This is a genomic window from Paenibacillus pinisoli, assembly GCF_003605435.1.
Classification (GTDB): Bacteria; Bacillota; Bacilli; order Paenibacillales; family Paenibacillaceae; genus Pristimantibacillus; species Pristimantibacillus pinisoli.
Genome location: NZ_QXQB01000001.1, coordinates 1,384,117 through 1,499,459 on the forward strand (window position 1 = coordinate 1,384,117; position 115,343 = coordinate 1,499,459).

109 protein-coding genes (1 of these 109 running past the window's edge) are annotated in these 115,343 nt (G+C 51.2%); 20 read left to right on the forward strand and 89 right to left on the reverse strand.

What is annotated here, in order from left to right; genetic code table 11:
• A protein-coding gene (locus D3P09_RS06470) for a DUF1361 domain-containing protein (protein ID WP_243643923.1) crosses the window boundary here: on the forward strand, positions 1-249 show its end. It extends 396 nt beyond the left edge of the window; only the last 249 of its 645 coding nucleotides appear in the window; its start codon lies beyond the left edge, outside the window; its stop codon occupies positions 247-249.
• The gene (locus tag D3P09_RS06475) at positions 242-550 is read left to right on the forward strand and encodes a hypothetical protein (RefSeq protein ID WP_120108141.1); all 309 of its coding nucleotides are present in this window, start codon (positions 242-244) and stop codon (positions 548-550) included. Before D3P09_RS06470 ends, D3P09_RS06475 begins: the two co-directional genes overlap by 8 nt.
• Before the next feature lie 148 nt (positions 551-698).
• Here the strand turns inward: D3P09_RS06475 and D3P09_RS06480 are convergent, their stop codons facing one another.
• From D3P09_RS06480 to ilvB, 4 genes are all read right to left on the reverse strand, one after another.
• Complete coding sequence (locus tag D3P09_RS06480) at positions 699-2,243, reverse strand: 2-isopropylmalate synthase (RefSeq protein ID WP_120108143.1); 1,545 nt, start codon at positions 2,241-2,243, stop codon at positions 699-701.
• 146 nt (positions 2,244-2,389) lie between these two features.
• Positions 2,390-3,382, reverse strand: coding sequence for a ketol-acid reductoisomerase (gene ilvC, locus D3P09_RS06485; protein ID WP_119798765.1), 993 nt, complete (start codon positions 3,380-3,382; stop codon positions 2,390-2,392).
• A 137-nt stretch (positions 3,383-3,519) separates the two neighbouring features.
• Positions 3,520-4,008, reverse strand: coding sequence for an acetolactate synthase small subunit (ilvN, locus tag D3P09_RS06490; protein ID WP_120108144.1), 489 nt, complete (start codon positions 4,006-4,008; stop codon positions 3,520-3,522).
• A complete protein-coding gene (gene ilvB / locus D3P09_RS06495) occupies positions 4,005-5,750 on the reverse strand; it encodes a biosynthetic-type acetolactate synthase large subunit (RefSeq protein WP_120108146.1) in 1,746 nt (581 codons plus the stop codon). Before ilvB ends, ilvN begins: the two co-directional genes overlap by 4 nt.
• 529 nt (positions 5,751-6,279) lie before the next feature.
• On the opposite strand from ilvB, the gene D3P09_RS06500 reads away from it, so the two are divergent.
• Positions 6,280-6,738, forward strand: coding sequence for a GNAT family N-acetyltransferase (locus tag D3P09_RS06500; RefSeq protein WP_120108148.1), 459 nt, complete (start codon positions 6,280-6,282; stop codon positions 6,736-6,738).
• Between the two features lie 20 nt (positions 6,739-6,758).
• On the opposite strand, the gene D3P09_RS06505 is transcribed toward D3P09_RS06500, so the two are convergent.
• From D3P09_RS06505 to D3P09_RS06530, 6 genes are all read right to left on the reverse strand, one after another.
• A complete protein-coding gene (locus tag D3P09_RS06505; protein WP_120108150.1) occupies positions 6,759-7,088 on the reverse strand; it encodes a hypothetical protein in 330 nt (109 codons plus the stop codon).
• A 147-nt stretch (positions 7,089-7,235) separates the two neighbouring features.
• Positions 7,236-7,595 carry a 50S ribosomal protein L20 gene (gene rplT / locus D3P09_RS06510; RefSeq protein ID WP_120108152.1) on the reverse strand — a complete coding sequence of 120 codons (360 nt, stop codon included), beginning with the start codon at positions 7,593-7,595 and terminating at the stop codon, positions 7,236-7,238.
• Between the two features lie 44 nt (positions 7,596-7,639).
• The gene (gene rpmI, locus D3P09_RS06515; protein WP_068682086.1) at positions 7,640-7,840 is read right to left on the reverse strand and encodes a 50S ribosomal protein L35; all 201 of its coding nucleotides are present in this window, start codon (positions 7,838-7,840) and stop codon (positions 7,640-7,642) included.
• Positions 7,841-7,873: 33 nt separating this feature from the next.
• Complete coding sequence (gene infC / locus D3P09_RS06520; RefSeq protein ID WP_120108583.1) at positions 7,874-8,371, reverse strand: translation initiation factor IF-3; 498 nt, start codon at positions 8,369-8,371, stop codon at positions 7,874-7,876.
• A gap of 285 nt (positions 8,372-8,656) precedes the next feature.
• The gene (locus D3P09_RS06525) at positions 8,657-9,892 is read right to left on the reverse strand and encodes a glycosyltransferase family 2 protein (protein WP_424452072.1); all 1,236 of its coding nucleotides are present in this window, start codon (positions 9,890-9,892) and stop codon (positions 8,657-8,659) included.
• Positions 9,893-10,203: 311 nt separating this feature from the next.
• Positions 10,204-11,391, reverse strand: a complete 1,188-nt coding sequence (locus D3P09_RS06530) for a glycosyltransferase family 4 protein (protein WP_120108154.1) — start codon at positions 11,389-11,391, stop codon at positions 10,204-10,206.
• A gap of 214 nt (positions 11,392-11,605) precedes the next feature.
• Between D3P09_RS06530 and D3P09_RS06535 the strand changes: the two genes are divergently transcribed.
• Positions 11,606-12,175, forward strand: coding sequence for a phosphatase PAP2 family protein (locus D3P09_RS06535; RefSeq protein WP_120108156.1), 570 nt, complete (start codon positions 11,606-11,608; stop codon positions 12,173-12,175).
• A gap of 227 nt (positions 12,176-12,402) precedes the next feature.
• Here D3P09_RS06535 and trmB read toward each other — a convergent pair whose 3' ends face one another.
• The gene (gene trmB / locus D3P09_RS06540) at positions 12,403-13,161 is read right to left on the reverse strand and encodes a tRNA (guanosine(46)-N7)-methyltransferase TrmB (RefSeq protein WP_120108158.1); all 759 of its coding nucleotides are present in this window, start codon (positions 13,159-13,161) and stop codon (positions 12,403-12,405) included.
• A gap of 216 nt (positions 13,162-13,377) precedes the next feature.
• Entirely contained in the window at positions 13,378-13,584 is a 207-nt protein-coding gene (locus D3P09_RS06545) for a hypothetical protein (protein WP_120108160.1), read from the reverse strand.
• Between the two features lie 278 nt (positions 13,585-13,862).
• On the opposite strand from D3P09_RS06545, the gene mnmL reads away from it, so the two are divergent.
• From mnmL to D3P09_RS06565, 4 genes are read left to right on the forward strand one after another with little or no spacing between them, the layout of a single operon-like run.
• Positions 13,863-14,822: a tRNA modification radical SAM protein MnmL/YtqA gene (gene mnmL / locus D3P09_RS06550; protein ID WP_120108162.1), complete on the forward strand. Its 960-nt coding sequence runs from the start codon at positions 13,863-13,865 to the stop codon at positions 14,820-14,822.
• A 3-nt stretch (positions 14,823-14,825) separates the two neighbouring features.
• Positions 14,826-15,401: a tRNA 5-(aminomethyl)-2-thiouridylate-methyltransferase MnmM gene (gene mnmM, locus D3P09_RS06555; protein WP_120108164.1), complete on the forward strand. Its 576-nt coding sequence runs from the start codon at positions 14,826-14,828 to the stop codon at positions 15,399-15,401.
• A gap of 22 nt (positions 15,402-15,423) precedes the next feature.
• Positions 15,424-15,819, forward strand: a complete 396-nt coding sequence (locus D3P09_RS06560) for a VOC family protein (RefSeq protein WP_120108165.1) — start codon at positions 15,424-15,426, stop codon at positions 15,817-15,819.
• A 40-nt stretch (positions 15,820-15,859) separates the two neighbouring features.
• Positions 15,860-16,837: a type I phosphomannose isomerase catalytic subunit gene (locus D3P09_RS06565; RefSeq protein WP_120108167.1), complete on the forward strand. Its 978-nt coding sequence runs from the start codon at positions 15,860-15,862 to the stop codon at positions 16,835-16,837.
• A 1,087-nt stretch (positions 16,838-17,924) separates the two neighbouring features.
• On the opposite strand, the gene D3P09_RS06570 is transcribed toward D3P09_RS06565, so the two are convergent.
• From D3P09_RS06570 to D3P09_RS06595, 6 genes are all read right to left on the reverse strand, one after another.
• Positions 17,925-19,751, reverse strand: coding sequence for a B12-binding domain-containing radical SAM protein (locus D3P09_RS06570; protein WP_120108169.1), 1,827 nt, complete (start codon positions 19,749-19,751; stop codon positions 17,925-17,927).
• Between the two features lie 148 nt (positions 19,752-19,899).
• Positions 19,900-21,447 (reverse strand): trypsin-like peptidase domain-containing protein, encoded by a 1,548-nt coding sequence (locus D3P09_RS06575; protein WP_120108170.1) that lies wholly within the window; start codon positions 21,445-21,447, stop codon positions 19,900-19,902.
• Between the two features lie 127 nt (positions 21,448-21,574).
• The gene (locus D3P09_RS06580; protein ID WP_120108172.1) at positions 21,575-22,135 is read right to left on the reverse strand and encodes a GNAT family N-acetyltransferase; all 561 of its coding nucleotides are present in this window, start codon (positions 22,133-22,135) and stop codon (positions 21,575-21,577) included.
• Positions 22,136-22,219: 84 nt separating this feature from the next.
• Entirely contained in the window at positions 22,220-22,723 is a 504-nt protein-coding gene (locus tag D3P09_RS06585; RefSeq protein WP_120108173.1) for a ferritin, read from the reverse strand.
• Between the two features lie 95 nt (positions 22,724-22,818).
• The gene (locus D3P09_RS06590; RefSeq protein ID WP_120108175.1) at positions 22,819-23,040 is read right to left on the reverse strand and encodes a DUF1450 domain-containing protein; all 222 of its coding nucleotides are present in this window, start codon (positions 23,038-23,040) and stop codon (positions 22,819-22,821) included.
• 280 nt (positions 23,041-23,320) lie between these two features.
• Positions 23,321-24,748 (reverse strand): S41 family peptidase, encoded by a 1,428-nt coding sequence (locus tag D3P09_RS06595; protein WP_120108176.1) that lies wholly within the window; start codon positions 24,746-24,748, stop codon positions 23,321-23,323.
• Positions 24,749-24,839: 91 nt separating this feature from the next.
• On the opposite strand from D3P09_RS06595, the gene D3P09_RS06600 reads away from it, so the two are divergent.
• Together D3P09_RS06600 and D3P09_RS06605 are read left to right on the forward strand one after the other, a co-directional pair.
• On the forward strand, positions 24,840-25,637 hold the full coding sequence (locus D3P09_RS06600) for a Cof-type HAD-IIB family hydrolase (RefSeq protein ID WP_120108178.1): 798 nt from the start codon (positions 24,840-24,842) through the stop codon (positions 25,635-25,637).
• A gap of 57 nt (positions 25,638-25,694) precedes the next feature.
• The gene (locus D3P09_RS06605) at positions 25,695-25,895 is read left to right on the forward strand and encodes a cysteine-rich CWC family protein (RefSeq protein WP_207892447.1); all 201 of its coding nucleotides are present in this window, start codon (positions 25,695-25,697) and stop codon (positions 25,893-25,895) included.
• Here the strand turns inward: D3P09_RS06605 and D3P09_RS06610 are convergent.
• The 31 genes from D3P09_RS06610 to D3P09_RS06765 form a co-directional block, all read right to left on the reverse strand.
• Entirely contained in the window at positions 25,885-26,574 is a 690-nt protein-coding gene (locus tag D3P09_RS06610) for an ABC transporter ATP-binding protein (protein WP_120108181.1), read from the reverse strand. The two genes, D3P09_RS06605 and D3P09_RS06610, sit on opposite strands and share 11 nt — an antisense overlap.
• Complete coding sequence (locus tag D3P09_RS06615) at positions 26,574-28,223, reverse strand: ABC transporter permease (RefSeq protein ID WP_120108182.1); 1,650 nt, start codon at positions 28,221-28,223, stop codon at positions 26,574-26,576. Before D3P09_RS06615 ends, D3P09_RS06610 begins: the two co-directional genes overlap by 1 nt.
• 5 nt (positions 28,224-28,228) lie before the next feature.
• Positions 28,229-29,302 carry a Fe(3+) ABC transporter substrate-binding protein gene (locus tag D3P09_RS06620; RefSeq protein WP_120108184.1) on the reverse strand — a complete coding sequence of 358 codons (1,074 nt, stop codon included), beginning with the start codon at positions 29,300-29,302 and terminating at the stop codon, positions 28,229-28,231.
• A 128-nt stretch (positions 29,303-29,430) separates the two neighbouring features.
• Positions 29,431-30,837 (reverse strand): sensor histidine kinase, encoded by a 1,407-nt coding sequence (locus tag D3P09_RS06625; RefSeq protein WP_120108186.1) that lies wholly within the window; start codon positions 30,835-30,837, stop codon positions 29,431-29,433.
• Positions 30,834-31,508, reverse strand: coding sequence for a response regulator transcription factor (locus D3P09_RS06630; RefSeq protein ID WP_120108187.1), 675 nt, complete (start codon positions 31,506-31,508; stop codon positions 30,834-30,836). Before D3P09_RS06630 ends, D3P09_RS06625 begins: the two co-directional genes overlap by 4 nt.
• 184 nt (positions 31,509-31,692) lie before the next feature.
• Positions 31,693-32,169: a ferric iron uptake transcriptional regulator gene (fur, locus tag D3P09_RS06635; RefSeq protein ID WP_120108189.1), complete on the reverse strand. Its 477-nt coding sequence runs from the start codon at positions 32,167-32,169 to the stop codon at positions 31,693-31,695.
• 251 nt (positions 32,170-32,420) lie between these two features.
• On the reverse strand, positions 32,421-33,482 hold the full coding sequence (locus D3P09_RS06640; RefSeq protein WP_120108190.1) for a sulfate ABC transporter substrate-binding protein: 1,062 nt from the start codon (positions 33,480-33,482) through the stop codon (positions 32,421-32,423).
• A gap of 33 nt (positions 33,483-33,515) precedes the next feature.
• Positions 33,516-34,580, reverse strand: a complete 1,065-nt coding sequence (locus D3P09_RS06645) for a sulfate/molybdate ABC transporter ATP-binding protein (protein WP_120108192.1) — start codon at positions 34,578-34,580, stop codon at positions 33,516-33,518.
• A gap of 3 nt (positions 34,581-34,583) precedes the next feature.
• Entirely contained in the window at positions 34,584-35,381 is a 798-nt protein-coding gene (locus tag D3P09_RS06650; RefSeq protein ID WP_120108587.1) for a sulfate ABC transporter permease subunit, read from the reverse strand.
• A gap of 2 nt (positions 35,382-35,383) precedes the next feature.
• Entirely contained in the window at positions 35,384-36,190 is an 807-nt protein-coding gene (cysT, locus tag D3P09_RS06655; protein ID WP_120108589.1) for a sulfate ABC transporter permease subunit CysT, read from the reverse strand.
• Positions 36,191-36,436: 246 nt separating this feature from the next.
• Positions 36,437-37,471 carry a Gfo/Idh/MocA family protein gene (locus D3P09_RS06660; protein WP_207892448.1) on the reverse strand — a complete coding sequence of 345 codons (1,035 nt, stop codon included), beginning with the start codon at positions 37,469-37,471 and terminating at the stop codon, positions 36,437-36,439.
• 51 nt (positions 37,472-37,522) lie between these two features.
• Positions 37,523-38,347, reverse strand: a complete 825-nt coding sequence (locus D3P09_RS06665; RefSeq protein ID WP_120108195.1) for a carbohydrate ABC transporter permease — start codon at positions 38,345-38,347, stop codon at positions 37,523-37,525.
• Positions 38,344-39,228, reverse strand: coding sequence for a carbohydrate ABC transporter permease (locus tag D3P09_RS06670; RefSeq protein WP_120108197.1), 885 nt, complete (start codon positions 39,226-39,228; stop codon positions 38,344-38,346). The genes D3P09_RS06665 and D3P09_RS06670 overlap by 4 nt, the downstream gene beginning before the upstream one ends.
• Before the next feature lie 69 nt (positions 39,229-39,297).
• A complete protein-coding gene (locus D3P09_RS06675; RefSeq protein WP_120108199.1) occupies positions 39,298-40,695 on the reverse strand; it encodes an extracellular solute-binding protein in 1,398 nt (465 codons plus the stop codon).
• A 198-nt stretch (positions 40,696-40,893) separates the two neighbouring features.
• The gene (locus D3P09_RS06680) at positions 40,894-41,949 is read right to left on the reverse strand and encodes a response regulator transcription factor (RefSeq protein WP_120108201.1); all 1,056 of its coding nucleotides are present in this window, start codon (positions 41,947-41,949) and stop codon (positions 40,894-40,896) included.
• Positions 41,930-43,699: a sensor histidine kinase gene (locus D3P09_RS06685; protein ID WP_120108202.1), complete on the reverse strand. Its 1,770-nt coding sequence runs from the start codon at positions 43,697-43,699 to the stop codon at positions 41,930-41,932. Before D3P09_RS06685 ends, D3P09_RS06680 begins: the two co-directional genes overlap by 20 nt.
• Positions 43,700-43,859: 160 nt before the next feature.
• The gene (locus D3P09_RS06690; protein WP_207892460.1) at positions 43,860-44,834 is read right to left on the reverse strand and encodes an MraY family glycosyltransferase; all 975 of its coding nucleotides are present in this window, start codon (positions 44,832-44,834) and stop codon (positions 43,860-43,862) included.
• A gap of 1,222 nt (positions 44,835-46,056) precedes the next feature.
• A complete protein-coding gene (locus D3P09_RS06700; RefSeq protein WP_120108204.1) occupies positions 46,057-46,458 on the reverse strand; it encodes a hypothetical protein in 402 nt (133 codons plus the stop codon).
• Positions 46,459-46,628: 170 nt separating this feature from the next.
• The gene (locus D3P09_RS06705) at positions 46,629-47,105 is read right to left on the reverse strand and encodes an SMI1/KNR4 family protein (RefSeq protein WP_120108206.1); all 477 of its coding nucleotides are present in this window, start codon (positions 47,103-47,105) and stop codon (positions 46,629-46,631) included.
• A 628-nt stretch (positions 47,106-47,733) separates the two neighbouring features.
• Positions 47,734-48,165 (reverse strand): SMI1/KNR4 family protein, encoded by a 432-nt coding sequence (locus D3P09_RS06710; protein WP_120108207.1) that lies wholly within the window; start codon positions 48,163-48,165, stop codon positions 47,734-47,736.
• 74 nt (positions 48,166-48,239) lie between these two features.
• Positions 48,240-48,728 carry an SMI1/KNR4 family protein gene (locus D3P09_RS06715; RefSeq protein WP_120108209.1) on the reverse strand — a complete coding sequence of 163 codons (489 nt, stop codon included), beginning with the start codon at positions 48,726-48,728 and terminating at the stop codon, positions 48,240-48,242.
• A 122-nt stretch (positions 48,729-48,850) separates the two neighbouring features.
• Positions 48,851-49,522 (reverse strand): DUF2625 family protein, encoded by a 672-nt coding sequence (locus tag D3P09_RS06720; RefSeq protein WP_120108592.1) that lies wholly within the window; start codon positions 49,520-49,522, stop codon positions 48,851-48,853.
• Between the two features lie 258 nt (positions 49,523-49,780).
• Positions 49,781-50,164 (reverse strand): hypothetical protein, encoded by a 384-nt coding sequence (locus D3P09_RS06725; RefSeq protein ID WP_120108211.1) that lies wholly within the window; start codon positions 50,162-50,164, stop codon positions 49,781-49,783.
• 260 nt (positions 50,165-50,424) lie between these two features.
• Entirely contained in the window at positions 50,425-51,072 is a 648-nt protein-coding gene (locus D3P09_RS27875) for an immunity protein Imm33 domain-containing protein (RefSeq protein WP_207892449.1), read from the reverse strand.
• Between the two features lie 149 nt (positions 51,073-51,221).
• Positions 51,222-51,854 (reverse strand): YigZ family protein, encoded by a 633-nt coding sequence (locus D3P09_RS06735; RefSeq protein ID WP_120108212.1) that lies wholly within the window; start codon positions 51,852-51,854, stop codon positions 51,222-51,224.
• 27 nt (positions 51,855-51,881) lie between these two features.
• Positions 51,882-53,231, reverse strand: coding sequence for a glucose-6-phosphate isomerase (locus tag D3P09_RS06740; protein WP_120108214.1), 1,350 nt, complete (start codon positions 53,229-53,231; stop codon positions 51,882-51,884).
• Positions 53,232-53,378: 147 nt separating this feature from the next.
• The gene (locus tag D3P09_RS06745; RefSeq protein ID WP_243643924.1) at positions 53,379-53,900 is read right to left on the reverse strand and encodes a DUF420 domain-containing protein; all 522 of its coding nucleotides are present in this window, start codon (positions 53,898-53,900) and stop codon (positions 53,379-53,381) included.
• Positions 53,901-54,093: 193 nt separating this feature from the next.
• Positions 54,094-54,411, reverse strand: a complete 318-nt coding sequence (ppnP, locus tag D3P09_RS06750; protein ID WP_120108218.1) for a pyrimidine/purine nucleoside phosphorylase — start codon at positions 54,409-54,411, stop codon at positions 54,094-54,096.
• 51 nt (positions 54,412-54,462) lie between these two features.
• Positions 54,463-56,481, reverse strand: coding sequence for a transketolase (gene tkt / locus D3P09_RS06755; RefSeq protein ID WP_120108219.1), 2,019 nt, complete (start codon positions 56,479-56,481; stop codon positions 54,463-54,465).
• A 118-nt stretch (positions 56,482-56,599) separates the two neighbouring features.
• Complete coding sequence (gene purU / locus D3P09_RS06760; protein WP_120108221.1) at positions 56,600-57,502, reverse strand: formyltetrahydrofolate deformylase; 903 nt, start codon at positions 57,500-57,502, stop codon at positions 56,600-56,602.
• Positions 57,503-57,550: 48 nt separating this feature from the next.
• Positions 57,551-58,681 (reverse strand): deoxyribonuclease IV, encoded by a 1,131-nt coding sequence (locus D3P09_RS06765; protein ID WP_120108223.1) that lies wholly within the window; start codon positions 58,679-58,681, stop codon positions 57,551-57,553.
• Between the two features lie 100 nt (positions 58,682-58,781).
• Here D3P09_RS06765 and D3P09_RS06770 point away from each other — a divergent pair, with 100 nt between their 5' ends.
• The 3 genes from D3P09_RS06770 to D3P09_RS06780 all read left to right on the forward strand — a co-directional run bounded on the left by D3P09_RS06770 (position 58,782) and on the right by D3P09_RS06780 (position 60,719).
• Positions 58,782-59,219, forward strand: coding sequence for a DUF2621 domain-containing protein (locus D3P09_RS06770; protein WP_120108225.1), 438 nt, complete (start codon positions 58,782-58,784; stop codon positions 59,217-59,219).
• Positions 59,220-59,307: 88 nt separating this feature from the next.
• On the forward strand, positions 59,308-59,790 hold the full coding sequence (locus D3P09_RS06775) for a hypothetical protein (RefSeq protein WP_120108227.1): 483 nt from the start codon (positions 59,308-59,310) through the stop codon (positions 59,788-59,790).
• A gap of 26 nt (positions 59,791-59,816) precedes the next feature.
• Positions 59,817-60,719 (forward strand): TIGR01777 family oxidoreductase, encoded by a 903-nt coding sequence (locus D3P09_RS06780; RefSeq protein ID WP_120108229.1) that lies wholly within the window; start codon positions 59,817-59,819, stop codon positions 60,717-60,719.
• On the opposite strand, the gene D3P09_RS06785 is transcribed toward D3P09_RS06780, so the two are convergent.
• The 14 genes from D3P09_RS06785 to D3P09_RS06850 all read right to left on the reverse strand — a co-directional run bounded on the left by D3P09_RS06785 (position 60,720) and on the right by D3P09_RS06850 (position 75,392).
• Positions 60,720-62,360 (reverse strand): DUF6382 domain-containing protein, encoded by a 1,641-nt coding sequence (locus tag D3P09_RS06785; RefSeq protein ID WP_120108230.1) that lies wholly within the window; start codon positions 62,358-62,360, stop codon positions 60,720-60,722.
• A gap of 28 nt (positions 62,361-62,388) precedes the next feature.
• A complete protein-coding gene (locus tag D3P09_RS06790) occupies positions 62,389-62,901 on the reverse strand; it encodes an A24 family peptidase (protein WP_165867331.1) in 513 nt (170 codons plus the stop codon).
• Between the two features lie 37 nt (positions 62,902-62,938).
• Positions 62,939-63,925 carry a TadE/TadG family type IV pilus assembly protein gene (locus D3P09_RS06795; protein ID WP_133304976.1) on the reverse strand — a complete coding sequence of 329 codons (987 nt, stop codon included), beginning with the start codon at positions 63,923-63,925 and terminating at the stop codon, positions 62,939-62,941.
• Positions 63,891-66,113 carry a hypothetical protein gene (locus D3P09_RS06800; protein WP_120108235.1) on the reverse strand — a complete coding sequence of 741 codons (2,223 nt, stop codon included), beginning with the start codon at positions 66,111-66,113 and terminating at the stop codon, positions 63,891-63,893. The genes D3P09_RS06795 and D3P09_RS06800 overlap by 35 nt, the downstream gene beginning before the upstream one ends.
• A gap of 20 nt (positions 66,114-66,133) precedes the next feature.
• On the reverse strand, positions 66,134-66,850 hold the full coding sequence (locus D3P09_RS06805) for a TadE/TadG family type IV pilus assembly protein (protein WP_120108236.1): 717 nt from the start codon (positions 66,848-66,850) through the stop codon (positions 66,134-66,136).
• The gene (locus D3P09_RS06810) at positions 66,840-67,028 is read right to left on the reverse strand and encodes a Flp1 family type IVb pilin (protein WP_120108238.1); all 189 of its coding nucleotides are present in this window, start codon (positions 67,026-67,028) and stop codon (positions 66,840-66,842) included. The genes D3P09_RS06805 and D3P09_RS06810 overlap by 11 nt, the downstream gene beginning before the upstream one ends.
• A 27-nt stretch (positions 67,029-67,055) precedes the next feature.
• Positions 67,056-67,931 carry a type II secretion system F family protein gene (locus tag D3P09_RS06815; protein ID WP_120108239.1) on the reverse strand — a complete coding sequence of 292 codons (876 nt, stop codon included), beginning with the start codon at positions 67,929-67,931 and terminating at the stop codon, positions 67,056-67,058.
• Between the two features lie 22 nt (positions 67,932-67,953).
• Positions 67,954-68,808 (reverse strand): type II secretion system F family protein, encoded by an 855-nt coding sequence (locus D3P09_RS06820; protein WP_243643925.1) that lies wholly within the window; start codon positions 68,806-68,808, stop codon positions 67,954-67,956.
• A complete protein-coding gene (locus D3P09_RS06825; protein ID WP_424452084.1) occupies positions 68,792-70,027 on the reverse strand; it encodes a TadA family conjugal transfer-associated ATPase in 1,236 nt (411 codons plus the stop codon). The genes D3P09_RS06820 and D3P09_RS06825 overlap by 17 nt, the downstream gene beginning before the upstream one ends.
• A complete protein-coding gene (locus D3P09_RS06830; RefSeq protein WP_120108241.1) occupies positions 70,014-71,165 on the reverse strand; it encodes a P-loop NTPase family protein in 1,152 nt (383 codons plus the stop codon). The genes D3P09_RS06825 and D3P09_RS06830 overlap by 14 nt, the downstream gene beginning before the upstream one ends.
• A gap of 168 nt (positions 71,166-71,333) precedes the next feature.
• Complete coding sequence (ndk, locus tag D3P09_RS06835) at positions 71,334-71,732, reverse strand: nucleoside-diphosphate kinase (RefSeq protein ID WP_120108242.1); 399 nt, start codon at positions 71,730-71,732, stop codon at positions 71,334-71,336.
• A 35-nt stretch (positions 71,733-71,767) separates the two neighbouring features.
• A complete protein-coding gene (locus tag D3P09_RS06840; RefSeq protein ID WP_120108244.1) occupies positions 71,768-72,568 on the reverse strand; it encodes a pyruvate, water dikinase regulatory protein in 801 nt (266 codons plus the stop codon).
• A 5-nt stretch (positions 72,569-72,573) separates the two neighbouring features.
• Complete coding sequence (locus tag D3P09_RS06845) at positions 72,574-73,200, reverse strand: helix-turn-helix transcriptional regulator (protein ID WP_120108597.1); 627 nt, start codon at positions 73,198-73,200, stop codon at positions 72,574-72,576.
• Between the two features lie 407 nt (positions 73,201-73,607).
• On the reverse strand, positions 73,608-75,392 hold the full coding sequence (locus tag D3P09_RS06850) for a M3 family oligoendopeptidase (RefSeq protein WP_120108245.1): 1,785 nt from the start codon (positions 75,390-75,392) through the stop codon (positions 73,608-73,610).
• Positions 75,393-75,531: 139 nt separating this feature from the next.
• Here D3P09_RS06850 and D3P09_RS06855 point away from each other — a divergent pair, with 139 nt between their 5' ends.
• Positions 75,532-75,696: a YycC family protein gene (locus tag D3P09_RS06855; RefSeq protein WP_120108247.1), complete on the forward strand. Its 165-nt coding sequence runs from the start codon at positions 75,532-75,534 to the stop codon at positions 75,694-75,696.
• Positions 75,696-75,926, forward strand: a complete 231-nt coding sequence (locus D3P09_RS06860) for a hypothetical protein (protein WP_120108598.1) — start codon at positions 75,696-75,698, stop codon at positions 75,924-75,926. Before D3P09_RS06855 ends, D3P09_RS06860 begins: the two co-directional genes overlap by 1 nt.
• Positions 75,927-75,953: 27 nt before the next feature.
• Here D3P09_RS06860 and D3P09_RS06865 read toward each other — a convergent pair whose 3' ends face one another.
• Positions 75,954-76,664 (reverse strand): DUF2225 domain-containing protein, encoded by a 711-nt coding sequence (locus D3P09_RS06865; RefSeq protein WP_120108248.1) that lies wholly within the window; start codon positions 76,662-76,664, stop codon positions 75,954-75,956.
• Positions 76,665-76,678: 14 nt separating this feature from the next.
• Complete coding sequence (locus D3P09_RS06870; protein ID WP_207892450.1) at positions 76,679-77,056, reverse strand: globin domain-containing protein; 378 nt, start codon at positions 77,054-77,056, stop codon at positions 76,679-76,681.
• Between the two features lie 466 nt (positions 77,057-77,522).
• Between D3P09_RS06870 and ylbJ the strand changes: the two genes are divergently transcribed.
• Positions 77,523-78,557, forward strand: a complete 1,035-nt coding sequence (gene ylbJ, locus D3P09_RS06875) for a sporulation integral membrane protein YlbJ (RefSeq protein WP_424452123.1) — start codon at positions 77,523-77,525, stop codon at positions 78,555-78,557.
• Positions 78,558-78,646: 89 nt separating this feature from the next.
• Positions 78,647-79,444, forward strand: a complete 798-nt coding sequence (locus D3P09_RS06880; RefSeq protein WP_120108600.1) for an NAD kinase — start codon at positions 78,647-78,649, stop codon at positions 79,442-79,444.
• A 35-nt stretch (positions 79,445-79,479) separates the two neighbouring features.
• Here the strand turns inward: D3P09_RS06880 and D3P09_RS06885 are convergent, their stop codons facing one another.
• The 4 genes from D3P09_RS06885 to D3P09_RS06900 all read right to left on the reverse strand — a co-directional run bounded on the left by D3P09_RS06885 (position 79,480) and on the right by D3P09_RS06900 (position 82,405).
• Positions 79,480-80,226, reverse strand: a complete 747-nt coding sequence (locus D3P09_RS06885; protein ID WP_243643926.1) for a YutD family protein — start codon at positions 80,224-80,226, stop codon at positions 79,480-79,482.
• 29 nt (positions 80,227-80,255) lie between these two features.
• The gene (lipA, locus tag D3P09_RS06890; protein WP_120108253.1) at positions 80,256-81,212 is read right to left on the reverse strand and encodes a lipoyl synthase; all 957 of its coding nucleotides are present in this window, start codon (positions 81,210-81,212) and stop codon (positions 80,256-80,258) included.
• A 171-nt stretch (positions 81,213-81,383) separates the two neighbouring features.
• Complete coding sequence (locus D3P09_RS06895) at positions 81,384-81,662, reverse strand: hypothetical protein (protein ID WP_120108254.1); 279 nt, start codon at positions 81,660-81,662, stop codon at positions 81,384-81,386.
• Between the two features lie 278 nt (positions 81,663-81,940).
• Entirely contained in the window at positions 81,941-82,405 is a 465-nt protein-coding gene (locus tag D3P09_RS06900) for a hypothetical protein (RefSeq protein WP_243643927.1), read from the reverse strand.
• A gap of 89 nt (positions 82,406-82,494) precedes the next feature.
• Between D3P09_RS06900 and D3P09_RS06905 the strand changes: the two genes are divergently transcribed.
• Positions 82,495-82,881 (forward strand): integrase core domain-containing protein, encoded by a 387-nt coding sequence (locus D3P09_RS06905; RefSeq protein ID WP_243643928.1) that lies wholly within the window; start codon positions 82,495-82,497, stop codon positions 82,879-82,881.
• Positions 82,882-83,072: 191 nt separating this feature from the next.
• Here D3P09_RS06905 and D3P09_RS06910 read toward each other — a convergent pair whose 3' ends face one another.
• The 5 genes from D3P09_RS06910 to D3P09_RS06930 form a co-directional block, all read right to left on the reverse strand.
• Positions 83,073-83,375 carry a hypothetical protein gene (locus D3P09_RS06910; protein ID WP_120108256.1) on the reverse strand — a complete coding sequence of 101 codons (303 nt, stop codon included), beginning with the start codon at positions 83,373-83,375 and terminating at the stop codon, positions 83,073-83,075.
• 21 nt (positions 83,376-83,396) lie between these two features.
• A complete protein-coding gene (locus tag D3P09_RS28040) occupies positions 83,397-84,809 on the reverse strand; it encodes an EndoU domain-containing protein (RefSeq protein ID WP_243643929.1) in 1,413 nt (470 codons plus the stop codon).
• A gap of 58 nt (positions 84,810-84,867) precedes the next feature.
• A complete protein-coding gene (locus D3P09_RS06920; RefSeq protein WP_120108257.1) occupies positions 84,868-85,956 on the reverse strand; it encodes an S-layer homology domain-containing protein in 1,089 nt (362 codons plus the stop codon).
• 106 nt (positions 85,957-86,062) lie between these two features.
• Positions 86,063-91,474 carry a glycine rich domain-containing protein gene (locus D3P09_RS06925; protein ID WP_165867332.1) on the reverse strand — a complete coding sequence of 1,804 codons (5,412 nt, stop codon included), beginning with the start codon at positions 91,472-91,474 and terminating at the stop codon, positions 86,063-86,065.
• A 1,403-nt stretch (positions 91,475-92,877) separates the two neighbouring features.
• Positions 92,878-93,957, reverse strand: coding sequence for an S-layer homology domain-containing protein (locus D3P09_RS06930; protein WP_120108261.1), 1,080 nt, complete (start codon positions 93,955-93,957; stop codon positions 92,878-92,880).
• 659 nt (positions 93,958-94,616) lie between these two features.
• Here D3P09_RS06930 and D3P09_RS06935 point away from each other — a divergent pair.
• Positions 94,617-95,648 carry a M23 family metallopeptidase gene (locus D3P09_RS06935; protein WP_120108607.1) on the forward strand — a complete coding sequence of 344 codons (1,032 nt, stop codon included), beginning with the start codon at positions 94,617-94,619 and terminating at the stop codon, positions 95,646-95,648.
• Positions 95,649-95,747: 99 nt separating this feature from the next.
• On the opposite strand, the gene yunB is transcribed toward D3P09_RS06935, so the two are convergent.
• Complete coding sequence (gene yunB / locus D3P09_RS06940; protein WP_243643931.1) at positions 95,748-96,821, reverse strand: sporulation protein YunB; 1,074 nt, start codon at positions 96,819-96,821, stop codon at positions 95,748-95,750.
• A gap of 224 nt (positions 96,822-97,045) precedes the next feature.
• On the opposite strand from yunB, the gene D3P09_RS06945 reads away from it, so the two are divergent.
• Positions 97,046-97,261, forward strand: a complete 216-nt coding sequence (locus D3P09_RS06945; protein WP_120108263.1) for a hypothetical protein — start codon at positions 97,046-97,048, stop codon at positions 97,259-97,261.
• 67 nt (positions 97,262-97,328) lie between these two features.
• Here D3P09_RS06945 and D3P09_RS06950 read toward each other — a convergent pair whose 3' ends face one another.
• The 14 genes from D3P09_RS06950 to D3P09_RS07015 all read right to left on the reverse strand — a co-directional run bounded on the left by D3P09_RS06950 (position 97,329) and on the right by D3P09_RS07015 (position 114,837).
• On the reverse strand, positions 97,329-99,248 hold the full coding sequence (locus D3P09_RS06950; protein ID WP_165867333.1) for an FtsX-like permease family protein: 1,920 nt from the start codon (positions 99,246-99,248) through the stop codon (positions 97,329-97,331).
• A complete protein-coding gene (locus D3P09_RS06955) occupies positions 99,223-99,993 on the reverse strand; it encodes an ABC transporter ATP-binding protein (protein ID WP_120108266.1) in 771 nt (256 codons plus the stop codon). The genes D3P09_RS06950 and D3P09_RS06955 overlap by 26 nt, the downstream gene beginning before the upstream one ends.
• A 176-nt stretch (positions 99,994-100,169) precedes the next feature.
• The gene (locus D3P09_RS06960; protein WP_120108268.1) at positions 100,170-101,150 is read right to left on the reverse strand and encodes a sensor histidine kinase; all 981 of its coding nucleotides are present in this window, start codon (positions 101,148-101,150) and stop codon (positions 100,170-100,172) included.
• The gene (locus D3P09_RS06965; RefSeq protein ID WP_120108270.1) at positions 101,150-101,857 is read right to left on the reverse strand and encodes a response regulator transcription factor; all 708 of its coding nucleotides are present in this window, start codon (positions 101,855-101,857) and stop codon (positions 101,150-101,152) included. Before D3P09_RS06965 ends, D3P09_RS06960 begins: the two co-directional genes overlap by 1 nt.
• Positions 101,858-101,902: 45 nt before the next feature.
• The gene (locus D3P09_RS06970; protein ID WP_120108271.1) at positions 101,903-102,661 is read right to left on the reverse strand and encodes an ABC transporter permease; all 759 of its coding nucleotides are present in this window, start codon (positions 102,659-102,661) and stop codon (positions 101,903-101,905) included.
• Positions 102,658-103,386, reverse strand: a complete 729-nt coding sequence (locus tag D3P09_RS06975) for an ABC transporter ATP-binding protein (protein WP_165867334.1) — start codon at positions 103,384-103,386, stop codon at positions 102,658-102,660. Before D3P09_RS06975 ends, D3P09_RS06970 begins: the two co-directional genes overlap by 4 nt.
• A 209-nt stretch (positions 103,387-103,595) precedes the next feature.
• Entirely contained in the window at positions 103,596-106,340 is a 2,745-nt protein-coding gene (locus D3P09_RS06980) for a discoidin domain-containing protein (protein ID WP_120108274.1), read from the reverse strand.
• A 116-nt stretch (positions 106,341-106,456) separates the two neighbouring features.
• On the reverse strand, positions 106,457-107,893 hold the full coding sequence (locus D3P09_RS06985; RefSeq protein WP_120108276.1) for an ABC transporter substrate-binding protein: 1,437 nt from the start codon (positions 107,891-107,893) through the stop codon (positions 106,457-106,459).
• A gap of 146 nt (positions 107,894-108,039) precedes the next feature.
• Positions 108,040-108,909 carry a carbohydrate ABC transporter permease gene (locus D3P09_RS06990; protein WP_120108278.1) on the reverse strand — a complete coding sequence of 290 codons (870 nt, stop codon included), beginning with the start codon at positions 108,907-108,909 and terminating at the stop codon, positions 108,040-108,042.
• Positions 108,906-109,829, reverse strand: coding sequence for a carbohydrate ABC transporter permease (locus D3P09_RS06995; protein WP_120108279.1), 924 nt, complete (start codon positions 109,827-109,829; stop codon positions 108,906-108,908). Before D3P09_RS06995 ends, D3P09_RS06990 begins: the two co-directional genes overlap by 4 nt.
• A 96-nt stretch (positions 109,830-109,925) precedes the next feature.
• Positions 109,926-111,254: a response regulator transcription factor gene (locus D3P09_RS07000; protein WP_120108281.1), complete on the reverse strand. Its 1,329-nt coding sequence runs from the start codon at positions 111,252-111,254 to the stop codon at positions 109,926-109,928.
• Between the two features lie 36 nt (positions 111,255-111,290).
• The gene (locus D3P09_RS07005; RefSeq protein ID WP_120108282.1) at positions 111,291-113,126 is read right to left on the reverse strand and encodes a sensor histidine kinase; all 1,836 of its coding nucleotides are present in this window, start codon (positions 113,124-113,126) and stop codon (positions 111,291-111,293) included.
• 173 nt (positions 113,127-113,299) lie between these two features.
• Positions 113,300-114,181 carry an alpha/beta fold hydrolase gene (locus D3P09_RS07010; protein ID WP_243643932.1) on the reverse strand — a complete coding sequence of 294 codons (882 nt, stop codon included), beginning with the start codon at positions 114,179-114,181 and terminating at the stop codon, positions 113,300-113,302.
• Positions 114,178-114,837 (reverse strand): TetR/AcrR family transcriptional regulator, encoded by a 660-nt coding sequence (locus D3P09_RS07015; protein WP_165867335.1) that lies wholly within the window; start codon positions 114,835-114,837, stop codon positions 114,178-114,180. Before D3P09_RS07015 ends, D3P09_RS07010 begins: the two co-directional genes overlap by 4 nt.
• Between the last annotated feature and the right edge of the window lie 506 nt (positions 114,838-115,343).

The following is a 115,343-nucleotide window of genomic DNA, read 5'->3' on the forward strand; positions in this document are numbered from 1 at the left end:
CTTGCAAGGTTCAGATGGAGCGGCCTCATCCTGCTCTTGTTCGTCGTGCTGCAAGCTGTTGGCATTTTTATCGGACGTTTTCTCCGCTTCCATTCTGTTCATCTATTCACCGAACCGCTCGCGCTGCTGGGAGAATTCCTGAATTCTATCACGCCAGACGCTTTAATGTTCATCGGGTGGATTACAATTCTTCAGCTTTTGATTATTTGGATGTTTTCCCATTCAGCAAAGGAGCAAACGCATGAGTGAATGGACCCTATATGCGATCAGGACCGGATTGATCGTCTTGACTGCCTCTTTCCAAATCTATATGGCTGTCAGCCTCTATCGCCTGGAAAAATCCGTTCTATGGGCGCTGATCGGCCTGCTGCTGCCATTCGGACTTAACGTGCTGCTCTATCAAGCCGTGAAGCTGGAGCCTGCTTCGCGTTACGATCTGGGAAAGCTGCCCGCCGACCGCCGCAAGCTATGGAGAAGAACACATCTGTTGCTGCTTCTGCAATATATGATTCTGTTCGGCGTTGTCGGCTGGTTTTTGTCGCCGGCTTAAGCTGAACAGTCCGCGCCGATAGCCCAATCGCGAAGACAAAAGCAAAATACGCCCCGGTATCAAAAAAAGCACGAAGGATTATTATGCGGAACGCTGCCTCTTAGGCAGCGCACACCGCGAATGATCCTTCGTGCTTTTGTATGATCGCCTAAATCAGGCTCATCTTGTCGCGGCGGCCCGGCGACTTGCGCTTGTCAATCAGACGATTGACCGCATCCAGGTACGCCCTTGCGCTCGCTTCGAGAATATCAGTGCTCAGTCCGCGGCCTTGCGCTGTTACTTCGTCCTGCTTAAGCACGACGTGTACTTCGCCCAGCGCGTCCTTGCCTTGGGAGACGGACTTGATGGAGTAATCTTCCAGCTCGACCGCTTCCTTCGTTGCAGCGTCGATCGCATTGTAGATCGCGTCGACCGAGCCGTTGCCTTCCGCTGTTTCTTCACGCACTTCGCCTTCTGTAGTACGGACGCGAACAGTCGCATTCGGCGTAGACTTATTGCCGTAATTCACCTGGATAGTCTCCAGCGTGAACACTTCTGGCGTATCTACGAGCTTCTCTTCAAGAAGCGCGCGAATGTCTTCGTCATTAACGGCCTTCTTGCGGTCAGCCAAATCCTTGAACTTGGCGAACGCCGCATTCACCGCTTCTTCCTCCAGCTCGTAGCCGAGGTCAATCAGCTTCTCGCGGAATGCGTGACGGCCGGAATGCTTGCCAAGCACCAGCTTGGATTCCTTCAGGCCGATCGCGTCCGGCGAGATAATCTCGTACGTCGTCTTCTCCTTCAGCATGCCGTCCTGATGAATGCCGGATTCATGAGCGAAGGCATTGGCGCCGACGATCGCCTTGTTGCCCGGAACAGGCATGCCTGTCAGCTTGCTGACAAGACGGCTGGTCTTCGCAATTTCTTTCAGGTTCAGCGTCGTCTGGGCTCCGAAGAAGTCTGGACGCGTCGCTAGCGCCATAGCCACTTCTTCAAGCGCTGTGTTGCCCGCGCGCTCGCCGATGCCGTTAATGGTGCCTTCGATTTGATCCGCTCCGTTCAGAATCGCTGCCAGCGAATTCGCCGTCGCCATGCCAAGATCGTCATGGCAATGGGCGCTGAGCTGAATCTTCTCGATATTCGGCACTTGCTCTTTCAGCGTCTTGAAGATGTTGCCGAACTCCAAAGGATTCAAATAACCGACCGTATCCGGAATGTTGACCACAGTCGCGCCGGCCTTGATCGCCATATCTGTTACCTGGCAGAGGAAATCAAGCTCCGTACGGCCCGCGTCTTCCGGGGAAAACTCGACTTTATCAAAGTATTTCTTCGCATAGCGAATCGCGCGGTCCGCCGCCTCCAGCACTTGCTCCTTCTCCATCCGCAGCTTATGCTTCCTGTGGATCGGGCTTGTAGCCAGGAACAAGTGGATGCACGGGTCTTGCGCTCCCTTCAGCGCTTCGCGCACGGCATCGATATCTTGCTCGCGCGAGCGGGACAAGCCGATCACCGTAGCATTCTTCACTGCGAGCGCAACCGCATTAACGGCAGCAAGGTCGCCCGGGGATGCAGCAGGAAAGCCGGCTTCCATACGATCGACGCCCAGCTTCTCAAGCTGAAGCGCGATCTCCACCTTCTCCTTCGTATTCAGGTTGACGCCAGGAGATTGCTCGCCGTCACGAAGCGTTGTATCGAAAATATAAATTTTCCGCATTATGTCCTCTACCTCCATGAACAGAATGATCCCGATTGCACGCGGAAGCGGACATGCAAGGACGTGAGAGACGAGCCTGGCATGAGCTCCGGTGAACCGGGATTTGTTATTCCTATTACATCAAGTATATATGACTTAATGCGTTATTATTTCTTGATCCAGTGCATCAGTTCGCGAAGTTGCGCGCCTGTTTGCTCGATTGGATGAGCAGCTTCATTGCGGCGAGTAGCCGTCAGCATAGCGCGGCCGGATTGGTTCTCCAAGATGAAGTCGCGAGCGAAACGGCCGGATTGGATATCTTCCAGAACGCGTTTCATTTCTTTCTTCGTCTCTTCCGTCACGATACGAGGACCTGTTACATAGTCGCCGTATTCAGCTGTGTTGGAGATGGAGTCGCGCATTGTAGCCAGACCGCCTTCGTACATCAGGTCAACGATCAGCTTCAGCTCGTGCAAGCACTCGAAGTAAGCCATCTCAGGAGCGTATCCAGCTTCAACCAGCGTCTCGAAGCCTGCTTTAACCAGTGCGGAAGCGCCGCCGCAAAGTACAGCTTGCTCACCGAACAGATCTGTTTCTGTCTCTTCTTTGAACGAAGTTTCGATAACGCCCGCACGCGTACAGCCGATGCCTTTTGCATAAGCCAGGCCGATTGCTTTTGCGTTGCCTGTAGCATCTTGATGGATTGCGATCAGACCAGGAACGCCGAAGCCTTCTTGGTAAGTACGGCGAACCATGTGGCCTGGGGACTTAGGAGCAACCAGGAATACGTCCTTGTCCGCGCTTGGCACGATTTGTCCGTAGTGGATGTTGAAGCCGTGGGAGAACATCAGAGCCGCGCCTTGCTTCAGGTTCGGTTCGATTTCTTCCTTGTATACTTTCGCTTGCGTCTCATCCGGAAGCAAGATTTGAACAACGTCAGCTACTTTAGTAGCTTCTGCAACTGTCAACACTTCAAAGCCGTCTTTCTTGGCAACGTCAGCGGATTTGCCCGGACGAAGACCGATAACGACTTTCAAGCCGCTGTCGCGAAGGTTTTGTGCTTGTGCGTGGCCTTGGCTTCCGTAACCGATAACTGCGATTGTTTTACCTTGCAGTACGCCTTGATCAGCGTCTTTTTCATAATACAATGTAACTGCCATGAGAATGATTGCCTCCTTTAATTTAACCCTTTTGAGCGGGTGTTTAAGCGGAGAGCCGAGAAACCGCGCTTCCCCTCTTAAACTCCCGCTCAAAGCGGGATATAGACGTGTGTGGATTTGTTGTAATGACGGGACGATTATTGTTTCACGTTACCGCGGTTAAGCGCGGTTACACCAGTGCGTGAAAGCTCGCGGATGCCATAAGGCTTCAGCAGCTCGATCATGGCATCTATTTTCTCGGTGTCGCCTACGACCTGCACCATTAGCGAGTGCGTGCCGATATCGACGACTGCCGCGCGGAAGGTCTCGACAACGCCCAGAATTTCCGGGCGGGATGCAGGCTCCGCATACACCTTGATCAACGCCAGCTCGCGGGCTACCATCGCGTTTGCGCTGAGATCAATGACTTTAATAACATCAATCAGCTTATAAAGCTGCTTGGTAATCTGTTCAAGTGTATGATCATCGCCTGATGTGACGATGACCATGCGCGAGAGGCCTTGCTCCTCGCTTGTTCCCACCGTAATGCTCTCGATATTGAAGCCGCGGCGTCCGAACAAGCCGGATACGCGCTGCAGAACGCCGGGCTGGTCATTGACGATTACTGCAATCGTATGCTTCTTCATTCCGCATCCCCCATGATCATTTGATCGATGGTGCTGCCTTGGGCTACCATCGGATATACGTTTTCGTCTCTGCGTACGACGAACTCGACAACCGCCGGACCCGGATGGCGGAGCGCTTCCTCCCATGCCGTGCGCGCCTCTTCCTTGTTCGATGCGCGGAAGCCTTTGACGCCGTATGCCTCAGCCAGCTTAACGAAGTCAGGGCTGCCTGCCAGATCGATATGGCTGAACCGGTTCTGATGGATCAGCTCTTGCCACTGTCTCACCATGCCCAGAACCTGATTGTTCAGAATAACAACCTTAACCGGAATATTGTTGATGGCGCAGATCGCAAGCTCTTGCGCGCACATCTGCATGCCGCCGTCGCCGTTGATCGATACGACAGTGCGGTCCGGATTGGCCATCTGCGCGCCGATTGCCGACGGGAAGCCGAAGCCCATCGTGCCGAGGCCGCCGGAGGTTACCCAGGAACGCGGCTTGTTGAACGGATAATATTGCGCCGCCCACATCTGATGCTGGCCTACGTCCGTCGTTACAATCGCATCGCCGTTCGTCGTCTGATGGATCATCTCCACAACCCATTGCGGCTTCAATTCCGTCTCGGAATCGATATAGCGGAACGGATATTGCTTCTTGGAAGCCTGAACCTCCGCTCTCCACTCATCAGCCTTGTCAGCGCGTACAGCCAGCTTGTTGGCTTGAGCCAATACCGTCTTGACGTCGCCTACGATCGGGATATCCGTCGGAACGTTCTTGCCGATCTCCGCCGGATCAATATCGATGTGGACGATCTTCGCATTCGGCGCGAAGCCCGACAGCTTGCCTGTTACGCGGTCGTCGAAGCGCGCCCCGATATTAATGAGCAAATCAGCCGACTGAATCGACATATTCGCTGTATACGTGCCATGCATGCCCGGCATGCCGATCCAGTGATCGTTGCCGCTCGGGAATCCGCCCAGTCCAAGCAATGTCGTCGTAATCGGAATTTCGGTCTTCGTTACGAATTCCAGCAATTCCTCATGAGCTCCGGAGTAGACTACGCCGCCGCCCGCCAGAATAAGCGGTTTCTTCGCTTCCTGGATCGCTTTGATCATTTTGTCTACTTGCAGCTTGTTCGGCGAGATCGTCGGATTGTAGCCGCGTATGCTGACTTCATTCACCGGCTTGAACAGCGTCTTAGCTGCCGAAACATCCTTAGGAATATCGATCAGAACCGGTCCCTTGCGTCCCGTGTTGGCGATATGGAACGCCTCATGGATGATGCGCGGCAGATCCTCTACCTCGCGAACCAGATAGCTGTGCTTTGTAATTGGCATCGTAATGCCTGTAATATCCGCTTCCTGGAAGGCGTCTGTGCCGATCAAGGTCGACATGACGTTGCCCGTAATGACGACAAGCGGTACAGAATCCATGTAAGCTGTTGCGATGCCGGTGACGAGGTTCGTCGCCCCTGGTCCCGAAGTAGCGATACATACGCCTACCTTGCCGCTGGCCCGGGCGTAGCCGTCCGCTGCGTGGATTGCTCCTTGCTCATGTCTGGTGAGCAAGTGATTGAAGTCGGGATTTCCGTGCATCGCGTCGTAGATGTAGAGAACCGCGCCGCCCGGATAACCAAATACGCAATCTACGCCTTCCAGCAGAAGACTGCGAAGCAGAATTTCCGAACCCGAAATTACTTCAGGCTTGGAGAGCTTCTCGATTAATTCCTCTTTCGACTTTAATGTTGCACCTTGCGTTGCCATCAGTCTTCCTCCTCTCAAGAAAAAACAAAAAAACCTTCCGTCCTCAGCCCATAGCTGAAGGGACGAAAGGTTGATCTTCCGTGGTACCACCCAAATTCGTTATATATCTCCCGATATATAACCTCCATAGGTTAGAACGCTGTGCACATATCGACGTTCTACCGTTGGCACTGTAACGCTTGCCCTGCGATGCTCCCTAATACGCAACTTTGGTTGCTTTTCAGGAGGATAGCTCCGAGGTGAGCTCGTAGAAAAGGGGTTTTGGCGTCGGTTGCAGCTGATCCGATCGCTCTCTGAGCAAAAGAGCCCTTAACACTTCGTCCTCATCATTGCCGATTGATATGACTTTTCATTATTATATGCCGATTCTGACAGTTCGTCAAGAACATGCTTGCCGTTATTTTGCGCCGCATTCCAGAAGCGCCTGCACACAACCTTGCGCATATGCTCATATACTAGTGTAGCCCTTTCGAGGCAATCCCATGCAGCCGCGTCATACTTAGGGCGCAGCGTAGAATGGAAGGATACCATGATTCGAGCGCGCAAAGCAAGAACCGATGATGCCGAGCTTGTCCGGCTCATTCGCACAGAGCTGATTCCGATGTCACATACCGCAAGGCCGCTCGACGCCCGTATGGTCCGTGAGCTGCCGAAGCGCTTCCGCAAAGGCATGACGTATGTTGCGACAAGGTCCAAATTCGGTCCTCCTGTCGCTTTTGTCCATTTCTATGTGCATCAGAAGCAGCTGATTGTCGATATGCTCGTCACTCATCCCGAGCATCGCGGAAGGCATTACGGCACCGCTCTGATGGCGCATGCCGAGGCCTTCGGCAAAGCGCGTCATTGCCATGTGGCGCGACTGTACGTCGACCGGATCAATGGCAGAGCCCATCATTTCTACAATAAGCTCGGCTATCACACCGTCCGGTTTGTCCCGGAGCTTCAATGTTATGAACTGCTAAAACCTCTGGCCTCGCCATCCTTCTAGCTAAATTTTATCAAAGACCGTTAAAAGAATCCGCCGTTGCCGCAGCCTCCGCATGTCGGTACGCCGCAGCCGCAACCGCCGCCGAAGCCCCCGCCAAAGCCGAAGCCGCCGCCCCAGAACGGAAGCGTTCCGATAGCAAGCAGATCGAATAGAAGCAGCGGCCATAAGAAGAAGGCCTTCGTTCTTACCTTTTTGCCCTTCGAACCTTTTCCTTTGCCTGTAGACATAATGAGCCGGTTGCCGCGAAGCGCTACCAGCTTGCCAGAGACAACGGAACCGTCCTTGCGCATTGCATAGATGGATTTGCCGACCAGTTTCCGCACTTGTGCCCTGGAAACATTATTACGCATGCCAAATCCCTCCTTTCCCGTTATTCTGTAGTGTATTCGGAAAGGCCTCGACATGCCTGTATGTTTGTCCGCGGGGGTACGCAAAGAGGCCTCGCATCCGCCACAGAAGTGACGAAGACGAGGCCTCTTAAGTACGCTCAGGTTGAACTAAGCGTTGATTTTTTGTTTTGCAACGCCAGCCAGGGAGTTGAACGAAGCGATATCGTTCACTGCCAGGTCAGCAAGCATCTTGCGGTTAACTTCAACGCCCGCAAGCTTCAGGCCGTGCATGAATTTGCTGTAGGACAGGCCGTTCACGCGTGCAGCAGCGTTAATACGAACGATCCACAGTCTGCGGATGTCGCGTTTTTTGTTGCGGCGGTCGCGGTAAGCGTACATTAGGGACTTGCCTACTTGCTCCTTCGCTGTTTTAAATAAACGGTGTTTCGAACCGAAGTAACCTTTAGCCAGCTTTAGAATTCTTTTACGACGACGAGCGCGGACAAAACCGCCTTTAACTCTTGCCATGAGTGGAAACCTCCTGTGGGTTGAATTTATATCTTATGCGATCATTATTTCAAGTTGGAAAGACCTTGCTGCAAACGGCGAACATCGCCTGCGGCCATAAGCGGTTGACCCGCAAGAACGCGTTTTTGACGTCCCGATTTGTGCGAAAGCAAGTGGTTTCTGTAAGCTTTGTAACGTTTCACTTTACCAGTACCGGTAATTTTGAAGCGGTCTTTCAGACTGCTGTGCGTTTTCATCTTAGGCATGTCAGTTTATCCTCCTTAATGTTGGTCCAACAGTTAGCTGTTGTTTTTTGGTGCCAAAATCATAATCATGCTCCGGCCTTCCAGCTTAGGAGCGCGCTCGACATTGCATATTTCGGCAACCTCTTTGGACAAGCGTTCCAGAATCTTCTGGCCGATCGCCGCATGCGTGATTTCACGGCCGCGGAAGCGAACGGAAGCTTTGACCTTGTCGCCTTCATTCAGGAACTTGACGACGTTACGGAATTTCACCTGGTAGTCATGTTCCTCGATGTTGGCGCGGAACCATACTTCCTTGAGGTCAACAATCTTCTGGTTCTTGCGCGCTTCTTTCTCTTTCTTCTGCTGCTCGTAACGGAATTTGCCATAATCCATGATGCGGCATACCGGCGGTTTGGCCGTCGGCGCAACGTTCACCAGATCCAGATTAGCGTCAGCAGCAAGCTGCAACGCGTCGCGAATCGATTTGATGCCGATCTGCTCACCATCCGCTCCTACCAAACGAACTTCTCTGGCCCGGATTTCATCATTGATTTGATGTTCTCTGCTAATAACGTGCCACCTCCAAAATGGTATACGATCTTGTTGTTCCAAATAAAAAAATGCGGATTCTCATGGAACCCGCATCTCATAACCGTTCATTGATTCTGCTATAGCCGTCCCTTGAGGAACGTCAGCATACCCATCCGATTATCGCGAACCAGTCAGCTTAAGCCGAAAGGTGAGAAGCGGGCGCTTCTGCTTGTGCGAATATGTCATAACACAATACTGAATTACTATAGCACATAGCCTAATTGCATGTCAACAGCGAAAGCTTGCTTATTTGCTCTGCACTTCTTCGATACGGACGACGCGCGTATGCTGCGTGTGGCTCCATGTCTTGTTGTTCTGAGTGAAGAACGCATAGAACGTAATCGGCCACCAGGAGATCAGGAAGAACGGCAGCGTCAGCAGATGCGCGTACATCTTCCAGCTTCTTACCTTCTCCATCATCATCGCCGCCGGGAATTGAAGCACTGTAGCGGCAATCACTATTCCGATCAGCCACCATGGCATGTAGCCATAAAGCGAGTGGATGACATTAGGAGCTGGAAGCGCCATATCAACCCACATGATAGCCGTCAGCAGGAAGCCGAGCAGCGTATTGTAGACGGAGATCGTATAGATCGCGGCGTCGAACTTGACCAGGTTGCGTTCCTTGATGCTCGCCCACAAGAGCGGGAAGAAGTAATTGCGGGCCACGTTGAAGTGTCCTTGCATCCAGCGCAGGCGCTGTCTCGCAGAAGCACGGAACGATACCGGCTTCTCGTCATATACCTTGGCATCGTAGTTCAGGACAGGATAAATATTGCGCTTCACGCAGCGCATGGAGAACTCCAGATCCTCGACAAGGCTTGTAGCGCCCCATCCCATATCCTTCAGCAGGGCCGATTCAAAGCACATGCCCGTTCCGCCCAGGAAGTTGCTCATCTTCAAATTGGTTCTCGACAGCTGCCACAGGCGGTTGCAGTACCAGTAAGTGATGGCGTAAGCTGCCGTAACCCATGAGTCGCCCGGATTTTTCGTATCCAGATAGCCTTGAATGACTTGATGTCCTTCGCACAGATCGTCATTCATCAGCTGCAGGAAGTCCTTGTTCACCAGGTTGTCGGCGTCGAACATGACGACTGCGTCATATTGGCGCGGCATCGCCCACAGCTCTTTCAGCATCCACTCGATCGCATAGCCTTTGCCGCGCAAATGGTAGTTCGTGCGCTCGCAGGCATGCACGCCCATGCTTCTGGCAATGGCCGCCGTGCCGTCTGTGCAGTTGTCGCAAATGACGAATACGTCGAACAGCTCTTTCGGATAATCCAGCTTTTTCAAATTTTCGATTAGGGCGCCAACTACTTTCTCCTCGTTGTGCGCGGCTACAAGCACGGCGAACGATTTGCTTGGCGCATGGCGCTTCCTGCTCTTATTCTTCATGAAACCGAACAGGGAGAGCGAAAATTGATACACCGCGATACATGCCAGCACAACCTGAAAGAAAATAAACATAACGGTAAAGATCATACGGTATTGCCCCCTTAAAACCCCAGTTTGTGTGTGCCCGCTCCTTCTCTCTATAACGAGTCGGGCTCTCTTTTTGTTTTCTGTCTGTCGTTGTGAATTTTTAACTTTGTTTTGACTTACTGATTTTCCACGGAAACCTCCCACTTTGTCAAAATGGGAATTTGACTTATTTACGCTTAATTCCGCCGGAAAAACGCTTGCATTCAATTATGGGAGACTGTTCCCCCCGCTTTTCTTCGCTTCCGTCTTATTCTCAACCAAATGCTTCATTTTTAGCACAAATGTCCTTAATTGTTTCAAACTTATTAGAATTAATTAATCTGACTCTCCCGAAAGGGGGAATGTCCTCGCCAGGAAGCCGCGGCAATCGTCATGCAGCCCGCAAGAAGCGTGTCGAATATCGCATCCCAGGATTGCGACAGGCTGTAGGCATGAGCATTCCGTCCCAATCGCGCCTTCAGCTCCTCATCTCTATGCAGCAGTGCCAGCGCTTCCGCGAAGCCTTCGGCATCTCCGGGCCGGCGAAGGAGCCCGTTCTCTCCATCACGCACCGTATCGCGCACGCCGCCCGCATTCGCCGCGATGACCGGCGTCCCGCAGGCCATCGCTTCAAGCGCGACATTGCCGAATGTTTCGGTTGCCGACGGAAACAGCAGCGCATCGGCGGAGGCATACCAGCGCTGGAGCTCCGCCGCATCGGCAAAGCCGATGAACGTGGCGTTCACGCTCGCGTTTTCGCACCGCTCCTTGAGCGCTGAAGCGGAAGGGCCGTCACCCGCGATGACGAATGCCGCATCCGGAGCCATCCTCTGGAATAGAGCAAAGGCATCGATGGCGGTCTCGACATCCTTCTCCGGCGCAAGCCTCCCTGCATAAAAAGCTAGAAAGGCGCGCTCGCCAATCCCGTTCCTCGCCCGATGCTCGCAGCGGTTCACGAGCGGATGGAATAGGCTTGGGTCCACTCCCCTGCTCCACACCCCAAGCCTTGAAGGCTCCCAGCCACGGCCCGTCAAATCCCGGTGAGTCGTCTCGGAAGGCACAAATATCGCCTTGCAATCGCGATGAAACCAGTCCATATACCTCCATAGCAGTTTTTCCATCCATTGCAGATTGTAAAACGATAAATACTGATCGAAGTTGGTGTGATAGGAAGCGATGAGCGGAATATGGTATTTGCGGGCGTAATGAATGCCGAACAGGCCAAGGTTGAATGGGGTGGCGACATGAATCAGATCGGGCTTAAAGCGGATTAGGGCATTGCGGATATGGACGGGATTCGGAAGGGCAAGCCTGCATTCGGGGTATAGAAAAAAAGGCAGACTGGCAAAACGTTCGACAGAGTGGGATGCGCTATGCAGATGCGCGGACGCCGGCGGCTCCGGCGCAAAAACGATGCTCGGCACCCCCTGATTATCCAGGTAACGGGTCCATCTGCCCAGCGTGCGGGCGACGCCGTTCACATCGGGAACATACGTGTCGGTAAAGATCGCGATTTTCAATTTCGCTTCTCCTCCTTATTAACCCGCAACCTCCGGCTGCTTGCGGGCGTACTTAATAATAAGGATAAAGCTTGTATGTTCGAAGCGGATTAAGAGGTTATGAAGAGAGAGTTAATTCAGAATTATTATTTCGTTAACGCTCAGACAATAATCCTTTGCTACAATAGAAACAAGAAACAGATTCAGCCTGCCTATGGGAGAGAGGATGACAGCGATGCAGAGAATGATAGGTTGGATGAGAGCGAGAGAGCGGAAAATGCTGATGTGGGCAAATCGGAGGTCTACTGGGGGAAGACTGTACCAGATGGTCGACAGATGGCTCACCACGGTAACGCATATGGGCGGCGCCACGTTCACGCTCGCTTCGGCCCTTCTGCTTGCCTTGCTGGCGCCTGCTCCCTGGAATACAGCGGGATGGCAAGCCCTTGCGGCGGTTGCCATCAGCCATATACCGGTTGCGATTGTAAAACGCAAATTCAAGAGGCTACGTCCGTACCAGGCGATGCCCGAGGTCCAGACCTGCCCGAAGCCGCTTCAGGACTCCTCGTTCCCCTCGGGGCATACGACGGCGATCTTCGCATGGATTGTGCCGCTGCTGCTGGCTGGAGGCATCTGGACGCTGGCATTCACGCCTGCGGCGATGGTAATCGCTTTGTCCGTAGCCTGGTCACGCATGCATCTGGGGCTGCACTACCCGTCCGACGTCGCTGCTGGAGCGATCATCGGCACGGTTACGGCGTACGCCGTCTATTATTTCTGGATCGTCCCGACGGCGATTCTATAAGAGATTGTTCAAAAAGTCCACTTTTGATCACGAAGCCGATCAGGAAGATTACTCGACATCGAATATGGCATTCAGCCGGAACTTCCGGTGCTCACGTAGCTTCCACTACGCTCCGCTCCTCATTTCCTAGCTTCATCCCATCTTCTGCAGCGTTTTGAAAAAACGAATCATCGGAAGCATAAGCTCATGTGCTGAAAACCGGACTTTTTGAACTCGCACTTTAACAGCTATTCTTCCGAATCGTCTTCATCAGAATCCGAGCTTGCGGCTACTTCAGCCTGCAGGCTCTTTTGCTTGTTCTCGCGATGCTCTCTGAGCGCCTCTGCGCCGATGACAACCTCTACACGATGGATGGGCTGACCTTTCTCCATAAACTTCATCTCATATTCGGTAAATACGAGATCCTCGCGGGGCTCGTCCTTATGCAGATGCAGCGAGATGTTCCGCATAACCAGCTCCATGTCGGCGAAGCTGTTCAGCGAAAACTCGAACAGCGACTGCGAATCCGTCTTGAAGTGAATTTGGCCGCGCTCGTTCAAAATCTCGATATACTTCGATACAAAACGCTGATGCGTCAGTCTGCGGCGCGCATGCTTGCTCTTCGGCCACGGATCGCTGAAGTTCAGAAAGATCCGCTCCAGCTCGCCGGGCGCGAACATCGTCTCAATGCCTTCAATATTAGCTCGCAACAACGCAAGATTCGGAGGCGTCTCCTCCCCCTTCTCTTCCCAGGCGATACGCGCTTTCTCGCTTGCTCTTCTGAGCAGCTCGTCGTACATGTCCACCCCGATAAAGTTAATATGGGGATTGCGCACGCTCATCTGGCTGATGAAGCGCCCTTTGCCCATGCCGAGCTCCACATAAATCGGATTGTCATTGCCGAAAAACTCGCGCCATTTGCCGCGATGCGGCGCCGCATCCAGCACCACCAGCTCCGGCTGTCCCTCCAGACTCTCGCGAATGCCTTTTCTTCCTCTTAAACGCATATCGTTATTCTCCTCTTTTGTAGGCTAATCACATTACGTGCATGTTAAATGGTCAGTCCTTATTGTGCCCAACTCTGCCCTTGTTGTAAAGCGTTTTTCTTCTCTGGCAGCCGAACAGGAAATTGCTGCAAAAAAAAGAGACGCCCTCCGAGGGAGCCTCCATCAGGCCCCTTGCGAGTAACGCCTCTTCACGATTCAGACATGTATGCTAGCGTGCTAATTCAGGAATTGGTACGAGATCGGAGCGTTGTCCTTCCCGTCCTTCTCCCATGCATCCTCAAGTACCATATTCAGCTTGCGCCGGGCAGATACCTTCACATCATGATTGGCATGGAAGTGTACGCCTGCCAGCGCCATCAATTCCTTCACCGTCAGCTCTACTGTTACTTTCTCGTCGCCGTTCGGAATTTTTGTCAAATTCATCTCACATCACCTCATCGATTTATGTTTTCATTTCCAATTAATCGACTTTTCATGTGTGCGGTTACATTTAGACTATGTCAGGTTTTTTCATTGATTTGTCGCACTTTTAATATAACACATCATGTTAGGTTTTTCAAGCCTAAAATGAGGATTCGTCTTACTCATTTCCAGTTTTTCCGATATCCGAACGATTATACTCTTCAAGCGGTTCAAGCATGGCTTTTCGGCTCGTTTTTCGATAAAATGTAGGGTGAACGTTGTGGAAGAAGGGGAAATTGATGATTGATATACAAGCACCAGAAGAGCCTTTACTCTGGGGTGACAAAAGATTTCATACGTGGAATTACGAAATGAGAGAGCAATTCGGCGGCAAAGTGTTCAAAGTAATGCTGGACGCCGGATTCACTTGTCCCAACCGGGACGGAAGCATCGCCAAAGGCGGCTGCACATTCTGCAGCGCACGCGGATCTGGAGACTTCGCCGGCAGACGGCGCGACGATCTGGTTACGCAATTCAATACGATCCGGGACCGGCAGCACCAGAAGTGGCCGGAAGCGAAGTATATCGGCTACTTCCAAGCCTATACGAATACGTACGCTCCCGTAGAAGAGCTTCGCGAATATTATGAAGTCATACTGCAGCAGCCCGGCGTCGTGGGATTGTCCATCGCTACGCGTCCGGACTGTCTGCCTGACGATGTCGTCGATTATTTGGCTGAGCTGAACGAGCGCACTTACCTGTGGGTGGAGATGGGCCTTCAGACCGTGCATGAATCGACTTCCCGGCTTATCAACCGCGCCCACGACACGGAATGCTACTTGGATGCCGTAAGGCGGCTGCGCGAGCGGGGCATCCGTGTATGCGCGCATATCATCTACGGACTGCCGCAGGAGACCCATGAGATGATGATGGACACTTGCCGCGCGGTTGCACACATGGATGTGCAAGGGATCAAGATCCACCTGCTCCACTTGATGCGCAAGACGCCGATGGTGAAGCAATACGAGGCCGGTCTGCTTCGATTCCTGGAGCAGGACGAATATATGAAGCTGATCGCAGATTCGCTGGAGCTGCTGCCGCCGGAGATGATCGTTCATCGCCTGACGGGCGACGCGCCTAGAGATCTGTTGATCGGGCCGATGTGGAGCCTGAAGAAATGGGAAGTGCTGAACGGCATTGACGCCGAGCTGCGCCGCCGCCATACGTGGCAAGGCCGCTTATGGCAGCTGGAGGTGTAGCCGGTGGGGTTCTTATCTGTACTAAGCACGGCTCACAAATGGATTGCTGAGCGAGCCGCCTGCGGTGACATCGTGATCGACGCAACCGCAGGCGGCGGAGTCGATACGCTGGCGCTGGCGGAGCTTGTGGGGCCTAAGGGATGCGTATACGCCTTCGATATTCAGCAAGCGGCCCTGGACCGGACCCGGGAGAGGCTTGAGGCTGCAGGAGGCCATCCTCAGGTGAAGCTGTTGCTGCAGAACCATGCGAGCATGGCGGATGCGGTTGCTCCGGAGCATAGCGGCCAAGTTGCCGCCATTATGTTCAATCTGGGCTACCTGCCCGGCAGTGACCAGAGCATCGTCACCCAGCCGGAATCGACGATCGTGGCGCTTGAAGCCGCCTTGGGCTTGCTTCGTACCGGCGGCATTCTGACCTGCGTGCTCTATCCCGGCCATTCCGGCGGCGACCTTGAAGCCGAGGCTGTGGAAGCATGGGCCTCTGCCCTGCCGCAGCAGGTCGGACAGGCTGTGCTGTACCGACAGCCGCAGCGGAACGCCGCGCCTTATCTGATTGCGATAGAGAAACGAAAAACCTGATACGAGAGAGGAGAATGTCCCCGTGGCAGTCAAAAAAATCGAGCATATCGGCATTATGGTTAAGAACATTGAAGCATCTGTGGCTTTCTATACCGAAGTGCTGGGCCTGGTTCATAAATATACGATGACGCATACGAACGGCGTAATCCGGCTGGCCTTCCTCGCCTTCCCCGGCACGGAAGAGACGGAGATTGAATTGATCGAAGGCTATAACGATTCCCTGCCTGCTGAGGGCAAGGTTCATCATATCGCCTTGACCGTTGATGATCTTGACGCAGAGGTTGAGCGTATCAAAGGCTTGCCGGTAGAACTGCGCGATACGGAGATTACGATTCTTCCGAACGGCGCAAGATACTTCTTCTTCTATGGGCCGGATGGCGAAATTCTGGAATTGTTCCAGCCGGGACAGCCTCTATAATTGGCAACTTGGAACTACGAATTCAGAGGAGGCGGTGCCCATGAGCATAAAGCCGTACCCGCTGCAATTCAAAGCGGAGATGAAAGAGAGAATATGGGGCGGACGGGCCTTGGAGAGCTTCGGCCTTCAGCTGCCCCCGGGAGCAATAGGCGAAGGCTGGATGATCAGCGATCATCCGAACGGGATTACTCGCGTCATGAACGGTCCGCTGCAAGGACTTGGTCTTGACGTGGTCCGGAAGCAATACGGCAGCGAATGGTTCGGGACTTGCGGCGCCGCTGCAAGCAATGGAAGATTCCCATTATTGATCAAACTGCTGGACTGTAACGATGATTTGTCCGTCCAGGTTCATCCGACGGATGATTATGAGGGCTTGCCTGAGGGCGAATCCGGCAAGACAGAGATGTGGTATATCCTGTCGGCTAAGCCGGGAGCCAAAATCATATACGGACTAAAAGAGAACATGGATGCGAAGGCCTTGTCGCGGGCTATGGAGTTGGGACTTGTCATGGACACGCTTCATGAAGTACCCGTCAAAGCCGGAGATGCCTTCTATATCCCAGCCGGAACCGTGCATGCGCTGTGCTCGGGCGTGGTCGCAGCCGAGATTCAGCAGAACTCCGATACGACTTATCGCCTGTACGATTACAATCGCCCGGGGCTGGACGGCAAGCTGCGTGAGCTGCACATCGAGGATTCGCTTCGGGTAATAGCCTATGACAACGCCGGCGCCAGCCGTATGAATACGATGAACATCGGGCCGGGAGAGTGGCTGACCATCGCTTCATCGTCTTATTTTCTGGTCGAGAAAGGCCTGATTAGAGGCAGCGAGCAAGCAGCAACTTCACCTGACAGCTTTGTTATCCTTGTAATTGCAGAGGGCGAAGGACTCCTGAGCTGGGAAGAAGGCGGGCAATCCGTCCGTGCTGGCGAATGCTTCTTGCTGCCTGCAACATTAGGACGCTATGAATTGTCCGGCTCGTTGACGGTGCTGCGCTGCTCCGTTCCGGGCAATTAAACAGCTTGCCGTTAAAGAAGGGGCTGTCCGGCTTCCGGAAGAAGCGAATCGCTGTTCTGCACAGCGTTACACGCGCTAAAGTGACGAAAGCACGAACATAGCGACGCCTCACAACGTTACAACACGCGCCAAAGTGGCAGAAATACGTATGTAGCGACGCCACACGTCGTTACACGCGCCAAAGTGGCAGAAATACGTATGTAGCGACGCCACACGTCGTTGCACGCGCCAAAGTGACAGAAATACGAATATAGCAACGCCTCACGTCGTTACACGCACCAAAGTGGCAGAAATACGTATGTAGCGACGCCTCACGTCGTTACACGCACCAAAGTGGCAGAAATACGTATGTAGCGACGCCTCACGTCGTTGCACGCGCCAAAGTGGCAGAAATACGAATGTAGCGACGCCTCACGTCGTTGCACGCGTCAAAGTGAAAGAAATACGAATGTAGCGACGCCTCACGTCGTTACACGCACCAAAGTGGCAGAAATACGTATGTAGCGACGCCTCATAACGTTGCGCGCACCAAAGTGACAGAAATACGAATATAGCAACGCCTCACTTCGTTGCACGCGCCAAAGTGGCAGAATACGTATGTAGCGACGCCTCACGTCGTTACACGCACCAAAGTGGCAGAAATACGTGTATAGCAACGCCACACGTCGTTACACACGCCAAAGTGACAGAAATACGAATATAGCGACGCCACACGTCGTTACACGCGCCAAAGTGACAAAAACTCGAATGTAGCGACGCCTCACGTCGTTACACGCGCCAAAGTGGCAGAAATACGAATATAGCGACGCCTCACATCGTTGCACGTACCAAAGGGACAAAATTACGCAAATAACGGTACACAGCAACGTTAAAATGATTGGATTGGTCCCAAAAGGGCGGGATTGTCCAGAATTATATCTGGATAACTAAGTAACGCCCATTGAACCCAAAAATGGCGGTGCAGGGAACCCCCTGCACCGCCATCTCTTCATTTTCGCCGCTTCATTCATCGAATGAGCTGTCTCTTCGAGCCACCTTGCTTTTGAGACAGCTCCTTCCGTCTCCTCATCATCGCACCTGAACCTGTTTAAGAGCGGACCCCGGCAGCTTCCACCGCGACCATGAACGGACGAGGCTTAGGCTTGCCTCCCTCTTGTCCAAGCGCATACAGCATAATAAGCAGCGTATGGCGATCCTTGCAGAGCTCGCCCGTCTGCAGGAAGCGGGCCATGTCGAACGGCATTAGCTCCAGGACGGCGTGCTTATGAAGCTCTCTCTCTTGAAGCCCTAGTGCCGCGAATTCAGCGGAGACAACCTCAGGCGAATCGCCCAGCTTCTTCATCCAGCGCGACCACTCCGACTTCTCCAGCATATATTCCCACCAGATCTTGCGCGGCTTGTAATTATGGTTCAAGAAATAATCGTATTTCATGAGACCCAGCACAACGTCCAGATCAAGCTTCTCTCTGATTTCATCCTCTATACCTGCAGTCTCACCGCTGCCAACAGTGGTCAGGAAGGACCATAGCCGCGAGAACAGATCCTCCAGCTGGTGGCCAATCTTCTGCCAGCCCCGCTGCTCCCAATAATCGCCGAACAACTGGAAGAAGTCGAACGGAGACGGGAAGACATGATCGACCAAATAAAGCAGCGTATGGTCCATCCGGTGCGCATTCCAATATTTCTCCAGCACGTCCTCTACGCGCTTGATGCGCACGATATCGCCGAACGGCATCAGATCGTTGCCCAGCATCTCGTACGGCGCTCTATCCATGTAGATATAGCCCCACTTCTCGGCATCCAGACGCAAGCCCGTTCCTCGCAGCATCTTCAAGAATCCGAGCTGCAGCTCCTCTGGCCGCAAGGCGAATACATCATTGAACGTTCCTCTGAACGTATCATAATTCTCCAGCGGCAAGCCGGCAATCAAGTCCAAATGCTGGTCGATCTTGCCGGAGTCCTTCACCTTTGTAACCGTACGGACCAGCTTAGACCAGTTCTGGCGGCGCTGAACCGCAAGATTGGTCGGATCATTCGTCGACTGGACGCCAATCTCGAAGCGGAAGATGCCGGGAGGCGCATGCTCGGCCAAATAATCGAGCACCTCCGGACGCATAATGTCCGCCGTAATCTCGAATTGGAACACGCAGCCCTGATGGTTCTCAATGAGAAACTGGAACATCTCTAGCGCATAATCCCGCTTAATATTAAAGGTCCGGTCCACGAATTTGATCAGCTTGGCGCCATTCTCGATAAGATACAGAATATCGGATTTGGTCCGCTCCATATCAAAATACCGCACGCCCACCTCAATGCTGGACAAGCAGAACTGGCAGCTGAACGGACACCCCCTGCTCGTCTCAAAATAAACGACGCGGCTGCCCAGGTGTGGAATATCCTCTTGGAACCGGTGCGGGGAAGGCAGCTCATTCAAGTTAAGCTTCGGACGTCCAGGCGTAATGACAATCTCTGTCTCGTCGCCTTTCCGCTTGCGGTAAGCCAGTCCGAATACCATATGGAATTTTCCGTCTCCTTCAATCTCCGTCAGCAGATGATGGAAAGTCTCCTCCCCTTCCCCCATGACGATGAAGTCAACGTCCTGCAGGCGCTCCATCCATTGCTGGGTGTCGTAGCTGACTTCGGGTCCACCTAGGACTATGCGGATGTCCGGCTTAATTTTGCGCAGCATATTGACGACGGTGATCGTCTCTTCAATATTCCAGATGTAGCAGGAGAAGCCGATGACATCGGGATTGCGGGAGAACAGGTCGGAGACGATGTTCATCGCCGGATCCTTAATGGTATACTCCGCGATCTCGATATCGAATTGATGCTCGCTGTACGCTTTCAGGCAGCGCAGAGCAAGCGACGTATGAATAAACTTGGCGTTAAGCGTCGATAACACGACTTTCATATGGCTATAAACCTCGCTAACTTTAATCAGTGTGCAAATGCCGATACCCGTCAGGCAGCGGCAAGCTGCCTTCTATTGTACCGGACTTGAAGCCAAAAAAGAAGAGGAGCCCTATCCCCGCATGCGGAGAGGGCTCCTCTATTAACAATTAGAATCTCGTTGTGATGTAAAGCTGGTCTTTCAACTGCATGTCGATAACCGGATAATGAACGCGCCATTTGCCTTCGCCAAGCGGCGTTACTTCTTCAGAAGCAAGGCCTCTAGGCTGGAAGCTGTAATCGCGCTGGAACGATACCGTCACCTGAATCTTCTCGTCAGGCAGCATCCGATGCAGCTCATGCGCCAAATTCACCGACCATAGCCTCAACTCGCCTGCAGTCGCCGCTCCATAATACAGATAGAATACGGGATCGATATTAGCTGTAAATACGAGCCAGCCGTCCGCATCGCGTTTCACTTGCCAGTTCGTAATGTCGGCATTGCCTTCCAGTGTCTGCACAACCGCGAATTCTTTTTTCATCAACTTCTGAATCTCTTCATGCGATACGCCCTTCAGCGTATCCGGCAGCGGCGGCGTAAGGAATTCGGCTTTGGCCACCATATCGTCCGTCACCGACTTCGCAAGCTCGGCAGCATGGAAAGCAGCTACGGAGATGCCGATATCCGCCAAGGAATTATCCAGACCGGCGCTCGTAATGCCTACCAGCTCGCCGTATTCATTAAACAGGGCGCCGCCTGAGCTGCCATGGTCCGTCTGAGCGTTCGTCTGAAGATAAGTAATGCCATTCTCGAAATGATAATTGCTGATCAGCCCTGTAGAGACCGTATTCATCAAGCCTTGCGGGCTTCCAATGGCATAGACGCGGTCGCCCTTGCGTGCAAGGTAGTCATAGCTGAGCTCAACCGGGAGCAGATCCATTGGCGCCTCTGTACGGATAATGGCCAGATCGGCTTCCTTGTCGTAAGCTACAACGCCTTTCACCTTGAACTCGTCATAATAAATCGAATTCGCGATAGCAGAGGTCGCATCGAAGATGACGTGATAATTGGTCAAAATCAAGTCCTCGCCGATCACTACGCCGCTGCCCAGTCCTCTGTTCGTCATGATCATTACGACGCTTTCATCGAACAGATCAACGATTTGAGTGGAAGAAAGCTTGTCTTCGTCGCGATACACGTTTTCCGTTTCTTCTTCGTCCTGATATTTCTCCAATTGCTGATAGTACCAGCTTTTCACCTTGACGGCATTGGCTGCTTTATCCCACTCTACCTTGGCCTCCAGCTTCTCGGCGATAAAGCGGAGCGGCACATACACGACGTTATTTTTGGCAGCTGCCGCAGCATCCGCCTTCACCGTCTTGCCGTTCACGATCGCTTCCTTCTGTCCGATCCCCATCGTAATGGTGAGTGTGCTATTGCGAATAATGATCGTCTTCGACTTCTTCTCATAGACCGAAGAAGCTTCCAGTGCATTCAGCAAGTCCGTCATGGGAACCATCGTCACGCCGTTTTCCTTATAGATAGGAGCCGACAGCTTAAGCTGCTTCCCGTCCACCCATAGCTGGATGGCTGCGTTTTTCTCCGCAGTCGAGCTTGCTGCAGCCGCAGCATGCGCCGTCCCAGCCGTTACGGGCCCCAGCAGCAGTCCAGCAACAAGCACGGAGCTGACAACGGCTTTATAACCCATCTTGTTCATTAATTTCCCCACGTCCTCCCATATTCACCTAGCAACATATACCAGATCATCCTATCATGTTGATCGGCAAGTGTCTACGAAATGATAATAGAGTTCATAGAGAAAAAACCGGGGGTTGTCCCCGGTCCTAAAGCGCTTTGATCATGCGTGTATAAAGGGCTCCGCCTACATGAAGCTCGCCGTCCTCCCGATACCCCAGCTTCTCATATAGAGCGCGGGCTCTATCGTTGTACTGCTCGACAATCAAGGACAATCTGGCGCAGCCTTCCTGGATGCCTTTTTGCTCGAAAGCGCCAATTAATGTCTTGGCAATGCCTTGCCCCTGATAACGTTCATCTACCGCTACAGAATCGAGATAGAAATCGCCAGGCCGGCATTCCGGCACCAGCGCCTCCGCCGCTTCCGGCCCATAATTGCGCGCAAGCCGCTCGCGTATCGGCCGATCCAGCCGCTCCGCCTCATCTCCCGCATAACAAATGAGCATCCCTGCAATGGCGCCATCGCGCCGGTCTACTATAATATTGCGATAGCTCAGCCGGTTCTCTTCCTGCCGGACGGCATCGGCTAATATCCGCCAAGTCTCCGCATCGTCACGCGTGCCTGACAGTGTATATGCGATCGTATCAATAGCAGATAGCATTAACGGCATTATCGTCTCCGCATCTTGTGGTGTCGCTTGATCAATCATGTTCTTACCCCTTTCAACTTCCATAGCTTGCCCTAAAATAAAAAAGGGCCGGAGACGTCCATCCGTCTCAAGGCCCATCCCTTGTTATTCAGCCGGCGGCGTAAACGAGCGGCCTGCGAATTCTGTATCCAGCATATAGAATGCATTGCTGTCCTTGTCGATCCGCTTGAGCTTATTGATAATGCTGTCGAACAATGCTTCCTCTTCCACCTGCTCATCGATGAACCACTTCAGGAAGTTGATCGTCGCATGCTCGCGGTCGTTCATCGCAAGGTCGGACAAATGATAGAAGCGCTCTGTATTCTGCTGCTCATGCTTGTACCCTTGCTCGAAGGCATGAAGCACGGAATCATATTCATTGTTAGGCTCAGGCAGCGCCTCAAGCGTAGCCCGGCGTCCCCGGTCATTCAGGAACTTGTATATTTTCATGGCATGAAACCGTTCTTCCTCGGCTTGTACAATAAAGAAATTAGCGAACCCGTCCAGGCTGTCGCCGGAACAATAAGCTGCCATTGCAAGATACACATGTGCGGAGTAGAACTCAAAGTTCATTTGTTCGTTAAGCGCTTTGGCTAGAGCATCATTCATAATTGTGCACCTCAACTTTTCTTATTTATACTTATTCTAACATAAAAGAAAGAGGCGGCAAATGGCCGCCCTTCCTAAATCAACCACTATTATGTCTAACCGATCATTTTTTTCAATCGCTTATAGAGCAAATCCGGTGTCGGCGCGCTTATGGTTTTGGATTTCACCACGACGAAGCATTCCATCTTGCAGGTTTTGCAATTGCCCAGACAATCGCTTTTCTTGCGTTTAATGTCGGGATAGTTCTCCTTCATCGCTTTGTACAGAGACTTGGAGCCGTTTTTCAAATTACGCCTGCAATACTTAATCTTCTTCATAGGTCCACCCCGCGCCGTTCATTCGTAACTGATCATCGTTCTCATCATTATGATAATAATTATCAGTGATAAAGTCAAGAAACAAGGCTTGCCTGGTGAAATCTTCAAAATACCTCACGGTCAAAATACGGCTTCATCTCTTCTGCCTTCCTTAAGATATACTTCTTCTCCACCATTCATTCATGTCTTTGCCGCCTCTTCATGGCATTAACAACAAAAGTCCGAAGCCGGCGTGACGCCGACTTCGGACTTCTGATCAACCCACGTAACTCGCCAGTCGTTACTTCGAGAGGCTTTGCAGCACCTCGATGCCTTTCTCCAGCTGCGTATCTTCCTTCGCCAGCTTCTCACGGAGCAATTCGACGAGCCTGTAGCCTGTCTTGTCGTTGAATACGCCTGTGGACTCCAGCCCTTCGGCGCTCTGGAACGCCTTGAGCGCTGCTTCGGTCTGTTCGTCGAAGACGCCTTCCTTGCCAAGCGGACCGTAACCTAGCTCGCGCAGCATGACCTGAAGCGTGATGACATTGTCCCCATAGCTTCCGCGCTGCATCTTCGAGCCTGTGGCGAGCGGTCTGACCTTCGCATATTCAGGAAGGGATACTTCATAGTCCGGCGCGACGCCTTGCTTGTTGATCCACGTTCCGCCCGGTGTCTTCCACTGCGCTTCAGTGAGGCTGAGCACGGAGCCGTCAGGAAATTGTCTGAAGGCCTGAACAACGCCTTTCCCGTATGTCGTCTCCCCGACTACCTGCGCTCCGGCGGATTCCTTCAAGGCTGCCGCCATCACTTCGCTGGCGCTTGCCGATTGACCATTCACCAGCACAGTAATCGGGAGCTTCCACTCCTTCTCCTGATGGGACAAGAAGCTGACCGTCTGGCGTTCATTTTTGTAGACGACATCCAATATCTTCTTATCCTTCGGTATAAGGACGCTGGCAATCTCGATGGTGGACGTCAGCAGCCCGCCCGGATTGGAGCGCATATCCAGCAGGAGTCCTTTCAAGGGGCCTTCCGACTCCAGCTTCGCAAGCTCCTCCTTGAACTCCTTCGCCGTATTCTCGGCAAACCGGCTGATCGTAATATGGCCGATCCCGTCATCCAATCGCTCCGCCAACACGGTATGCACGGGGATAGCGGCACGCTTAAGCGTGATCTCCAGCGGCTCCTTCTCGCCTGCGCGCTGCAGCGTGAGCGTAACCGAGCTGCCTTCTTCTCCGCGCACGATGCCTAGCAGCTCCTGGAAGGACAAGCCCTTGACCTCTTTGCCGTCAACCGCAAGAATGACATCGCCTGCGAGCACGCCGCCGCGCTCCGCCGGCGTATCCTTAATCACCGAAGTAATGACATACTGCTCTTCTTCCTTCCTCATGTTGGCGCCAATGCCGTAAAACTCGCCTTCATAAGATTGGGTATAGGCCTCGCCCTGCTCCCCGACCAAATATTGCGAATACGGGTCTTCGAGTGAAGCCAGCATGCCGCGGGCAGCGCCGTTAATCAGATCCTCCGGCTCAGCGCCTTCCAGATAATCATCCAATATTTTCGTGTAGGATGCGTTGAATTGCTTGAATGTAGGCTCCTTCAATATCGGATAGCGCATCGAAACCGATAGCGATCCGAATAGGTATCCAATAATTAGCAATGCAAATACGCCGATGACGTATATGAATCCCGATTTCTTTTTGACTGGCGTTTCGCTGTAGTGATCCATTCGATTATCTCCTTGTATGTAAGCTGGTTTTTCGCTACAATCAACTTTATTGTGAATGCTGTGACGGCAACAGAGAGGAGCTACCGCTAGTATGTATAAGCTGATTGCTATTGATGTGGACGACACGCTGCTAAGCGATAATTTAACGGTATCGGAAGAAACTCGAGGGGCGATGGCCGCCGCGATCGAGATGGGCGTTACGGTAACGCTCGCTACCGGCCGCATGTTCGCTTCCGCCCAGAAGATTGCGAAGGGCATTAATCTTAATGTACCTATTATCACGTATCAGGGTGCTCTCGTCAAAACGCTGCTCGATGGACAAGTTCTATATGAGCGTTCCGTACCGGCGGATGCGGCGCGGGAGCTGTACGACTACTGCAAGAAACATGGCCTTCATCTTCAATCCTATGTGAATGACGAGCTGTATGGCACCGAGGATAATGATCGGATCAAAGCCTATTCCAAGCTATCGAATATCCCATATTTAATTGAACCCGACTTCAGCAAGCTGATCGATCAGCCCACCAACAAAATGCTGATGATCGACGAGCCCGACCGTCTGGATGAGATTGCAATCGAGCTGCAATCGATCATCGGCGACCGGGTCCATATTACGAAGTCGAAAGCGCACTACCTGGAATTCATGCACAAAGAGGGCACGAAAGGCCATGCGCTGAAGTATATGGCCGAGCATATCGGCTGCTCGATGGAGGAGACGATTGCAATCGGCGACGCATGGAACGACCGCGAGATGATCCAGGCCGCCGGACTTGGCGTCGCGATGGGCAACGCTGTGCCGATGCTGAAGGAAATCGCCGACTATGTGACACTGTCCAACAATGAAGACGGCGTCAAGCATGTAATCGAGAAATTTATATTAAACCGTTAACCAACATAATCAGCCCTGCGGCTTGTGGCCGCAGGGCTGATTGTACAAGGAGGATTGATGATGAGCGATAAATGTCCTCTGTGCGGCGAATGCAACCGCTGCGCGGCTCTGATGGAAGAGAACCCTCGCGATTGCTGGTGCTTTCATGCCGCAATACCGAAGGAACTGCTTGCCCGCATTCCAGGCGATGCTCGCGGCAAGTCATGCGTATGCGAGAGCTGTGTCCGCGCTTATCGGATTGAAGAAACTAAGAAGTAACCAGTTGATGCTTCTTACCTGCCTGAAGCTCGGGCATGAAGGATGTCATCCTGATAATACGATCGCATAGTGCCTCCGCATCCTCATGATCATGCGTCACTAATATGGATGTAATACCGGTCTGATGCAGCAATTCCTTCAATTCCTTCCGTATGCCGTTCTTAAGCTCCGAATCCAGATTACTGAATGGTTCATCCATGAGGAGCAGCCTCGGACTGGGTGCCAATGCCCTGGCGAAAGCAACGCGCTGCTGCTGGCCTCCGCTAAGCTCGTGCGGGTAGCGGTGGCCGTAGTCTGCCAGCTTCACAAGCTCCAGCATATCGGTTACACGATTCTTTCGCTCGTTCCGGCTTAATCCGCGCAAGCCGAAAGCAATATTCCGGCTAACGTTCATATGCGGGAACAGAGCATAGTCCTGGAACACCATTCCAACGCCGCGCCTCTCCGGTTGCACAAATTTATGACGGCTCGACATTGTTTCTCCCTGTATGGAGATCTCGCCTTGACTTGGAGCTTCCAGTCCCGCTATAAGCCTGAGCAGCGTGCTCTTGCCGCTCCCGCTCTGGCCTAGCAAACCGACAACCTCTCCCTGCTCCAAATCTAGAGAAAAGTCATTTAGCACAGCAGCAGCAGTCCCAGGATATGAATACGACAATGCATGTATCGATACAAACGACATTATGTACTTCCCCTCCTTCCCATCCATTGATAGATGCAAACTGCTATGACGCCCAACAGAATAATAATCAGGGATGGAATGGCCGCTTGATGAATCTGTTCATCACTGGCATATTGATATGCTTTAGTAGCCAGCGTGTCGAAGTTGAACGGCCTGAGAAGCAGCGTCAGCGGCAGTTCCTTCACAATTTCCAGAAACGCCAGAATACCTCCAGTCAGCACAGCCCCTTTGATCAATGGCAGCTCCACCTTAAAAAATGTAGCCGTCACGCCGTGACCCAGCATTCTGGAGGCTTCGGAATATCGTTCGCCAATTCGGTCATATCCGGCATCTACGGCATTAAAACCTACAGCCAAAAACCGAATGATATAAGCAAATACAAGCATTATGAGCGACATACTCAGCACCAGCTTATTCGCCCCAAAGCCCATCGCCTCATAGACGCCTGCAAGCCTCTTGTCCAGGGATATAAATACGGCAAGCACACCGATAGAAAGAACAGCTCCCGGAATGGAGTAACCCATGGAGAGAAGCTTGCTGCTAACTAACGTTATACCGGAACGCCAGGTGCGGCTCGCATTCGCTGCAATAACGGCCAACACCATTAGAAGTGCTGCCGCTGCCGCTGACACGCCCAGCGTATTGCCGATCATCCGGAAAAAGCGATCATTCCATACATCATCATAGGTCCAGACAGCCCATACCGCCAATTGGGCAACAGGAATAAAAAAAGAGAGCAGCGTGATTATAATACCGACAGTTGCAGCAATCCCACCCGAGACTCGGCCAAGCCTCATTCTGCGCAGCGGAGTACTCCGGTTAACGGGCAGATGATATCTTCTTCGTCTGCGCATCCATCTCTCGGCTATAAATAATCCGATAATAAAGCTCATCAATAGCCCGGACAATCTGATGGCCGAATCTACATCGTACATGCCAAACCAGGTTTTGAAGATAGCGGCCGTAAACGTAGAAATACCGAAATGCTTTGACACTCCATAATCATTCAATACTTCAAATGCGACCAGACTCGCGCCGCCCGCTATCGCTCCTTGCGACAACGGCAGCACAATTCTAAAGAAATTCGAGACGGGATGCCCTCCGAGCAGCCGTGCATTCTCGATAAAGGAAGCACTGTGCTTCTCTAGAAATGTACGAGTGATCAGGTATACGTATGGAAAAAGAAATAAGGAGAAAATCCATATCGCGCCTTCCATCGACATGATGTTGAAGTAGCGCTGGTCCACGGACCAGCCCAGCGTATTGCGCATAAAGGTCTGTACGCTTCCGGTATAGCTTAGCATCGAACCATACGTATAAGCCGCAATGTAAGGCGGAATCGCCAACGGCAACACAAAGGCAAATGATAGAAATCTGCGCAGAGGAAAATCGTAAGCGGTCGTCAGCCAAGCTAGCGATGTGCCTGCAACAACCGTAGCGGCGACAGTCCCGCCAGTCAACAAGAGCGATTCCCACGCGTAATTGAACAGCATGTATTCCTGAATATGCGCCCAGTTCTCGCTCGGACGTCGCAATAAGCCCGTTAAAATATAAAGAGACGGAAGAAGGGCTGCAAGAGCCCCAATTCCGCTTATGACAATCCAACCGTTCAGCTTATGTCTGATTCTACTCGGCAATAAGTGCTTCATACTGCTTACTTCCAAGCAGCTTTGTTCAACAGCTCGGTTGCTTTCTTATTATGCACGCCCAGTTTGGCGTAATCGATGTTTTGCTTTTTGAACTCGCCCCAGCCCTTAAGCAGCTCAGGCAATTCGGCCGCAGTATTGACAGGGAACTCGAAGCTGCCATTTGTCAGCATTTCCTGTCCATCTTTGCCCGTCATATATTCAATTAGCTTAAGCGCATTGGCTTTGTTTTTTGCATGAGCCGCCAGACCGATGCCGCTAATATTGAGGTGCGTCCCTGTCGTCTCCTGGTTAGGGAAAAAGATGCCTATGTTCTCAGCAACCTTCACTTCCTCAGCATCCTTGGAGTGCAGCATTTGTCCTACATAATAAGTATTCATAATCGCTACATCGCCGACGCCTGCCACAATAGCTTTCGCTTGATCACGGTCGCCGCCTTCCGGATCGCGGGCGAAATTCGCGACAATCCCCTTCGCCCACTCCAGCGTCTGCTCTTCCCCATTCAGTTCGATCAAGGATGCGACTAGCGACTGGTTATACAGATTCGTGGAGGAACGAGCCAGCACCTTGCCCTTCCACTGCTCATCCGTCAGCGCCTCGTAGGTCGAGAGCTGATCCGGGGTAACCCGGTCTTTGGCATAGACGATGACCCGGGCCCGAGAAGCCAGCGCTACCCAGTTATTATCTGCATCTCTAAGCTCAGCGGGCACGTTGCGGTTGATGGTCTCCGATTCGATCGGCTGCAGGACGCCGCTTTCCTTCGCGTAGTTCAGCACACCGCCGTCCACCGTAATGAACAGATCCGCTTCAGAGCTCTCTCCTTCGCGCTTCATCCGTTCCACCAATTCCTCAGCCGTGCCTTTAATTTCATTAACCGTAATGCCCGTTTTCTTCTCAAATTCATCGAACATCGCAAAGTCTATATCGTAATGACGGGCCGTAAAGACGTTAACAACCTGATCTCCTTTAGAAGCGCCTGCTGAATCAGTGTTTTTGTTTCCGCTATTGCTCGCGCATCCCGTCAGGATGAGTACGGCCGCCATGGCTGCCAACATCGATTTAACTATGTACTTCTGTTTCATTGATCTTCTCCCTCTCATTCCCGCTATCATTCTTGTTGATAATGAATATCATTACCACAATAGTCATTGTAACGAATGAAAATGAGAAAATGCTGTGAAAACGAAAAAAATTTGCACATATATTACATCTAATCTGGTGTGACGGGAATGGTTAAGATAGCAACAGTCCCGCCGCTTGGATGATTGTCCACAGAGATTGTGCCTTGAACACTATGCATAATCCGTTTGGCAATCGGCAAGCCAAGCCCATAGCCGAGTTTACCCCCGCTCCTCGACTTGTCCGCTCGGTAGAAGCGGTCCCAAATATAAGGCAAGTCCTTCTCCTCAATACCAATCCCCTTATCCGCGATTGAAATAATCGCCTTTCCCTCATGCCGCTCCGCAAGCACGGTCACTTCCCGGCTATCGCCCGAATACTTCACCGCATTATCGAGCACAATGCGAAGAACGCCTTCCAGATGGCTGTCACCGATAGCAAGCGATATTCCGTCCAATTCTTCTGCCTCCAGCTTAAAAGAAAACGAAGGATGCGCAACGCCCATCTTCCCTACGACAGCATTCAATAATGCCACTGGCGTACCGCAGCGCTCGACTGTGGCATTCTCCTCCAGCTTCTCTGCCCTGGAAAGAGTCAATAGCTCTTCTACCAGCGATTTCAGCCTGGTCAATTCCTCCATGGATATCCGCAGCGATTCATCGAGCACCTCCGGATTATGTTTTCCCCATCTCCGAAGAAGCGCCAGATGTCCCTCCATAACGGCAATAGGAGTTCTAAGCTCATGCGAAGCATCCTCGACAAACTGCTTCTGCTGAAGAAAGGAGCGTTCCACCTCATCCATCATGTCGTTAAACATCATTTTCAGTGCAGAGATATCGTCCTTGGAAGCGCCCGGCGCCATTCTCTCCTGCAGGCCATTCTGTTTCACCTTGCGGATTGTCTCATTCATGGATCGCAGCGGCTTGATCAGCTGCCGCGCAACCAATCTTCCTCCCAATACGCTAACCATAATCGCAACCAGACAGCAAATAACCATAATTCGGTAAAAAGCAGAAATCAGCCCCTCGATATCTTCGACACTACGGACAATTTCTACCGTTCCTCGAAAATCAAAAATCGTAATTGGACTCCGGCTGATCAGCATCCCGTCGGCATAATGCGTGTCCATCCTGCTGCCAGAGGGCAAGCCGGCCTGCACCATAGCTGTCGGCATATTATCAGCCGTCACAATAATGGGAGTCCCGCCTTCGGTCAAAATCCGAATCATGCCGTCCCGTCTATTGGCTCGCTCCAAATAATGACGGATATCGGTATGATCGCCTTCCCCGATTCTCACTTCTTTAGACAATAACAGATTAAGAAGCTCCTTCATGTCCTGCTCCATGCGATGCTGCTCCTGCTTCGCCATCCATTTGTCCACAAATACGAATTGAATCAAATTGCTGGCGGCGAACAGTCCGCATAGCAGCAGAGAGGCCCATATTGTCAGCTTCCAGTGGATGGGCACTTTGGCATAGAAATGTCCGATCCTGCTCATCTTCGCATCACATAGCCGATACCGCGAATCGTCTCGATGCAGCTGGCTGCTCCAGGCACATCAATTTTATTGCGCAAATACCGCACATAGACATCAACCACATTGGTATCCACTACGGCATCATAGCCCCATACGCTGTCAAGTAAAGTTTCCCTTGGCATAACCCGGTTCAAATTTTTCATAAACGTCTCCAGCAGTCCAAATTCCCGCTTTGTCAGCTCCAGCATCTTTGTACCTCTGCTAACCAGGCGAGAGACAGTATCCAATCTAAGCTCCCCGCAGCTCAGCATAGAGTCCGGCTCTCCCTCAACCTGCTGCCTGCGGAAGACCACTCTGATTCGGGCTAGAAGCTCTTCGATAGCAAACGGCTTTGCAATATAATCATCAGCTCCAGTATCCAGCCCCGATACGCGGTCTGTAACACTGTCACGGGCCGTAATCATAATAATCGGCACCTGCTTATACGCCCGTATGGCCTTGCATACCTCTATCCCATCCATCTCAGGCAACATCAGATCAAGCAAGATCAAATCCCAATGTTCGTCCAGCGCAAGGCGCGAACCCGTCGCTCCCTCGAAAGCAATTGTTACATTGAAGCCTTCATGACAAAGCTCCAGCTCGATAAATCTGGCCAGATTCACTTCATCCTCTATAAGCAGAATTCGCTTCAACCGTCATACCTCCCCTTGCCATACACGCTCAGTGTTGCTTCATGTCCCCATTCTATTTGATAATAATTTTCATTGTCAATCATAATGAATGCAAAAAGGACTTCCTATAGCAGATGAATCCCGCTTGGAAGTCCTTATTTTCACGCTGATATTTGTTATAGACTACTACATTACTTTATATAGCCTAGGAGACAGCTTTGGAATGTCGCTTGCATTCGCCGCTTTGGCATTCCTTATAGTTGCCGGTGAAGTCCAGACGATGATCCAGCACCTTGAAGCCGTATTCCCGCTCCAGCCGCTCCTCCAGATCCGTCAGCCAGTCTTCTTTGATTTCCTCAAGCGCGCCGCACTTTTGGCAAATCAAATGATGGTGCATATGCTCATGGTCTTCGCCGCGCAGGTCGAAGCGGGCGACGCCGTCGCCAAAGTTCATCTTCGCCACGATCTGCAGCTCTGCCAGCAGCTCAAGCGTGCGGTAGACCGTTGCGAGGCCAATCTCCGGGAATTTCTCCTTTACAAGCATGTAGACATCTTCCGCGCTCAGATGCTCCTGCTCGTTCTCCAGAAGAACCCGCACTATGATTTCACGCTGGGTCGTCAGCTTATAACCATTTTCCATTAAGCTTCTTTTGATTTTATCTATCTCAGCCGAAACGTTCATCTCTTCGCACCTCCAATGATGGTATCGCACACGATCTATGAATAGCCTGCCGCAAGACGGCAAGCGCCAGGAATTTAGAATTATTCTAATCTAATGGTAGTCGATTTTGGGCAAGAATGCAATATCCGATTGTTCGTCTTTTCTTGTTTCGCTCTCCTATAATTCGAGTTTGTCGATGAAATCCCTTCTTTCTCCAGAAAAAAAAGAAGCTGCCGCCTGAATCGCGACATGCTTCCGCTTGGATAGACTCATTATAGATCAGCAAGCACCTGGTACCAAACGCCCTTCTTGGAATACAGCAGCTGGCGAACCTCGCTCCATCCGCCCAAATATTCAATGTCGAACAGGCCTTCCGGCGTAGTGAAGCTCTCCTTCGATTCCTCGGCTACCGCTTCATTGCTCGGCCGGAATCCATGCCTGACGAACAGGCGCTGCGCTTCCTCGCTATGCAGATAGCTGACGAACGCCTCCGCTACCTCCCGGGTGCCGTGGCGGTCCGCGTTGCGATCGACGACTGCAGCAGGATTCTCAATGAGAATCGTATCCTTCGGTATGACGATATCATAGGAGACGCCTTTCTTAATGCGGGCAAGCAGCTCGTTCTCGTAGGTCACGATGACATCGCCTACACCGTATTCGAAGGCAGCCATCGACGCCCTGCCGCTCTTGTCGAGCGATTCCACATTGCGATGGACCGCCTTCAGGAACGACTTGGCATACTCTGCCGACTTCTCGCCTGTCTCCGCTTCCGAGCGCTTGAGCCCCGCTCCGTAGATGGCGTTAATATCCCACTGCGCCCCGCCTGACGTTTTGGGATTCGGATAGAGCACCTTCACTCCGTCGCGGGCAAGGTCCGACCAATCCTGAATGCCCAGCGGATTGCCGGAGCGCGTACCGAGCACGACGATGGAGCGGGTGATCATCCCGCCATTATCATTCTCGCGCCAATCATGCGTCAGAAGCCCCGCATCCGATATTTTATTCAGATCGCCTTCCATTGCAAGCACCGCCACATCGGCTTCGAAGCCGCCTGCGATCGCCCTGGCCTGCGTGCCGGACGCCTCGTACGATTCCTGGAATGTGACGCGCTGGCCCGTCTTCTGCTCCCAATGCTTCTGGAATTCCGGCAGCAGCTCTGCGAAAGCGTCCTTCACAACCGAATAGGCGCCGATTACGAGCGTGACATCGCCTTCCGCAACCGGCTGGCCATCTGCCGGCGCATCTTTCTTTGCACAGCCAGCCGAGACGATTAACGTTGCGGCAGCCAGCAGAGCAAGGAGCAGGAACTTTACGGGAATCGGATTACGTATCATAAGGGCAACACTCTTTCCGCAATTAGGCTAAGGTTAGATATGAATCGGCATCGGATCGACTTTGAGCGGATTCTCAAGCACCCAGCTCGTTTGATCGTTGAACAGGTAGGCGCGGTGGACAAGCACATTCACTTCTTCGCCGGGATGCAGCACTTCCTTCTCCAGTGACCGGTAAGTAATCAGCTTCGTGTCGCCGACTGCTAGCTCTACCATCCATTCGCTGCCGCGGAAGTGAAGATGCTTCACGACAGCCGGCATCGAAGCGGAGGCCAGCTTAATCTCACCTGCTCTGCCGATCTCAATATATTCGGGACGGATAAGCGCCTTTGTGCCCGCCACATTCGACGCATCCTCGAAGCCCCGAAGCTCAGACAGATTCTCGACAATCGACGATTCGCCGATAAAGCTGGCGACAAACGGCGTCTCCGGGTTTTTATAAATATCCCATGGGCTGCCCTTCTGCTCCAAGCGGCCTTTGCTGATGATCATAATCTCGTCGGCGACTTCAATCGCCTCATCCTGGTCATGCGTTACGAAGATCGAGGTGATGCCTAAGCGCTCGATCATCTCCTTCAGCCATGTCCGCAGCTCTGTGCGGATCTTGGCGTCGATCGCCGCAAACGGCTCGTCGAGCAGCAATAGCTGCGGCTCTGGAGCAAGCGCTCTCGCAAAGGCGACACGCTGACGCTGACCGCCGGAGAGCTGGTGGGGATAACGATGCTCGAAGCCCTTCAGTCCCGTAAGCTCCACCAGATACATGACCCGCTCGCGAATTTGCTCTTTGGTCTGCTTCTTTACTTTCAGTCCAAATGCAATGTTGTCATAAACCGACATATGCTTGAACAGCGCATAGTTCTGGAAGACAAATCCGATGCCCCGCTCCTGCGGCGGCAGATCATTGACCCGCTGTCCGTGGAACACAATATCGCCGGAGGTCGGCGTCTCGAGACCGGCAAGCATGCGCAGGATCGATGTCTTGCCGCCGCCGCTCGGACCGAGCAGGCCGATCAGCTTGCCTTTCTCGATATCGAAGCTTACATCCTTGACCGCATGGAAATCGCCAAAGCTTTTGTTTAAGTTGCGAACCTCGATATGCATCTCCTAATGCACTTCCTTTCGTTTTTTGGCCCATTCCATCAGAAGCAGCAGGCCTACGGAGAAAGCCGCAAGCACAAGCGCGATTCCGTTGGCGGCCACTACGTTGAAATTCTCGACGTCCTGATAGACAAGCGTCGTTGCGGTCTGCGTCTTGTTCATGATATTGCCCGAGACGACCAGCACCGCGCCGAATTCGCCGAGCGACCTTGCCACCGTCAATACGACGCCGTAGATGACGCCCCAGCGAATGGACGGCCATGTTACTTTCCAGAACGTATACCACGAATAAGCGCCTAGCGTCGACGCCGCTTCTTCCTGTTGGGCGCCGATCTCCTGAAGCACCGGCATAACCTCCCGCACCATAATCGGGAACGTCACGAATAAGGTCGCAAGAATCATGCCTGGCAGCGCATATACAATCTTTAAGCCGGCATCCTCGAATAAAGCGCCGATTACGGTCTGAGGACCCAGCAATAACACAATCATCAATCCGCCGATAACCGGCGATACCGCGAACGGCAAGTCAACAATGCTGTTAAGCAGCCGTTTCATCCTTGGGCCGATCCACTGGGCCCGCACCAGATACAGGGCAAGCATAATGCCAAAGCCGGTGTTGATAATCGTCACGACAACGACAATTATTCCGGTCATCATCAGCGCGTGCAGCGCCTCAGGACGCGTCAGGCCGTCAATCAGGCCTTGAATGCCGTTCTCCCAAGCGCCCAGCACAATCTTCACGAGAGGCGCGATAAGCAGCAGGGCAAAAACAAGATACGTAAGCCAAATCCAGGTTCTTCTTATCGTCATGCGCCGGTCCTCCTAGCTTGCAGGACATTGACCAGCCATAGAATGAGGAATGACAGCGTCAGCAGCATAACCGACACGGCCGCAGCGCCTTGCGGATTGTTGCTTTCGATTTCTCCAAATATATAGACCGAGGCCACAAGCGTCTTCCCCGGGATATTGCCGGCGACGAGCACGACTGCGCCGAACTCCGCCAGTCCCCTGGAGAATGCCAGCATGGCTCCGCTCAGAATGCCGGGCAGCATCGTGGGCAGAATGACGCTGAAGAACGTCTTCGCCTTGGATGCCCCAAGCGTATAGGAAGCTTCCTCCTCGGACTTGTCAAGCTCCTCCAGCAGCGGCTGGATCGCGCGAATAACGAAGGGGAATGTAACAAAAAGCATTGCAATGACGATAGCCGGTTCATGAAATACAATCTCGATGCCGACCGATGAAGCTAGCGAGCCTACTAGACTGTTAGGCCCGAGCAGCAGCAAGATCAGCAGCCCTCCTACAGCGGTTGGCAAAGCAAAAGGCAAATCGACCAGGCTGTTCAAGAAGCTTCTTCCAGGAAAACGGTAGCGAATGAGCACCCAGCCGATCATCGTGCCGAGAGCCATATTGATCAAGGTCGCGATGACAGCCAGCTTCACCGTGAGAAGCACAGCCTTCCATGCAAGCGGATCGGAGACGCTCTCCCAGAACGGCATCCAGCCGAGCGAAAAGGATTGCGTATAAATGCCGAAGATGGGCAATACAATGAGACAGATAAAATAAAGAATAATGGCTGTTCGAAATCCGAAGCTCCATCCTCTTCCACGAAACATGGCATTCACGATAACTTAACCTCCAAACCATCGGCTCGAGCCGCAGGTGTTAAACCGCCTAATTACACAATTCCTATTAACTTACTAGGTATTAATAATGTAGCATTCACCCGAGAAGGAAGTCAATGGTTATTTAAGAAAAAATGATAAATTCGATAGCCTTTCTTTATACCAATATATGCAAAGCGAAAAAAGCCATGACCGCTGCGTTGATCGGCAGCGGCCATGGCTTGCTTCTATTTTTTCTTACATATATTGCACGTTTACCGGCGTTCTTGTCTTAGCCGATTCCATAATCGCCAGAATGACCATCGTTGTGTTAAAGGCATCTTCCATTGTCACGTAGAACGGCTCGCCTGTAATCAGATGGTCGACGAAGTGGCGGATGCTCTCATAAGCGAAGCCTTTCGGCTTGCCGTGAATGAAGTGGCGCACCAGCATATCCGGCCGGTCGGCCTTCGTCTCCGTGAACCGCTCCATCATCTGGCTGTGCGTCGGATCGATGTTGAACATCCCTTTGGTGCCGGTAATGTTCAGCTTCATATCATTGACGTTCGGATTCGTATTCGGCGTAATCCAGCCATTCTCCATCGTGGCGATGCCGCCGCCGCGGAATTCCAGAATGGTCTGGTAGATATCGACGGTATCGACGCCTTCCTGCTTCAGCACGCCGTCTCTGGATACGGCGTATACCCGCTCCACTTCATCGTTGAACAGCCAGCGCAGCACATCTACGCTATGATAGCCGAGGAACCAGAGAATCGAGGACTTCGCTGCCCACGGGAGCAGATCGGTAGCGACCCATTTGATATCGTTCAGACGGTAGTAAGCGCTGTATGGCTCGCCAATCTCGCCGTCCATGATTGATTGCTTCGGAATGGCGAACAGCGGGCTCCACCGGCTGTGAAGGTCGACCATCATGCGCACGCCGCTCTTCTCTACCGCCTCGACAATCTCCAGCGCTTCCTCGCGCGTAGTCGTCAGAGGCTTCTCGATAATGAAATGCTTGCCAGCATTGGCGCAATCGACGGCGATGCGGGTATGGGCGAAGTCCGGCGTCACAATCGCAACGGCGTCGATGTCGGCGCGCTGCAGCATCTCTGTATGATCGGTGAAGATGCCGGATTCCGGAATGTTGAACTTCGCCGCAAGCGCTGCAGCGCGCTCTCTGTTCATATCGCAGATTGCCGCTACTTCAGCACCCGGATGATCATTATAAATGTAAGCATGCGTCTCTCCCCAAGTTCCTGCTCCAACAATACCCATTCTGACTTTTTTCATCCTTGTCATCGCCTTTCATTATCTGTTGTGTCGCTAGTATAGGAGAAGCTATTATTTCACGCCGCCAAAGGTCAGGCCGCGGATCATATATTTCTGCACAATCATCGCAAAGAGCAATACCGGCAGGATCGTCACAATGCCGATTGCGGACATCTCGCCCCATACGACACCGCTTACGGACAGGAACAAGGTTACCGTCGTCGGCAGCGTGCTTGCATCGGAGCTTGTCAGGAAGAGCGCGAATACGAACTCATTCCAGGAATTGATGATGCAGAAGATCGAGGTTGCGATCAGTCCCGGCGTTGCCAGCGGCAAGATAATGCGAATGAATACCTGGAATCGCGACGCCCCGTCGACAAATGCCGCTTCCTCCAGCGCTACCGGAATTTCCTCGAAGAAGCTGCGCATCATCCAGATTGTGAACGGAATGTTGAACAGCATGTAGCAGATGATCAGCACCAGATGCGTGTCCAGAATGCCGAGCAGGCTCGCCATGACGAAGATCGGAATGACCGACGCCATCGGCGGCAGCATCCGCAGGCTCAGCACCCAGAATGCGCGGTTCTCCTTCTTCTTGAATTCGAATCTCGCAAATCCGTACGCGGCCATCCCGCCGATGAAGATCGAGATGAACGTCGTCAGCAGCACGACAATGGAGCTGTTTTTCAAATAATCAACCGCATGCCGGTTTTCAAAAATGTTCTTGTAGTTCTCGAATGTCGGCGAAAAAAACCATATGCTCGGATCGTACGTCTGCGTCCCTGTCTTCAGGCTGATAATCATCATCCAGATGAACGGGAAGATGCAGACAACCGATACGATAAGGAGAAGTACGGCCGTCACCACCGTCAGCTTTTTATTTCCTAGCGGATTCATCCTTTATTCTCCACTCCTTTCCGATAGAGCCTGATCAGAATCATGCTGATCACGGTCGTCAGGATAAGCAGCACGACCGATACGGCAGCCGAACGCCCGATCCAGCCCGTTCCCGCAAAGCCGAGCCTGTAGATATGGAGGCTCAGAAACTCTGTAGAGCTGCCCGGTCCGCCCTGCGTGAGCGAATACGGAATGTCGAACATCTTGAGCGAGTCGATCGCCCGGAATATAACCGCCAGCAAAATCATTGGCCACAGCAGCGGCAGCGTAATGTTGCGGAAGATCTGCAGCTTGTTCGCACCATCAATGGCAGCAGCCTCGTACGGATCGGTCGGCAGCGAGCGCATGCCCGCATAGATGATCAGCGCTACGAACGGCGTGTTCTGCCAGATGTCCACGAGCAGTGTCGACCAGAATGCATTTTCGCCGGAGAGCCAGACGACCTTGCCGCCAAAAAACTGAAGGAAGTAATTGAGCACGCCATATTCTGCGTTCATCATCAGCTTCCACACTTGACCGGTAATGCTCGGCGTCATAGCCACCGGTACGATCATGCAGGCGAAGACAAGAAATTTCAGCTTGAATTCCCGGTCCAGCAGCACCGCCAGCCAGAAGCCTAAGGCGAGCTGAGTGACCGTCGCCAGAAGCATAAAGCCGAGGCTGATGCCGACGGAATACCAGAATTCCGCATCCTTGCCGGAGAACAGCCGGATATAGTTTTCAAGACCGACGAAATCGAAGGTCGGATAGCCAAGCTCGTAATTCGTTACACTTAATCCATATAAGAATATCGTAGGTATGATCGTGAGCGCGCCGAGAATGATGATGGCGGGCATAATGTAAATCAGATGAGGCCGTTTCTCAAAGTAAGAGCGAATCATGGATGCCACCTTCCTTGCTGATGAACTGGCCGGACCGCCTCACCTAGCGCGGCCCGGCCGCCAGTTCCGTTATTGCGTTATATCTTCAAGCTCTGTCTGCGCTTTCGCTGCCGCATCTGGCACCGTCATCTCTCCGAACATCGCCGCGCTCACATAGTAGCCGACGCGGTCCAGAATCTGGCCCAGCTTCTCATGCGGCGGAATCCAGGAGATGCCCTTCTCTACCAGCACGTTCGCATCGTTGAGTGCGGCCAGCTGTACCGGATAGGACGGGTCAGCCGCTACCAGCTCCTGATTTTCGTAGATCGACGTTCTGACCGGCACGCCGCCACCGTCGACATAGGCTTTTGCATTTTCCTTGCTGTTCATATAGACGATGAATGCCCATGCCGCATCTTTGTTTTTCGATTGCGACGAGATCGACATATTCCAGCCTGCAAGCGCGCTTGCCTTTCCTTCCGGGCCTTCCGGCGTCGGCGCGAAGCCAACCTTGTCATACACTTGCGAGCTTGCCGGATCGAGAATCCGCTTCGCCAGCGCCGTTGCGTCCAGCCACATCGCCGTTTTGCCCGTCATGAAAGCCGACAACGCTTCTTCATGCGTGTAGGACACGACATCCTTCGGCGCATTCTTCAGCAGGTCTACGTAGAACTGGAACGCTTCAACCGTCTTCGGATCGTTCATGGTCACTTCGCCGCTTTGCTGATTCAGGAAGCCGCCGCCGAAGTTGTACATGATCGTCATCAAGCCCGATGCCGCGTGAACGCCGCGCTGCGCTCTCATGGATACGCCATATAGGCCGTCTTCCTTGCCGTTGAAAAACTTCGCCAGCTCCAGGAATTCATCCATCGTAGCCGGCGGCTGCTTGCCGTACTTGTCGAACAAGTCCTTGCGGTAAGCGATGAACCGCGTCTCGCCAGCGGTCGGAATGCCGTAGACGCTGCCGTCGTACTTGCTGATGCCGTTGCGGTATGCCGGTACGATATCCTCGTAATCGAACCATGCCGGCGTCTTGTTCTCGTCGGACAGATAAGCGTCCAGCGGCTCGACAACCTTCTTGGCGCCGTATTCGCTCATCCAGAAGCCGTCGACCATCAGCACATCGTAGCTGCCTGTTTTGCCTGTGTAATCAAGCAGCTGCTTGTTCTTCAGGTACGTCTCCTCCATCACTTCCCACTTCACTTTGATGCCTGTCAGCTTCTCGAAGTCGCTGGTCAGCTTCTGGAACGACTCCGTGGACGGATGGCTCGCAAATGCGAGATTCAGCGTATCTCCGCCGTACTGGCTCTTGATCGTCTCGCCCCAAGCCTCCAGCGTATCCGTCGCGCCGCTTGGCGCTCCTCCGTTCCCGCTGCCTTCATTGCCGTTCCCTTTGCCCGTTCCATTGCCCCCATTGCCTGCTCCGCATGCGGAGATCATCGCGACGATCATAACCAGCGCCACGATTTGTGTCCATCTTTTCAACATTACCTGACACTCCTCTGTCTTTGATTTGTGTAAGCTAACTTGACGCTCTCTACCGTATTTTTCTTTGTGCCCGGTAGGGATAGTTTAAATAATAGACCGGTAAAGCGGTTTCAACAATGTATTGGAACGTCCGCTCTTGTCTTCTGAAAACTAAACTACGCTTTTTAAACAAAAAACAAACCTTCATGTGAAGGTTCGTTACACTTGGCTGCTATTTTTTTCTTTATATTCCAGCGGTGGCACACCGTAATATTTTTTGAATATTTTCGAGAAATAGGGGTAGTCGTTAAAGCCGCATTGCTCCGCGATCAGGTTGATTTTGGCCGATTCCTCCTGCAGCAGCAGCTCTCTGGCCTTCTCCAGCCGAAATTCGCTGATATACTGCGTAATGGGCTTCTTCATGACCTCACGGAATATTTTGCTCAAATAAGCCGTGCTTAAACCGCCATGCTCCGCAAGCATGGACAAATTCAAGGATGCATCGCCATACTCGCGGCCAATCATCGCGATCGCATCCTCTACTACGCGCTTGTTGCGAGGCGCGCGGCTGTCCGCTACGACACTGATGATCCCGGAGATATAGTCCTTCCAGTTCCGAAGCAAATCCTCCAGCGCAGCAGCGGGCCTCGAAGCGGGATTGCCCTCATCACCTGCAGACCGCTTATGCACGAGCAGCAGCTCCGCCCGGAAGGCCAGTCCGAAGTGCCCCATAATCCGCTTCATCTCCAGCAGCGAATAATCGCCCTCGCGCAGATGAGCGCCCCAAGCGTCTATCAGCGTGTCGCATTCGGTTTTGTTTTCGGCCATGACGCTTTTGACCAGCATCGCGACGGTGTCCTTCATCAGGCGGATGCTGGCCGCATTCATGCTCGCCATCCACTTCGAGGGATCGCTCAGCAGAACGCGCGAGATCACCTCCTGCAGCATCTCCGCCGTCACCGGCTTGAGCAGATAATCGGACACTTGATGGCGCAGCGCCTGCTGCACATACTGGAACTCCGCATAGCCGCTCAGCACGACAATCGCTATGTCCGGATGCCGCTCCCGCACTCTGGCAATCAGCTGCAGCCCGTCCATTACCGGCATCTGGATATCCGTCAGAATCATATCCGGCTTGCTGAGGCCGATGCACATTAACGCTTCCTCGCCGTTGCGCGCCTCGTCAATCTCGATCATGCTGCCGCCGGACTGCTCCAGCAGCTTGATTATGCCCCTGCGAATGACGACCTCATCGTCAACGATTAAGATTTTCATAGTCCTTGCCCTCCTTCGGCAGCTTGATGCGTACGGTGACACCGCCCGTTAATGATTCCTCCAGATACAGGCCATAGCCTTTGCCATAATGCAGCCTGATTCTGTGCTGGACATTCAACAGCCCAATGCCCCGGCTCCGGCTTTCATCCTGCTCCGGCACCTCATCCGCCTCGCTTTCAAAGAGATGATTCATCGCTTCCATCGCCTGCTCGTCCATCCCCTGACCGTTGTCCTCGATATAGAGGGCATACGTCTCTACGTCGCAATCCTCCGCATAAATTTTCAGATAGTAGTCCCTCTCACCCATAAACGCATACAGAAAAGCATTCTCTACAATCGGCTGCAGCGTCAGCTTCACAATGGGATAGCCCCCGAACGGCTCCAGCCCGTCCATATCAATCTCGATATCGGGATAGCGCTCCCGCTGGATGTCCAGATAGGTCCGCACATGCTCGATCTCCGTGCGCAGCTCCACCTCTGCCTTCGGATTGTTGATCGTATAGCGGAAGAATTCCGCCATCGCCCGGCTCATCCGGCTAATCGGCGGCGCTTCGTGAAGAATTGCCTGGCAATTGATCACCTCAAGCGTGTTGTACAGAAAGTGAGGATTGATCTGATGCTGCATCGCCAGCAGCATAGCGTCCTTCTGCTTGACCTCCGCATTGATCTTCTCCATCTCCACGACATACACTCTGTCGATCATCTCGGACAGATTGGCAAGCATCTTGTTGAAATTCCGGCCAAGCAGGCCGATCTCATCCGTATATTTGCTCGTGAATCGGACATCCAGATCGCCGATCTCGACCTTCTTCATCAGCTGCAGCAGCTTCTTGATCGGCTGCGTCAGCATCCAGGTGAGCAGGAACGACATCACGAGCGTTATGAGCAAAATAACGATAATCACAAGCGGATGAACGATCTGAATCTGCCGCACCTTATCAATAATCGCCTTTTTGTTCGTATACGCCTGTACATCGAAGCCGCTGTAGCTCAGCTTGGATTCCGTCTTCAAGTACATGGCGTCGCCCGAGCCCGAGCCGTCCGGGAAGGACGAATAGACGATATGCCCCTTCGCGTCCTTCAGCTCTAGCATGAGGTCATTGGTTGCAAGCAAGCGGAACGCATCGCTGAACATCTTGCCGTTCAGCCTGACGACAAGCATGCCGTCGCGGCCGTCCATATCATATTTGCCCATCATCAGATAGATCGAGGTATAGGATCGGTCCTGGTAGAAGAGATGCTCCTTCGTCGGCTTCGACCAGATGTCCGTCTCTTGGGCAAGAAATTGCTTGTACCACGTCTGATTGTGATAATCGATATCGGGCACACGGTCAAGGCCCGTGTCATGAATGATTGTCTCCTGCCCGTCCGCTCCATCCTCCTTGATGAACAGGAACACCGACTCCAGCTCGCTGGAGTATTGCGTCCGGAACGCTTCCAGCTTATGCTGCAGCCGCTCAATATCTGAAGCGTCTTCGATCTCCACGCTATTCTCCGAATAGTAAAAGAAATACTGAACGTTCTGCACCACCCGGCGCAGCTGGTTGTCCAAATTATAGCCGGCCTGATTAATGGACCGCTGCGTCCGGTCCAGCTCGTTGTCCGTAATCATGTCCTGATAATACTGCTGATAAATATAGACGAGACTGAATACCCCGATGAACGAAACGATCGAAATCGAAATAAATATTTTCGTAAAAAACCGGCGGTCCATCAGTCTCTTCACAAGCATCTGCACTAGCCGCTTCATGTAAGCCCCTCCAATTCTGAGGTAAATGACAAGCTGTCGGAGCGATAATGCACGTATTATAGCATGTCCCTCAGGGGAAATGTCGAGCCCGAATGCAAAAGAGGCTGTCCCAAGGTCGATGGAATCGACCCCGGAACAGCCCCACAGGGATTGAATTTGCTTAGATTTGGACCAGCATCAGAATGATCGATGACAGGCCGAAGCATGTACTCACCAGGCATAGCACCATTAGCGCTTGCTTATTGTTCAGGCCTGCGCGCAGCAGCCGGTAATGAACCTGGCTTGCGTCGGCTTCATAAATCGCTTTGCCTTGCAGGAACCGCTTAATGACAACAAAGATGTTGTCGAAGATCGGCACGCCGATCGCCAGAATCGGAATGAATAGCGACAGCACTGTGGCCTGCTTGAACGCGCCATCCAGCGCAATAACCGCCAGCAGGAAGCCCAGGAACGTCGCTCCCGCATCGCCCATAAACACCTTGGCGGGCGGTTTGTTGAAACGCAGATACGCCAGCGTAACCCCGACCAGAATAATCGCCATCATCGCAGAGTTCGATTGCCCCATCGTTAGCGCCACCACAAACAGAGTAATGCCGGAGATCGCGGATAAGCCTCCTGCGAGACCGTCCAGACCGTCAGAGAAGTTGATAACCGTTGTCACGCCGAAGATCCAGAGAATCGTTAATACGAATTGGAGAATAACCGGCAGCACCACATATTCGCCGGAGAACGGATTGAAGAACCCGGTAAATACGTTGCCAGACAGGTACACCAATACGGCTGCCGACACTTGCACCAGCATCTTGGGAAGCGCCGGGAAGTCCTTGCCCTTCGTCTTATACCAGTCGTCGATCGTGCCTATAGTAAGCAGCAGAACGCCACCCAGGAACAAGGCGCCGGTCTCCCAATTTATCTCTCTAGCAACCGCGATATACGTAATAAAAAAGCCAATAAAGATGGCGTAGCTGGCCGTTAGCGGGATTGGCTCGCGGTGCAGCTTGCGCTCTACGTTCTTCCGGGGCTTGTCCACAAAATCAAGCTTGAACGCCAGCCGGCTGAACGGCGGAATCAACACATATACGATTAGAAACGACATTACTAAAGCAAGTGCGTAAAAAATACAAGTCACCACCATTAATCGATATAGATCACGATAATTATACAACCCCTCTAGTTAAATGTCGACTTTTGGTAGAGTCGAATGAAGGGGTTGGGAGATTAATATTTTTTAAGCATTGGGGAGAATTCGGGTGATAGGAAGAGTTGAGGCGAGATTCTGGGGCAAGACGCATAGATATAGCGCTGTTTTGAGTAGTAGGGCGGATTAAGCGGTTCTGGCGACGCTACAGCAGAATCTTCGGCGTCCGCGGCGGATTAAGCGGTTCTGCCATCACTGCAGCAGAATTTCCGCCGTTCGAGGCGGTTTAAGCGGTTCTGGCATCGCTACAGCAGAATTTTCAGCGGCTGGGGCGGATTAAGCGGTTCTGGCGACGTTACAGCAGAATTTTCAGCGGCTGGGGCGGATTAAGCGGTTCTGGTGACGTTACAGCAGAATTTTCGGCGGCTGGGGCGGTTTAAGCGGTTCTGGCGTCGCTACAGCAGATTTTTCGGCGGCTGTGGCGGGTTAAGCGGTTCTGACGACGCTACAGCAGATTTTTCGGCGGCTGTGGCGGGTTAAGCGGTTCTGACGACGCTACAGCAGATTTTTCGGCGGCTGTGGCGGGTTAAGCGGTTCTGACGACACTGCAGCAGATTTTTCGGCGACTGGTGCGGTTTAAGCGGTTCTGGTGACGCTACAGCAGATTTTTCGGCGTGTGAGGCGGATTAAGCGGTTCTGGCGTCGTTACAGCAGAATTTTCGGCGACTGGTGCGGTTTAAGCGGTTCTGGTGACGCTACAGCAGATTTTTCGGTCAAGTCCATAATTATGTGTAAAATCCCATCTACGTTGTCTAAAAAAGTTAGAGGTTTTGCACCAATCATGGTATGCTGTTATGTCCATGTAGGTTCGGTTAGACTCCCAGTGAGCCTCCATCTCCTTGAGTACGGAACCGGTCATTCACACTACAACCGCTTGGTTTGGAAAGATACGAATGACCCGCACGCGCATACGTAACTCATCATATACACTCTCAAATCTTTCAGTTGCTTTTACGACAGAAGCCCCAGATTCCCTTGAACTCCTTAGACCTCCGCCCCACAAATTCCACCTGAATCATATTTTTTTATAATTTCTCGATAACTTCGAGCAAATCCTTAACCAAGCATTTCTTCAGGAAGTGAGGTATGTTATTACTTAAATGATGAATTCATTCGGCACTGGGTAGCTCCATCTAAGAGACCTCAGTTTAATGTCAAATTAGAATTCTTCCAATGTAATAGCTTCAATCGAACTACAATGAAAATTAATAAAGTTATATCCATCGTTGTCTCCATATCCGCTATCATCATGAACATGATACCTTTGATTAAGATCCCACCCCTGTTCACTTTTATCATGTATGATCAAGCTATCCGTTAAATATAAATTTGTGACTTGTCTTAAAGAAAGTTCAGAAACATTATGATACCTAACCTTCAGTCTAAAGCGTTGTTTCGTTTTTATAACTGAAAGAAAGAAAACCAAATCAATTGTTGTAATATAATTACCTTCATAATCAATGTCAATATCATATTTAATACCGACGATTTCCTCATACGACCAAGAGCCAAGAACATTCAATCTTTCAGTAAATATATTGTAATTATTAATATATTTCAAATAGCTTGCCTCCTTTCTCAACCTCGTGCCTACAAACAAAATGGCGAAATCTTTATACGAGTATTAAATGGGTTATATGTGTTATTGGCTGAATTAAGGGTTCATTCGTCCCCTTTCTAAAAAAGAAATTTTTAATGGCATAGAGCCAATCAAGGTCGAAATAACGAAAACTAATCTTCAATTTCTTTTTTCACGAGACATAGCAAAAAATCCCCAAAGTCGCTTGCCACCGTCTCATTTTTTTGAGTACTTAGTGATTGTCCAGCAATAAACGAAACAATTGGGGGTTCATTCTCTTCGTTAACGTTGGAGAAATCTAAGCAAAATAGTTCCTCACCACCAGAATCGTAAATGACAAGCAAATTGTCTGGCAAATTAATTTCTTCACGTTCCATTAAGGTGTACCAAATAGCGTCTGGGACTGAAGAGTTTTCAAAATCCTCATCGATAACCCCGTAAATTTCCTGACTGCCGAAATTTCCTGCCCCAAATTTCTTTATAAAATTACGATAGATGGGAGAAAACTCATAGCCTATAGCTTCCTCTGCAAGACAAATCAATTCTTCGGTTCGCGCCCCAGCAAAATAACAAATAGTTTTGTTTTTGCTCATTAATTCCAGAGCCTTATTATAATTTTCCAAGCTCATCGAAAGTTCCTCCTACTAATCAATAAGATCGTTAGCTCTGTTCTCCCGTATTCCTTTCGAAACTAGTAAAGCTCCTCCTGATTTATCCCTGATAGAATGGAGTTAGCGTAATAATAATAATAAAATAGTTCTTCCATCTTTATCTGTCAAATTAGAGTCAATTAGGTTATTCCTTGGGTATTCCTTTCCTACTTTTGCTGCTATGTTCAATATTTACGTTCTTCAGCCCTTAAGCCTCGACTTACTACCAACATTATAATCAGCAGCATTCGACTCAAGGTAGTAGTTTCCATTTAAGAAATCCTTGAATGACACGATGTTATTGAATAATGAGTTCATTCATCACCCCTCCCCAAAAAAGAAACCTTGAAAAGCACAAAGCCAATCAAGGTTTCTAATAACTACTCAGATAGTTCTCTTTCATCGCGATTATTCAAAGTATGCATTGATATAATTTCAAATGCTTTTTCCGTGACAACTAAAAAGTTCTTTGCCAAAATACAAAAATAACGTCCAGACCAACCGAAATATCGTTCTGCTATTATATTAACAACACCTAGAGGAATCAGTTGTTTGAATATTAGCAGAGTAGTTTTATGATCATGTATTTCTACTTCTGTTTCAGGTTTTACCCAAGAAATTCTGATAACCCTTCTAACCATTCTGTAAAATTATTTGAGTATTTCTCCACTCGGCATTCATCATGATAGAAGTAAAAAACAGGTGAGTGAGGACACTCTCTAGAATTAAGACAAAAGTAATCACCGTTGCCAATACTGTAAAATGGAATATAATCAGCATTCCATCTTCCCAAATTCATTTCATAATCATAGGTGATCTCAATAGTATCGTTACGATTTGTCATACCCGTAGAAACATTAAGTACTTCACCAGGTAATGAATACTTCGCCATTAATTCAATGAAATAGCGAAATTCCTCATTAAAACTGCAATTGAATTTTAATTCGAGTTGCTTCCAATTACTTGGAGATGGTGGATCAAGTTGACTAACTTCTTTATCCATATTTTTTAACAAATCATCAATTTCTTCTTTTTTCATACCTACCCCCATAAATTTGATACCTGTCCCTGAAGAAATAAGCCATTCAAGATCTCTGCTTTAAATCTATAAAATTAAATTAAACCATACGCATCGCCTAATGAAACAAAATTCTTATCCAACCAGTACCAGTACTGACCTTTACTTTGAATAAGTTTATTTAATAATTCTGTAAAAGACATTGCGATAATTTGGGTCTCACCCACAACACCATGCCTATCAAAGAAACTATCATAACATTTACCTATTCGAAGAGGCTTAAGGTCGATTGTAAGATATTCACCACTACTATCACTTGCAATAATGTACCAATTGGAAGAAATGTCTTCCTCGCACATTTCCCCGATTATTACAGGATTAGCGAGAACAAAATCTTGAGGGGATAAAATATTGACCTGATAGTCGGCATGTTGAAATAAGATAAGTCCTCCACATGACTCATAAAATTTTTGTAAGTCATCTGGAATTCTCACATTCACCTCAATCTGTGGAAGCCCTTTAGGTGGCAGTACCGTGCAGTCAGGCATGCCCTTAACCTTTTCAATGATTTCAAGAACGTCCATTTCTAACTACTCCTTGTAAGAATAAATGCGATTAATATTGTTATTAAACTAATTGAAGTAAATATTCACTGGGGCGATATCATTTAACCATAGCGATTCAAACTCTAGTTCCCTTGGAAATGTTATTGGATTCCAAGATTCTCTCTATTCACCATATTTACGTTCCATAACTCTTCAATTGGTACGATTGCCCTTGTTCGATTGGCTGAAGCTTTCCCCTCTGCCCACAGAAAAGGATAAATTAGAATACCTTTGTCACCATCCAAACGACTTACATCTTCTACCCAATTATCCCATTGGAATGATTCATAATATTTTCTTACATCCCCAAGAAAAGCCCATTTCAAAAAATCTGAATACTGCATATCAAGACTTTCCCACTCTAAAGTATCTGGGGCGAGATAATAAATTTCACCGGGTTTACCTTCAAAAGCACTACCATTCATCGCATAAAAGCCACCGACTGCATCATCAGCAATCAGTATGGATGATTGCATTCTTGGGCTTTTACCAGTCGAATCAAACCCATTCCAGCTTGTCAAACTTCTAGGTAGTCTGTCACTGCCAGAACCTAAAAAACGCAACCAACCATGCTCAACTAAAATACCACCAGTATAGTATGAAACAACCCCCAAGAAAGACTTAGTTGTAACTTGAAGTTGATGTAACACTTTGCTGGCATCTTGTTTATTAGCGGGAAGAATCTCAACATTATTCGTAGCTTTTGTAACCCATTCCTGTACCATCAGCCATGTAGATTCTTGCTGTAAAACTAGCTCATTTAAAGTTTTCAAGGAATGCATCTCGCTCCTTCCCCTCTTCAAAGGTTGAGTATGTCAAATGGGATGCTGGAATGCAAAAAATCTCCAAAGACTTAGATCGCTCCCTCTTCCAAGGACTGAATTTATCTTCCCGCTATGCAGCCATCCCTAATGGCAAATCTGCAATTCCAGTAACTGGTAGTAAATTTCATCAAGTACGACCACTATATCATCTTCCATATCAGCATCATTACCCCTATGAAATTGCCATATTCCATCATCACCATCATGTTATAGTTCCTCAATTGACAAAACTTCAACTGATTTGCAGTAAAATTTCATTATGTCATTTTCATAATCGTGAACGTAATACCTTTGCTCATTATCCCATTTATGATCTCCCATATCCGTTATATTAAACCCCATTATTTGATTGAATGCTCCGCCAAATCCTGAAAGACTTAAAGATTTAACTTCATGGAATTTTAGCAAGAGCCTATGCTTTTTAATTTCGGTAGTAGAGTCTAAAATATATCCTATTTCTAAGTAGGATACCTCATCATAATATTCGTTATAATCAATATAGTAACTAACACTTACAACCAATCTTACGTCTTTCACTCTGAAAAAGGGCAACTTATCAATGATATAGTGATAGTTTTTTATGAATTCCATACATCACCTGCTTACTATTTGTGTAATTGAATCCATTTAGCGCTGACCTTACTTTGAACTTTAGCTCTCTAATTGCTTCTTTTTGTCCAAGTTAGCATCAAACCTATCCAATAATAGTTCTAACACTGAAATATCCATTCCATGTATTTGATAATATGAACAATCAAAAGGGGTTGCCGATTGAATGGTGACATCGCACCTCCCCAGTCAATTTCTAAATTCACTTACCATATTAACCCGTTAAATGATACGCAGCGCATTCAAGTTTCTAATTCACAACAAACATTTTCATCGAACCAGATGTCTTCTGCTGTATCGGTGATATAAAGTCTAAACCCGCATGGCAAAGCAAAATACTTTAATAAGTCCGGTCTTTTAAAGGCAATATGAAAGTAATGCACATTCATTAATGAGTCTGTATTGTCATCATATAAATCTGTTGTCAGCCACCAACCCGTCAAGTGCTCGGGAGAAGAGTATCTTACTGCGTCAATACCCAACCCTTCATAAACCCCTTTTGAAATGACAATGTTTTGGCTAAATTGCGGAAAAACCGGACTAACATCATAAATCCTACATATCTCTTCTTGCTCTCTAATGACTTTGCTTGCATAACTAATACCTTCTGTAAAGCCTTCTCCATTATCTTTCGCTTCTTGTATAGTCAATACAGCTGTAGAAGAATTAATAAGTTTTACTAGCCAGGAGTAGTAGGAAATAGTTTGATCCGGTTTGATTTGCGGTTTATAATCGATGCAATAGTCAATAAAGTACTTTAAAAACCTCATGCAATCCTGATTATTTCCTTGATTGAGTATTTTTACATCATAGCCAGTCAGTGGCGATAAGTTAGTAGTTCTCAAATAACTTCCTTCAGTGTGTATTTGAATATTCCTATAAGCCTTCATTCGTTTTTCTCCTATAATTGCATCGCTTGTCTATGCCCTTCACTCATCAATTTTCCAATCTCACTGCTATCGTACCATAAACTTCCTACGTACAAGCAAAAAAAGACACTTTCTGAACTCCTAAAATAGTTCAGACAGTGTCTTCATTTTCACTCACCCTCAATGTAATACCGTTCCTCACCCGTGCGAATGATGGCCTGGCCTTGCGTGAGATCGGTCATCCACGCGATAAAGGCGTCCGCTTCCGGCACCTCCGGCAAGCACAGGACGATGACTTTGTCGCTGAACTCCGTCCCGCCAAGGCGCGTGCCGCGGCCGTGAAGCTCGTTCTCAAGCTTCCCGTACCACGTATAGTCAACCTCGACGTACACTTCCCGGTGCAAGACGAGCTCGATCTCGTCCGCCGCCTCAATGCCAGCCACCGCCCCGTCCGTATAAGCACGGACAAGGCCGCCAGCCCCCAGCATAATACCGCCGAAGTAGCGGGTAACGACGACTGCGACGTTTTTGAGGCCTTTGTTCTTGATGACCTCAAGAATAGGCTTGCCCGCCGTGCCGCTTGGCTCCCCGTCATCGGAGGCCTTCTGGTGCTGGTCGCGCTCGCCGACCATATAAGCGGAGCAGTTATGGGTGGCGGTGCGGTGCAGCCTCTTTATCTCTTCGATAAAAGCGACTGCCTCCTCCTCCGTCTCCACAGGCTTCGCATGGCCGATAAAGCGGGATCGCTTGATCACGACCTCCGCATTCGCTTCCGCTCTAACCGTCCTGTATCTCTTCAGCATAAGCCGAATGCTCCCGGCCGGCGCCGATTACAGGCGAGCTTCAAGCTCGGCTTTTTCCTTCTCGAAGCCAGGCTTGCCCAGCAATGCGAACATGTTCTTCTTGTACGCTTCAACGCCCGGCTGGTCGAATGGATTCACGCCCAGCAGGTAGCCGCTGATGCCGCAAGCTTTCTCGAAGAAGTAGACCAGGTAGCCGAATGTGTATGGCGTCATGTCGGCAATGTTCACGATCAGGTTCGGAACTTGACCGTCTGTATGTGCAAGAAGCGTACCTTCGAACGCTTTTTTGTTGACAAAATCCATTGTTTTGCCCGTCAGGAAGTTCAGTCCGTCCAGGTCGTCCGCGTCATGCTGGATCGTGATATGCTCCGCTACTTCGCCAACTTGAATAACCGTTTCGAAGATGTTGCGGTTGCCTTCCTGGATGAATTGGCCCATGGAGTGCAAGTCAGTCGAGAAGTCGACGGACGCAGGGTAGATGCCCTTGTAATCCTTGCCTTCGCTCTCGCCGTACAGCTGCTTCCACCACTCCGATACGAAGTGCAGGGAAGGCTCGTAGTTGACGAGAATTTCTGTTGCTTTGCCTTTGCGGTACAGCGCATTGCGCACTGCAGCGTATTGGTAAGCTTCGTTCTCAGCCAGGTTCGGGTTCGCATACACCGCGGATGCGTCAGCAGCGCCTTTCATCATGGAATCGATATCGATGCCCGCAACAGCGATCGGCAGCAAGCCAACAGCCGTCAGAACGGAATAACGTCCGCCTACGTCGTCCGGAATAACAAAGGACTCATAGCCTTCTTCGTTCGAAAGCTTCTTCAGAGCGCCCTTCTCCTTGTCCGTAGTCGCGTAGATGCGCTTGCGCGCCTCTTCCTTGCCATATTTCTTCTCCAGCTCAGCGCGGAAAATGCGGAATGCAATCGCAGGCTCCGTCGTTGTGCCGGATTTGGAGATAACATTGATCGACCAGTCTCTGCCCTCAAGCAATTGCAACAGATGCGTTACATATGTAGAGCTGATATTGTTGCCAGCGAACAGCACTTGAGGCGTCTTGCGCTGTTCCTTCGACTGCACGTTGTAGAACGAATGCGACAGCATCTCGATCGCTGCGCGCGCGCCCAGATAAGAGCCGCCGATGCCGATCACGATCAGCACTTCGGAATTGCTTTGAATTTTCTCCGCCGCTTTCTTGATGCGCGCGAACTCTTCTTTATCGTAATTCGAAGGCAGGTCGATCCAGCCCAGGTAATCCGAGCCTGCGCCTGTGCCGTTATGAAGCTGGTCATGCGCCAGACGAACTTGATCCGTCAAATAATCGATTTCATGCTGTCCAACGAAAGACAACGCTTTGCTGTAATCGAACTTTACCGTATTGCTCATCGTGATAACAACCTCCTAAAATGTACAAAGCTGCCGCGTCCGATAAGAACGCGGCGTTCAACTTTTCATTAAGAATAGCGAATAATCATCCCAAAAACAAGCTTATCGTACGTGAAATCTAAATGAAGACGATGTATCTTCAGGGGCTTAATAGTACGGTGAGATCATCAGATAGACAATAACGCCCGTCAAGCTTACATATAGCCAGATCGGCATCGTCCAGCGCGCGATTTTGCGGTGCTTCTCTACCTGGCCCGAGATGCCTCTCGCCAGCGAGAGCAGCGCAAGCGGCACAACAACAATCGCCAGTACGATATGCGTCAGCAGAATAAAGAGATAAATGGACTTCAGAATGCCTTCGCCGCCATAAGGCGTCGATTCCGTCAAGTAATGGTACGTGACATAGGACACCAGGAACAGCGTCGTCGTCCCGAAGGCAAGCCCGATAAAGGTACGGTGCATGCGCACGTTCTTTTTCATTATAGCCACTAAAGCAACAAGCAGCGCCAGGAACGTAAAGCTGTTGAAGATCGCGTTCAGCAGCGGCAATATCTTCACGTCGAATCCAACCTCGCCGTCATAAGCCGGCAGGAAGAACAGAATCGCCACAAGCGCTACAATGACAACCGTGAGCACTGCGACAACCGGGGTATAGTTTCTTTGTTTCATCGTGGATAAATCCTCCTTCATAGGTACGCAAGAGACTATTGTACATGCTACTACTTTAGCCCATATGCCCCATGCGGCACAACGCGAATACGGCCCCGAATGTCACAAAAATCCGACTCTTTTGCATCAGCGGCAGCATGCATATGGAGAAGGCCGCATCGCACATGCGATACGGCCTTGTTCCGATTCCGGCTTATTCGTAAATATACGAGCAGCAGTAGTCCGTGACTTCGGCAACTTGAAGCTTGAACTTCGTGTTAGCCGGCACCGTGAACTCACCTTCGCCTTGAATATGGCGCCATTCTGTCTCGCCTGGCAGCAGCACTTTCAGATCGCCTGCGAGGATTTCCATAATCTCGACGCAATCTGTACCGAACTCATAGTCGCCCGGCAGCATAATGCCCAGCGTTTTTTTCGTTCCGTCGGCGAAGAGAACCGCGCGGCTTGTGACTTTGCCGTCAAAGTAGACGTTGGCTTTTTTGACGACTGTTACATTTTCGAATTGCGACATAATGAAGATGCTCCTTTATGATATAGAATCAAGATCCAAGTCAGCCGCGGATTACAGCAAAGCTTTGACTTTGCTTACGACGTTCTCGACCGTAAAACCGTATTCCTTGATTACGCGGTCGCCAGGAGCGGATGCGCCGAAGCGGTCGATAGCGAGGATATCGCCTTGGTCGCCTGTGTAGCGCTCCCATCCGAACGGATGAGCCATCTCGATAGCTAGACGAGCTTTCACGTCCGGCAGAATCACGGAGTCGCGGTATTCCTTCGGCTGCTTCTCGAACAGATCCCAGCTCGGCATGCTGACGACGCGAACTTGAATGCCTTCTTCAGCAAGCGCTTTTTGAGCGGCTACAGCCAGTTGAACCTCGGAGCCCGTTGCCAGAAGCTGTGCTTGAGGCTTGCCGTCTGCCGCTTCGGATACGACATAAGCGCCTTTGCGCAAGTTCTCGCGAACGCCGTTTACCGTACCTTCAAGAATCGGCAGGTTTTGGCGAGTCAGCACCAGCGCAACCGGATTCGATTGGTTCTCAGTTGCATATGCCCATGCCGCGGATGTCTCGTTGGCATCAGCAGGACGGATAACAGTAAGGCCTGGAATGATGCGGATCGAAGCAAGCTGCTCGATCGGCTCATGCGTTGGGCCGTCTTCGCCGACAGCGATACTGTCATGCGTAAGCACGTAAGTTACCGGCTGGTTCATCAGGGACGCCAGACGGATAGCCGGACGCAGGTAGTCGGTGAATACGAAGAACGTGCCGCCGAATACTTTGATGCCGCCATGCAAGCTAATGCCGTTCATTGCCGCAGCCATGCCGAACTCACGAACGCCGTAGTAGATATTGCGGCCGTCGTAGCTGCCTGGTTTGAACTGCTCAAGGCCTTTAAGGTGAGTCATTGTGGAGCTCTCAAGGTCAGCGGAACCGCCTGCCAGGTTAGGCACGCGCTTCGCCAGTCCGTTCAGCGCATTACCGGAAGCAACGCGCGTCGATACCGGCTTGTCCTCAGTTGTGTAAGCAGGAAGCTCGGCATCCCAGCCTTCTGGAAGCTTGCCTGCGATCGCCAGCTCGAATTGCTTCGCAAGCTCTGGATGAGCTTCTTTGTACGAAGCCAGCAGCGCGTTCCACTCGTTATTGGCTTTCTCGCCTGCGCTCTTCACTTCAGCGAAGTGAGCGCGAACTTCGTCCGGCACATGGAACTGGTGGTCTTCGGACCAGCCGTAGAATTGCTTCGTCAGCTTCGTCTCTTCCGCGCCAAGCGGGGAGCCGTGAGTACCGCCATGACCGCCTTTGCCGCCCTTGTTCGGGCTGCCGTAACCGATCATGGTCTTCACTTCGATCAGTGTCGGCTTGGACGATTCAGCTTGCGCTTCTGCTACAGCAGCGGACAATGCGTTCAGATCATTGCCGTCCTCTACGCGAAGCACTTGCCAGCCATAGCCTTCAAAACGCTTCTGAACCGACTCGGAGTACGACAGGCTCAGGGCTCCGTCCAGGGAGATATCGTTGGAATCATACAGCACGACGAGCTTGCCAAGCTGCAAGTGTCCCGCCATGGAAGCCGCCTCATGCGAGATGCCTTCCATCAGGTCGCCGTCGCCGCAGATGGAGTAGGTAAAGTGATTGATGATGTCGAAGCCTTCTTTGTTGTAGACAGCTGCCAGATGCGCTTCTGCCATTGCCATGCCTACAGCCATCGCTACGCCTTGTCCCAGCGGGCCAGTTGTTGCGTCTACGCCTGCAGTGTGGCCGAATTCAGGGTGGCCCGGAGTCAGGGAGCCCCATTGACGGAAGTTTTTCAGCTCATCCATCGGCAAGTCGTAGCCGGAGAGGTGAAGCAAGCTGTATAGCAGCATGGAGCCGTGGCCTGCGGAGAGGACAAAACGGTCGCGGTTCACCCAAGTCGGGTTAGCCGGGTTATGCTTCATATTTTTTGCAAACAATTGGTAGCCCATCGGAGCTGCGCCCATTGGCATGCCCGGATGTCCGGAGTTAGCCTTCTCGATTGCATCAATTGCAAGCGTACGGATTGTAGCGATAGATAGTTGGTCGATAGATTTCTCAGTAACGGTCATTTCTATATCCTCCTAAATGTGTGGTTAAGCAAAACTTACATCGTAAGCATCGCTTAAATTCTGTCTAATCTATGGGGTTAATCAGGATAAAAGTTTTTGAATATTGTATCACTCGCAATTAATTGAATACAACCGTCTTGTTCTGATGAACCAGGACACGGTCCTCAATATGCCACTTGACGGCGCGCGCAAGAACGACACGCTCGATCGTGCGGCCAATGCGCTTCAGATCCTCGACATTATCGCGGTGGCTGACGCGCTGTACGTCCTGCTCGATGATTGGGCCGCCGTCCAGTTCCTCGGTTACGTAGTGAGCGGTCGCTCCGATAATTTTCACTCCGCGCTTGTAGGCTTGCGCGTAAGGCTTGCCGCCTACGAACGCCGGCAGGAAGGAGTGATGGATATTGATGATGCGGTTCGGGAAATGCTCAATGAACTTCGGTGAAATGATCTGCATATAGCGGGCCAATACGATCAGATCCGCTTTGTCCGCAACCAGCTCCATCTGCTTGCGCTCTGCTTCCGCCTTCGTGTCCGGCGTAACCGGCACATGATGGAACGGAATGCCGAACGACTCGACAAGTCCGCGCATATCCGGATGGTTGCTGATGACCATAGCGATATCGGCATCCAGGTCGCCTGCTTGCCATTGCCACAGCAGCTCCAGCAGACAATGATCTTCCTTGGATACCAGAATCGCCAGACGCTTCTTGCGGCTTGCGCGGAACGTGTGCCATTTCATCTCGAAGCGGTCAGCCACGCGTGCGAAATCCTCCACAAGCACTGGAAGCTCCTTGTCCAAGTCATTCAGGTCGAACTCGAAACGAATGAAGAACATGCCGCCTTCCGGATCCATGGTGTATTGGTCGGATTGCACAATATTCGCGCCATGCTCATACAGAAAATGAGACACAGCGGCTACGATGCCGGGACGGTCCGGACAAGAAATCAGCATGCGCGCGCGTCCGCTCTTATCTTGCGCTCCGTTCGTACGCTGCACTTGATTGGATGGAGATGACATACGATAATCTTCCTTTTCTATAATGTTTTTTGTAGCTGCATAGATGAATTAAACTTCCTTCAAAAACTCCTTGCCTGCAAACCACGTCGTCAGACGCTGATTCACCTGCTCCTCCGCCAGATCTCTGGACAATGCGCCTTCTGCGATGATCATATCATACAGACGCTCCATCGGCTCGCGCGGATCCGCTTTTTTCGCTTTGGCATCGTTCTTCAGCAGCGTCCACACGTCTAGGATGTATGCACGCGGATCGATCTCCTGCTTGCCGAAGAAATGATGCAGACGCTCCACATCTTCCAGGAAGTCTTCACCGAAGCGATTTCTCACTTCACCGCGCAGAAGCGCAATCTCAACCTCGTACATCGGACGAACGGTTTTGTCCTCTTTGCCGATCCACGGCGTCTCGAGCACGAACGGTCTGCCCTTCAGCGCTTCATGATGAACTACGTTTCGAATAGCGGATTGCCCCAGCCATCCCGCACCGATTGGCGCATGGCGGTCTTTGCCCGCTCCTTTTGGATTTTTGCTGTCATTGATATGCACGACTGCGACACGGTCCAGTCCAACGATGCGGTCGAACTCTTCAAGCACGCCGTCCAGGTCGTTCACAAGATCATATCCCGCGTCATGCATGTGGCATGTATCCATACAAACCGTAAGACGCTCGTTATACGTCACTTTGTCCATGATTGCGGCGATTTCCTCAAAGCTGCGGCCGATCTCTGTGCCTTTGCCCGCCATCGTCTCAAGCGCGATGTTGACATTGGTATTGCTCGTGCCGGCCAGCACTTCGTTCAGGCCTTCCGCAATTCTTGCGATGCCGAATTCCGCATCCTTATCGGTATATGCGCCCGGATGCAAGACGATGTTGCGAACGCCGATATAATCGGTACGGCGAATTTCTTCCTGCAGGAAATTGACAGCGAGCTCGAACGTATCTTCCTTGTAGGAGCCCAGGTTAACGATATAGGGCGCGTGAACAACGATTTCCTCGATGCCGGCTTTGTTCATAAGCGCCTTGCCTTCTTCGATATATAATGATTCTATCGGTTTGCGCCGTGTATTCTGCGGTGCCCCGGTGTAGATCATGAATGTGCTGGAGCCGTAAGTCATGGCTTCCTTCGCAGCGGTCTGAAGACCCTTGTCCGAAAATGATACGTGGGAACCTATTTTCAACATGTTACTTTCGCCCCTTTCGGTTGATCAAACCTTATTTTACAAGGAATGTCGAAATAAATCTAGGAATACGCTATAATTCATTATAGAGGTGACAGTTACAATGGGCGCAGCGCCGAATTGGTTCATGTATTTCATCATTTTCTGGGCCGTTGTCATGGTTCTTGCCATGTCGGTAGGCGGCTTCTTCATGTTCCGCAAGTTTCTGAAGGTTCTCCCGATGAGGGACGGCAAGTCCAAGCTGGATTGGCAAAACTACTGGGTCGAACGCAGCCGCAGCATGTGGGGCGATGAATCCAAGCAGTTTCTTGATGAACTCGTTTCCCCGGTGCCTCAGGCATTCCGCGATATCGCCAAACATTCGATCGCCGCGAAGATCGGCCAAGTCGCTATCGAGAAGGGCGCAAGCACAGTGACGAGAGAGCACTGCATCGAAGGCTACATAAGGGCTACGCCAAAGCGGGATTACCGCAGCCTCATCCACTTTTTGGACAAAAAAGGGATCGATTACGCGCCATATCAGCATTTGCTGAACAAGTAGACAGAGCTGCCGTGTGGCAGCTCTGTCTGATATTTATGCAACCTCAGGCGTCTTTTTTTCGTTTTAGTATACAGGAGGTGCTTCAACTATGAACTTATCAAACAAGAAACGCAAGAAAGCCGCAACTGCAGGAGCGCTGCTGCTCGCTGTCATGCTGACGATGTCCGCATGCGGCGCAAATGCCAATAATCCAAGCAGCAGCGGGAGCCCAAACAACAACGAAACAGGTTCCCCAGTCGACCAGCTCCCGGACAACAATGGCGTACAGGAGCCAGGCGCTCCGTCCAATGACGACGACAACAATTCCTCAACCGACAATAACAATGGCAACCCTGCCGAGTCTGCGCCAATTAGCGCGGAAGGCACATATACAGGCCTTATCGATTCCAACTCGCTGGAGATCACGACGGATAGCGGAGCAGGCGCTTACCGCATTCCAGAAGAGCTTCGCGATGCCGTTGACGAATTGCCTGCAGATGCCAAGGTAAAATTCGAATATACCGAAAAAACAGTTGATGGCGACACGAGCGTCAAGCAGCTGTGGCTGACGAAGATCGAAGCAGTACAATAACTTCTGATTGCTAAGGAGAGTGCGGAATGCGGGTAGCCATTGCCGGAGGCAGCGGGTTTATCGGACAGGCGCTTACGAGCGCCCTGCTGATGCGGGGAGATGAGGTATTCATCATCACACGAGGCGGCGGGGCCAAGTCATCTGGCCTTCAGCCGCAGGCGGAATTCCTGACTTGGGATCAGCTTAAGCGGGATCCCGGCAAGCTGGAAGGCATCGATGCCATCGTGAATTTGGCTGGCGAGAGCATCAATCAGAGATGGAACGCAGCAGCCAAGGATCGAATCCTTCGCTCCAGGCAACAGGCTGCTGCTCAGGTCGCTGAGCTCTTGAAAGCTCTGGAACGCAAGCCTGCCGTTGTCATCAATGCCTCCGGCATATCCGCATACGGCATCTCGGCAACAGAAGTCTTCGATGAAGACAGCCCGATGGCTGTCACAGACTTCCTGTCCGAGGTTGTCCGCGAGTGGGAGGCAGCGGCAGATGCCATTCCGGCAGAGCGGCTTGTGAAGCTTCGTATTGGCGTCGTCCTAGACCGCCAAGGAGGCGCGTTCCCGCTAATGCTCCTTCCCTACCGGCTATTCGCCGGCGGAAGGGTCGGCAGCGGCAAGCAAGGCTTGTCCTGGATACATATCGAAGATATGGTCGGCTTGATCTTGCATTGTCTGGATAACGATGAAATTCATGGCCCAGTGAACGGTTCCGCTCCGGATCCCGTGACCAACGACGAGTTCGGCAGAGCCGTCGGCCGCGCATTTGGACGGCCTCATTGGTTTCCGGTGCCTGCGCCGATGATGAAGCTTATTTTTGGAGAAATGTCCACTCTGTTATTGGATGGCCAGCTCGCCAAGCCGAAGCGCGCGCTTCAAACCGGCTACTCCTTCCTCTATCCCACGGTCGACAGCGCCATGCGCCAGCTGGCGAACCGTTAATTATCCCCTTTTCAATTCGTATATGGGTCCCTTATCGCCCGCAAGCTGTATCCGGTCTCCGAATTCCAGCTTGTAGGCTTTGTAAGGGACCATTAATTTGCCATTTAACAGGCTTCCGTTCCTGGATCCTAAATCCTTCGCATGATAGACCCCGTTGATGCGCTCGATCTCCAAGTGGAGGCGGGAGATGCCTTCAGTCTGCTCCTCATAGCCAGCCCCGTCGCCTGATCTTCCAATTCTAAAGCTATCCGATGCAAAGGCGATTTGATCTTCTTTGCCGTTCCATGTTCGCGAGAGACTTGCGCTTTGAGCCCCGGTTGCAGGCGTAACCGTCTTATGCGATGAAGAATCATCATTATTAGAGCTTATCAGTGTAGTCGCAGGGAGATTCGTCCTTGGCGCAGGATCGGCAGCCCGCTGGGGGGCCGGCACGGAGTAGCTTCCCATCGATTCCGTGGTTGCCGGCAATGGTTCCAGGGCTGCGGCAAGAGGCTGCTTGCTCCATGAAAAACGGGACGGAAACACGCTGGAATGCGGTTCGAAATCCTCTTCCGCATCGGAAGGCTCCTTTTTTGTCATTAGCAAGGAGCTTCCTCTTTTGCTAAACATGATAAATCCGGCTACAGCAAACAAGGTCAGTCCCGAGCTGATAAGCAGGTTTTGCCGGGTTGGGTGATCCATATAAAGAAATCGCCAAATACATGCGGTTACTAGCAAAAAAGCAGCCCCGGCAACCCACTTCGATCTCCCTTTCTCTTCATCGTGCCCATCATCCTCTTCCTCTTCATCAGACCAGGATATCTCTTCTTCCTGACTAATTCGGGAGGGGATAATCTCGTTCAATCCTCGTTTTTGATCGGAAAAAGATTCTTGCCCCTGCATGGAAGATGCTTGTGCAGCAAATAATGACAGAGTCGCTTGAGGCTCCGCTTCTGCTGCAAAATGCTGTTTCAGCTGCGCACTGGATGATTGCGACACAGCGTGAGGCGCATACGGCGCTGAGCCCCTGCTCCGCTCTGCTCCTTGCAAGCGCGGCTGAACATATTCAGCCGTTCTATGAATGGCTGGAGATGCCTTGGCGATCAAATCCAGCAGCGTTTCCCTCAGCTCTGCCAGAGAAGCTCGGTTATGCTGAAGCAGCTGCAAAATTCTCTTTAATCCTGTTCCGTCTATATGTTCTACATAAGAGGTCCATCTAACGGCAAGCGACAACAATGCCTCCCCGCAATGCCGATCCTCTCCAATGTCCTTGAACGGGACGTATACGAGCTTTAAATCTCCGAATCGCTCGCCCATAAACATATACTGCTCGTTCAGCAGACATCCTTCCGGCCTGAGCATATATTCCCTGCATTCAAGCAGAGCATCCGTCAATGCAAGAATGAGCGAGTAGTACTGCTCCATCGTCAGCATCTCCTGTTGCAGACGATGAATCATCATTTTATGTCCTGTTAATGCATAGCGGAAAGTAATGCTTCCATCAAGCTCATACCAGTCCAGCGGGAGCAAGTACGGAATGCGCTGAGAGCGAAGCATCTGCAACTCCAATCCGTCCAGCTCGCTTCTGCTGATCCCTTCCTCTCGGTCAATCGTCATCTCATGTCCCCGGTTCATGGCAAAATCCATTCGCAGCCTTCGCATCTTTATGTCCTCCTTTCTTGATCCAGACCTATCCGATCATCCATACCGTAACCGCAGCCGGCAATACGGCCAGCATAAAGGGGAAGCTCTTGCCTGATTGAGCCCAATCGAACCAACTGAATGTTCGAACAGCGCCTGGATTCGCAATACTCAACAGAGCAGCCATCCGCTTGGCGAATGCCCGGTTAAATAAGAGCAGCAGCACACCAAATGCGCCTGCATAAAGAATCGCATACATCATGAGCTGCGCAATCATGACAGCGCCAATCCAAGCTCCTAATGCCCCAAACAGCTTCACGTCCCCGGCTCCAATTCCTCCGAAGGCATATAGAATCAGCAATGGTAGAAACCCGGCCGCAGCTCCTGCCGCTGAGTAGAGCCATCCCTGTGCACCCATCCCTCCAGCCAATCCATGGTAAAGCAATCCGACTGCAAAGGATGTGCCGGTCAGCCAATTCGATATGGTCTGATGCCGAATATCTGTAATAAAGGCAATCATTAATTGTATGGCCACAGCCAATAGTACAATCGTCGTATCCATGCTTCTCCTTCCTCCGACCCAAGCAGGCAGCATCCGGTTATTGCGGTTTCTTTTCAACCGAAAAGTGTCTGGCTGCACTTCCTGGCTTGCTGACTCCTTCTACAGCCAGTTCCCAAATGCCGGGGGTCGTATTGCCCGAGACATGCCAAGTCCAAGTCACATATCCGTTTCCATCCGCAGTCGCCTCTCCCAGATGCTTGGCCTTGCTCGCACCGCTCTTGTAACGCACGCCCAGTGACACCACGGCCCCCGGTTCCGTCTTCACCATAACGGTCGCCTTGTGGCCAGGCCGAACCGGAATTGGCTCAATCGAGACAATATGCAGCGGAAGGGTATCTCCATCTTCACCCTCCATGCCGTATGTCGCTGCTGCCGCATCGCTGATCCACACCCGTTCATACGCTTGCTCCTTCAAAATAATCGGCTTGCTGTAGAACGGCAGTCTGACGGGGTATTCGTACCGTAGCGCAATGGCGATATACGGCACTTCTTTTTCTTTCAAATCCGGCAGCGCCAGATAATCCAATGAAATCCTGTCCCCCCGCAGCAGATTGGGATGGGCATATTGCCTTACAAAGGGTTCAATTACCGCTCGTCCAAGCTCAGCAGCCGCTACATTCTGGAGCGGACGCCAATCGCCGCGCAATGCGGACGATACCAGCTTGCCAGCCGGATCAGGCAGCCATTCGGCTATTTCGGCTGCAGTCTCGTTCCACTCTGGCAATGGCCGCCGTTCTGTGGACTCCTCTGCAGCACCGCCCTTATCCAATTGCGCTCTTGCAAGCTCGATCGGATAAATATGAGCGGCGATTTGGCGTACGCTATGCGAAGCCGTCATATGAAGCGCCATCTGCGCAGCGCACATCGAAATAAAAAACGAAAGAATAACCAGCAAAAACAGGATAAACGGCATGACCAGCGCGGCTTCCAGCACGATTGAGCCGCGCTGTACGCGCAACCTGCGCATGAATAGCCCCATGACGCAGAAATTAATAGGACCAACCCACGGTATGCGTCGTTTCATAGCGGCCCTCCACAACCTTTCCCTGGAGCAAATCAAGCCGTCCCAGCATGCCCATCACACCCGGGAGAAACCACAGCTTCATGGATACCTTGGCTTCCCCCGTCACGCCCGATGGAACCTTGGCGAGCGTCAGTCCGGTATTGTGCTCCACCACCGCTATCATTCGGCCAAGCCGCTTCTCTTTGCCCGCGCCATGGAGCAGCATAAAGATTCTTAAATAATCCAGATAGGAGAGTTCAGCCTTAATGTACTTGGATAAAGGCGCGGCTCCTTTCGTTGCGAATGAAATCATATCCTCCATCGTCTTCTCCAGCCCGTATATAATAGCGGCGGACAGAATAAGCAGCGGATGGCCGAGCGAACGGCTGGCGACCAGCCCCTCCATCGTACGGATGGCAAGCCGCACAGAAAACAGCTCACCGTAAGCGGCAATCACGTTGCCCATAGGATTATGGAATCCATAGAGCACATACTCCATTTCTTGATTGCCAAATGAAGCCATCTGCGCAAGACCGTCCGTATCTCCGCTCTCCAGCAGCTTGCGCAGCTGCTGCGGCGGGAAATAAGAGAAGCGGCCCGCAGCATATTCCCCATAATAGAAGTAGTCGCGGCCTTTCAGCAGCATGTCCGACATGCCCGAGAAGAGACTGTCCATCAAGCCTGAAGAGTCCTTGGCTGCATATTCCGCTTCTGAAGCCAGCAGTACCGCTTTGGGAGAGCCTTCTGCCTCTCCCTCATGCCCATTAAAAAGCAAGTTTTGCCCGTAGCGGTCTTTCGCTTTAGCGAATTCTTCCTGGTGTTCAGGCAAGGCGGAAATGCCCGCCAATCCGCCCAACATTTTTTTGGCTTGCTGCCATAATGTTTTTGTTTTCGCCTTTTGCTCGGCCAGCTTCTCCTTGACTGAACTGTCAAGCACACTGTCGCGCCGCTGCTTCATGATCGTTCCATGTGGTCCGTAATGATTCTCATAGGCGGATACGACGGTGACCGCCTTGGATGATCCGATCTGCAAGGAGCTTTGACGCGAAGAAGAAAGCGGCCATGACATGGCTGTATTCCAAAGGCTGACCAGTTGATCGATCCCGCTTACAGCCGTATAGCCGCGTGAGCTTTGCGTCTGCAATTCCTCGATATAACCGGCAAACCATTCAGGCGAGCGAAGCAGCTTCCCGCCGCTTCTCCTCATCTCCTCCAGGTCCCGGACCGTATCATTCGGGAGCGAATAGTCGGCTGCGCCGGCTACATCCGCGCCTGCAACCTCATCATAGGCGCCAACCGCCGATTTTTGAGACTCTTCGACAATGCGCTCCATCTGGGCATTCACAGCAATGGCTTGCTCGATCTTGTGCCTCGCATCTGACAGCAGGCTGTCATGCTTCACTCTCTTGCCGCCGCCCGTACGCAGCTTGCCCTGCATCCCGGATACGCTTTGCCGATAGGACGCAATGGAAGAGGAATATAACGCTTCCTCATCCTCGGGCAGCGATGCGTCATGCTCAACTTGCTCGACGAAACTGGCATATCGGTCCGCCAAGCTAATAGAGGTTGCCGCGGAATTGCCCGAGGCTCCGCTACCAGCCGGAATTGCCTCTACAGCCTCACTGTCCAATAAAGTCGACACTGCCTTCTCCTGCAAACTTAATGCCTCCTCCAGCAGCGCTTCCCGCTTCTCATACAGCTTTCGGAGATCCTCCAGCGTCTGAACGGCTCCCGAGCTTTCCTTCAGCGCCATCGACAACGATGTAAATTTCGATAAAACCTCAAGCGTAAAATCTACCGGGGCTTTATACTTCATCTCCTCAAGCACCTGTCTGGCGAATACGTCATGCTGCCCTAGCGTAAAGGATGTATGTACCTGGGTCTCCTCTAGCTGGCTGGCAATAAAATCGAAATGCGGTCCGGCATCAAGCCCTGTATATTTCTCCCCGCTTCCTCCGAGCACTTCGGCAAAGATCACGTTGCCATCTGTTCCTCCGCGTCCAAACAATCCATACCTCTTATAAAGCGAATGGTCATAGGCCGACAAGACGGAGCGGATGCCCGTGCGAGCCTCGTCTTCTGTCTTCAACTGAAAGGCCGCTATACGGGCGTAGTCGATCAGCACAGAGAAAAAGAGCAGCAGCGAAGCCAAAATAATAACGGATAGAACGGTTACGACGCCGTTATCCTTAATCAGCAACTTTTTCATTGGACTTAAATCAAGCCTCCTCATCCCCCGCCTTTGCCTTTGCTGCCATATGATTTCAAGATATTCCCGGCTCTGCTCTCTGCGGCTGACTTGCCCATAAAATGCGTCTTCAGCTTGGCGCTGTAGTATCGTGCCAGATCGACGCTCCGAATGAACTCTGCCGGGTCCACGATTCCGCTCTTGGCCGACGCGTCAGGCTCTCCCCTAATCCAGCTGCTTTCAAAAGGCAACAGCCGGATCGGCTTGCGGAGACTGGCTTCCACATGCCGGCTCAGCCCTTCTCCGTTATATTGAACGGTGCCGTTATAGCCTAAGCCTGCCGCCTCCAGCCAGGCAGCCGAATTCGCCAGCTTGAGTCTGGCTAAGTCGTCATTCTCAGCTCTGCCGGGCTGAAATTCCTCAGGGATAGAGATGCTTCTGCGGCTTTCGTCACCTGCAAGACCGAACAGGCTGGCCAAAGCGCCGTCAGAGCCTAAGCGGCGGTATAAGCCGTCATACAGAGGCTCCGTCAAAATGCCAGTTCCGGCATCCCGGTGGCTGTTGTCCCAACTAAAGGCTGCCCGCTCCGATATCGCAGAGACCGAATAGAAAATAATGACTTTCTGGTAGAGATATATGCCGAGCAACAGATAGGCAAGCACCATAGCAAACAGAACCGGAAGAACAACCGAAGCCTCAAGCGTAAAGCTGCCCTTCTCATCCTTGTGCCACTGGCGGAAGCGGGATTTAGCGTTCAAAGATTTGATGGGCTTCCTTGTCAGCCTTCCCCAGTAAGGAATCTATCAGTTCAATGATCCAATCCTTGAAAATAATTGCGATAACAATGATAACTGCGATAATCAAAATAATTTCCAGCGTGCCAATCCCGTCTTCCTTGCGCCAAAAGCCCTTCATGCGCACTGCTATTGCTCTCATATTCAACCTCTCCCGTAATCAATATAGTTAAGACATCAACAGCACTGCTGGCGCGGCTACAATGACCATCATAATAAACATCACGCCAACCAGCGGAAAAACAAGCTTGGACGAAGCTTCCTCCCCGCTTATGCGGGCCAATCCCTTTCTCTTCTCCCACAGAGAATAAGACAGCTCTCTTACAGCAAGCACAAAATGCTCGCCGCCTTTCCGATAATTCAGCAGCATAACCGTCGTAAATAACGAGGCTTCCTGTACTGCGCAGTTGCGATTGAATCTCTCCAGCACTACACTGAAGGATTGGCCGTTGTTCAACGCCGCTACTGCAGCAGCCCATTCCTTATCCAGAGGATGATTGGGGCTCTCTATCTCTTCCTGACAACGTACGAACGCCCGCTGTACCGTCTCTCCTGCGCTTACCAGCAGCATCAGCTTGCTCATGCGGTCCGGCAAGCCTGCAATAATCGCTTTTTTTCGGCGTTCCAGCTTCTTCCCGGCTTCGGCAAAGTTACGAAAAGCCAGCGCGGCAAAGGCTAGTACTCCCGCAAACAAGACAAAGCGTTCACCCATCATCCAGGAAAGCCAGCAGCTTCCTGCAAGCGCCCCGTATCCAGCTCCGAGCGACCCAGCAGCGGCAGCTTTTGTTCGCTCAATCGTCCAGGTCCGGCCATGCAAAATCAACAGCTTGGCATGATAACTGTTCAACATATGTTGAAAGGCATCCCACTGGCAGGCTTTCTCCCATATGCGCAAAAACGGCTCCTCAATCAATAGAACGCTTAACGCGGCATTCCCTCTCTTGCCTTGATTCTGCCTGAGCAATCGCAAGATGCGGCCAAGCGCAGACCTGCCGATAAGGAAAACCCAGCCCAATGTGAGCAACACAGCCCCAATAAGCTCCATGCAGGCACCTCCTGACAAACCCTTAAATATCGATTCGCATGATGCGGTCCATGATCCAAAAGCATACGAGCAGCAATAACAGCAGTACTGTCATAATGACGCAGCCCAATCCGCTGTACAGCGGTTTCATATAGTCGGAAGCCGCCGTTCCCAGAAAAGCCAGAAACACAAAAGGCATAGCCATCATAATGCGAGATTCGAAGCGCTTCTGGGCGAGCAAGATCTTAATATCCCCTTCCACGGTCAGCTTGTCGCCAATAATAGTCGACGTGCGCCGCATCACCTCAAGCAGATCGCCTCCTGAGCGCTTGCAAGTCGATAAGGCGTCAACAAATTGAGTGATTTCATCGATACGCGCCCTATCAGCTAAATCCCGCAGCGCTCCCTCTAACGGCTCGAAATTGTCCAGCCTGTGAATTAGAATACCGATCTCCTTCAGCATATCCGTCCCTTCATCGGAGTAAAGCAGCTTCATATCCTCCAGCACTCCGCGAAACGCGTTTTCCAAAGAACGCCCAGCCGCAAGCGAAGATGTTAATGAGAACAAAGCTTCCTTGAACTGCAGCTTCAGGCGATACCTGCGCGCTTCAAGCAGCGAGCGCCGCCTCCATCTGGGAGCAGCTGCTCCTAACAATGACAAAAGGAGTGACAGAGCGACAGAATGATAGAAAAGATAGGTCACGCCAAACAAAACGGCATAGCCTGCCGTTACAGAGAAAATCAGCTCCCTGCGGCACAGAATATATTCCGTATAACGCGGAAGACGAAGCGGATCAGCTGAAAAGTTCCATATCCCTTCCCAGCCCATCCATTCCGTTAGGCGGCTCAGGGAGCCCTTGCTCTTGCGCGCATGAAGCGCCTTACCCGCTCCGCCCATTCGCGATCTCCTTTCCGGCCATGCGGAGCTTATCCGTTCGGCTTAGTTCACCTACGCGCTCTAGAGCGCCAATCATACGGCCATGGCTTTCTCCAGCCTCCCGGAACCGGAACAAAGGATTAAGCTTGACTTCTCCTTGCTCGACCCCTGTTATTTCGGAAATTTCGGCAACTCTCCGGGACCGGTCGCGGTAACGCGACAAGTGGATCATAATGTCGATTGCCGATGCAATCTGGCCCCGAATAACATGAAGGGGCAGCTCTGCCGCACTTAGAACCATCGTCTCCAGACGGCTGATCATATCCTGGCAATGATTCGAATGACCTGTAGATATGGAGCCTTCATGCCCCGTGTTCATCGCTTGCAGCATATCCAGCGCCTCCCCGCCCCGCACCTCTCCGACCACAATCCGGTTAGGGCGCATCCGCAGGGAAGCTCGAATTAAATCGCGAATCGAAATCTCCCCTTTCCCTTCCGTATTCGCATTCCTGGTCTCCAGAGATACCAGATTGGGGACCGTACGGATTTGCAGCTCTGCAGAATCCTCGATGGTAATGATGCGCTCATCGGAAGGGATGAACTGGGACAACGCATTAAGAAATGTCGTTTTGCCCGTTCCCGTACCGCCGCTGATGAACATATTGTATTTGGCTTCTACCAGCTCTTGCAGAAACTGGGCCGCTTCCGCCGACAACGATTGAAGCTCGATCAGCTTGTCCATCGTCATCGGCTTATCCGGGAATTTCCGTATGGTCATGCAGGGTCCCTTCAGAGCTACCGGAGGCAGGACAATATGGACACGCGAGCCATCCTTTAACCTGGCATCCACGATCGGCGATGACTCATTCACGACCCGGTTCACTCCGGCAACGACCGACTGAACGAGATCCTCCAGTCTCTCCCTGCTCTCGAACGCTCCCGGCATTAACGTCAGGACGCCATGCCGCTCCACGTATACCTCCGTATGGCTGTTAATCATAATCTCGCTTACGGCAGGATCATCCATTAACGGCTGCAGGACATCCATGCCTCTGAAGGAGTGGTAGAGCCTTCTCACAAGCTTAACCTTGTCGCTGGCTGTCATCGGATTCCGCTCGCACCACTCGAATACGGCCGCTTCCGTCTTGCTCATTAATTCCGTATCCGACATAGAGTCGCGAAAGTCAATCTCATCCCGTATCTTGCTGCGAAGCGTATAGATCAGTTCATCCGACAGCATGGATACGGGATTCCTCGCTTTCGCCTAGCAAATAGGCGCACAGCCGGTCAACCGCAGCGCGATATAATGAGGATGACCATACCGGGTGAAGCTCTCCGCGGCGCCATTCCCTCACAAGCGGCAGCGCTATAGGCGCGAGGGCAGCTTCTACAGCAGGAAGCGGGTTCCCAAGCTCCGAATTTATGCCGCTTAATACGACCTCTGAACATGCCGCAATTCTCCCGAACGTCTCGCCGTACTTCTGCCTGCCGTAATGCAGCATCTGCGATTGCTTCGCAAGCGCGGACCGTTCCTCCGATACAATCCACAAATTCCGGTCCGCACGCATGAGCAATTCATAATGAAGCTCATCCATTCCGTCATCCATATCCACGATAACCCCGTCATAGCAACCGCTCTTCACGATCGAATCGACCATCCCCGCTGCATCCGCAGGAAGCAGCGTTGCCCGGTCCTCCTGATTGCGGAAACCGTAAAGATAGTCGCACTTCAGCTGCGGGTGAAACTTCCGGTGCTGCGCGAGCCAAGACGTATGGGACGATGAGCCTGACTTTATGGCATAAAGCAGCTCCGAGAGTCCCTCTCCCTCCCACCCGGCATCTCCTCCCGGCTGCAGCCAAAGCCCGGAAGTATTCCACTTCTCTAAATTAAGATAAAGCATTCGAAGTCCGCGGGCGCTTGCCACACCTGCCAGATGAAGAGCAAGCGTCGTCTTGCCCACGCCGCCTGATGCGGAATGAACGGTCAGCACCAGCGCTCCCTTGCCGTTCGTATTCGGAGCAAGTCCTTTTACCGGCTTACGGCAAAGCCCCTCGAACTGATCCGTAATCCCTTGCAGCAGCAACGGCAGCGCTTGAAATTGCAGGAGCTCGAACTGACCGTCCGCCTCTCCTAATCTCGCAACCAGCGCGATGGCCGGAATATGAGACAGCTCCGGCTGAAGCTCCCGCAGCAGATCCGTCTCCGCCGCTATGAGATCAATGCCGTAGCCTTGCTTCACGAATTGCTTGCACGCATCAGGGTGCGTAAAAGCGGATACCTGCCAGCGATCGCCGAATGAGCTGCCGCGAATATAATCGGCGATTCTTCTCGTATACTCCTTCTCCTTGACCACAATAGCGAGCTGATGTCTTCTCAATGCTTGTCCTCCCTCCATTTGTTGACCACAGCCTTTCAAAATGCGCCTGAACGCACGCAAAAAAGCACCGCAAAGGGCGCAACTAGCGCAGCCCTATACGGTGCTTCCGTGGTTTCTTATTGACTTGTTATCGAATTTACCATAACTTGTCTGAACCGTCAACCATTCTTAGTGGAAATACAATCCAATCTCTCTCTCCGCATTTTCAGGGGAATCGGAGCCGTGGATGATGTTGCTGGCCACATCCGTTGCATAGTCGCCTCTGATTGTCCCTGCAATTGCGTCCGTTGGATTGGTTGCGCCGATAATAGAGCGGGCATTCTGAACGGCATCCTTGCCCTCCAGGACCATAGCGAATACCGGACCCGACGTGATGAAATCAACCAGCTCTCCGAAAAATGGCTTTGAATTAAGATGCTCATAATGGGATTCCGCCAACTGACGGTCAAGCTGCGTCAGCTTCGCATCCTTAATCGTAAACCCTTTCTCTTCAAATCTGGCAACAATTCGGCCGACCAAGCCGCGAGATACTCCATCAGGTTTTACCATTACAAATGTTTTTTCCATGTTTGAACCCTCCGTCTATATATAGGTATAGCCAATTATTTGTTCAACCATTCCATAATGATACCCGCTGTTTCTTCAATTGCGCGATTCGTCACGTCGATGACCGGACAATTCAGGCCGGCCATCACTGAAGCCGCATAATCAAGCTCCGCCTGAATACGTTCCTGATTGGCATATTGCGCGGAAGAAGGCAAGCCCAACGTCTTAAGCCGTTCGGAGCGAATCTCCAGCAGATGCTCCGGCTGCATAGTAAGACCAACAATCAGTCGCCCCGGCTCTTGCTTCAGCTCTTCCGGCGGATTCACCTCCGGCATAAGCGGCAAGTTGGCGACTTTGATTCCTTTGTGCGACAGGAAGATGCTGAGCGGCGTCTTCGACGTGCGGGACACGCCGATCAAGACGACCTGCGCTTGCACCAATCCCCTCGCATCCTTGCCGTCATCATATTTGACCGCGAATTCAATCGCTTCAATCCGGCGATGGTACGCCTCGTCGATGGAATGCAGAAGTCCGGGCTCCCGCTTGGGGAAGCTCCCGAACGTATCGACGAACGCTTGCATCATCGGCCCCATGACATCCACTGCCCGTACTCCGCGCCGTACCGACTCCTCTCTCATCCATTCCCGAAGCTCCGGCTGCACCAGCGTATAGCTGATAAAACTGCCCGTCTCGGCAGCCTCGGCCACAATGCGAGCGATTTCATCTTCGGTCCGAAGATGGCTGTAGCGCTTGATCTTCACATCTTCGGAGGCAAATTGCCTAAGCGTCGCTTTGGCTACCGCCTCCGCCGTCTCTCCGACCGCGTCGGAGCAGACATAAATATATGGCTGTGTCATAATCCCTAGTCCCCCAATTCCTGAGCTGTCGCAATATCTGCCATAAGCGAGACGATGTTGGATTTCGACACCCATCCCGTTACAATCGGAGGAACTCCCGGCTCTTCTTCAGGCACGATAACCGGTATGCAGTCCACCTGCTGCTGCGACAGTTTGCTGATCGCCTCCATGACGGATTCGTCAGGAGTCAGCGTAACCACGTTGGGATACCGGGTCATGACCATGCTGACGGGAATCGTCGCGGCGCCCGAATTTCCTAACGTAATCTTGAGCAAATCCTTTGGCGTGATGATGCCTGCAAAACGCTTGTCCTCATTGACGACAATCAGCGTATTCGCATTCTCCATGAAGAGCGTAATGACGGCGTCGTGAACCGACAGCGTATCCGGGATATTGACCGGCACGCCCTGCACTTCCTTTACCTTCATGCGGTTAAACCGCTGGAGCGGCTCATGGCTCGCACGGAACGTATTGCCGAGGAAATAACCCACCTTCGGCTTCGCGTCCAGCATGCCGAGCATCACCAGCAGCGACAGATCCGAACGAAGCGTCGGACGGCTCACTCCCAAATATTCGGCCAGCTGATCGCCCGTTACCGGCGAATGCTTCTTGACCAGCTCAATGAGCTCCAATTGCCTTGAAGATAGCTGAATGATGGTCCCCTCTTTTCTTGTATGTGTTTGTTTAAAATATATAGCAGTTCCTGCAGCCTGTTCGACATCGAATCTGGCATTCAGCCGCAACTTCCGGCGCTCACGCAGCTTCCACTAAGCCCCCGTCCTCATTTTCTGGCTTCATCCCATCTTCTGCAGCGTTTTGAAAAAACGCATCATCGGAAGCATAAGCTCATCTGCTGAAAAACGGGCTTTTGGAACACACACTATATGACTCATAATCAATGTTTATATGAAAATATCTCCTCAAATAAGATATCATATTCAAATATATTGTACAATATATACTTGGAACAACGCATTTAGGCTGCTCATAAAATAAAAAAAAGCCCCAATGGTGAGAATCACCATTGGGGCAGCACACATTATTTCTCTTCCGTCATCTCCAGGAACAGACGCACATCCTCTTCCGTCAGCGCAACCGCATCTCTCCAGAAATCCTGCTCCTCCAGATTAACGCCCAGATGCTTCTGTGCCAGCTGTTCGACCGTCAGACGCCCGGTGTCTCTCAGCAGCGCAACATATTTGGCCGCAAAATCAGAGCCTTCCTGTAAGGCGCGCGCATATAATCCGGAGCTGAACAGGTAACCGAACGTATACGGGAAATTGTAGAACGGCACATCCGTCAGGTAGAAGTGCAGCTTCGACGTCCAGAACTGCGGATGCGCTTCGCCAAGCATATCCATGTATGCCTCGCGCTGTGCATCCTCCATCAGCTTATTCAGCTCATCAGCCGTCACAAGACCTTCCTTGCGCTGCTCATAGAAGCGAGTCTCGAAGAGGAAGCGCGCACGGATATTCATGAAGAAAGCAACAGCACGCTGAATTTTGTCCTCCAGCAGGCCGAGCTTCTCCTCGTCATCCGCAGCGGCCTTCAGCGCTCTGTCCGATACGATCATCTCGGCGAATGTCGATGCAGTCTCCGCCACGTTCATCGCATACTCCTGGGACATGGCTGGCAGGTCATTCATGACATGCTGATGATAAGCATGTCCCAGCTCATGGGCAAGCGTCGAAATATTGGACGCCGTCCCCGAGTACGTCATGAAGATACGCGTCTGACCGCTCTTAGGGAAGGAGGTGCAGAAGCCGCCGGGACGCTTGTCGGCGCGATCCTCCGCTTCAATCCAGCCCTCCTCGAAAGCCTTCTCGGAAAACTCCGCAAGCGCAGGATCGAAGGCGCGGAATTGCTCGATAATGAAGCGTGCGCCTTCTGCATAAGAGACGGTTCGCGCAGAGGAGCCTACCGGCGCTTCTACGTCATGCCAATCCAGCTTCTCAAGGCCGAACAGCTTGGCTTTCCGCTCCAGATAAGGAATAAGCGCCTTCTTGCCCTCCTCAATAGCGTCCCACATGGCATTCAGCGTAGCCGCGCTCATCCGGTTAATCGCGAGCGGCTCCTGCAGGACAGAATCCCAGCCGCGATTCTCATACAGCTTGAGGCGGAAGCCCGCAATCCGGTTAAGCGTATCGGAGCTGAGATCCGTCAGCGAGGACCATACCCGCTCCCACTCGGCAAAGGCTTCCTGGCGCACTGCGCGATCGCTCGATGACAGACGGTTGGACATCTGCCCGGCGGACAGCACCTTCTTCTCGCCGGATGCCTCCTCGACATGGAATTCGGCCCGCGATACGATGACATTATAGTTGTCGCCCCAGCCATGATAGCCGTCGACCGCCAGGTCGCCAGCCAGCGCCTCAAGCTCCGGCGCCATCTTCAGCTTCGCCTGCTCTCTGCGCTCGCTCAGGTTGAAAGCGATCGCGGAGAGAGTCTCGTCTTGAAGCAGCTTCTCCCACTCCGCATCCGGAATGCCTCTTAGCACATTATCGTAGCGGGTCATCGCCGCGGAATATTTTGCGGAGATCGTCTTCACTCTGTCATTCAGCCCGATTGCCGCCTGGTCCCGCACATTCTGCGCGATAAGGCACCCGACAAAGGAATCTGATTGCCGCAGGCTCAGCAGCACCTCCTGAGCGATATTCGTCATTTCCTTGATGGATTGTACGTTATGTGTTTCTTCCTTCTTCAACAGCTCATTCAGGCGCGCAATCCCGCTTTCCATGCCGGCAAGCTCCTGTGCGAACGCCTCTGAAGCCGAGCCTCCGGGGTAAATTGCATCCATATCCCATCGAATTGGATAATTGCTCATCAAAGCCACTCTCCTTGTTATTGTGATTCGTCCTATGTAAGGCAGCGATGAAAAAACCGAGCGGCAACCGCAAATGATTTGCGAGAAACCTGCCCGGCGGTGTATAACAGTAGTATATCCTGATTGGAGGAACAACACCATGTCTAAACCATTGCAAATATCGCCCGAGACTGCCATCAAGCTGTCCGAGCAGCTGAATATTCCGCTGGAGCACTTGATGCACATGCCCAAGCATATCTTGCTTCAGAAGCTGGCTGAGCTGGCCAAAAAAGAAGCCGATGCGTCCGGGGAGAAGCCGGAATGATGATTCCGTTCCAGAACGCATGGCCGTATGAGCGGGTCATGGGAGACCTCTATGTATCCAGCTGTCCCTTCTGCGATACGGACAATGTTCTGCTTCCCTTGAAGCCGTCGGAGCTGCCAGACATCCAGGACGGCAAGAAGCGGCTCATGGTCTTCCCATGCTGCCGCAACAAAGTAACCATCATCGACGCGGATCAAGACTATCTCCTGACGGACGGGCCTCTGCGCTGACAAGCAGCGAAGAGGTCTTCTTGCCCTTTATGCGCTGCCAACCCCTTGCGATTTGGACACCAGGCGACCAAGCCGCTCCTCTTCCGCTTCCTGCCGGATGAGCTGCCACTGCTCCCGGCTGGCGCGGATCATGGAGGCGTCCATAATTTTTTTATCGTTCACGACGCGGGAGAACCACTTCACCGCTTCATTCATCTCTCCGGTGCGCCGGTTTAATTCCCCGATCAAAAACATCAGCTTCGCATTATTGACAGATACGCCCTCGAGCTCGAACACGCGGATGTACGCCTCCAGAGCAAACTTCAAGAAACGCTGCTCCTCCGTCTCGTTCTTCTCATAGCGGTACAGCCAAGCAATATGATGCAGCAAGCCTGCTATCACGCGATCCTTGGCTCCCGTCACTTGGGCGGTCAGCAGAGCCAGCTTGTAGCTGGCCATTGCCTGCTCCGTCGTCCGCTCTCCGCTGAAGTCCTGCCCTTTCCAATTCACGCCGATCCGATCATAATAATTTTTCTTCTGAGTGTCATTCAGCTTATCAAAACCGTTCTCCGTCGAAGCGAACCCGCAGCTTGGACAGATACGGACCACATAATAATCCGGATTGACGCCATTGTCATAATGGCCGCAAAAATCGGTATCCACAGCAGAAGCCCGCTTGTAGCTCGGGCGGACTCTAGTTGACTGAAATATTGTTTCACAGCAGATGCATGAGATCTTCGACTCGTACAGCGGCTCCATGGCTTCACGTCTCCTTAGTTTGAGTTGACGAAGTGATGCGCAGGCCCAGACAGACGATCCAGCACAACGGCTTGCAGCTCGCGCTCAAGCCCGACCTCCTCCAGAGCTTCGCCCATGCACGACAGCCAAGCTGCCGCATGCTCAGGCGTTATATTGAACGGCAGATGCCGCGCTCTCATCATGGGATGCCCGTGCTGATCGGAGTACAGGCTGGGACCTCCGAAAAATTGCGTCAAAAATTGGTATTGCTTCTCTATGACCGGATCGATATCTTCGGGGAAAAGCGGACCAATAAGCGGGTGAGCTTGTACCTTCGGATAAAACGCTTCGACTATAGACCTGATTCTTTCGGCTCCCCCTACCGCTTCATAGAGGCTTATATTCCTATTCATCGTCATTTCCAACTCCATTGTGTAGGTATTAGGAATTATATTTCAACAATTCCTTATAGTAAAAAAAATCGCCCGTATGCACAAGACACGGGCGCTCATCGATGGACAACTGCTGCAAATTACGCTTCATATTCCTCTTCGCTGGGCGAAGAGATCGATTCTTTGATGACATAGACAAAAGCGCAGACAACGATGCCGGCGATAATACTCATGTTCATCACTCCAACCGTGTATGATGATTCTATTGTACCATAAAGCCTCCCCAATAACACCCGTTTTGCAAACGTTTTCTTTAACAATTCTCATTTTTAATGTTCCATTGGCGGTGATGGAAATACCGGCTTGGACATATACGTAGTAGGAGAGCCTGTACAGGTATTAACCGAAGGAGGCGGCCCCCTTGCTGCGAGCATTCCTGCACCCGTTATCGATCACTGCGCTGATTGCGCTTTTTGTTGCCGTGCTTATGGCCGTATATCCTGTCGAAACGATGAATTCCTCGCTGCGCGGACTATCCATCTGGTGGGAGGTGCTGTTCCCCGCCCTCTTCCCGTTCTTCGTTATCTCCGAGCTGCTGCTCGGCTTTGGCATCGTCCATTTTTTCGGCAAGCTGCTGGATCCCCTCATGCGCCCGCTGTTCCGGCTCCCGGGCATCGGGGGGTTCGTCGTCACCATGGGCTATATTTCCGGTTATCCCGTTGGCGCAAGGCTTACGGCTCAGCTATGGGCGCAGCGCCTTATTACAAGGGCCGAGGGCGAGCGCCTGGTCGCATTCACCACTACCTCCGATCCGATCTTCCTGATCGGCGCAGTTTCGGTCGGTTTTTTCCAAAATGCCGCTGTAGCCCCCATCCTGGCAGCCGCCCATTATGGCGGCGGATTACTGATCGGGCTCCTCATGAGATTCCATGACGCCCGCAAGGAGCCTTTGAAGGGACAGGAGAAGCAAGCACAAGCAGAGAACACCGCCTCTACCTCGAACAAGGTTGGACATAGAATCTCACGCAGCAGGCTAGGCATTGCGCTAAAAGCCATGCATGAGGCCAGGCTGCTGGACGGCCGCGGAATGGGACGTTTGATGCAGGATTCTATCCAATCCGCTCTTAGACTTATGATTGTCGTAGGAGGGCTGGTTGTATTCTTCTCCGTCGTGATGGAGATGCTCACTCATGCCGGATTCGTAGCAGCTCTCGCGGAAGCGCTGCGTCTCCTGTTCAGCCTGATCGGCTTGCCGGCCCCGCTGGCCGATGCCGCGATCTTCGGCTTGTTCGAGGTTACGCTGGGGTCTCGGGCGGCGGGCACAGCCGGTACTGGACTGATGCATCAAGTGGCGATTGCGGCTTGGGTGCTCTCATGGGGAGGGTTATCCGTCCATGCCCAGGTTGCAAGCTTGCTAAGCCGCACGGATTTGCGCTACCGCCCCTTCATGACCGCTAGATTGGCGCATGGTTTAGTGGCTATGGCGCTCGTCTATGCACTGTGGGGATGGCTTGGCCTTTAATGCGGTAACGCGATTGATTCATTGAATTTAGCGGCAATTTCCGATATGATCATTGGTATGATCGCATGTTCGGAAGGAGAATGATGACGTTGAAATACGCCGTTATCGACAGGGGCGACTCGCTGTCCCAGTCGTTAGCCCAACAATTCCACGCCCTGGCGGCTGATCGTGGATTCACCCTGAATGAGGCCCACCCTGACATCGTCATCTCGATTGGCGGAGACGGGACGCTTCTGCAGGCGTTCCACCAATATATAGATTGTATTGCCGACGTCTCGTTCGTCGGCATTCATACCGGCCACCTCGGATTCTACGCGGATTGGAACGCCGATGAGCTGGAGGAGCTGATCCGCCATATGGCGGAGGAGACGCCGCGCATGGTGAGATACCCGCTGGCCCAGATCGAGGTGGAGACGAGTGCGGAGACGCTGCATTACTTGGCGCTGAATGAATTCACGCTGAAGGGCGTGGACGGCACTCTTGTCGCACAGATTAATATCAACGACGAGATGTTCGAGATGTTCCGCGGCGACGGCATCGTGATCTCTACGCCATCAGGCAGTACCGCATACAACAAAAGCCTAGGCGGCGCAATCGTCCATCCGTCCATCGAATCGCTTCAGATCGCGGAGATTGCGTCCATTAACAACCGAGTGTTCCGTACGCTGGGATCCTCGGTCCTGCTGCCCAAGCATCACCATTGCGACATCATCTCGAAGAAGGAACAACGCATTCAGCTTAGCATCGACCATGTGAACATTACCCATAGCGATATTCGTTCCATCCGATGCAGCGTAGCTTCCCGCAAAGTCACCTTTGCGAGGCATCGCCCTTTCCCGTTCTGGGATCGCGTTAGAGAAGCTTTCCTGGGCTACGATGTTCGCTAAAACCCATATGCACCAAAGAAAACGCCGGTACGCTCTTATGAGCGTCCGGCGTCTTTATCTTTATTCGTTTGATTGGAATGGGACGGATTGGCATTCCGCGATGGTTCCGCAGCTGCGGCGGATTCGCTTGCTGCCGGCTTATTAACCGGCTTCTTGCCCCTATGGTCTTGACCGCCGCCGGAACGATGATTCTTGTTGCGGAAGTCCTTCCGGCGGGTCCCACCGTCACTGCCATGGGAACGATTGCCCCCTTCATGACGGCCGCCGCCCTCATTGCGTGATTGACTGCCCTCAGCCCGATGGCTGTGGCCTCCGCGATGCCGATTCGGGTGCTGCTCTCTTGGAGCGGCCTTAGGCGCCTCGGCTGCGGAAGCCGTCTCTGCGGATGCGGAGACAGCGGCGGATTCTACCGCAGCTCTCAGATCGCCAGCTTCCAGGCGCACAGCGTCTTCTCCGTATTCGAGATCCAGATCCACATCTTCCTCGCCCATTTCCTTACGCGCGCCCTGCTTCTTCTCCAGAATGAAATAAGCGCAACCGAAATTGCAATATTCGTTAATATAATCTGCAGCCGTCGAATAAGAGCTTTCCTTGTTGGCCTTTTGATGCCCCTCACGGAAAAAACCCTTCAGCCGCAGCTGGTTGTAGCCCCAATCCCCGATGATGTAATCATAGCGTTCAAGCACTTCGCTGTATCGATTGCGGAAGGCTTCCGGATTCCAGCCGCTTCGGTTCTCATGAATAAGCTCGTACGATTTGCCTCCAATATGAATCAAAGCCATGGTTACACCTCACTTCAGCGTCGGTCAAATTATTTGGCGCCGGCACTTGCGCTCGCGCAGGAGCCTGTCGATTCCAGCCCGTAGTTCGGAGGAATCAGCTCTTCCGCTGCCATTGCCGCATGAGCGGAGTCCGTCTGTTCATGCGCATGGTACGAGCTGCGTACGAGCGGACCGGATTCCACGTGGCGGAAGCCGCGCTTCTTGCCTTCTTCTTTTAGCTTTGCGAATTCGTCCGGATGAACATACCGCTTGATCGGCATATGCTTCGGCGTCGGCTGCAAGTATTGGCCCAGTGTCAAAATATTGCAATCCACCGCTCTCAGATCGTCCATCGCTTGCAGAATTTCATCCCACTCTTCGCCTACGCCCAGCATAATGCTGGATTTCGTCGGAATTTTCGGTTTCATTTCTTTTGCGCGCTTCAGCAGCTCTATGGAACGCTTGTATTTCGCCTTGGCGCGTACGCGGTCGGACAAGCGCTCAACCGTCTCAATATTGTGGTTCAGAATGTCCGGGTTCGCATCCATAACAACCTGCAGAGCATCCCAGTTGCCCATGAAGTCCGGAATAAGCACTTCCACGCGGCAGAACGGCATGCGCTTGCGGATTGCCTTAATTGTAGCGGCGAAAATCGATGCGCCGCCGTCAGCAAGATCATCACGAGCAACGGATGTGACGACACAATGCTGCAGACCCATTTGCTCCGCAGCTTCGGCTACGCGCTCCGGCTCTTGAAGATCCAGCTCTGTCGGCAGACCTGTCTTCACCGCGCAGAAGCGGCAAGCCCGCGTACAGATGTCGCCCAAAATCATGAAAGTAGCGGTACGGTTCGTCCAGCATTCGTAAATATTCGGGCAACGCGCCTCTTCGCAGACCGTATGTAGCGTCTTCGTGCGCATCATATCTTTAATCTCGGCATAGTTGCCGTTTGTTGTCAATTTTATGCGAAGCCAGTCCGGCTTTTCAAGCTTTTCGCGTTGTGTCATATGTCGATCCCTGCTTTCACATTCAGTTATAAGTTTACGGCATTGCCAACATTATAACACGCTTTGTACATAAAAAGTATGACCTGCTCCGCACGCTTGGCCGATTATCTATAGTTTATCGGAATGCGATCTATCGCAAATTGAGATGCTTTCAAGTTCTCCACAGCTTGATTAAATATTTGACAGCCCATCCTCTGCCACGATGTATAGTTTGTTCCGATAAGCAACGCCGTAACAAATCGTTTTGCCGATCTCCTTGAACGAATATTTGGCCATGGATACGACCTGCAGCTTCGTTCCTTTCTTCAGCATTTCGAAGCCTTGTTGCTGCACCTTTTTATTAAGCAGCTCATACAGCTCTGCATTCCCTTTGATCACATATTGAGTATCGGACAATACGACTTCTGTCCCTATTCGATATGTTGGAATCAGCATGCCTAGCACTTTCATATTTGTCATCCTCTCGTGTATTATGGAAAAACTTCATGACATCAATTTAACTGAGTTGTGACTCTAGTATGATGCTATATGTAATATCCTACTTTCGATTCATTCTTGTAACAACTTTATCATAATTTCCCTGTCGTTTAAATCATTCTTCAGGGAGAATGCGGCTCTGGTTGCTTAAAAGCTAAGTTATCTATAGAAAAACAGATCCATTGGCCTATGACCTAATTGATCTGTTTTGTGATGTACTATTTTAAATCAAATTTCTTTAATAATCATTCTTACGAATGGATTTTTGAAAGGAAATCTTGAAGCATTTTTTTTACCGGTAAGCTCGAAGTATGCAATAGTAAATTATTAACACGTTGTAGTATTAGGGGATTATCTAATATCATCTTCTTACTTTCTTGATTTGTAAAACTTCTAAGTGTATCAATACATATCTCAAATAGTTCATCATCAGTAGTGCTCAGCAATGAAATTAATATGTTAAGTTCATACATATTGCACTCATTGTCTAAACAATATGCTAATTTTCTTTGCCATTCTAACGACTTATCTATTATATTTTCCCCTAGCAATTCCCAATTTGTTTCAGAGAATTTTTCCAACAAGTTCATCGCATCTGTTACTCCAACATCATACCAATAATCATCTGAAGCATTCTCTCCAGACATTTCAGTTATTAATTTATCCAATTCTTCATATACCATAAATTTCCCATCACCAATTTTACCAGTGAGCATAATTAAACCACTCCTTCAATTCTTTATCCCAATTATTAAGATCCGTCATTAATTCTTCATATTTGCTTTTCGATTCAGGAGTATGAATAGTGGCATACCACATGGATCTTCGAAATGACAACCAGCTCGTCCTACAGACATTCAAAAAAGCATTTGAAAATCAAAAAGACATGACTGGATTAATCGTTCACAGCGATCAAGGATTCCAGTACACGTCCCATGCATACCACGACATGCTGCCAAAGGTTGGCGCCCAAATCAGCATGTCTCGTCGGGGCAATTGTCATGACAATGCCTCAATGGAGAGTTTCTTCTCGCATCTCAAAACGGAAGGACTCTACCTCTATAATATTCGATCCATTGAGGAAGCACAAAGGAGAATTGAGTCCTATATCACTTTTTACAATCATTCGCGACCGCAGAGAAAACTAAAAAAATTGACGCCAGTTGAGTACCGGCGTCAGTTTGCTGCTTAGGTGTTTTTCCAATGTCCGCTAATTGGGGTCTTGATCAATCCCCATATCTTACGACATGGTTCTATTTTCTTGAAGGTGTTTTGATTTGTCTCACGTTATGGGGTCAGTTCCCTATTGTAGTTTTCATTTTTTATACCGTACAATCATTCCTGTTGTTGGGAGTGTCCTTTCAGTTGAAAATCCTAAAAAGTTTAATCCATGTAACTTTCAGCGATTTGAATATGGCTAGTCAATTCTAAGTCCGGATACCTTTCATCTAATAGATATAATAGCTCAATGTATTTCCTGCTTTGCAAGTTATACGCCACCTCTTCAAACACTTCACTAAGAAACGAAAGTTCAGTTTTTGTACATTGGCTCAAAAAATCCAATGTCAAAGTTTCATCCTCGCTAAGTAACTCAATTAACTCGGCCCATTTTTGCTCAATTCTAGGATCGTTATCGTCAAGCAATGCTCTTGCCCCTAAAACCGACCTTACTTTTTCATTAAACATAAAAGTTAACCTCCATAAATATTAGGGTTGTATCATGTTATCTGGAAATATCGTTCCTATTTCTCCATTGGTTTTAATCACTCCAACACGTACTCCATTGTATTCACCAAATATAGTTATCCCATCAGCTATATCTTTATGTGCAGACATATTAGCTACATAATCACCAGCTCTTCCTATTTCTTCTTTAGTCCAATTTTCAGGAAACCATGCTTGTCCTGTACCAGTTCTCTTTCCCTTTGACTTATGTTCGGGAACGTTACCTACCCTAACTCCATTAGAATATGTTTTTTCAATATTGTATTCAATTCCATTTTTCTCAAGGAAATTAATATTATCTTGGCCATGGCCTCCACCACTCATTTTCGATATTTCACCTGTTTTTGGGTTTTTTGTAAAATCACCGATGTTTGCATGATCCAAAGATTCATTGCTTACTTTAAAAGAACTAGTTTTTCCCTTCCCCTCACCCCCATGACCATCACCTTTCCCATCGTCCGAATGGTGAGATCGCTTTCCAGGAACACGAGGTCCTTTCATGCCAGGGATAGCCATTGATCCTATACCTATTATATTTTCCCAATGCTCTTTTGAGAAGGAGTCCTCCGGTGAGGTCGTACCTTTAATCGTTTCAAGCAGGCCGTTCGTCAAATAGTTCCCATAATCAAAGGCCGAATCTTTCCTCTTCGCTGTTCGGTCCGCCGCTCCCTCGTACGTGCCTATACCCCTGTCTAATGCCCCTAATGTCATATGATTAAAGAAATCATACCAAGAATCTAACTGCTTCTCCGATCGCATGACATGTTGATTATATATATCCTGACCAATCTCTTTCAAGCTATTAGCCGATTTGACCATACTGTCAATCTCAGCTTTCCCATGAGCCTTGATCGCATCCCAGGTTTTTGGCAAGCCTTCAACCATCAGGTCCCAGGAAACCTTCCAAGAGGAGTCTTTCTTTTTCGTTTCCTCAGCTGGTGCAGCCGCCTGAACCTGGCCCATTTTCACTCGCCACTGGGCATACCATTCCAGCGCATTCCAAGCCATCTTCCCCAATAAAGCCAGTGCCCTCATTTGCTCAGGAGTGAGCTTTATCTCCTCCTGTCCGGATGGCATGCCGCCCATATAACGAGTTAAATCAACCATTTGGCCTTGCCCTATATTAGCTTTCCTGATTATTGCGTTCTCTGCAAGCTGGTATTGCTGCGCTCCATCCTGCATGAAAGACTGGATGTCGCGTAGGCGTTTTTCCAGTTCCTGCACCTTGCTATTTGTCCGATATAGACGGGAGCTAATATTCCTGCGGGCGGCAATGGACGAGTCAATGTAAACAGCATTCATGCCGCCTTTTACCGATGAAGCTTTCAGAGCACATTGATTCAAGCTTCCTTGTGCAAGCTGTATCCTGCCAAAGTCTAGTGATATCGTGCGCACGTCTTACCCCCTCTCCTACATTTGAAAACATGCGCGGATAGTATGACTAATTGTATGATTAAAGGATTTGATTCGCCGTCACTGGAGCAAAGGGATAACCCGCCTGATACTCCTCCGCCCGGGTCATATACCCTCGGACTGGCTTAAATTCAAATCGAATTAAGCTGTCCTGATTAAATATGGACACGTTCATCCAGCCGTAATCCCATGTAGTGGACAAGCCGTTCAGGGTCGGCGCAATAATGCCGGGAAGATCATCAGGCCGAAGCTGCTTCTCAAAGGCAAATAGGGCAACTGCTTTATCCCTGTCATAAAATTTGGGTTTCTCGGAGGCGATATCGTTGCGTTCCCAAGCTTTCCGCAAAGCGTCATCCAGCTTGGATGCCGTTCTATCATTACGATAGGTCACGGATATATGATCTTTGCCCACTCGATAATGCAGTTCCTCATATTCGGAATGTATGGTCAGATTGCCTCTTAACGCAAACTCATAGTCCGAGAAATACAATCTCATCATAGTGGCAATGGACTGCTCTCTCGTAAATTTCCCCGCGTAATCGAACTTCTTGCCAACTCCCTTCATATATCCAACGGAAGCCGCAGCTTGAACAGCAGGAAGAGCCCAATCTGCAATCTTGTCAAAATCGGTATAGCCTAACACGTCATTAGGCGTATAGCTGATTCCATTGATGATATGGTTGGTATTAATGAGCATCGTCGCAGCTTCTTGCCTTGAGATATGCTTGTTAGGCGCAAATTGCGTCTCCGATACTCCGTTAACGCTGCCCAGTATATAGGCCAGCTTCACATGCTGCTGTCTTGCATCAGTAAACTCAACCTCAAGCTGCACTTTCTCCAACAGCTTTTCTTTGGTCCAGTAATCGGCTTTTCCTGAAGCGGCAGCCTTATTCTTCTCTCTTATAAAGATCGTGTTGACGATGAGCTCCGCAAATTCTTCTCGTGTGATTGGGCTTTGGTACTTTGACTGCAGACGCTCAGGCACTATACCTAGCCATATAGCTGTATTCACATCACTTTTCGCCCAATTGGAAGGATTACTCTGCGGTCCCACCATTGCTGCAGCCCATTCGCCTGTCAGCAACATGCCTACTATTATGATTGCAATACCGGTTATTTTGAGCTTCATGAAAATCGAACGACTCCTTATGGACTTTATTTCTCCTCGCAGCTAACAGAAGGGGACAGCGTGCGAACGTGTCCCCTTCTTGATTAACTAGCATTATGAACGCCTATTAATGCGTGCCGGAAATCGTCAAGTCATCTGCCGAAGTTCTGTTGGTTGAATATACGGCTACAACAGGATACGGAATAATGCTTAACGGCCAGCTTGTTCCATTAATATTGACCGAACCATTATCTTTTCGATACTGCAGCGTATAGGTATCTCCTACAGACTTGATATCCAATGCAACAAGCAATACAGTTGTATTGTTCCTGATCTTGTCGATATTAACTTGGCTCGGCAGCTCCCCTTGCTTCACAGCTACTGTTGAGGAAGGAGGGCCATAGGAGAAATGCCATCTTTGGCCTTGCTTGCCGAACGCAAGACTAGGAATTACCCCGCCCGGATTTCGGTTCACATCATTCGTGCGGCTAGTCCCGATAAAGGTTCGATTCCGTTCGGATAGATTGAGAACTTGCGCGATACCATAAGGATAGTTGCTGCCGTATGGCTTGCCTAGACTGGTCACATTATCCAAGTCATCAACAAATGTATTGTCCGCGTCTACGTCCTTGGTATGCTGCTCTTCTGTATAGTTCCTTCTGCCGGACTCGGTGTTCCAATCCAAGGCATACACGTACGAATGGACAATGCTAGGATCCCATCCCGGCACAGCCGCTCCATGCTTATTGATTAACTTCAGTTGATTATTGACATTCATATAGATATCAACAGGCGTGATCGCGCCATTCGACAGACTAAGGCTGTAGTAGTAAGGGACGATCTGAACTCTCTCATAATAGTTGCCCAAGGTCTGAATATCTGCCAATAGCTCATAGCCTAGCCTCATAGGCTGTTTGTTCAAAGCCTTTATATTGTTTTTCTCCGGAGAGAGCGGCAAGGATATCGGATTCTGACGCAGATGTGGCAGCAAACCATACGTATCCAAATAATTGACTCGCGCTGCGGCTGGTTCTCCCCTCACATCTATTGGATCAGCTACAATATGGAGCTGTTCCTTGGGATTAACCCGCTTCACCACATTCGGAATGTACCATTGAACCGGAGACAGCGGCTTTTTGAACAAGTTAGAGAATCGGTAATCGCCTGTATCCTCAATAACCAACGCTCCAATACGGCCAACAAGGTCAATATTATAGCCGCTTATCGCACTGTGCCTCGCTGCAAGATTCAAGAACCTGCTTTTGTTCTTGGCATGTTCTCCATCCGGATATTCTGCATTGTTGGCAATGGCTCGAAATTGCACCAATGCGCTTATGGCCTCGCTATTAGCCAGAGGAAGGTAGAAATCAAAGGTGTCTTTCGCTACATCTAAATCAATCCATGTGTCAGGACTATAGGTTTTACCGTTATAAGTTACAAAAAATGCGAACTTCACTTGCTTGGAGGCCGTCCATTTCGTTGTATTCATAGGGTCGGTAAAACCTTTGCCCGGTATTACGCTTGGCGCATACAGACCGTGCGCGCCATTACCATAAAAGTTCCCTAGATTAGGGAAAAAGATCTGAAACTGATAATCCAGGTTAATGAAATTTCCCTTCTCATAAGTTCCGTCAGGAGTCTTAACAGGTTCATCCTGCTTGCTTTCAATGGCTACATTCTCATAAGCTTCATCCGGATAATCATATTCGCTCGGGATAATCATCTCTTCAAGAACCATAGTTGGCGAACCGGAAGCTGGCGCTCCAGGCGCAGTTATCCGAATAAATCCATTGCCTGCGTGCCCTGTCTGCGTGCCTCCCCGGGGATTCGGAATTGCTTGGTCGCCATTGGCAATGACCGCATTGGCCAGAGTTCCGGTCCATGATGATCCGCCCCCGCCTCCGCCGCCAGGATAGGAGTAATACCCGCATGTAGAGGATTTATTGAATGCATCCGCACCTGCGCCTCCAATACCCAGCTTGCCGTCTTCCCCTGTACTGCCGCCGCGATTGGAGCAGCTTCCGGTAATCGCGCCAGATCCTCCGCCTCCGCCTCCGTAATAGCCGCCGCCAGCTCCGCCTCCACCAGCTTGGTAATAGGTTCCGTCATTGTTGCTGGAGCTTCCATTGGTGCCGCCTGCGCCGCCGGTTCCGCCATCAGTTGACGTTCCTGTCCCCCCGCCGGCTCCGCCTACTGAGCTGCTATAGCTGCTACCCGGAAGCCCCGCTGCTCCGCCTGCCGAGCCAGGCTGCGATGTACTGTTGCTAGGTGTGCCGCCATTGGAGGTGCCGCCGCGTCCTCCGCCGCCGCCAGCAACAATAATTCGATTGTTCAGATTGGTGCCATTCAGCCGCACATCAGAAGCTCCGCCGCCACTGGTTCCGTCAGTGGCACCGTCACCGCCAGCGCCTCCACCATTAAAACCGTTTTGCCCCCCAGTATAAAAATGCAAGACATCTCCCGCTTTCAGCTCGCGAGAGCCCTTCGCATAACCGCCGTTGCCTCCCTCAAAGCCCTGAGCGCCCCACACTTCAAAAGTGAATAAGCCATCTCGCTCTACAGTCAAGGATTCAGAGGTTCCCTTGTATGCATATTCCTTGGTTACAGGCTCTTTCTCCGGCTTATAATTGGGATTATTGACGGTTTTCAGCTCATAGACCGGATCTGTCGGTATCCATTCCTGAACAGAGAGATTCTCAAGCCTAATATTATCCGCGAACAAATGATCCTTCGAGCCGGATATACCTCCTGAGGACTTGCCCTTCATGATGTTGATTCGGATTTTGTTGGCGCTCGCAGATGTCGTGAACGTCATTTCTTTATTGGCGACTGTTCCTGTATTGACTGCCGCGCTCTGCACCATTCCCAAATCCTTCACTAACGCATCCCCATTGTACATGCCTAAATAGAAGTACCCCTCGCAACGATGGCAGCTAATATCGCCGCTGAATTTATACTGCGTATTCGGCTTTACAGCAATGTCCTTATAATATTTGCCGCTATAATCCTTCCCGCCATCTGCTTTGCTTCGGGTCTGAATCTCAAAGGATCTCTGGTCTGCAATCACCCATTCTCCTTGGGAGCGATTCGTGAACAGGACATCAGAACCAGGCGTTTCCGTCCAGGTCAGCCAGCCTGCAACAAGACCCGCCGAATCCGTTACCTCCGCATCTCCGTTCACGATAAGGTTCTGTCGGTAGTCCTTCTTCAAGCGTCGTTCATAATCTATGGTTGGCGGCTGAAGATTGCCGCCAATGAGCTTGGAACTCGCCGTCCGTTGATCCCTGGTTCCGGGTAAGGATACCACACGGGCAAACTCTACCGAAACGGGATTGTGCAGCACAATATCGTTCACCTTGCTGTGGTCATTGGAATACGTCGTCCCGAATTCTACTCCGTTAGCTCCATACCTCGAATTCAGCGAAGTAGGGAAGATCGTAGACGCTGTTCCTTCATTAAGTATATTTCGGTAAAAAACGCTGGAGTCGCCCGTCACATATAGACCGTTGCTTAAGGTGTCAATCACATCGATCGTGTTGTTGACCAGCCTCAATGGAGCTTGAGGCTTCGCTGGTCTGATAAGACCTGCCGGCATTTTACCGTTGTCGAATACCGTCTCTACCTTAGAGGCTCCTGTCTTGCTGTATTTGGAAGACGGGTTCATAAACTTGCCATTATACGATCCGATATTGATGGCATTCTTCTCCCACTTCGCAGCAGACAGCTTATTATCGTTCCACTGGTCGGCGAATGGCGTTTTTGGAATATCGATCGGCTTCTGTGCCTCAACACCATTAGGCTCTGCCGAGACTTTATCGAAGTACATGACAGACTGATCTCCGCTGGAAGTTTGGAGAATCAAGAAATCCGAGACTGCCGTGACTTTGGTCAGCGTCTTTCTTCGTTTGTCGAACTGCTCATATTCCTTGGTCTTCTTATCCTTCAGCGTTGCTTGTGACGCATGATAGTTCACTTCTGTTCCATAGCCTTTATTCGTATAGATGATGCCATTGGCCCAGCTTGCGGTCTGGCCTGGTCCTTTGACCCAGCCGTTGTCGCCTCGGCCATCATCCTTATTCGTTCTCGGACCTTCATTCCACACGACGACATCATGCTGATTGGTTTCCAGTGAATACCGGAGCCGGCCTTCCTCGCTCGCTTTCGTTGAGAGCTTGTCCTCATTGGCGATATTGTAGAATAAGACAGGATCCCCTTGTACGATAGATGCCGTTATTTCATCCGTCCCTGTCAAAGTAGCCATGCCGTTTACCTTGGAGCGATCGATTTTCCATACCTTTGCTTTCGTAATCTTGGTGTAATCATAGGTAATCGTCTGCGTCCAAGTATCTTCTACGCCAGGCAAATCATAGATCGATGATGGCCCATCAATCACTCTAGCTGGAACTCTTGCCGTAACCGTAATGGTGTATTGACCGTCCTCGCCATTCTTTCCGCTGGCTGCTTTATATGGTACTGCAGGTACGCCGCCTGTACATGGATCTCCTGAGCAAGGCACTTCAGGAACTGCTTTTTGTCCGGGATCGGCATATCCTGCCGGATGTGGGTTAGTGTCGGTTGTAATACTGGCTTTCCAATCCTTGAATTGGCGGGTTTCTTTATCGCTTGCGGCGGTATGGCGGATCGTAAAGCCGTTGACAGCCGCAACCCAAGCTTGCGCTTGTGCCTTGGCGGCATTGTACGCGGAATCATCCCATTTATTATTCACATTCGTCCAGTGATCGCCCCAAGTAACGGACCCGGTAAACTTAGTCGTTCCCGTCCATGTCGCACTAACCTCTCCGCCTTCGTGCGCATTAACCGTTAAGCTGGAAGACGATGCTCCAGAAGGCGCAGGCACAGTGTAATTCTTTGCCTGATCGCCTTCCTTGAACTCGCTTGGAACGCCTCCTGTAAAATAGGATCTATACGTTCTGGTAGATGTCATCTCAGGCACATATTCCACTTCAAGATCGACAATAAATTCCGAGCCGCCTGTAGCGAAGTACAGATTTTCAGTTGTCGGCGTTCCGGCCATCGCTTCGAATACCTCATTCTCCGGTGAGCCTTGCTTAATCTCCGACCAATATTCCGGATAGGAGGTATAACTTCCTGTTTCCTTCTCTATTACTTTTTTAGTAGGGCCAGTGATAAATGTGGACAAGCTTTCTCCCATCTTGCATTGAATTGAGAATTCCTCGCCGTTCTTGGCAATGCCCTTGATATATACGTTGGCATTATATTTAAACTCTTGTGTAACATCCTCCGGCACTTCATAATCCATTAGATTATCTCGATATAACAACTTCTTGCCTCCGAGATAACCTAGCACTTCTTTCTTGTCTACTTTCACCCATTCATTGTCTTTGAAGGGCTCAGGACCGGTGGCCTTCTCCCAGATCGGATCACCAGGAGCCTGGCTGCGCCAAAGCTTAACTCGCATTTGGACGTTGCTTGACGTATCCAATAACTTCTTCCACTTCTCCAACTCTTTCGGATCACTTTGCTTGATGTCAATGGACAATTCAACTTTTTTGCCCACTTTCTCCGATTCAAGCTTTCCTTCTACCTTTGCTTTGTTTGGAAGAGCTATGTTTTGACCGCACTTACAATTTGGAGGCTCTTCCACAAGGTTGTGTGGACCGCCCATTACATTAAAGCCGAACATATTGCCATGGAAAATCAGACTTTCCATAACGCCAACTACGCTTGAAGAATACCAAACCGCTGTTTTATTGGTAGAGTTGGTGCGAAGCGTATCCCCTACAACCCCGGAGTACCCCCAAGTAAAGCCGTCTGTATTACTTGGCTTGTCTGTATTACGCTTCCTGCTCGGCATATGGTTCATTGCAAGCTTGGCAGAATGCACTATCAATGCTTTAGTATCATGCTTAGGGCCAGCGATTTTAGAGTCTGTCAGTCTGCTCTGATCGGTAGCACCATGCATCCACTCGACAAATGAGATACTGGGCATATACAGATATGTGCTTCCTAGTTGAGCCGGTGAACTGAATCTAACTGCCGTATCAAGCGAAAACAAAATAGGACTATTATTTAATTTCTCGGGGTCTTGCTCCAAAAATTTATTAATCTCTTTTACATAAAACTCTTTTTCTTCTCCCTTAGGTGCAAGGGAATAGAGGGTCATGAGGAAATCAAGATACATCAGTTTGCTTTGATGTATCACTTCATATTTATCTTTTCGATCAATTAAACTCTCACCATAATAATTCTTAATTCTCTCTTGTATTAATTCTTTATTGCCAAGTAAATATTGCCAAACCCTTTCTGACTTTGTACCAGCAGGATCTATTGAGGCTGCAATAGATTTCCATTTGCCATCACTTAATGTACTAAAATCGAGCGGTTTTGTTTTTGGAGCCTTTTTCACCAATTCTAAATAAAATAGTCCCTCAGGATATGGATTATTAACAAGCGGAACAAGCTTTCGTACTTTGGCATCGTGGAATTCTCTACGTTCCAGAATTTCAGCAGCAGATACTCCTGTAATATCTCTACGCTTAACTATAAAGTTCCCATTGCTTGCCTCATAATAACCTAGTGCAGCGTTGGTCGTATAACATGAACTTGGCACAAACATAATTGCGTTTTTGGAGTCCGGCATATGCGATTGAAATTGATTTATAATCTTTTGAGTAATCCCATTTGAGGTTTCACCCGTCACAAATTGATTTTCTTTCTTAAGATCCTCAGTGAAAATACCTATCCGATAAATCGTGGTATTAGGGCATATCCCTCCGCCTTTGCCAGATGTCCCGCCTGCTGGGATAAACCCATTGTTTCCAATATAAGCAGCATTAATTTCTCGTATTGGATGGAGAATCTCAAATAAAGGAAAAAATATTGTGATTACTATAAGTATAGAGATAAGCTTCCTTGAGCGTTTCTTCATTGTTATCTCCTTTTTTAGAATCTAGTTATTTCTCACTTAATCTCTTTAACTTCAACCATTTTAAATGGGTAGCCATACTTATACCCATTATTTTTGCTTACATATCCCTTAATCGGTTTGAATTGAAACTTAATAATGCTATCAGTATTCAAGAAAGATACAACCATATAACCATAATCCCATTTTGTGGATTTTCCATTCATAGTTGGCGTAACTACTTGACTAAAATTTAATGGGTCGATATCAGAATAAAATGCAAATAGTGCAATCGCTTTTTCTATCGTGAATAAATCCTGATGTGAAGATGTAATATTATCGTAATTCCATGTTCGATACATATTAATATCCAAATTGGTATGCTTGCCGTCATCCTCATAGGTTACAGCTACAAAGTCTTTCCCGACCTTATAGCGTAGCTCCTCGTACTCTGCACCGATAAAAATATTACCTTTCAATGAAAAAAGATAGAGCGACTGATAGAGTGTATAAGCTGTTTTTATCGCCTCTTCACGCGTAATTTTCCCAGCATAATTAAACTTTTTTCCATCCCCTAACATAATACCGACCGATGCTGCTGCAGATACCGCAGGTTTAGCCCATTCTGCAATTTTATCGTAATCCGAGTAGCCTAAAGCCTCTTTACTCAAATACCCAATTCCATTCACTTGATGAGAAGTGTTCATAAGCATGACTGCAGCTTCCTGGCGGGTTATATGTTTATTGGGTTCAAAACGAGTATCAGAAACGCCATTTACTGTACCTATTATGTATGCTAGCTTTACATGCTCTTGCTCTGCATCTTCAAACTCAAAATCAACAGTCACTCGATCCAATACTTTTTCTTTTGTCCAATAGAACTTTTCAGATAATGAACCTGCCGCTACCTTCTCCCGCTCAAAAATAGCATTTACAATTAACTCTGCAAACTCTTCTCTCGTAATGGGAGACTGGTATTTCGACTGCAGGCGTTCCGGCACAATGCCTGCCTTAATTGCTTTCGTAACCGTAGCTTTCGCCCAGCTAGATGGCGTATCCCCTGATGCTGCATATATGGGGGCAACTGACATTATTAAACTTAAACTTACTATGCAAGCCAACATTTTTTTCAACATATAATAGACACTCCTCTTTCTATAATTAATTAGTTCTTTTTAATGCATCTCTTACTTTATCTCTTTAACTTCAACCATTTTGAATGGAAAGCCATACTTATATCCATTAATTCTACTTACGAATCCCTTGATCGATTTGAATTGAAACTTCAAAATGCTGTCAGTATTCAAAAAGGGAACCTTTATAAAACCATAATTCCATTTTGTCGATTTCCCATTGTAGCCTTTGCCCAGCTGGACGGCGTATCCCCTGACGCAGCATATATGGGATTAATCGATATCATCAGACATAAACTTGCCAGGCAGACAAATATCTTTCTAAACATGCAATAAATACTCCTTTCATCTTCAAAATTAAAGAAAACCTAATCTTACCTCAACCTTAGCACATTTTTCCTAATCAATAAATTGTTTCTTGCAAAAAATACAGGACTAATTAACCATTTTATATGGAAAGTTCATTATTTCCTCCCTAAATTTGTCGAAGATTGATCATAAAACGTAAGGTGCGGGTTACCTGCTTCAACAATGGAATCCTCTTCCTTCCCAGCCCGCAAAAAACCCTTCCCCTTCTGGATAAAATCCACTCCAACCGCAAAACATACCTTTATGTCCGTCATGCTTCTGAAAGGGTGAGAAGATTGAAGGTATGGATTCCGATGACGGCCGCTGTGACGGCTTTGTCGCTTATTATAAGTCCGGGAAGCTCCGCAACAGCCGCAGGAAAGGCAGCATCAGCGGCGGCAAGCCGCCTGGAGGAGCCGGGAGCTGTGCCCGTAAAGGACCAATACGATATCCGGCGCGAGCTGTATGACAGCCTGAGCAGCGTAATGAATGTGGAGTGGTACTGGATCGCTGCGGTCGACCAGTACGAACGAACCATCTCCAAAGCCAAGCCTAAAGCACGGCCGCAGCTGGGACAGACGGTAGGCGTCTTTATCGAGCAGGAGCGGTGGGCGGGTGAGCTGAACCCTGACTCCGAGGATATATTCCCGCTCTCGATTCAATGGTTCAACGGAATCGGACGCGACGGAGACGGCAACGGGCTGGCTGAGCGCAATAGCGATGCCGACCTGCTGTATTCCCTTGTCAGATTCGCTTCGGCAAAAGGAACAAGCGATATCCGCTTCCCCATCGGCCTATGGGATTATTACCGCAACAGCCGCTCCGTACAGCGGATCGAGCAGTTCGCATCCATCTATAAGAAGTACGGCAAGCTTGATTTGTACGAACATGCCTTCCCTCTGCCGGTCGGCTCCAGCTACTCCTATAGAGACACGTGGGGAGCGAAGCGCGGCTGGGGCGGCCGCCGCAGCCATGAGGGCACCGACTTGTTCGCGGGCCATGGCACGCCTGTAAGGAGCACCTGCTATGGCGTCATTGAGATTAAGGGCTGGAATCGCTTCGGCGGATGGCGCATCGGCATTCGCGACTTGAACAATCACTACCATTACTACGCTCACCTCTCTGGCTTCGACAAGAAGCTGGCGGTCGGCGATATCGTAGAGCCCGGGCAAGTCATCGGCTGGGTTGGCAGCTCCGGCTATGGGAAACAGGGCACCTCCGGCAAGTTCCCGCCGCATCTGCACTACGGCATCTACAGCGACCGCGGCTTGGTGGAATGGGCGTTCGACCCTTACCCGTTGCTGCGGCGGTGGGAGCAGCAGGAACGCCAGCGGCGAAGAAGCTAAGGAATTCAGCCCGGCAACTCTGGCACCAGACGGAACCGCCTGAAACGCAACAATCCCGCAGGGGCTAAGCCTCTGCGGGATTGTTCATTATAGCTTTAGTTACTCCGCTTGCATCTGGAACAAGGAGGAATGCCCTTCCTCTTCCTTCTTCTTCTCTTCTTCGGTATCCGGACTGGTCGTGACCCCGGTACCCGGCGAGATTGGCACCGATATATTCGGCGCTTGCGGCGCATTCTCCCCGACCGCCTTGCCCGAGCTGTCATAATAGTACATCGGCACATCGCCGACAACGAGCAAGTAGGAGATGGGGATTTCCGTCTCCACCAGCTCCGGTTCGGTATCGAACGGGATAATGATGGACACCTCCGCCACAACTTTGATGTAGACCTCGACCAGCACCATATTAATGGCGGCATTGCGTTCTCTTGTGCTGAGCTCCACCTTTACCGCCCCGACCGGCTCGAATTTGACTGGCACGCGCGGTCCGAAGGAGGAGATAATTGCACTATTAAGCGCATGGCCGATCGGAATATGCTCCGGTATGTCTTTGATTTCCTTCAGCGTGCTTTGCACGGTCTCGATTGTCTCCGACGTAATGCTCATATGCTCCGCGTAGTTGAGCATGAACCCCGATATCTTGCCGTTGCCGTTCATCTTCCAGTCAATCAGCTTCTCCTGATCCGATTTGCGGGCTACCTGCTCCGTGATCGCTTTGTTTATCGCTTGTGTGGCGACCTGCTTCACTCGAACCTTCGCAATATTCATAAGCGGCGGACGCAAATTCCGTTCGATAAAAATAAACGAGGGCACCGTGAACAGCAGCATAAAAACCAGCATCAGCAGAAGCAGGCTCCGCTTGCGGAAGCGGCGCCTTGGACGCGCCTCCTTGTGCTTCGTCCCCCATGAAGACACCTGCGCCTTGCGGCTGCTGCGGCGGAACTGAAAGATCGGCTGCCGCTTGCCCCAGCCGGCGCTCTTGCCTCCGGATTGCGTCTTTCCGCTCCACTTCATGCCGCTCAGCTTCGCTCCTCCTGAGCCCCATTTCGCCCCGCCTGACTTTGCAGACGGCGATTTGGCCCGCGGACTCCCCCAGGTCACCGTCTTCACCCTGCGAAAGCTTCCAAGCCCCCGCAACGGACCAAGCCGAAAACCGCGCCTACCCCACTTCGCCATGTCCATCCCTCCCGTCCGCTCGTCCTTCCGCTCTTCCATACTTATGCGGGGATTGACCAAAAAAGAAGGCGAGCCTTAGGGCGGATCTCCCCTTCAAGGACTGCTGACATCCAAAGAATCGCAAGCCTACCTGGCCCGATGTTGTTCGAATGCCCATCATGCGCTAGACTATAGATCATGAATCAATGACAGGCAACAAGCTTTGCCGGGAAAGGAGTTCGAACATGTCGCTTAACCGAAGGCTGCTGACGGACGCGGATTTTGAAGAGGCGCTGCAGAAAGGGACGCGTATCCGGGTATTCCAGGATAACCACATCGTAGATGCGAGCTCCGTGATCGTAAGGTTCGACGAGCATACCGTTGTGACCCAATCCACCGTGAGCGATTTGATGTATCATAAAAGATCGGCATGCGAGTTTTTCGATCTGCGAAAACGTTAAGCTTGCCCGCCTAACAGACAGGCCACCCGAATGCTGCTTCCTGCAGCTCTCGGGTGGCCTGTCTGTTTTAAGCCAGCTTCCTGCGCATTCTGCTCAGATACCGCCAGCGGATCAGCAGGAAATAAAGAAGCTGAATGCCAAAGAATGCGCCATAAATGATTAATCCATTGTTCAGCATAGAAGTGTTCGTCAAGTTCGCCATATTGATAAACGCAACCGCGCTATGCGCCATGCCGAGCAGGAACGGCAGGAAGAACATAACCGTCAGCTGCCGCGTAACCAATCGTGCAAGCTCCTTCGGACTAAGCCCCAGCTTGCTCGTCATGCCAAGCTGCTTCTCATCCCGCTCCACATCGGCGTATAACCGGAAATAAATGAAGCTTGCCGCAAAGGTAAAGAAGACAGCGCCGACCAATACGCTGATGATCAGCAAAATGCCATTAAGCTGCCGTTCTTCATAATGCTCGATCGCTAGCGCGGAGAATTGGCCGACTTCAGCGAAATCCGCCGACAACCCGGCTTGAAGCTCTCTTGCCAGCTCCAGCGTCTCCTGCCATTCCGGAACGGCATAATACATGGCTGAGGCTGCTGCTGCGCCTTCCTGTCTAAGCAGCTCCAGCTTTTCGTCAGGCAATACGACGACATCATCCGTCTGCGCGATAACGGCGTCGCTTACTCTTTCTTTCAGCCGAAGCTCTCCTTGCCCGTGCACCTTTAATGCTTCCGCTGCAGCTTGCATCACCGCTTCATCGTTATGCTTGCTGCTATTCCTGGAGACAACGCCGGAAGCGATCAGTATCTCGTCTGAAGCGAGCTCCCGTGGCCCAAGCCCTCTAATGGCAGCCAATTCGTTGAACTGGGTCAGCGATACAAGATTATATTTGCTGTTGCCAGCATAGATAAGGTCAAGCTTGGATTTCCCAAAAGAATACCCTTTCCCCCGCAGCGACTCGTCAATGCGGGTTATCGCCGCATCGGCTCGCTCTCCATGCTCCGAGGCATACCAATAGGTGAAGGCGTAGGGATAATTTCGCTCCGTTCTGCCGGGATCGCCTACAGACAGACAGGCTCCAATGCCGGAGAATGCGGCGGCCATCACGGTCGCCACCATGAAGAACATGACGGCATTGTCTTTGACCCGATAGGCCATATCGGTGAAGGACATCAGATTGATGCCGCGGAACAGGAGCGACTTGCGCCGCTTAAGCGTCCGGAGCACATATACATTAAGCTGAGTGAACAAGAAATACGTCCCCAGCACGACGCAGCCGACAGCCAGCCCAAGCAGCCATAAGAAAAACGCCGAATAATTCACGAAAAAGAACACCATGCCATACCCTGCCGCAATGAGAACGACCGCAAGCAGCGACAGCCAGACCGAAGCCTTGGGCTCCGGCTTCGGCTTCTCATCCCCTTTGATCAGCTCCAGCACGCTCGTCTGCCGTCCGACCCGAATCGTCAGAATCGATACAACCAGGAACAACAGAGCGAAGGCGCCCGCCGTCATCCATACCGCTTGCAGCGGCAGATAGAAGCGCAGCCCTTCCTCCAGCATAAGCAGCCGCGCGCTCACAAGCAGCATCAGCTTCGTGAACAGCAGCCCCACGCCGATGCCGCAGCCGATAGACGCAACTCCTATCAGCATATTCTCGGCAAAGGTCAGCTTCATGCGTTGCCTCTCTGTCATGCCTAGCACAAGCAGAATGCCGAACTCCTTTTTGCGTGACTTGAGGAATGCGCCGGTAGAATAAAGCAGGAACAAGAATGAGAAGATAAAGATAAAATATTGCGACACCGTAAGCCCCATCTTAGCCAGATAGGACGCGGTCTGACTGCTCGATTTAAGCTGTCCCTGCAGATCGGGATGATAGAGCAGCACCGCGTAGATGAAAAACGCCATTACTGAAAAGGCGCTGCTTAGAAAATGGGCGGCATAAGTCCGTTTCTTGCGGATGACGTTCCTATACGCGAATTGCCGGAAATTCATGTCCATCCCCTCCAAGCAGCGACAATACATTCAGGATCTTCTGGTAGAAAGCCTTGCGGTTGTCGCCGCAGTGGATTTCCGTATAGGTCCGCCCATCCTTGATAAAGATGACGCGGTCGCAATAGCTGGCTGCCATCGCATCGTGAGTCACAAGCAGCATCGTCGCGCTCTCGTCCTTGTTCAGCGCGGACATCAACCCCATGACATCGCGGGCGGACTTGGAATCCAGATTGCCCGTCGGTTCGTCGGCAAGCAGCAGCTGCGGCTGATGGATCAGCGCACGGGCAATGGCGGTACGCTGCGCCTGTCCTCCCGATATTTCATAGGTTCGTTTGTTCAGAATGCCTGCAATGCCCAGCTTCTCCGCAATTCGCTCCGCTCTGCCCAGCATATCGGCTACCTTGGTCCGATCCAGCGTAAGCGGCAGCACGATGTTCTCCATGACCGTCATCGTATCCAGCAGATTAAAGGACTGAAAGACGAAGCCGAGTTCCCGGCGGCGGAATCTGGCCAGCCCCTCCGACAGCAAGCGGAACGGGTCCGCTCCATTCAGCAGCACCTGGCCCGACGTAGGCCGGTCAATCGTGGAGACGACATTAAGCAGCGTCGTCTTGCCGCTGCCTGACGGCCCCATGATGCCGACGAACTCTCCTTTGGCTACGGTCAGGTCAATATCATTCAGCGCCCGGTAAGGAACATTGCCGGGATAAATCTTGTTGAGGCCCTTTACTTCCAATATGTCCATCGCAATCCACTCCTGCCCTCTTGTATAGCTTAAGTGTAGCCGGAAACTCGCCGGGAACCTATGAACAACTCCTTCATCTACCTTACAATATTGCAAGGTTGCGAGGCTTAACGGGGCGGTGAACCTTCCATTATCCACACAAAAAAACGGATTCCGCTGGAATCCGCCTTCTCAAATCACTGTGGGAAAATAAGCCTCATAATGGTCCCTTCACCAACACGGGACTCCGCTTCCACAGGATATCCCATCCGGTCCATTGCCGACTTGACCAAATACAATCCCATACCTGTCGACTCCTTGAAGCTTCTGCCGTTCTCACCGGTAAAGTAAGGCTGGAAGATGCGCTTCAGATCCGATGGCGGAATGCCCGCGCCTTGATCACGCACCTCTACTACCGTCCCCCGCTCGCTTCGATAGGCGGCGACAACCACACTGCCGCCGCTGCCCTGCTTCGAATAATTGACTGCATTAGCTAGCAGCTGCTCCAGGATAAAGGAAAGCCACTTTCGGTCCGCATGTACAGCCAGCTCCTCATCCGCTTCAAGCCGGGGGAAAACGCCGCTGCGGATGAACAATCTCCGGTTATGCAGAATTACTTCATTCGCCCATTCCCGTAGGTTAACCCGCTCTACTGCAAAATCCTGCTCGAACGTCTCCAGCCTGGACAGATAGAGCACGGTCTCCAGCCCTTTACGCAGACGGTCCGTCTCTTCCCTCATGCTGGCGCCGCGCTCGCTGTCATCCTCCTGAAGCATAAGCTCCAGCACGGACAACGGCGTCTTCATTTGATGCACCCAGCGGTTGATGAAGGTGACATGATTCTCCCGATTGCGCTCCGCCTCAAGCCGCAATTGATCATAGCTCTTATACTGCTGGGCCAGCCAGTCCCGCATCGCCGCAGGCAGCGGCGCCGAGCCAGCCACGCTTGTCGTCTCTTCTATCGTCATGTCTTGCCGGCCCAGCATCTGATAGAAGCTGCGATGCGTAGCATAACGATAACCCAGATAGGCGCCGAAGACGCAAAGCCCCAGAAGCGCCGCATAAGCCGCCACTTCCCAGCTGCGATAGCCATCCAGATAGAAGACGGCAGTCACGATAATAAGCTGCAGCAGGACAATAAGAGTGAGCGGAATATGCTCTCGTATGAACAGCCGCATTACCGCGCATCCTCCTGCCAGCTGGGACTCAGCCGATAGCCTGTGCCGCGCACGGTCTCCAGCGCCTCCTGAATGCCAAGCTGGGACAGCTTCTTGCGCAGCCGGGTTACATTGACGCTAAGCGCGTTGTCATCGACATACGCATAGTCATCCCATAGCTTCTCCAGCAAAGCCTCGCGTCCGACAAGCTTGCCGGAGCCTAAGAGCAGCGCCTCCATCAGCACGGTTTCCTTTTTGGTCAGCTCTACCGACCGGCCCCCAAGCCGCAGCTCCATCTTCTCCAGATAGAGCGCCAGCCCCCCGCGCTCGATGACGCGCTCCTCCGTCGCAGACGCATAGTCGCCGTAGGCGCGTCTGAGCTGGCTGCGGATCTTCGCCATCACTACTTCATAGTGGAAGGGCTTGGTCATATAGTCATCGCCGCCGTTCTCAATCGCCATAACCTGATCCATCTCCCCGCTTCTGGCCGAGAGGAAGATAATCGGACATGTAGATACCGTCCGGATCTGCCTGCACCAATAATAGCCGTCAAAGCTTGGCAAATTGATATCCATCAATACAAGATGGGGCTGCAGGCTCTGAAATTGCAGCAGAATTTGCCCAAAATCTTCAGCAACCGCTGCGGTATGTCCATATCGCTCAATATGCGACCGCAGCAGCTCAGCAATTTTACGATCATCCTCAACGATAAGAATGGTATAGCCCATTGCTTCCTCCTCCAGCAGCCGGCAAGGGCCTAAGCCCCTCCAGGACTAGCTTCTCTCGATCTTGCGCAGCCGCGCATCCGGCGTGAAAAACAGCTTCTGGTAGAGCATGCTCAGAATCATGCTCGTCATCGCAGCGGAGCCGGTATGCGAGAACAGAATTAGCAGCTGATACCGGACCGCCTCCACCGGATCGGCTCCCGCGATAATCATCCCCGTCATCATGCCGGGCAATTGCACCAGCCCTACCGTCTTCAAGCTGTCGATCGTCGGAATCATGCTGAACTTGACTGCGCGCTTCATCGGTCCTTGCATCGCCTGCGTGCCGCTGGCGCCAAGAGACAGCAGCGTCTCGATCTCGCCGCGCGATGCTTCAACTTCACGCTTGATCGATGTGGTGAACAGGCCGGAGACGATCATGGCGTTGCCGATCGTCATGCCGCTGAGCGGTATGATGTATTGCGGCGTCGGCTCGATGAGATTCAGCCCGATCAGGAACAGTATCATGAATGCCTCCATGACTCCAATCGTAAGCGCAATCCGCCAGAAGACGCCCTTCAGGCCTGCGCCGCGTCTTGATGCATTCCATGTGGCGACCACGGTCATTATGGCAATAATCAGAATGATAAAAGCAACATGTTCCGTCTGGAACACATATTGCAGCACATAGCCGATCGCAAGCAATTGCACGGCTGCCCGAATGCTGCCGATTGCAATGCTCTTCTCAAGGCCAAGCCGTTTCCAGAAGGATACGAACATCGTAATAAAAACAAAAATAAGCGTACAGCTCAGCGCCAGCAGCGTCATCGCTCTCTCACGCTCCCCGCCGTCTCGTCACTGATGCCGGATTCACAGCTAAGCTCGCTGTCCGTTAACGTTCCGTCCTTCAGCGTCCATATGCGGGAGGCTGCCCGGCTTGCCTGATCGGCATGATGCGTGACCCAGACCAGCGCGGCCCCCTCTTCGCGATGCCACTCCAGCAGTATATCCTCTACCAGCCTGCCGCTAATGGCGTCGAGCGATGCCGTAACCTCGTCTAAGAGCAATACGGCAGGCCGCAGCATTAAAGAACGAATAAGCGCGAGCCTCTGCTTCTCGCCCCCTGACAAGTCTCCCGCAGGCCCCTTCATAGGGATATGGTCAAGCCCGCTCTGCTTCATCAGCCTCTCCGCGAGCGGCTGCTCGTATACCGTTCCATGAAGCCGGCTCACCGTCCGCAAATTATCCTCCACACTGCCGGGCAGCATAACGGCGTGCTGAGCCACGTAACAAACCTGGCTTCTCCACTTCGCCGGCTCCATGCTGCTGCAGGAAGCGCCTCTTACATACATATCTCCTTCATCCGCAGAATCCAGGCATGCCAATATTCGCAGCAGGGTGCTCTTGCCTTGTCCTGAACCGCCCATAATGGCGATGCTTTCCGGCTCTCGGATCACCGCATCTATCTTATGCAGCAGAACTCGTTCTCCTGAGCTCTCTCGGGCAGAGGGGATTCGCTTGCTTAACCCTCTTATCTCCAATAATGCGTTCAAATCTCTCATCTCCTGCTGCTATATTATCACAGGTAGGACGCGGAGCACATCTGCCCCTATGCACGCGCTTGCTGCCGTTCTTATCATGCATTATTGCAGATTCGCACAAGCAATCCGCATAAGCCACGCAGAACAGCCCTTTGCCGGAGCTGGTCCGCAAAGGGCTGTTTCATGTTTCCTTATTCTCGCCGAGGTTTTCTTCCCTCCGCTTAATACACTTCGAACTCAGATACTTGCGCTGCCGGCCAAGCGCTGTTCGACGTAATCGTCACTCTAACGTAACGGGCGTTCGCCGGGGCATCCCATACAATCTCTACCTCATTGCCCGTCTTCGGATCATACGTATACGGCGACGATGGCGCTAAGGTTGTGAACGTTGTACCGTCTGAGCTGCCTAGCGCTTCAATATCCTGTGTCCTTGATTCCCACGCATCCTGTGGCGGCAGTCTCAGCTTGATCTTGCCGACAGCATGTTCTTCGCCCAGGTCCACTGTCAAGGATTGCGGGAATTTCTTCGCGCTGCTCTCCCAGTACGTGAACGGATCGCCATCGACCGTCAGCTTCGGATCGAATGCCTCCGCTGTCATCGATGTACCGGTTACCGTCTTGCCGAGCGCAAGATTGATCTCCGCTTTCACTTTCGGAAAGGACTCTGAAGCCGTGCTAGGCTCCTTCGAGCCGGTCAGCTCGACATAGCCGACCTTCTTCTCTTTAATGACGCCTACGTAATCAAAGAGGATGAAATCTCCTTCTTCTTTGACAGGCAGATCCGCAATCTTCGTCCCATCCGCCTGGTAGGCGGCAGCAAGCGCATGCGTCCACTTATTGCCTTTCTTCACCTTCAGCGTCGTATCGGAGCCGATCGGCTGATAGATTCGAATGGCATCCTTGCCCCGCACTTCCACCAGATCATGCTCGCCCTCGTCGAGGTCAAATCCGTTGTATCTGGTATAATTGCCGGCTCTGACGCTGCCGTCCTTCGCCTGAACATCGAAGCCGCCAACAGCAAGCGTCGTATGCTCATCCAGCACATAAGCATCCGTCTTGCTCCAATTGGCCGTCACTTGATGCGTGCCGAAGTCGGTACGGGTTGCCGTGTCCGTCAATTGCTCATAATTCTGGACCAGCTGATCGGCATAGCCGGCAAGCACATGCTTCTGGAAGACGCCGATCGCATCGACCCATGGGCTGGTAACCCCGTTGTAGAAGTCGGCGCTGAGGTTATAGCCCATCGCCAAATTCCAGCGCAGCATATCCTGATCGTCGGTCATCGTCTCTCCGGCGAGGTTATGATGATAGAACATCACCTTGTCTCTCATCAGCATGCCCGACAGCGGGTAATATTCCGTATAGGATGCGGTGTTTTTGCGGTAGCCGAGAATATCCCAGAGGTAAGTCGATCCCATGAACCCGATGGAATCGTCCGCCAGCACATCCGTGCCGTCCTCGATGTACATGCGATGCTTCAGCGCCTCAAAATAATCGCGCACCCCCTTGAAATAAGCCGTCGACGGGTCGGTCCCCTCCGGAATCGTCTTGTTGAACACATAAGGAGAGTTGCGGATGCCCCATTGATCCTCGAATATGCCGTCGAAGCCGGCATCCTCAATCAGCTTGCGATGCTCTTCAGCCGTCCGCTCGCGGAAGAACGGATGGCCTGTATGGGCGACATAGCCGCTGTGCGGACCGTAATCCTCCTGCATCACAGTGCCGTTCTCCTTCTCGACCATAATATCGGCGAGCGTCGTCCCTTCCGGCAGCCGATCCAGCGTCGGCGAGCTTACGCCCCACCAGCTCATATTCGTATAAGGCACGACAATATTGCCCTTCTCTTGCGCATTCTTGACGAATTGCTGGAACTTCGCGTTGCCGCCCCACTTCGTATCGGGAGGAATAAAGTCCGGATAATTCTCGTCATGGCCTCCGGTCTGAAAGCCGACCAGATGGATCATCCCATTGTAGTTCATCTTGTCGATAAATCCGGTCGTCAGATTGTCCCAATTCGCATCCTTGATCGCGGATATATCTGTCTTATACAGCGGAAGCTCGAAGTACTTGGCTGCATCGTCGCCGAGCTTATCCTGAAGCGAACGGTACCCGCCAATTCCATTCAGCTCCCGGTAGCTGGCGATAGACTTGGTGTAGTCGCCGCCAATCTCCAGCACGACAGTCGGGCTGCTCCACTTCTGATCGGCATCAATCCATGTCCGGTAGTTGTGCACAAACGAGGTTTTGCCGGAGTCGTTGATCTGATGCTTGTAGCCGATCTCCGTCAGCAGCGTCGTCTCGTCGCCCAGATCATACATGGCCAGATTGCCGGCATCCGTGCGCATCGCCAGGTACGAAGCGAACATAACGCCCGGATATTGGTCGGAGAAGGAGTTGCTCTCCTGGAAGAATGCGTTCTTCAGCTTGGCGCCCGGCAGCATCGGCAGAATCGCGTCTTGCACGCCGCTCTGGCTAATCTTCATCTCATAAGGAAAACGGAACGTCTTCACCTTTTGGCTAGTCTTGTTCGCAAGCGTTGCCGTCATATATATCCGGTCGTCATCCCCGAACCGGACATCCACATCTACTTGCAGCGGGCCGCTGTAATGCAACTGCAGCTCGCCTTCGCGCTTCTTCCATTCATAAGTGAAGGACTCGGCGCTTGAGCTCTGCACAGACGTATCATCGCCCAGAATCGCCCACCACAATGTCTGGTTGCCGGCGGACAGCTGCTCCGAAACCCCCTGCTGCTTCACATAAGCAATACCACCGTTGTCCTTATAAAAGGCCATTTCGTATTGCTTGCTGCTCACAATGAGCAAGCCTTCCTCTTCATTCAGTTGCATCTTTGCCTTACCTCCGCTGCTCAGCAAGCCTGAGAAGATTAAAATGCAGACAATCGCGACTACAATGACAATGCCTATCCATAACGCCAGCCATCTTGTATTCAGCGCCAGCTTCGACATGTAACCACCACCCGTTCCCTATGTTAAAACCTTCCCCCAAAATTCCTAGAGGAAGTAAAGCGGGGCTGCCCCCGTAGATGCAGGCATCTACCTGGGACAACCCCGCATGGTCATGATTAAGGTTGAATTGTATCGTAGAATTTCTCTTGCATGAACTTGGCTGTATTTTCGAGCTGGACTTTCATGTCTACGCCCTTCTTCGAGAATACTTCTTGGATCACATTCGTCATCGCGCCGTAGAAGTCTTGCGTATTGTATGGCGATTCAGCTTTGCCGTCGATCAGCTTCATTGTTTCTTCACCGTATTGGTATACGTTGTCGTATTTGTTGAACAGAGCCGTTACTTTCGCGCCATACTCAGCGTCAGGCTTGAAGTATTGGAATACGGCAGGTACGTAGAATTTGTTTTGACCCTGACGCTCCTGGATGTTTCTCTCCAGCGACTCCAGACCTTTGTCGGAGAAGTAGTCGAATGTTGCATAGTAGAATGCGATTGCTTGCTCGTCTTTTGTTGCGTTAGGGTTGATAACCAGGAAGTCGCCGCCCAGAACGCCGTAATGCTTGCCGCCTTTTTCGTAAGCAGGGATCGGATAGACCAGAATGTCATCCGGCGTCATGCCGCCTTGGTTCAGCGCTTGATCGACCGGACCGTCCGGACCTGCGATAACCATTGCCGTTCTGCCTTGTGCGAATGCGCCTACCGCATCGCCCCATCCAAGTGCCCAGTCCTGTGGAATCGCGTTCGCTTCCCACTTCAGCTTGTCGTAGTACTCGAGTGCTTTCATGCCAGCGTCGGAGTTGAACGTTGACTTGATCTTGCCGTCTTCTACCTTCAGGATGTCGCCGCCAGCCGTGAACAGGAAGTTGGTCCAGTTCCAGCCGGATTCATTGCCTTTGCCCATCGGTGCGATACCGGAGATGCCGGCATTCGGATCGGAAGCTGCTTTAGCCGTATTCAGCATATCATCCCAAGTCCAATCGAACGAAGGGATCGCAATGCCTTTGTCTTCCAGCATTTTTTTGTTAACCGTCACGCCAGTCGGATAGCCGCGTTGTGCGATACCGTATACTTTGCCGTTAACCGTGAACAGATCTTGCAGAATCGGGTTCATTTGATCCTTGTACTGGTAAGCGTTGAACAAGTCGGTAATGTCAGCCGCCCAGCCCTTCTCCGCCAGGAACTTGCCCTCCGAAGCGTACGTGTTGAACAGCGTTGGAGCTTCGTTCGCGCCCATCTTGATGCCGATTTCATTCGGATTGTACTGCCAGTCGCTCTTGATAACCTCTACATTCGGGAACACTTCATTGAAGCGTCTGATCTTGTCATCTTCCAGCGCGCGGTCTTCTACGCGGTCAGGAGTCGGGTAATAGATACTGATAGACACTTTCTTCTGAGTGATGTCATCCTCCGCAGGAGGAGCACTGCTCGTATCCGAAGGAGTACTGCTCGGGCTCGGGCTTGGCGTAGTGTTGCCGCCATTGCTCTTCCCGCATGCCGCCAGGATGAGAGTGAATGCAAGAACTACCGCAATCATCATCGAAATCTTACGCATTTGAAAATCCCCTTTTCCTCTCAAATTTAGCTTACACGCTCATCATAATGTAGGCGCATTCACTAGGGCGATGTGTATTCCTATTCGGATCATGTGCAGATTTACGTTCTGTCATAATCTCGCACATAATGACAAATCATCAATGATTAGCCTTTTACTCCGCCAAGGTACAAGCCTCTTAATATAAACTTCTGGAAGAAGAGGAAGATAAGGATTGGCGGAATCATGACAATGGTCAGGATGGCAAAACGAATATTCAGATCCAGCCGGCGGGCGTTCAAGACAAAGTCCCGAATGGCCGCAGACAGCGGCTTATTCTCTTGGCTCAATATAAAGCTTGGCCAGAACCAGTCGTTCCAGGCGGTCGCGAACACGAAGATCGACAGCGTCGCGAAGATCGGAATCGACAGCGGGAACGCTATCTGGAAGAACCCTCTAATCTCCGAAGCTCCGTCAATCCGGGCCGACTCGAAGATTTCCACATGGATGCCGTCCATAAAGGTTTTCAGCAGGAGCAGGAAAAACGCATTGGCGCCTGCCGGCAGCCAGATCGCCGCGAATGAGCCCATCAGGCCGAGGTCCTTCAGGTTGATAAAGTTCGGAATCATATACGTCGTCGCCGGGATGAACAGCGTCATCAGAAAGTAGTAATAGATGGCCGACTTCAGCGGAACCTGCATCTTCGACAGCGCGTAAGCCGCCAGGCCAAGCACGATGACCGTTACAACCATATTGCCGACAAAGATCATCATCGTGTTTTTGAAGTACATCGGCAGATCAATATAGTTCCATGCCTTGATATAGTTCTCGAAATGCCATTCCTTCGGGAAGAAGGTCGGCGGGAAGGAGTTGACCTCCGTATTGGCCTTGAGGCCGTTTAGCAAGGAGATCAGAATCGGATACACCATGCAGCACATCATGATGACCACGAGCAGGTTCATCAGATAATACATCAAGCGGGTGCCCGGCTTTTTCAAATCATAGTTGGATATAATGGTGCGTTCTTGCGCCTTCATGATTTTACTCCCCCTCTGTTGTTGATCCGGTATTGAACGATCGCAAGTATGCTCAGCGCGAAGAACATAAGCACACCGAGGGCGGAGGCAACGCCGTAATCCTGTCTTACAAATGCATACTTTACAATGAGGAGGGCGTAGGTCAGCGTGGCATTGTTCGGACCGCCGTCCAGCATCGCATATTGCGTCTGGAAGCCTTGCGACGTAGCGATCAACTGCAGCATGAGCAGCAGCATAATTTGGTTGCGGATTGCCGGCAGCGTAATATAGCGGATGCGGTGCCATATGCCTGCGCCGTCAATCTCAGCTGCCTCGTACCAATCGCGAGGCACTGCAAGTATCGCTGCGAGATAGATCAGCATCGCGGAGCCGAAGCTTTGCCATGTCTCCATAATGACGATAGACGCCATCGACCAGGCCCGGTCAACCATAAAGTTGATTTGACTCAGGCCAATGCTCTTCAGAACGGCGTTGATCGGTCCGACCGGATCATACAGCCATCTCCATACGCCGTACAATACGACGAATGGAACGACATACGGCAAGTACGCCGCTACTCTGGCGAACCCTTGGAATCTGCGCATCTCCGAGATCGCCAACGCGAACAGGATCGGCACCCAGAACCCGATCGCCAGCGCGAGCCCCATATAATAGAGCGTATTTCTCACGGACGTCATCACATCCCGGTCCGCGAAGACGGTCTTGTAATTGTCGAAGCCGATGAAGGTGTTGCCTTTGACAAAATCTACGTCGTAGAAGCTGTTTAACACCCCTTTAAAGATCGGAAGCCACAGAAAGAGCGTGAAGATGACAAGAGCCGGCAAGATGAAGATAAATCCCCATACATACCGTTTGTACCTTCCTGGTCGCTGCGTCTGCGGCTTTGTCTTGCTGATTGGAACAGCCGTTGTTTGCTCCATTGCGTGGTCCCTCATTCCTTTAGTTAATCTACTATTTATTGTAGATAAAGAGGGTACCCCAGAACATGTGCATATCTATTCGGATGATAGGCAATCTTACTTTTTCATCTCGCTTGGGCTGATTCCGAAATATTTTTTGAATATTTTGCTAAAGTGCTCCGGCGATTCGTAGCCGACCTGCTCGGATATTTCATAGCGGCGCAGGTCCGTATTCAGGATGAGCCGCTTGCTCTCCTCCATTCTCAGCTTAATGACGTATTCCCATAGATTGTAGCCCGTTTTTTTCTTGAACAAATAGCTTAAGTAATTGGGGCTGACATGGTTTTTTTGCGCAATCTCATTCAAGGTAAGCCCCTTCTGGGCATAGTTCTGATGAATGTACTTGCTGGAGCGCTCCACAATCATATTGTTCTGCGCGGCGATCTCGTCCTCCGTCGGCTCTTCCTCCGTCTGCACGCCCCACTTGAAATCGCCGTAGTAGAACACGTAATGATCCTTGTACTCGCTGCTCCACTGGATCGCCTTGTCCGCTTGCGCATGCACCTCGCCCAGAAAATCGCTGCCCTTCAAAATTTGGCTGATGCCGACGACGGCATGGAAGCCCAGAAACTTATGAACGTTGAAGTGAAGGCTCCTGCCGATCATCTCCAGCTGATTGACTTTGTCCACGCTGGAGTCGCCATAACGCTCCTCATTCCATTGGATGACAATGCAGATCGCCTGATCCGGCGAATAGAAGGACTGATGGTCCCATTCCGCGTCCAGCAGCTCATTGGATATGTTAAGCGCCGCATATTGAAGCAGCAGCTCGTCTCTCTCCGACAGCGCGCGGCTGTCGGAAGCAAGGTCCAGCTTCATTTTTACAACCGCAAAATAAGGCCCTTCGATATTCGTCTCATATTGCTTCCTCAGCTCTTCGATAACAGCTTCGCGGTCACGCGTATCCGCGGCCAGCATCCGGTTCATTAGCGTAGTCCGGCCCGGCAGCGGCTCCTGCATATGGAAGTGCTCCCTGAGGTCCGACATCAGCTCATCCTGGTCGCGCACCGTCTTATCCATATGAAGCAGCACATGCCGCACGGAGCTCATGAACTGCTCGCTATTCAGCGGCTTGATCAAATAATCCCGGGCCCCCAGCCGGATTGCAAGCTGCGCATACTGGAAGGTTTCATGAGCGGATATGACAATAACCTGCACCCATGGCTTGATGATTTTCGCCTGCTGCATCAGCTCGATGCCGCTCATTGAACCCATTTGAATATCGGTAACGAGCAAATCTATATTTTCCAAACGCAAATAATCCAGCGCTTCATAGCCGCTGTGGGCATTGTAGATATGGCTGATATTAATGCCGGATGAGGATAGAAGCGCGGTCAATCCTTCGCAAATAAGCGGCTCGTCATCCACAATAAGAATGTTGTACATCGTCTTCCTCCCTTTCCTGCACGATCTGTATGGAACTTAAGCTAGCGGCTCTTCATAAGTCGCCGGCAATATGATGATAGCCGCCGTGCCGTCTTCCTCCCGCTTTCGGTAGCTGAGACCGAACATATTGCCGAAGTGAAGCTGGATGCGCTGATGGATATTGCGGATGCCATATCCCAGTCTATGGTCAGCCTTCTCATCATTCAGCAGCTGGTCGATCGCGACAATGTTGGCTTCCTTATAGCCGTTGTCCTCCACCTTGATTGTCACCCGCTCGCCTTCCAGCGCCGCCGATATCCGAATCTCGCCATCGTCGCCCATCAGCTTCACGCCGTGGATAATCGCATTTTCGATCAGGGGCTGCAATGAAATTTTTGGAATGCGAATCATCTTGACTGAATCCGGTATATTCCAAATCACCTTGAACTCGTAAGAGTAGCGCATCTGCTGAAGATTGACATACGCATTGGCATGCTCAAGCTCCTCTTCCAGCCGAATGAGCTCACGCCCCCTGCTAAGGCCAATCTTCATCAGCTTCGACAGCTCCTTGATCATCTCCGCAGATTCCGTATTGCCCTCCAGCGTGCTCTTCCAATAGATGCTCTCGAGCGTGTTGTACAGCAAATGAGGATTAATCTGCTGATAGAGCAGCTGAAGCTGCGACTCCTTCGCCTTGAGGTCCATGTTGTATTTGTAATGAATCAGCGCGTTCAGCCTTCGCGCCATATCATACATAGCCGACATCAGAACGCCGACCTCGTCGCGCCGCCGCTTCGAAGGCGTCTCCGGCACAAGCTTGCCCGGCTCATACGTGCGTACGAATTGAGCCAGCTTCTGGAGCGGCGTCATCAGCGAGCGCCAGAAATAGACCATGATGACTGAGCCTAGCAGCATATAGGCCACAGTAATTAGCTGAATTATCCGCTTCAGCTCATTCTGCTGCTTGAGCAGCGATTGAACCGGAATCTGATAGACCAGCTTATGGCCGATCGCATCATTCTGGCTCGCAATATAGATGGAATCAGAGGTGATCATCTCATGGGTGCGGAACGGATCTTCCAGGAATGCTTCCTTCTTTGGGTTTCTTATACTCAGGCCATACAGTAAGTCTTCTGGCAGCTCCAGCAGCTTGCCATTCTGCCCTGGCACCGTCGAACTTAGGATGCGGTTGCCGGAATCGGCATACGAGATGACGCCGCCGGGCAGCGAGACGGAGCGAAGCGATTCGGCCAGCTTAATGTCCATCCGGGTCGCGATGAGCACACCCAGAAATTCCTTCCCATTATTCACATTGCCTACTGCCCGTATGTAAGCCAACGTATTGATTTTGGCAAGTCCAAAGTTGTATTCAATAATGTCCATATAACCCGAGCCCCGCTTGCTTATGGCATAATCAAACCAGGCCGGTTTGGTTTTATCAGAAAAAAAATAGACGCCCGTCTGCATAATTTGGCGCTTCGGCGCAAAAAAGTAGTAATCATTCGGATCATAAATATAAAGGGAATAATAGACGGCTTCGCCGCCATTGACAGGAATGGAATAGCTATTCAGCATGCGATCGACGCTATCGAATTTCCTGACCCGTTCAATTACCGCATCTTTGCCGCTTGGAACGAGTCTCTGCGTAGTGGGGTTCTGAATAATGGTGGCTGTCACCTTGTTGACCGTTTCGATATCCCGGTTAATGATAGTATGGTTCTGCTTGATCAGCTCGACATAGGCGTTGGTCACGTGATTCTTAAGCAAATTCTCTGCCTGATAATTGCCATACCAGTGCAGCAGAAACACAGGACTGACCATCCCCAGGAATAACAAGACGAGCTGCTGCTTCATGTTCAGCCTCGTAAGCGGGTTGATCGAATTTCCGCGCATGACGGCTCCTCCAGTTAGTCAAAGTCGTTCGAACGTCCTATATTCGTATAGGGTCATACATGTACTATAGCAAAAAAACAGCGCTTACAGTGTAGTTAATTCTACGCTCTTCCGCCCCTTGCGGGGTCCGAATCGTAGAAATACACCTAAGCGCTTAAATCCACCGTTTGAGCCTACTCCGTCAGAAATCGGAACATCTCCTCATGCACCGCTTCCGGCCGTTCATGATTAATGCCGTGCCCCGTCAACTCCATAATCCGGTGTGCGTATTGTCCCCGTCTGATCAAATCTGCTGCATGTTTAGTTACGACACGAAATTGGTCCCCCAGCAGAAAAAACAGCTTGTCCTTTACAGCCGCCCCCTGTGCCTCATCATACGTCTTCACCTTATGCGGGAACATCGCCCCCTGGTTATGCGACTTCATAAGCAGGACGAGATGATCCGCCAGCAGGGGATGCCGGTCGAATACATCCGATTGCGGCGCGATCAGCCTTCTGACGATGCGGTGCATGTTGCGCTCCGTAGGCGCCAGTATCTCAGGGAACATAAGCAGCAGCGTCGAGATCATGGCCTTGACCGGACTTGTCACAATCCCACCCTCCAGACACATTGTTCTCCTAATTCGCTCAGGATGCACAGTCGTATAATGATAGGCCATGTACGCGCCGTTGGATACCCCCGACATGAACACCCGTTCATAGCCGAAATGGTCCAAAATCCCGCTCAGCCATTCCGTCTGACGGAAGGCTCCTTTGACATACTGCTCGTTAGGCACGCTCTTGCCTGGCCCGCCAATCGTATCGACCGCGATGCAGAAGAAGCGCTGTGACAGCTCCTTCATATTAAGCGCCCACATGACTGCCGAGTTGTCGCCTACGCCATGCAGCAGCACGAGCGGCGGATTCGCCTTGTCCCCCGCAGTCAAGCAATGGGTAATCCCCCATCTGGATGGAACTTGATGTGACGCAGTCTCCACGCCCCACATCGCAATCAGCGCGTCATAGGATGCAAGCACCTTGCTGCGAGCCTGCTCGGATTTGAACACCTTCATCATTCAGCCTCTTCCTTTCCTGCATAGTATCGGAGCGGCCTCCTCATAAACGCTAGAACCACATTCGCGTCCGGGAACGGAAGCTCGCTTGTTGTCTGTATGCGTGAGATGCCAAGCCCTTGGATGAACGAGAAATAGGCGATCGCCAGCATAAGCGGATCGCCCTCCGCAATCTCCCCCATCCGCTGCCCTTCGATCACCATCGGCACAAAATGCTTGAACGGCTCGCCCATCTTCGCCTTCGCGATCCGCTTCGCCTCTTCCGGGATGGCGTCCGCCGCAGCCGTCTGCAACAGATTCAGCCGCCAATGCTGCATGGCAAGGCTGTCAGGCGCAAGGAACGCCTCCGTCAGCCAAGTAATCCGCTCCATCGGGGTTCCCTCCAGGCGGGATGCGAATTCCACCGCTTTGCCCGCTCCGTCCGCAGCTTGCTCTACGATTCGGGTGAAAATCTCATCCTTGGATTTGAAGTAATTGTAGACGTAGCCCTGGCTGAAGCCCGCACTCTCGGCAATATCTTTAATTTTGGTCCCCGCAAAGCCTTTGCGCGAGAACACATCAACTGCATGCAGCATAATTTGGCGGACGCCATGCTCCTTGGCGCCTTCCTCGAAGCTGAGCTGAAAAAACTGCTGAAGCTGCTCGCTTTGAATAGACATAGAGATGCTCCTCTCATCGGGTATGGATCTTAGCCACTGATGATAGATAGAAGATAGATAGAAGATAGAGAATTGTGAATGAACGTTCATTCATATTCTACTATAATATGGATGGTGATTTCTAGAACTATTTTCCTTTCAACATCTAACACCTCTATCGGCTAGTATTTCATATGTGCCTTGATCACTTTCCACCAACAAGAATCTGGGCTGTCCCATAAGGGACGTAAAAGATACGTCATGCACCCAACTCGCTCGTCTAAGCTCGCCTCACGTTGCTACTCGACTTTTTCCCCCATTTCGCTCGTCTAAGCTCGTCTCACGTTGCTATTTCGGCTTTTTCACCCATTTCGCGCTTCTAAGCTCGCCTCACGTTGCTATTTCGGCTTTTACACCCAATTCGCTCGTCTAAGCTCGTCTCACGTTGTTATTTCGGCTTTTTCACACCTTTCGCTCGCCTCACGTTGTTATTTCGGCTTTTTCACCCAATTCGCACGTCTAAGCTC

Excerpts from the sequence above, each read along its gene's own strand:
- D3P09_RS06475 (WP_120108141.1), top strand. The coding sequence starts at position 242 with ATGAGTGAATGGACCCTATATGCGATCAGGACCGGATTGATCGTCTTG.
- D3P09_RS06480 (WP_120108143.1), bottom strand. The coding sequence starts at position 2,243 with ATGCGGAAAATTTATATTTTCGATACAACGCTTCGTGACGGCGAGCAA.
- ilvC (WP_119798765.1), bottom strand. The coding sequence starts at position 3,382 with ATGGCAGTTACATTGTATTATGAAAAAGACGCTGATCAAGGCGTACTG.
- ilvN (WP_120108144.1), bottom strand. The coding sequence starts at position 4,008 with ATGAAGAAGCATACGATTGCAGTAATCGTCAATGACCAGCCCGGCGTT.
- ilvB (WP_120108146.1), bottom strand. The coding sequence starts at position 5,750 with ATGGCAACGCAAGGTGCAACATTAAAGTCGAAAGAGGAATTAATCGAG.
- D3P09_RS06500 (WP_120108148.1), top strand. The coding sequence starts at position 6,280 with ATGATTCGAGCGCGCAAAGCAAGAACCGATGATGCCGAGCTTGTCCGG.
- D3P09_RS06505 (WP_120108150.1), bottom strand. The coding sequence starts at position 7,088 with ATGCGTAATAATGTTTCCAGGGCACAAGTGCGGAAACTGGTCGGCAAA.
- rplT (WP_120108152.1), bottom strand. The coding sequence starts at position 7,595 with ATGGCAAGAGTTAAAGGCGGTTTTGTCCGCGCTCGTCGTCGTAAAAGA.
- rpmI (WP_068682086.1), bottom strand. The coding sequence starts at position 7,840 with ATGCCTAAGATGAAAACGCACAGCAGTCTGAAAGACCGCTTCAAAATT.
- D3P09_RS06525 (WP_424452072.1), bottom strand. The coding sequence starts at position 9,892 with ATGATCTTTACCGTTATGTTTATTTTCTTTCAGGTTGTGCTGGCATGT.
- D3P09_RS06535 (WP_120108156.1), top strand. The coding sequence starts at position 11,606 with ATGCAGAGAATGATAGGTTGGATGAGAGCGAGAGAGCGGAAAATGCTG.
- trmB (WP_120108158.1), bottom strand. The coding sequence starts at position 13,161 with ATGCGTTTAAGAGGAAGAAAAGGCATTCGCGAGAGTCTGGAGGGACAG.
- D3P09_RS06545 (WP_120108160.1), bottom strand. The coding sequence starts at position 13,584 with ATGAATTTGACAAAAATTCCGAACGGCGACGAGAAAGTAACAGTAGAG.
- mnmL (WP_120108162.1), top strand. The coding sequence starts at position 13,863 with ATGATTGATATACAAGCACCAGAAGAGCCTTTACTCTGGGGTGACAAA.
- D3P09_RS06565 (WP_120108167.1), top strand. The coding sequence starts at position 15,860 with ATGAGCATAAAGCCGTACCCGCTGCAATTCAAAGCGGAGATGAAAGAG.
- D3P09_RS06570 (WP_120108169.1), bottom strand. The coding sequence starts at position 19,751 with ATGAAAGTCGTGTTATCGACGCTTAACGCCAAGTTTATTCATACGTCG.
- D3P09_RS06575 (WP_120108170.1), bottom strand. The coding sequence starts at position 21,447 with ATGAACAAGATGGGTTATAAAGCCGTTGTCAGCTCCGTGCTTGTTGCT.
- D3P09_RS06580 (WP_120108172.1), bottom strand. The coding sequence starts at position 22,135 with ATGATTGATCAAGCGACACCACAAGATGCGGAGACGATAATGCCGTTA.
- D3P09_RS06585 (WP_120108173.1), bottom strand. The coding sequence starts at position 22,723 with ATGAATGATGCTCTAGCCAAAGCGCTTAACGAACAAATGAACTTTGAG.
- D3P09_RS06590 (WP_120108175.1), bottom strand. The coding sequence starts at position 23,040 with ATGAAGAAGATTAAGTATTGCAGGCGTAATTTGAAAAACGGCTCCAAG.
- D3P09_RS06595 (WP_120108176.1), bottom strand. The coding sequence starts at position 24,748 with ATGGATCACTACAGCGAAACGCCAGTCAAAAAGAAATCGGGATTCATA.
- D3P09_RS06600 (WP_120108178.1), top strand. The coding sequence starts at position 24,840 with ATGTATAAGCTGATTGCTATTGATGTGGACGACACGCTGCTAAGCGAT.
- D3P09_RS06605 (WP_207892447.1), top strand. The coding sequence starts at position 25,695 with ATGATGAGCGATAAATGTCCTCTGTGCGGCGAATGCAACCGCTGCGCG.
- D3P09_RS06610 (WP_120108181.1), bottom strand. The coding sequence starts at position 26,574 with ATGTCGTTTGTATCGATACATGCATTGTCGTATTCATATCCTGGGACT.
- D3P09_RS06615 (WP_120108182.1), bottom strand. The coding sequence starts at position 28,223 with ATGAAGCACTTATTGCCGAGTAGAATCAGACATAAGCTGAACGGTTGG.
- D3P09_RS06620 (WP_120108184.1), bottom strand. The coding sequence starts at position 29,302 with ATGAAACAGAAGTACATAGTTAAATCGATGTTGGCAGCCATGGCGGCC.
- D3P09_RS06625 (WP_120108186.1), bottom strand. The coding sequence starts at position 30,837 with ATGAGCAGGATCGGACATTTCTATGCCAAAGTGCCCATCCACTGGAAG.
- fur (WP_120108189.1), bottom strand. The coding sequence starts at position 32,169 with ATGAACGTTTCGGCTGAGATAGATAAAATCAAAAGAAGCTTAATGGAA.
- D3P09_RS06640 (WP_120108190.1), bottom strand. The coding sequence starts at position 33,482 with ATGATACGTAATCCGATTCCCGTAAAGTTCCTGCTCCTTGCTCTGCTG.
- D3P09_RS06645 (WP_120108192.1), bottom strand. The coding sequence starts at position 34,580 with ATGCATATCGAGGTTCGCAACTTAAACAAAAGCTTTGGCGATTTCCAT.
- cysT (WP_120108589.1), bottom strand. The coding sequence starts at position 36,190 with ATGTTTCGTGGAAGAGGATGGAGCTTCGGATTTCGAACAGCCATTATT.
- D3P09_RS06660 (WP_207892448.1), bottom strand. The coding sequence starts at position 37,471 with ATGAAAAAAGTCAGAATGGGTATTGTTGGAGCAGGAACTTGGGGAGAG.
- D3P09_RS06665 (WP_120108195.1), bottom strand. The coding sequence starts at position 38,347 with ATGAATCCGCTAGGAAATAAAAAGCTGACGGTGGTGACGGCCGTACTT.
- D3P09_RS06670 (WP_120108197.1), bottom strand. The coding sequence starts at position 39,228 with ATGATTCGCTCTTACTTTGAGAAACGGCCTCATCTGATTTACATTATG.
- D3P09_RS06675 (WP_120108199.1), bottom strand. The coding sequence starts at position 40,695 with ATGTTGAAAAGATGGACACAAATCGTGGCGCTGGTTATGATCGTCGCG.
- D3P09_RS06680 (WP_120108201.1), bottom strand. The coding sequence starts at position 41,949 with ATGAAAATCTTAATCGTTGACGATGAGGTCGTCATTCGCAGGGGCATA.
- D3P09_RS06685 (WP_120108202.1), bottom strand. The coding sequence starts at position 43,699 with ATGAAGCGGCTAGTGCAGATGCTTGTGAAGAGACTGATGGACCGCCGG.
- D3P09_RS06690 (WP_207892460.1), bottom strand. The coding sequence starts at position 44,834 with ATGGTGGTGACTTGTATTTTTTACGCACTTGCTTTAGTAATGTCGTTT.
- D3P09_RS06705 (WP_120108206.1), bottom strand. The coding sequence starts at position 47,105 with ATGAGCTTGGAAAATTATAATAAGGCTCTGGAATTAATGAGCAAAAAC.
- D3P09_RS06710 (WP_120108207.1), bottom strand. The coding sequence starts at position 48,165 with ATGAAAAAAGAAGAAATTGATGATTTGTTAAAAAATATGGATAAAGAA.
- D3P09_RS06715 (WP_120108209.1), bottom strand. The coding sequence starts at position 48,728 with ATGGACGTTCTTGAAATCATTGAAAAGGTTAAGGGCATGCCTGACTGC.
- D3P09_RS06725 (WP_120108211.1), bottom strand. The coding sequence starts at position 50,164 with ATGGAATTCATAAAAAACTATCACTATATCATTGATAAGTTGCCCTTT.
- D3P09_RS27875 (WP_207892449.1), bottom strand. The coding sequence starts at position 51,072 with ATGAAGGCTTATAGGAATATTCAAATACACACTGAAGGAAGTTATTTG.
- D3P09_RS06735 (WP_120108212.1), bottom strand. The coding sequence starts at position 51,854 with ATGCTGAAGAGATACAGGACGGTTAGAGCGGAAGCGAATGCGGAGGTC.
- D3P09_RS06740 (WP_120108214.1), bottom strand. The coding sequence starts at position 53,231 with ATGAGCAATACGGTAAAGTTCGATTACAGCAAAGCGTTGTCTTTCGTT.
- D3P09_RS06745 (WP_243643924.1), bottom strand. The coding sequence starts at position 53,900 with ATGAAACAAAGAAACTATACCCCGGTTGTCGCAGTGCTCACGGTTGTC.
- ppnP (WP_120108218.1), bottom strand. The coding sequence starts at position 54,411 with ATGTCGCAATTCGAAAATGTAACAGTCGTCAAAAAAGCCAACGTCTAC.
- tkt (WP_120108219.1), bottom strand. The coding sequence starts at position 56,481 with ATGACCGTTACTGAGAAATCTATCGACCAACTATCTATCGCTACAATC.
- purU (WP_120108221.1), bottom strand. The coding sequence starts at position 57,502 with ATGTCATCTCCATCCAATCAAGTGCAGCGTACGAACGGAGCGCAAGAT.
- D3P09_RS06765 (WP_120108223.1), bottom strand. The coding sequence starts at position 58,681 with ATGTTGAAAATAGGTTCCCACGTATCATTTTCGGACAAGGGTCTTCAG.
- D3P09_RS06770 (WP_120108225.1), top strand. The coding sequence starts at position 58,782 with ATGGGCGCAGCGCCGAATTGGTTCATGTATTTCATCATTTTCTGGGCC.
- D3P09_RS06775 (WP_120108227.1), top strand. The coding sequence starts at position 59,308 with ATGAACTTATCAAACAAGAAACGCAAGAAAGCCGCAACTGCAGGAGCG.
- D3P09_RS06780 (WP_120108229.1), top strand. The coding sequence starts at position 59,817 with ATGCGGGTAGCCATTGCCGGAGGCAGCGGGTTTATCGGACAGGCGCTT.
- D3P09_RS06785 (WP_120108230.1), bottom strand. The coding sequence starts at position 62,360 with ATGCGAAGGCTGCGAATGGATTTTGCCATGAACCGGGGACATGAGATG.
- D3P09_RS06790 (WP_165867331.1), bottom strand. The coding sequence starts at position 62,901 with ATGGATACGACGATTGTACTATTGGCTGTGGCCATACAATTAATGATT.
- D3P09_RS06795 (WP_133304976.1), bottom strand. The coding sequence starts at position 63,925 with ATGAAACGACGCATACCGTGGGTTGGTCCTATTAATTTCTGCGTCATG.
- D3P09_RS06800 (WP_120108235.1), bottom strand. The coding sequence starts at position 66,113 with ATGAAAAAGTTGCTGATTAAGGATAACGGCGTCGTAACCGTTCTATCC.
- D3P09_RS06810 (WP_120108238.1), bottom strand. The coding sequence starts at position 67,028 with ATGAGAGCAATAGCAGTGCGCATGAAGGGCTTTTGGCGCAAGGAAGAC.
- D3P09_RS06815 (WP_120108239.1), bottom strand. The coding sequence starts at position 67,931 with ATGGAGCTTATTGGGGCTGTGTTGCTCACATTGGGCTGGGTTTTCCTT.
- D3P09_RS06820 (WP_243643925.1), bottom strand. The coding sequence starts at position 68,808 with ATGGGCGGAGCGGGTAAGGCGCTTCATGCGCGCAAGAGCAAGGGCTCC.
- D3P09_RS06825 (WP_424452084.1), bottom strand. The coding sequence starts at position 70,027 with ATGCTGTCGGATGAACTGATCTATACGCTTCGCAGCAAGATACGGGAT.
- ndk (WP_120108242.1), bottom strand. The coding sequence starts at position 71,732 with ATGGAAAAAACATTTGTAATGGTAAAACCTGATGGAGTATCTCGCGGC.
- D3P09_RS06840 (WP_120108244.1), bottom strand. The coding sequence starts at position 72,568 with ATGACACAGCCATATATTTATGTCTGCTCCGACGCGGTCGGAGAGACG.
- D3P09_RS06850 (WP_120108245.1), bottom strand. The coding sequence starts at position 75,392 with ATGAGCAATTATCCAATTCGATGGGATATGGATGCAATTTACCCCGGA.
- D3P09_RS06855 (WP_120108247.1), top strand. The coding sequence starts at position 75,532 with ATGTCTAAACCATTGCAAATATCGCCCGAGACTGCCATCAAGCTGTCC.
- D3P09_RS06860 (WP_120108598.1), top strand. The coding sequence starts at position 75,696 with ATGATTCCGTTCCAGAACGCATGGCCGTATGAGCGGGTCATGGGAGAC.
- D3P09_RS06865 (WP_120108248.1), bottom strand. The coding sequence starts at position 76,664 with ATGGAGCCGCTGTACGAGTCGAAGATCTCATGCATCTGCTGTGAAACA.
- D3P09_RS06870 (WP_207892450.1), bottom strand. The coding sequence starts at position 77,056 with ATGAATAGGAATATAAGCCTCTATGAAGCGGTAGGGGGAGCCGAAAGA.
- ylbJ (WP_424452123.1), top strand. The coding sequence starts at position 77,523 with ATGGCCGTATATCCTGTCGAAACGATGAATTCCTCGCTGCGCGGACTA.
- D3P09_RS06885 (WP_243643926.1), bottom strand. The coding sequence starts at position 80,226 with ATGGCTTTGATTCATATTGGAGGCAAATCGTACGAGCTTATTCATGAG.
- lipA (WP_120108253.1), bottom strand. The coding sequence starts at position 81,212 with ATGACACAACGCGAAAAGCTTGAAAAGCCGGACTGGCTTCGCATAAAA.
- D3P09_RS06895 (WP_120108254.1), bottom strand. The coding sequence starts at position 81,662 with ATGAAAGTGCTAGGCATGCTGATTCCAACATATCGAATAGGGACAGAA.
- D3P09_RS06900 (WP_243643927.1), bottom strand. The coding sequence starts at position 82,405 with ATGCTCACTGGTAAAATTGGTGATGGGAAATTTATGGTATATGAAGAA.
- D3P09_RS06910 (WP_120108256.1), bottom strand. The coding sequence starts at position 83,375 with ATGTTTAATGAAAAAGTAAGGTCGGTTTTAGGGGCAAGAGCATTGCTT.
- D3P09_RS06920 (WP_120108257.1), bottom strand. The coding sequence starts at position 85,956 with ATGAAGCTCAAAATAACCGGTATTGCAATCATAATAGTAGGCATGTTG.
- D3P09_RS06930 (WP_120108261.1), bottom strand. The coding sequence starts at position 93,957 with ATGTTGAAAAAAATGTTGGCTTGCATAGTAAGTTTAAGTTTAATAATG.
- D3P09_RS06935 (WP_120108607.1), top strand. The coding sequence starts at position 94,617 with ATGACGGCCGCTGTGACGGCTTTGTCGCTTATTATAAGTCCGGGAAGC.
- yunB (WP_243643931.1), bottom strand. The coding sequence starts at position 96,821 with ATGGCGAAGTGGGGTAGGCGCGGTTTTCGGCTTGGTCCGTTGCGGGGG.
- D3P09_RS06945 (WP_120108263.1), top strand. The coding sequence starts at position 97,046 with ATGTCGCTTAACCGAAGGCTGCTGACGGACGCGGATTTTGAAGAGGCG.
- D3P09_RS06950 (WP_165867333.1), bottom strand. The coding sequence starts at position 99,248 with ATGAATTTCCGGCAATTCGCGTATAGGAACGTCATCCGCAAGAAACGG.
- D3P09_RS06955 (WP_120108266.1), bottom strand. The coding sequence starts at position 99,993 with ATGGACATATTGGAAGTAAAGGGCCTCAACAAGATTTATCCCGGCAAT.
- D3P09_RS06960 (WP_120108268.1), bottom strand. The coding sequence starts at position 101,150 with ATGCGGCTGTTCATACGAGAGCATATTCCGCTCACTCTTATTGTCCTG.
- D3P09_RS06965 (WP_120108270.1), bottom strand. The coding sequence starts at position 101,857 with ATGGGCTATACCATTCTTATCGTTGAGGATGATCGTAAAATTGCTGAG.
- D3P09_RS06970 (WP_120108271.1), bottom strand. The coding sequence starts at position 102,661 with ATGACGCTGCTGGCGCTGAGCTGTACGCTTATTTTTGTTTTTATTACG.
- D3P09_RS06980 (WP_120108274.1), bottom strand. The coding sequence starts at position 106,340 with ATGTCGAAGCTGGCGCTGAATACAAGATGGCTGGCGTTATGGATAGGC.
- D3P09_RS06985 (WP_120108276.1), bottom strand. The coding sequence starts at position 107,893 with ATGCGTAAGATTTCGATGATGATTGCGGTAGTTCTTGCATTCACTCTC.
- D3P09_RS06990 (WP_120108278.1), bottom strand. The coding sequence starts at position 108,909 with ATGAAGGCGCAAGAACGCACCATTATATCCAACTATGATTTGAAAAAG.
- D3P09_RS06995 (WP_120108279.1), bottom strand. The coding sequence starts at position 109,829 with ATGGAGCAAACAACGGCTGTTCCAATCAGCAAGACAAAGCCGCAGACG.
- D3P09_RS07000 (WP_120108281.1), bottom strand. The coding sequence starts at position 111,254 with ATGTACAACATTCTTATTGTGGATGACGAGCCGCTTATTTGCGAAGGA.
- D3P09_RS07005 (WP_120108282.1), bottom strand. The coding sequence starts at position 113,126 with ATGCGCGGAAATTCGATCAACCCGCTTACGAGGCTGAACATGAAGCAG.
- D3P09_RS07010 (WP_243643932.1), bottom strand. The coding sequence starts at position 114,181 with ATGATGAAGGTGTTCAAATCCGAGCAGGCTCGCAGCAAGGTGCTTGCA.
- D3P09_RS07015 (WP_165867335.1), bottom strand. The coding sequence starts at position 114,837 with ATGTCTATTCAAAGCGAGCAGCTTCAGCAGTTTTTTCAGCTCAGCTTC.